A 115343-nucleotide genomic window follows, 5' to 3' on the forward strand; every position below is an offset into this window, starting at 1 on the left:
AGGGCGAAGCTGTAAAGTACAGTTACCAAGCCTTTTCGGGAAACTGCGGTATGGAAATTTTACACAAGGTTGAAGACAATATCAAAAAAAGCATTGATGCTGTAAAGGAGCTTTTGGATGCCGAAAGGATTAAGCCGGGAGTTTACGATATTATCTGTAAGCAAAATGTTACGGGCCTTATAGCCCATGAAGCCTTCGGCCATGGGGTCGAGATGGATATGTTCGTTAAAAACCGTGCAAAGGCTAAGGAGTTTATCGGCAAAAAGGTCGCTTCCGAAATTACCGATATGCACGACGGGGCTGCCGCTGCCGAGCAGGTTTCTTCATATCTATTTGATGATGAAGGAGTCTTGGCTCAAGATACGCAGATTATCGAAAAAGGAATTTTAAAGCGGGGAATCTGCGACACCCTTTCGGCCTTGAGCTTAGGTATAAAACCCACAGGGAACGGAAAAAGGGAATCCTTTGAACGCAAGGCCTACACCCGAATGACCAACACCTTTTTCAGCACAAAAAATTCTTCCCTCGATGAGATGATAAAATCGGTCGATTTTGGCTATCTTTTGGACGGCTATTTTAGCGGAATGGAAGATCCTAAAAACTGGGGCATTCAATGTGCCGTCGAAAAGGGATACGAAATAAAGGACGGAAAACTTACAGGTAAAATAGTCGGCCCGATTTTTTTGACCGGCTATGTTCCCGAACTTCTTTCCTCTATTTCTATGATTTCAGGCGATGAAGACTTTGAGCTAGGCGGTTCCGGTTTTTGCGGAAAGGGTTATAAAGAATATGTAAGAACCTCCGCAGGAGGCGGATATATTAAAGCACGCGGGAGACTTGGATAATGAAAGATAAGATAATTTCTATTTTAAAGAATAAAAACATAGACGGATACAGGCTTGTTCTTACAAAGATAAGATCGGGTGAGATGTTTTTAGTAAGGGATAAGATGGATATGAACCGTGCAAAAAATGTTCTTCATACTTCGCTCACGGTTTATAAAGATTTTGAAGAGGCCGGAAAAAAATACAGAGGTTCTGCCGATGTAAGCCTTTCGCCCACAATGGACGAGGAGGAAATAAATAAAAAAATTGAAGAGGCTGCTTTTGCCGCTCAATTTGTTAAAAACGAATGGTATCCTCTTAGCCGTCCTTCTTCCGAAAAGCCCTTTAGTCTTTCTTCTTCATTCGATACCGAAAATTTAAATGAAGAATTGGTAAAGATTCAAAAGGCAATTTATAAAAAGCGGGATACGAAGGCCGAAATCAATTCTACCGAAATCTTTATCGACAACATGGAAGTTCAAATAGTAAACTCCGAAGGCGTGGATGTTCGGTTTAAAAAATACAATGGCTATATCGAAGTTATAACGGATTGTTCTATCGGTAAAGAAGAAGTTGAAATTTACGGAGACAATTCTTTTTCGACTGAAAGTGAAAAGCTCATAGACAATATGGTTTCGGAGCAATTAAAGGAAACTGAAGAAAGAGCTCTTGCCGAAAAGGCCAAGCATCTTAAGTCGGTCAATGTAATAATCACAAATACGGCCGCCGCTTCTTTTTTTGACTTTTATATTTCGCAAGCCTCCGCTTCAATGGTTTATACAAAGTCATCCGCTGCTAAGTTGGGAGAAAACTTTCAAGGAAGCGGGGTAAAAGGAGATAAGGTTAATATCAAGCTCGTTCCCAATATGGCGGGTTCTCCTTATTCTGCTCCCTATGACGGGGACGGTCTTCTTTTAAAAGAGCACGGGCTTTATAAGGACGGCATCGTAAAAACTTACCACGGCTCTATAAAGTTTGCGCATTACTTAAATGTGGAACCCACGGGCAATATAGTAAATTTTGAAGTCGGTGCAGGAGCTAAAACGGAAGCCGACCTAAAAAAAGAGCCCTATGTCGAAATATTAACCTTTTCCGATTTTTTTCAAGATGAAGTAACCGGAGACTTCGGCGGCGAGTTTAGGCTTGCCCGCTATTTTGACGGAAAGAATCTTCACATAATAAATAACGGCTCAATTTCGGGAAATATGTTTGATGCCCAAAAAGAATTTTATTTTTCAAAGGAAAGGGTGCAGCATTCAAACTATCTCGGTCCTAAAAGCATTATGATTCCGAATATGGAAGTTTTGGGGGATTAGTGCCCGTCTTAAGATAATAGAAAGTCAATGGGGAAAGAGATATTTCCTTATTGACTTTCTCATTATGGACGGAGGAACTATGTCGATATTTAAGTTAATACTGTCTAAGAAAAAAGAATTATTAATAATTACGCTTTTTATGATAGCGGCCCAGCTATTGTCGCAAGGAATTCCCACCTTAATAAAATTTATTTCGGATAATTTTCTTGATAGTCCGCCTTTAATAGTTTTAGCTTTAGCGGGAGGTTTAACAGCAGCAGGATTTGTACAATATTTTTCGGATTATTTTGCGGATAAATATTATTGGAAATTTACAAACGGTATCGGTTTGGAATTGTTAAAAGAATTTTTAATGATAGTGATGAACAGTAAAACATTAGTGTTTTCTAAAATGAGCCCTGATGAGCTATCAAGGATGGCAACAAGCGATATTCAACAATTAAAAGAAGCTGTAATTAAGCAGTATTTTATATCTATAAGTACTGTCATTAAAGTGCTGACCTTATTATTGTTTGTTTTATTATTGGATTATAAATTGGGCCTAATAACAATTCTTTGGTATATAATTTTTTATTGTGTAAGTAAAAAACTTGTAGATAAAATAAGCAAGGATAGAATAAATGAAAGAGCTAATTATACGGAGGTAATGGCTTTAGCAAAGGATGCCGTATATGGAAATTTCGATTTAAAATATTACGCTTCCTATGAAGACTTTTTTAAGCATTTGGAAAAAATCAATAAAAAATATATTTCGTCTCATATTTCTCTTATGCTGACTAGCTCTCAATCCCGTTATTTAAAGTATATCGGTAATTTTACAAGTATCGCTATTATTATTTGCTATAAAACTTTTATTTCGCCCGATGTAAGTACGGGTACCGTATTGGCAATGTATATGTATTCTATGAACTACGCTGCCGTCTTTAATAGTATTTTAACATTAAGAACTTATTCAAAAGATGTTAAAGCCTTAAAAAAGCCTGTAGAGGATTTTTTTAAGCTGGCAAAGGAAAAAGAAAATGATGCTTCTATCATTTGCAAAGAAATAAATAATATAAAGCTCAAAAACTTAAGTGTTTCTTATGACGATAAAAATATATTCAGCAGTTTTAATTGTGAATTTACAAAACATAATGTTTATTTAATAAACGGTAAAAGCGGAGCAGGAAAGACAAGTTTAATCAATGCTCTTTTGGGAGAAATCGATTATAAAGGTTCTATTCTTTTTAATGATGTTCAATTTGAAAACATCGATAGAAATTCGTTAAAAGAAAAAATAGGAATTATTCATCAAAATATATATTTAATCGGCGGAACCGTCAAAGAAAATATTTTATTGTTTAATGAAAGGCACTCTGATGCCGAACTTGAGACGGCAGCAAAAATTGCAGGTATTAAAGATTTAACACAGCACATAGGTACGAGTGAAATTGATAAGGTTTCAGGCGGAGAGAGAAAGCGGATTGCTTTGGCCCGTCTAATGCTGAACATTGCCGAAAAGGATTTAATTATTTTAGATGAAACATTTGCTAATTTGGATATAAATTCTATTCACTCAATTTTAACCCAAGTCCTTAATAAATCTAAGGATAAGATTTTAATTATCATATCACATGATGAAGCGGTACAAAAATTTCTTAGTGGCAATACCGATTTAAAGATATTAAAAATTGGAAGTGAATAAAGGAATTCTTAAAAATTAAGGATTGATATTATATTCAAATTGATTTATAGTACATACAAGGACCGGTAATCGGAGGGAGCCGGTTTAAGGTCGGTTTATTAGGAGGCTTATAATGGAAAAAGGAATTTTTATCGGCGTAGGAGAGAGCAGGGTGGAACTTCTGCCTAATCGTGCAAATAGGCACGGCCTTATTGCCGGAGCTACGGGAACAGGAAAGACTATTACCTTAAAGGTAATTGCAGAGGCTTTTAGCGACATGGGTGTCCCCGTTTTTTTGCCCGATGTAAAGGGAGACTTATGCAGCTTTGCCGAAAAGGGCGAGGCTAATCAAAAAATAAACGAAAGACTAGGCCTTTTAGGTCTTTCCGAATTCGAGTTTAAATCCTATCCTATACGCCTTTGGAGTATCTTAAAAGAAACCGGCCATCCCATCCGCACTACCATATCTGAGATGGGGCCCCTTCTTCTATCCAAACTTTTAAATTTAAACGAGGTTCAAGCAGGTGTTCTCAACATTGCCTTTAGAGTAGCAGATGAAGATGGATTACTCCTTTTGGATATAAAAGACCTAAAGTCGATTTTGGTTTATATAGGCGAAAACAGCAAAGATTTAAAGCTTAAATACGGCAATATTTCCGATTCTTCTATAGGAGCAATTCAACGGGCTCTCCTCATTTTGGAAGGAGAGGGTGCCGAGAATTTTTTTGCAGAGCCTGCCTTGGAAATTGCCGATTTTTTTAAGCTTACCTCGGACGGGAGGGGCTATATAAACATTTTAAATTCTACAAGCCTCTATCAAAGGCCTAATCTTTATTCGACATTTTTGCTTTGGTTTTTGTCCGAGCTCTATGAAAACCTCCCTGAAGCCGGAGACACGGAAAAACCGAAAATCGTTTTCTTTTTTGATGAAGCTCATCTTCTTTTTAATAATTTATCTTCAGTCCTCATCGAAAAGATAGAGACCATGATCAGGCTTATTCGCTCAAAGGGTGTTGCAGTTTTTTTTGTTACGCAAAATCCTGCCGATTTGCCTGAAAGTATTTTAAGCCAGTTGGGGAATAAATTTCAACATGCTCTTAGGGCATTTACCCACAAAGACCAAAAGGCCATAAAGCTTTCGGCCGAAACCTTTAGGTCTAATCCTAAATTCGATACGGCTAAGGTCCTTACCGAACTTAAAACTGGTGAAGCCCTTGTTTCCCTCTTACAGGAAGACGGAAGTCCATCTGTAAGTCAAAGGGTTCTGATAGCTCCCCCTAAGAGTAAGATAGGAACCGTAGGGGAGGTAAAACTTAAAGCTATTGTTGAAGAGTCTCCCCTTCTTTATAAGTACAAGGATATAATCGATAGGGAATCCGCCTATGAAATTCTTACGGGCCGGTTTGAAGAAAAGAAGCTTGTTGCCGAAAGAGAACTTGAAGAAAAACGCCTTAGTAAGGAGGCTGCTGCAAAGGCAAAAGAAGAGGCGGCCTTAATCAGGGCAGAGAATGCCAGAATACGGGCAGAAAATGCAAGGCAGCGTTTGGAAGAGAGTCAAAATAAAAAACAAAGAAGCGAGGCCGGAAGGCTGGGCCGTGTCTTGGTTGACAGCATGACCCGTACGGTAGGCAGAGAAATTACCCGCGGAGTTTTCGGCTCGATAAAAAAGATGTTTAAGTAGGTTAAGGCTAAAGGTGTTAAAAAAACCTAAAAGAAAACTCCTTTATTTTTTTTGCTTTATATTTTTTTTTGCTTTTACCAAGGCTTGTGTCTTTGACATAAAGAAGGTTTCAGGGCCTTCTATGGAGCCTTCTTTAAAGGACGGGGACTGTGTATTTATTTTTAAGCTTGCCTACGGTATAAAACATCCTTTAAAGAATAAGTATATTTTCCGTTGGGCAAGGCCTAAAAGCGGCGATATAATCGTGTACCGAAAGGACGGGCATTTTACCGTAAAAAGATGTTTAGGTATTTCGGAAGAACCTATAGAATTTTCTAAAAATTTAGGGTACAATTACGATTATTCGATGAATGTTTCCGGAAAAGATATACCCTTGACGGCTGTACACTTCCGCAATTTAGGCGGTATGTCCGATGAAGAACAAGTGCGGGTTCCGGCGGGCTATGTTTTAGCCTTGGGAGATAATCTAAAAGAGTCTCATGATTCCCGCGATTACGGTTTTGTCCTCGTTGACGGTATTTACGGTAAGGTTTTTATATGGAAGAAGTAGATAGTTTTATTTCAAAGCCCCGCTTTTGGTTTTTTATAAGTCTTGTAATATTGTTCACAGGTTTTCTTATACTCCAATTTGCAAAGTATATGATAATGAAAGAACCTGTAGTTATTACGCCTAAAGTTTCGACCGAAAGGGGTACTATCTACGATAGAAATAAAAAGATTCTTGCCGTGCAAACGACTGTTTACAACCTCTATGCCGATAAAACCCTTATGAAAAATCCTGCCGAGGCGGCAAAGGCCTTGGCCCCTGTTTTAATGCAAAACGAATCCGATCTCTTGGAAAAAATTCAAGATTCCAAATCCAATTTTTTATATTTAAAAAAAAGAATGAGCGAAAGTGAAAGGGATTTGGTTAAAAACGTTATAGATGAAAATAAATTAAGCGGTATCAGGTTTGAGTCTGTGTTTAACCGCACCTATCCCGAAAATACCTTGGCCTCTACAGTCGTAGGTTTTTTAGGCGATGACGGCAGGGGAAAAACAGGCGTAGAATACTCCCTTCAAAATATTCTTTCTCCTCCTCCTGAAACAAAGGGCTATACGGGCAAGGGCTACGATGTTTATTTAAGCATAGACGGAAACATTCAGTACATGCTCGAAAAAATTATATCGAAAACGATGGAAGAAACAAAGGCTCAATCTGCCGTTTTTCTTGCAGTTGATGCAAAGACCGGAGAAGTTCTCGCCTATGTAAACTCACCTTCTGCCTCCCTTGCAAACTTTATCGAAAGCACGCCTGAACAACGTTTTGACCGTCCTGCAAACTATGTTTATGAGCCGGGGTCGGTTTTTAAGATATTTTCTATGGCTGCCTTTTTGGAATTGGGTACTACTAAGGATGGGCAAGTCTATGACTGCAATGCTCTTTTTGAATTTAACAGACCCAATGTAAAACCCATCACCTGTTTAAAGACTCATGGCAGGGTAAGCCCGCGGGATGTAATCCGCCTTTCATGTAATGATGCAACTGCCCAGATTGCCGATATTACCGAAAAAAATGCTTTTTATGAAAAGATTAAACTCTTCGGTTTCGGCTCCAAAACCAATATAGAGCTTCCGGGGGAGTCGGCAGGGCTTCTTGCTCCTCCTCAAAACTGGTCTATACGTACAAAGCACACAATTGCTATAGGACAGGAAATAGGAGTTTCAGCATTGCAGCTGGTTGAAGCTGCAACGGCCTTTACCAATAAGGGATCAACCCTGCGCCTTTCTCTTATTTCAAAGGTTGCCGACAAGGAAGGAAACATCGTCTATCTTCATAAGCCCTCGGTTTTAAACAAGGTTATATCCGAAAAAAATGCCGAGCTGCTTTTAAGCTATATGAGAACGGGCTCCATAGAGGGTATAGCTTGGAGGGCATCTATCAACGGAGTTCCCATTGCCGTAAAAACCGGAACAGCTCAGATGGCAAATGAGAAAGGCGGGGGCTACAGTAAGACCGATTTTATTTCAAGTTGTATAGGAATTTTTCCGGCAGATGACCCAAAGATTATTTTATATACGGCTGTCATGAAACCTGTCGGACAAATATACGGCTCCATTGTTGCCGCTCCCGCAATTTCAGAGGCCTCAAATGAAATTATAGATTATCTCGGACTTGCAAGAGAAAACGCTCCCACCGTTGAACACACCGGCCGGATTCCCATAAGCGATAATAAACCTGTCGTCTTAAAAGATAAGATGCCCGACTTAACGGGAGTTCCCAAAAAACTTTTGCTTGAGCTTCTTTTACAAAAAGACTTTTCGGTAAAAATCACAGGTGACGGATATGTCGTCTCTCAAACTCCTCCGGCCGGAACACCTCTTAAAAAAGGAATGAAAATTGAGCTCAATCTCGAATAAAGAAAGCGCCGGCAATCGTGAAATTTTGTACAAGAACCTTTTTTATAATGCGGAACTTTTTTCTCGCCGGTTTCCTGAGCTCTCTGCTGCCTTGGGTCTTGACTCAGAAAACGGTATTAAACAATTTGCCGAAAAAATTCCTGAAAGCTATTATCTTGAAGAAGCAAAATTAAAAGAAAAAGATAAAAATATTTTTACTGCACGCATAAACGGAAAATACCTGCATTCAAAATATAATCCTATAAGCGAGGCCGAAAAAAATATCTCTCTTGATTTTTTTGAAGATAAAAAGGCTAAAAGCTCTTGTATTTTTTGCGGCCTTGGTTTGGGCTATACTCAAGAACTTTATGCAAAAAAATATCCTAAATCTTCTCTGATTATAATTGAGCCCGACCTCTTTGTTTTTTTTCTTTTTTTACAAAGCCGTCCATTGGATGATTTTTTTATGCACGAAAATCTGATACTTCTTTTAGGTCTTTATCCGAAAGATGTGTTGGATTTTTTTGAAAGCAAATCTTTTTTTGATATTCCGATTTTTAAAATTCAGTCCGTGATTGATGTAAGTTCTTCTTGGTTTTCAGAGTTTGAGGCCTTAAAAAAGCGGAGAAATGAAAAGACAAATTTAAACAAAAATACCTTAAAAAAATTCGGAAAACTTTGGCTTAAAAATTTTTTAAAAAATATGGAACAAACCGAAGGTCTTTTTGGCATCAATAAAATAGAAAATATTTTTGCTTCTTGTCCGGCTTTGATAATCGCTGCCGGTCCCGGCTTAGATGACACGATAAATCTTGTAAAAGAAAATGAAGATAAGTTTATAATCATTGCGGCAGATACGGCTGTAAGGGCTTGTCATAGGCATGGCCTAAAACCCGACTTTATTCTTTTAATGGATGCTCAATATTGGAACTATCTTCATCTTGCAGACCTCGACATTTCGGATTCGATTCTTATTACCGAATCTTCCGTATATCCGGCCGTTTTCCGTCTTAAAACAAAAGCCAAGTTTTTATGCACCTCCATGTTTCCCCTTGCTCAATATATAGAAAAACTTATAGGCGAAAAGGGGAAACTTGTTACAGGCGGTTCCGTTGCGACAGCTTGCTGGGATTTTGCAAGAATTTTAGGCTGTCATGAAATTATTTTTGCAGGCCTCGATTTAGCCTTTCCCGATTTTCAAACCCACTTTAAGGGAAGCCGCTTTGAAGAAGATGTAAATGCCTTTTCAAACCGGTTTTTTCCTTCGGAAACAGCTTCTCATCTAAGCCTTTATTCAGCCTCGCCCCAATTAAAAGAAGGTTATAAAGGAAAGGTTTTAAGCGACAAGAGAATGCAGATGTATGCTTGGTGGTTTGAAAGTAAGATTGCCGAGTTCCCCGATATTAAAACCTATAAGCTTTTACCGCGGGGATTAAAGATTCCGAATATGCCGGCTTTAAATATGGAAGAGTTTTTAATTAAAGCAAAAGCTTCGCCTCTTTCAAAAAAAATAAAAATCGAGAAGATGAGTGCTTTACCTAACTTGTCTTCTAAAAAAGAAGATAGTCTTGGACAAGCTTCTCCAAACCTTTCCTCTGCCTTAAAAGAATTAAGTACCGATTTGGAAAAAACTATGAAGCTTGCAAGGGAGGGTATGGATATATGCCGGAAACTCTTAGACTCTTTTAAAAACGGAACACCTCTTGAAGATTCTATCATAAACAAAAGTATGGAAAACTTAAACCTTATCGATGAAAAAATAAAAACCGATAAGACCAACACTATAATAGGCTTTGACCTCTTGCTTGATGAAGATGAAAACAAGATTCTTAAGAGCAAATCTTTTACCTCCGTTTACGAAGAAAATTTTTTAATATATAAAAAGATATACGAAACCTGTGCCTTAATTTATCCTTTAAAAATCAAAAAATAGATGATGCCGTTATGGACAGAGTGAAACACTATAATGCAAAGAGCCGCTTTTATACTTGCCGTTGTTATGCTGCATTTTGCAGATGATTTTTTTTGTATAAGAATATATAGGCTTCTAAAAATTATTCCTGCGGCCGCAGCATAAAGCACATTAAAGGGACCCAAATAACGGTGAGCCAGAGCAAAAAAAATGACCGGAAGAATTTCATAGACGGCAAAGGCCGATTTAAAGCTTTCAGGATTTTCTCCATAAAAACTTTTTATTCTATACGGTAAATATATTCGGTATAGAATTTCTTCATAGGCTGCAAAAAAAACTATTTTTGATATAAAGACTAAAACATAAAAAAGGCCTTCCGGCTGAGGCGGAGGGGTAAAATCCCTCTTATTTAGCATCGGTGGGAGGACAAAAATGAGGAAAATGGACATAAATTCCAATAAAAACCTTAGAGTCTTCTTATCAAAATACATAATTTATGGTATTATATCACAAAGAGATAAATATGTATATTCTTATAGTTTTTATTATTGTGTTTCTTTTATTCGCTGCTTTTTCGTTTACTTTTCCTGGAAGAAGGTTTTTGGACTCAATCCGTTTTTTTACCGAGGGGAAAGACAGGGGATTTTTATTTTCTAATCTTTTATTGTTGTGGCGGACGGCAAATTATGTAGGTCTTGAAGATAAAACACGTCTTTTTTGGTCGGTTCCGGCCTTAGATGAATGTATACGCTTTATTGCCCGTCAGGTTGAAAATAAGCTGGATGCCGATGTTTCACAAAAAATGCAAATTTTACTTAACAAACTCTATGATTACCGCACAAAAATTGAATTGGAAGAGGTTCAAAAAAAACGAAGAATTGAATCGACGCATGAGATTTATATCGGCCAAATTTGTATTATCTTTGTTCCGCGCGAAACAACCGTTTACGGCAAACTTATGGCAAATACAAAGAATGAGCTTGTGTTTGCTCTCTTTGATGCATCTGCAGAAAGAGCCGAAAAAGTTAATTGGCAAAATAAGGCTGTAAGAGTTTATTTTTGGAAACAAAATGATGCAGGGTATGTCTTTAGTTCTGAAGCCGTCAAGGCAAAAAAAATAGAGGACCGTCTAGAAGTTTATGTTAAGCATTCAAAAAAAATTGTGCGTACACAAAAAAGAAAATCGGTTAGAGCTTCATGTGATATTGAAGGCTTGATGTTTCCTCTTCGAACAGGAGATCCCTATAACTCCGTTTATGAAACTCAGGGCGGAGTAAAATCAAACGTAAAAGACATATCGGAAGACGGAGCTATGTTTTTTGTAAGAGGCAAGGCTGCAAAGGGAATCCGAATGAAGCTGCAATTTAAACTAAAAAATACCGAGATCGTAATGTGCGGTAAGATTGTCCGTTTTATTTATGATCAACCCTTAAATAAATCGCGAGTACATTTTCAATGTGAATTTTTAGATCAAAAAATGAAAAATGTTATTTTGTCCTACATATATAATATAGCAACGACCGATGATAACACCGAATTTATAAACAATATTTTAAAGGAAGAAAATAATGCTCATTTAGGAACCGGCCAAGAAATAAAAGACGGCGATTCTTTGGAAGACGGCTTACCTGACGGTCAAATGCTCTATGATTTTACAGAAGGTAAGGGGGCCGTATGAGAAGAATAGTTTTTGTTTTAGTTTTTATCTTTTGTGTTTTTTCTGTTTTTGCTGTAGACCAAGATGAGCTTTTAAATTTACGTAAAGAGTTTATTTCTGCAGGGATAGATGTAAAAGCCGTTATTTTGCGCTCACTTTCACAGTCAGACGATAAAAGCCTAATTCCCGTATATCATGATGCGGTGGAGTATGTTAAATCTTCTTATGAAATATTACAAAATGATGACCGATTATTAAACATAGGTATAATTGCCGTAACAAAACTTGGAGAGCTAAACGAATTAAAGGCTTCCGCAAGTATCCGCTACTTGTTTTCTACTGTTGAAAATGAAGATTTTCAAATTGCCTGCTTAAAAAGTTTAAGTAAATTGGTTCAAAAAGATTCCGCCTTTACGGATTATTTGAATTCTCTTTATGATTCAGGTTTATCCGATTTACTTTCAGGCAAGGCCTCTAATATTAATCTTCTAAGAGTCTACGCTGAAGCTCTCGGGAATTTTGCCGATCCTTCTTCTTTTGATGTCTTGATTAAAACATTATTTTATCCTGTAAACGATAGTTTAAAGGATACGGTAAAAACTGCATTAAATAATATTTCTTTTAATTATTTTGATGAAATTCTTGCTAAAACAATGCAAAAAAACATACAATATATATGGACACTGTATTTATTGGCAAAAGAAAATAAGCGTATTGAAGGTCCTGAGCTTGGCCGGATTAGTGAGCTTGTAATTGATTACGGTCTTAAAAATCTAAAGGGAGCGGATCTTGAGAGTTCTGAAAATTTGATTGAAGAGACTTTACCTGTTTTATCTGCATTGAAATGGAGCAAGGCTTCTTCTCAGGTAAACAAATTTTTTTACTATGCTCAGGGTTTGCGTAAAACGAGCCCGCGGGGCGATGAATTGCTTATTAAGATAATCGATTGTATGGGAAATTTGAGTACAATCGAATGTTCTCAAAATTTGTCGATATTTTTAGGTGTGTTAAATTCGGAAACCGAAAAAACAAAGCAATACAGTGAGCCTTTAGTGCTCAGTGTGATTACGGCTTTGAGAAAGCTTGGGGATAAAACCGCATTTGACTATCTATTGTATGTTGAATACTTAAATTATTCTGAAACGGTTAAACAAGCTTCTCGAAATGCCATAGAGGAGTTAAAGTGGTAAATGAAAACAAATTAACACGTAATAAGTTTTTTGTATTAAAACCGATTGTAATTTCAGCCTGTGCGGCTGTTCTATCGTTTTATTTTTTTTGTGCAATAGGAAATTATTTTAATAAATTTTTGATAAGTTCTATTTTTATTTTAAGTTTTATAATCGGTTTTATATTTAGAAAAAAGAAATATTCTTTTATCTTTGCAGGGCTTTTTATAGGAAGCCTTGCCGTGTTGCGTCTATTTTTTATCTATGCGGAACCTTTTTCCCTTGCCGAATTAAATAAGATTAAAAGCATTCAAGCCGAACTTACGGGAGAAGCCTATCCTGCCGGAGACAAATACTATGCTGCAAATGCTAAACTTATTTCTTTTTCGTATAATAATGGGGCTAAATTTTCTGCAAAGGGAAATATAAAAATATTTTTTCCTTCGGATATGGTATTACAAAATAATGCTTACGGAATTTCGGTCTACAAGACCGGTTCAAGAAAAGAAGCTTTAGCCAATTTTTCCAAGGGCGTAATATTTGAAGCTTCGGGACGTTTCGGTACAAAGAAAAATAGTGTGAGCCCCTTAGTTTTTTTTGGAGATAAATCCGTCCCCGAATTTTTAGGCTGGAGATCTGCCGTTTTAAGATTAAGAGCTTTTTTACGGTTTTATCTTATGCGTTTGTTGTCAGGGTGGGGGAGTGCAGGTGCTTTGCTTTTAGCCCTCCTTTCTGCAAACAGGGATTTTTTGATTCTTCCTGTTTCGGAAGCTTTTAGAAATGCAGGGCTTGCTCATGTTTTGGCCCTTTCAGGAATGCATGTTTCTTTGGTAAGTCTGGCTGCCTTGCAGATGGGCTCTATATTCGGAAAAAAAAGCCTTGCGATAAAGTTTTCTCTAGTTTCCATTATCTTCTTTGTTTGGTTTGCAGGAGCTGCCCCCTCTCTTAATCGTGCCCTCGGCATGATGATTTTAATTATTATAGGCAAGTCCTTGGGTCTTCAGCCTCCTATGATTTCGGTTTTATGTACAATGCTTATTTTTCATATTGCCGTAAAGCCTGATGATGCCCTAAGTCTCGGCTTTATGCTTTCTTACGGTGCCTTGGCCGGAATTCTTATCTTTGGAAGTGCCGTATTCGATATCTTAAACGGGAAAATACCTCCTAAAGTACTGGGAAGTTTTTCGGCTTCAATAGGTGCTCAAACCTTTACCGCCCCCATTGTAATAAGCAAAATAGGAGTCCTAGCGCCTATAGGTATAATTGCTTCTGTCATTGTAAGCCCTCTTATATCTGCCTTTTTAATTTTAGGCCTTGCGGCAATTTTTATTTCTCTTTTATTTCCGTTTACCGGCTTTATTTTTTCTTACTTTTTAAATGCTTTTTATGATTTGATATTTTTTATTATTCGAACTTTTGCCCTTTTTCCTCTGATGACGACAGCCTCTTTTTTTGATAGCTTGACTTTTGCAATACTTCCCTTTACGGCCGGCCTAATTTGTGTGTTCTATGCCGACAGGAAATTAAAAAGAAGAGAGAGCCTTTTAAAATGAAAGTTTTAATGCAGTATGCTTTAAGTGAGCTCAACGTAAAAAACTCAAGATTTTTAGCGGAAATTTTTCCTATAAAGTCGGCCGCCGAAGCTAGGGAACTTTTAAAAAACCAAAAGGGAAAATACGAAGATGCCCGCCATGTAGTTCATGCCTTTGTTGTCGGAGAAAACGGAGAAGTCTTAGGCTGTTCCGATGACGGCGAGCCTTCTGGAACTGCCGGCCGGCCGGCTCTTGCAGTGCTCAAGGGTTCAGGAATTACAAACATAATGCTTACAATTACACGCTGGTTCGGCGGAACCCTTTTGGGAACGGGCGGTTTGGTAAAAGCTTACTCGGATTCTGCAAAACTTGTTCTTCAAGAAGCTGTAACCGAAGAGCTTATCAAAAAAGAAACCTTTCAATTTGAATGCTCTTATTCCGAATGGGAAAATTTAAAACGCAGTCTTGATGAATTTTCGGTTGAAATGCTACAAGCCGATTACGGCGAAAGGATAAGGGTAAAGGGGCAAATTCCGTTAGAAAAAAAAGCACCCTTTGAAGCCTTTATTGAAAATGCTTCAAAGGGCGGTATAAGTTTAGTTTTTCCAGCCTATACTCAAGGAGATTGTTGAAACTGAAGCAGCCGTATTTATTGCTTCTTCAATGCCCGGAGATTGGCTGATAAGCGTATGGGAATTAGCTTCCGCTTCGGCAAGAGTTGTGATTGATGCCGGTAAAACTTCATTTGCTTTAATGTTTTGAGCCGGAGTTACCATACCCGTATCGTTTATAATAACAGAGTCGCCGATATGTACCCTTGTTTCAATTCCATCATTGTTGACATATGCCCATATTCCGCTCGTTCCTATTAAAAGACCATCAGAGCTTATCTCTCCGGATGTTCCTCGGACGGAAGCTGTTGCAACAGGTGTTTTTACTTTAAACTCAACTTTTTTTGTTGAAGCCGGTTTTACATCGGCTTTTACGGAACCTACATTTAAGTAAACTTCCGAAGATACTGTTTCATTCTTTTCGGCGATTTCTTCAATCGTAAGCCTTGTCATAGGTTTAACCGTAATAACGGAACCGTCAATTTTTAAAGTCAGTTCGGATTTAAACCCTGTCGAAATCATAAGTCCCGATGTTATTTTGTTTCCTGCTTTTGCAGGAATCCATTTTCCGCCTTGCTTTATTTCAGCCTTTCCCTTGACTGCAACAACTTCACCGCTAATTGCTAAAAGCGGAGTCAACATAAAGCAAACCAAACTGATAATAAGAAATACCTTTTTCATCTTTTTCTCCTATAAAAACTTTTTGCAGGAAATGTCAATTTCCGAAAAAAGTTTGTTTAAGCGGTTTGTAAACAAACCGCATACAACCACACGATGTTTTGTGCTTTGCACAAAACTCGAAGATAAACAGAGAGGCAGAATTCCTGCCGAGCTGTTTATCATATCTACTAGTTATAAAAATTTTAGAACGAAATGATGCCCTTTAATTTGAACGCTGCATCAAACTTACCGTTTTTTCCCACAAACATACCCAGATCGGTACTAATGGATATATCTTGACGTATTGTATAATTGGCAGACACATCCCACTCAAACCCGGCAAAATTGCTTCTACCCTTAGGTTGAGTTGCTGCATAAGCCATAACAGCTGCTTCCGTACTTAAAAATAAATCGTTTACAGGTTTTATGCTTCCATCTAAACTTATCTTCCATAAATCCGTAGGCTCCATAAATGTAACCTTCGACACATTTGAAAGCGTAAAAGATTTAAAACCGGTTTTTCCGCCTGAGAAGAATTGGGCTTTTAAACCTAGTTTTGAACTGTATTTTTCAAAATAGTAGTCCAATTCTCCTGATACAAAAAAGCCTATTCCCGGTTTTCTTTTGACCCTTGTCAAAACGGATGTTGATACTGATGTAAGATAAAAAAGCCCGTTGACTATAGGGCCGTTTACCGATATTGAAGCGTAATTATTTGTTGTCTTCGGATTTTCCGTTGCGATAAACGAGTTCAAATCAAAATCGATCGCATGACGCAATGATTGAAAAGGAACATGAAACAAAGCAGACATATGAACAAAAGACGGTGCAAGATTATAAATTTTTGTTTGCTTCTTTAATATTGATGTTATACCTGCTGCATTAATAGGATTTACATAGGCATTTAAAAGCCCTGTATATCCTAAGTTAAAATATGTCGCAAAATTAGTTTTTTTGTATGCTATATATACACCATCAATATTTTGATTTAAAATTACAGCGGTTATATCGGAAATATTGTACCTGCCGGCATCAATGGTCAAACTGTCATTACCTATCGGAAATAGGAATGAGAATTTCAACATATCCAAATTAACAATATGATCTAAATCCAACTTTCCATCAGGTTTTATAGGCTTTTTTAAATTGAACAAATATGAAGACTGAATAGCAAAATTATAATTGCCTTCTTTATCGAGATTCTGTTTAGCCCAAAGAGATAGACTATCGAAATGAGATAAGTTTGTTTTGTTTTTACCAAGGTCAATGCCGAGCCCCGTTTTAAGCATTCCGCCTCCTTCAAAAGCTGAAAGGTTTAATGCAATAATTAAAAACAAAAATATAAACAATTTTACTTTTTTCATTATCTATCCTCCTTACTTGTCCTCTTTAGGCATTATTTTAGCCAATAGATTAATCGCGGTAAACGGCGTAATATGTGAAGACGGAATCGTTTTATGGGGAATCAGCTTCATTGTTTTAAGCTGTCTAAAAGCATAGTGCGGATTTTTTGCAATTCCATACCATAAGCCATGCTCTATAGAAGAATACTGCAAAGCCAAATTAGAAAATTCATCAAATCTAATAGGCTCATCATGTTTTTTGTTCTTAAACATTTTAAGACCTTTAAATTTATTAAAGGCCGTTTCATAGGAGTCATTATCGTCGACTTCTCCAATGGATGTACCTACAAGATAGCATGCCTGCCCATTTGTTAAGGTTTTTGATGCTAAAATTTCATCCATCTTTTCTGCCGATTGAGCAAAAAGAATTGCTCCAATACCTAAATATATAAGAATTGTTGATATTCTTTTCATACCGCCCCCCTTGATTATCACAACTTTACTTACGTATAAGTATATCACAAAAAATAGAAAACAACAATAAAAATATAAAAAAAATGAAATTATTTTCTTCTTGAAATTTTATTTTTTTTGTTGTATGGTGAATATAAGGCAGGAGGGATTATGGCAGCAGGAAAACAGCTGATTAAAGAAAATAGTGCCTATATAGATATTTTGCCGGAATGGGCACAGGAGCTTTCCAGAAAATATTGCTCAAAAACGGCAAATCTTTACTTTGTACATGGAAATATAAGGGATTTTTTACCCCATCAAATAACCGAATACGGACATAACTTCTTGTTTGTAAAAATAAGGGATTATATTTCCGAAGTTTTGTTCGGAAATCAGGACATAATAGTGTATTATGATAAGTCGGGAGGTATTTCTTTTTGTACATCCGATATGGAAAGAGCTTATCTTGAAACAATGCATATGACTTATCCCGATGTGCCTCCCGAAAATTTTTTATCACGCGACCCTGAAGAGGCTTTTTCTTACCTTGAAAGGTATTTTGTTCTAAATTTCGGCAAGAATTTGAGGATTGTTCTCATCGTAGATTATGCCGAAACCATAATTCCTGCCGATGAGATAGGAAATTTGGATGAAACCGATAGGTACTGCCTTGTTACCTTAAACAGATGGTCCCATGAGCCTTCCTTTACTAGGGAAGATATTTCGATAATAATGCTTACCGAAAACCTGACAGACCTAAATCCCCGTCTTACAGCTTCTCCTTCTACAATAAAGGTACGTATTCCCCTGCCTGATGCTGCCGTAAGGGTTAATTTTTTAGAACATTTAAGACGTACCGAGGAAATCCTTTTAGCCGAGAGGGGCTTGAGCCCTGAAAGAATGGGCGCTTTAACCTCCGGCTTAAACCTATTAAATCTATATCAGCTTGTAGGAGAGTCTTATCAGGACGACAAGCCTATAAGTTTGGATTATTTGGCAACCAAAAAAAGGGAAATTATCGAAAATGAGGCCGGCGGCCTCTTGGAATTTATAGATACGGATTATGATCTATCCCTTGTTTCCGGCCATGACTTTGTAAAAAAACGCTTTAAAATTGCGGCAAAGGCTTTAAAGGCTGCCCGAACCGATGTTCTTCCTATGGGCTATCTTATTTCCGGCCCAATAGGAACGGGAAAAACCTTTATAGTGTCGGCCTTTGCCGGCGAAATAGGCATTCCCATGGTGCGTTTACGAAATTTCCGCTCTCAATGGCAGGGGGCTACCGAATCGAATCTTGAAAAAGTGCTGAATATTTTGAGGGCTATGTCGCCTGTGGCGGTTATGATAGATGAGGCCGATGTTGTGCTCGGAAACCGCACCGCGAACGATGTATCCGGTACTTCAAGCAGAGTTTTTGCTCAAATAGCAAATTTTATGGGAAATACGGCTTACAGGGGAAAGATAATCTGGTTTTTGATTACCTGCCGCCCCGACCTGATTCCCGTCGACTTAAAAAGGCAGGGCAGGGCTGAAGAACATTTGGCTCTTTTTTATCCCGAAACCGATGCCGAAAGGCTCGACCTTTTTGAAACCCTTCAAAGGAAGCTCCGCATTAAACTCCATGATGTAAATTTAAATTCGATAATAAAAAAGATTAAATTTGATGTGTCCGGTGCGGATATAGAAGCCATACTTGTGCGTGCTAAGATGAACGCGACTGTAGAAGGCAGGGCAATGGTTATACAAAAAGACTTGGAAGAAACTATAGCCGATTTTATTCCGCCTTCTTATCCTTATGAGATAGAGCTGCAAAATTTGGTTGCCGCAATCGAGTGCACAAGCAAGGAGATGGTTCCGAAAAAATATCAGTCCATGCAGCGCTCAGCGATGTCTGCTGAAATTTTCGAGATAAAGCAGCTTTTAGGCGAAAAATAATTTATAAAGTGAAAAATAATTTAATATCGGCTTGACACGCTATATATAGTGTGATATTCTGTACCGTATATTCAGATACGCTATTTTCGGGAGGGAAGGATGCCGGCTTTTAAGGTGTCCTGCAAGTAAAATATGAGATGTCCGCATTGCGGAAGCTGCGATGATAAGGTTATGGAATCAAGAACTCTGGCTCAAGGGGATTGTATCCGAAGGAGACGGGAGTGTATTGCCTGCGGTTACCGCTTTACAAGTTATGAGCATATTGAAGAAAAACCCTTTATGGTTATCAAAAAGGACGGCCGCAGGGAGCCCTTTGACCGAAAAAAGCTTGAAAAAGGTATCGAGCGGGCCCTTGAAAAGCGGCCTGTTTCCTTAAACAGTATAGAAAATATTGTTACTGAAATTGAAGATCAGGCTATTTTAAGTTCAGGACTTAACAAAGAAATAGAAACTACTGCTCTGGGCGAGATGGTTCTATCTCATTTGTATTCAATAGACAAGGTGGCGTATATCCGCTTTGCATCCGTTTATAAACAGTTCAGCAATTTGGATGAATTTGTAAACGAGGTAAAAAAAGTCAGAAAATAAATGATGTAAATAAATTGGGAGGTATGAAAAGTTATGGAGGAAAAAACTACAAATCAAACGGTTTTTCCTGAATGGAAGTCCTTTTTAGGGACTATGGAGAAGGCAAAGCCTGAAATATTGCGCTCTGTAGTAAAGCGTTCAGGAGAAATTGAAGCTTATAATCGTAAAAAAATAGAAAAAGCTATCAATAAGGCTATAACCGCAGTTGAAGGCAGCCCAAATGATGAAAAGGCTGCGTTTCTAACGGACAAGGTAGAAGAAAAACTTAAAAATATTATGTCATCCCGCTATGCTCATTCTATTCCGGCAATAGAAGAAATTCAAGATGTTGTAGAGCTTGTTTTAATTGAACAAAAGGAAGCCAGTCTTGCAAAAGCCTATATCCTTTACAGGGCCAAGAGGGAGGCCGTACGGGATGCGGAAAGCCTCATGCTGAATATAAACAGCACCATGGACGGCTATTTAAGTCAATCCGACTGGCGTGTAAAAGAAAATGCCAACGTAAACTTTTCTTTAGGCGGTCTTATTCTTCATAACTCCGGTACTATTACGGCAAACTATTGGCTTAAAAATATTTATACACCGGCTATTGCCGAAGCCCATATAACGGCAGCCTTTCATATTCATGACCTTTCAATGTTTTCAGGTTATTGTGCAGGCTGGTCACTTAGGCAGCTTATTCACGAAGGTTTGGGCGGGGTTCCCGATAAAATTACATCAAAGCCGCCTAAGCATTTATCAACGCTTATTCAGCAGATAGTCAACTTTTTAGGTATTATGCAGAACGAGTGGGCCGGAGCTCAAGCCTTCAGCTCCTTTGACACATATTTGGCTCCCTTTGTAAAAAAGGATAATATGAGTGAGGCAAGCGTAAAACAATGTCTTCAAAGCTTCGTTTACGGTGTAAACACTCCCAGCCGCTGGGGTTCTCAGGCTCCCTTTACGAATATAACCTTGGACTGGGTATGCCCGCCCGACCTTGCAAACCAAAAGGCTGTTGTCGGGGGCGAAGCACAGGATTTTAACTACGGCGACTGTCAAAAAGAAATGGATATGATAAATAAGCTCTTTATTGAACTTATGCTTGAAGGAGATGCCGCAGGACGAGGCTTTCAATATCCCATTCCCACTTACAATATAACCTCGGATTTTGATTGGACAAGTCCGAATGCAAAACTGCTTTTTGAGATGACTGCCAGATACGGTACTCCCTATTTTCAAAACTTTATAAATTCCGACCTAAATCCCGGGGATGTGCGTTCCATGTGTTGCCGTCTTCAACTCGATAAAAGAGAATTGCGTAAAAGGGGAGGCGGCCTTTTCGGCTCCGATGAGTTTACGGGTTCCATAGGGGTGGTTACGATAAATATGCCTCAAATCGGCTACCTATCAAAAACCGAAAAGGACTATTTTGACCGCTTGGATTACCTCATGGATATAGCAAAACAAAGCCTTGAGATGAAGAGGAAGGTAATCGAAAAGCTATTGGAGGGCGGCCTTTTCCCCTATACAAAGAGGTATTTACATCATTTAAACAATCACTTTTCGACTATAGGAATTTGCGGTATGAACGAGTCCTGCCTAAACTTTTTGGGTGAGGATATTGTAAGCCCTAGGGGAAAGGCCTTTGCCGAAAAGGTCTTAACCTATATGAGAAACCGTCTTGCCGACTTCCAAGAAGAAACCGGCAGCTTATTCAATCTTGAAGCAACTCCGGCTGAAAGTACCTCTTACAGACTGGCTCGCCACGATAAAAATCAGTTCCCCGATATAATAAGTTCGGGAGATGCCGAGCCCTATTACACCAACTCAAGCCAGCTTCCCGTTGCCTATACTACCGATGTTTTTGAAGCCTTGGATCATCAAGAAAGTTTACAGCGTAAGTATACGGGCGGCACGGTTTTTCACATATTCTTGGGTGAATCTATCAAGGATTGGGAATCTTGCAGGGATTTGGTAAAGGCTGTTGCAAACAATTACCGTATTCCCTATTTTTCAATTTCGCCGACATTTTCGATATGTCCTGTTCATGGCTATCTTGAGGGCGAGCATTTTGAGTGCCCTTATTGCAAGCGTGAAAAGCAGGCAAAACTTGAACTGAAACTGGCCGAGCTTGAAAAAGAAAGGGCCGAGGTCTTGAGTGTTTCTTCTAAAATGTAAGATTTTTAGAAGTAATGGTAAAAAAATCAATTCTTCATGGAGGAAAAAATGAAGCAAAAAAAGGTTGATCCTTCAAAGATGTTAGGAGCTTTACGCACTGTAATAATACTTATCGTAATTGCTCTTATAGCTTTTTCGGGAATAAAAGTTATTCCTACAACGGATAACGGAGTTGTTACCCGATTTGGAAAATATACAAAAACCCTTTCACCGGGACTTAACTTTGTAATTCCCTTTGTAGATCAGGTTTATAAGGTTCCGGTTAAGACCGTTCAAAAGGAAGAATTCGGCTTCCGTACTGCAAGATCTAGTGAAAGAAGCGAGTACCAAAATGCTATTTTAAGAGAATCTTCGATGCTTACGGGAGACTTAAACATTATAAATGTTGAATGGGTTATTCAGTATAAAATAGTGGATCCTAAGGCTTGGCTTTTTAATGTTGAAGAAGATCAAAGAAATAAAACCGTCAGAGATATTTCAAAATCCGTTGTCAACAGCCTGGTAGGCGACAGGGCTATCATGGATATAATCAGTTTGGATCGTGACAGCATTGCAGTTTTAGCACAAGAAAAAATGAACGAAAAATATAAGCAGATCGGCATTGGGATTTCCGTTTCATCGGTGCAATTACAAAACATTGTGCCGCCCGAGGAAGTTCAAGCTGCTTTCGAGGACGTCAACATAGCTATTCAGGATATGAACAGGCTCATAAACGAAGGAAAAGAAGCCTACAATAAAGAGATTCCTAAAGCAAAGGGTGAGGCTCAAAAAATGATTGAAGAAGCTAGAGGCTATGCTTCCGAAAGAATAAACAAGGCAAACGGAGATGTTGCCCGTTTTAACGCCGTTTATTCGGAATATGTAAAGGCTCCCGATATTACGAGGAGAAGGCTGTACCTTGAAACTCTTGATGCTATTTTTAAAAATAATGAAAATATTACCCTCATAGACAAAAACTTAAAAAACTTTTTACCTTTAAAAGAATTAAATAAGGGAGGCAACTGATTTTTATGGAAAACTATGAAAATACCGAAAATGGAAACACTGAAGATGTAAGATTTGAAAGCCCTTCTTCCAAAAATAAGATAAAACCTGAAAAAGCAAAAAAAGACAAAAAAGGTTTCGGGTGGATTTCCTTTGTGGTTATACTCATTATTTTGTTCTTTTTCCTAAAGCCGTTTTATATTTTAAATGAAGGCAATGTTGCCATTATAACAAAATTCGGAGCTGTAGTAAAAACGGAAAAAGAGGCCGGGCTCCATTTTAAAATGCCCTTGATTCATACGGTAAACAAATACACGGCAAAACTCTTGCGGTTGGACGGTGATCCTCAAAAGATTCTTACCCTGGAAAAGCAGTATCTTAGAGTAGATACCACCAGCCGATGGCGTATCGTAGACGTAAAAAAGTTTTACGAATCCCTAACAACCTATGATAGCGCTTATTCCCGCCTTTCGGATATTGTAGATTCATCGGTTAGAGATATTATTTCGGTAAACAGTCTTGCCGATGTTGTACGAAGCTCAAATATTATAAATGAAAGTAAAACTACGGAAGAGTTTAACCTTGAAAATGCCGAAGTTGACCTCGGTTCCTTAAAAACGGAAAAAGTAAACTTTCCTGTGATAAAAAAGGGCAGGGAAACTCTGGCTGATGAAATTCTGGCGAAGGCCAATAGCCAGTTGGGTGAATTCGGCTTGGAGGTGGTTGACATAATTTTTAAGGGAATTAAGTATTCGGATGAGCTTGAGCATTCCGTATTCAGCCGCATGATAAAAGAAAGGAATCAGATCGCAGGAACCTTTAGGTCTACAGGCGACGGTGAAAAGCTTAAAATCTTAGGAGAACTGGAAAACGAAAAAAGGACTATCCTGTCGCAAGCCTATGCCGAGTCGGAAAGGATAAAGGGAGCTGCCGATGCAAAGGCTGTTGCAATCTATGCCGAAAGCTACGGCAAGTCCCCCGAATTTTACAGCTTTTGGAAAAGCATGGAAATTTATAAAAATTCCTTACCCGAGACTGAAAAAGTCCTTTCAACGGATATGGAATATTTTCAGTACCTGTATAGGCATTAACCTTAGAAAAAGTTTTTCCGATATTATATAGGAATAGGGGGTATGATAAACAGTTCGGCACAAATGGTGCCTCACTGTTTATCTTCGAGTTTTGTGCAAAGCACAAAACATCGCATTATTTTAAGTAGTTTTGCATAAAGCAAAACTACTTAAAAAAACTTTTTTCGGAAATTGATTCGCTATCCGCTTTAGCGGATACGATGAAAAATTTCCTTGCAGAACAGAGCCGAAAGGCTCTGATGTTTGCTCCAAAAAGTTTTTATGGGGGTAAAAATTTTGAGAAGAAGAGGAACACTGGGACGTATTATTGTTCTTTTAATATTGATTATTTTACTTGTTTTCGGAGGCCTATTGTGGTTTGATTATTTAGGTCTGATCAGTTCAAGGAGCTTGTTTTCTCCTATTTACTCCTTTTTCGGTTTAAAAACGCCTGAGGGTATTGCCCCCTTAGATGCCGATGAAATGGCCAATTTGGAAAATGACCGCTATGAAAAACGCTTGATGGCTTTAGAGCTGCGTTCTCAGGAATTGGATAAGAGGGAAGAAGATGTTCAAGCTCAGGAAAATGAAAATAAACAGGTTGCCGAAGAGCTTGATGACCGCAGGCTGGCTATAGAAGAAAAAGAAAAGAACTATAATCTTTTGGTTGTAGAGCGGGATGCCCGTGAGGCGAACATAATTCAAATCGCAAAATATATAAACGGTATGCCCCCTGAAAAAGCAGTTTCAAATCTTATAGCCATGGACGATCAGGATATAATTGATGTGCTTAGGGCCGTAGAAAAAATAGCTGCAGAAGAAGGTAAAAACTCTTCGGTTGCTTATTGGTTTTCTTTGATGCCGGCCTCCAGGGCTGCGGAGATTCAGCGTAAGATGGCAAATAAGCCTGTTACCTTCCCGTAATCGGTAATTTAAAATTTAAGCATGTTTTTTCCGACGATTTCTTTTGCCGTATTTTTTCTCTTAGTCTTTTTTTTATATTGGTATATTTTTAGGCAGGAAAAAGAACGAAAAATCCTTTTAACGGCCGCATCTTATTTTTTCTATGCGATGTGGGATTGGCGTTTTTGTATTCTGCTTTTTGTTTTTACCCTTATAAATTATTTTTACGGCTTTCTTCTCGATAAAGAAAAAAATTATGCTCCGCGAAAGGCTATTGTAATCATTATCTGTATTATCGATATTTTATATCTGGGATTTTTTAAATACCTTTACAGCCTGCTTTCATATTTGAACCAATTTTTTCCGGATATGTTTGTTAATTCTACTCTTTTAACTCTGCGTTCTTGGTCTCTTTTAGTTCCTGTAGGAATTTCTTATTATACTTTCCGATGCATGAGTTATGTCTTCGATATTTATCTTTGTAAGATAAGGCATGTAAAACCTTTTTGGGATTTTTTACTCTATGTATCGTTTTTTCCTCAGCTGTCCTCAGGCCCGATTGTTCAGGCCGAGTATTTTTTAAAGGACCTTCCTCGGGCGCTTAACTGCGATAATGAAAAAGGAGCAAAACCCATAGCCTTTGACCGAGCTATCGTGTTTTTAATTTCAGGCTTGTATAAAAAAATGATAATTTCAAATTTTTTAACCATACTCGTTACCGATAAAATTTTTGCAAATCCTTCGTTTTATAATACATGGGAGCTTATTTTTGGGGTAATATCTTATACGATAATTATCTACGCAGATTTTTCAGGCTACAGCGACATGGCGATAGGTATAGGAATTCTTTTGGGGTTTAATACGCCTGCAAACTTTAACCGTCCCTATATTTCAAAATCCGTTACCGAATTTTGGAGAAGGTGGCATATAAGTTTTTCTTCTTGGCTTAGAGATTATCTTTATTTCGGCCTAGGCGGTTCCCGCTTCGGTCTTGCCAGAGCTTTGTTTGCTCTTTTTTTTACGATGCTTATTGCGGGCCTTTGGCACGGTGCTTCATGGACATTTTTGATATGGGGAGCCATGCAGGGCGCAATGCTGTGTATCGAAAGGATTTTTTCGGAAATAAAAGAACGGAAAGCTATAGGAAAAGAAATTTTAGATGAAGAAAAAAACGAAAAAAAAAGTTTTGATTTTTTAAGAATTATACCGGTCTTTATATTTGTAAACATCAGCTGGCTTGTATTTTTTTCGTCATCACTATCGGAACTGAGTTTATATTTAAGATCTCTTGGCAATATTTCTCAACCCTTTCAAATTATAAGCCCCTTTATTCTTTTAATCTTTTTTGCAGGCCTTTTTTTGCAGCTTCCTTCGGAAAGTTTAAGGAAAAAGGCTTTTACGATATATAGCAGTCTTCCGATGATTGTTAAGGTTGTTACCACCGTAAGTTTTTTAGCCGTTCTTTATGCGGTTTCAACTTCGGGTATACCCCCGTTTATTTATTTTGCGTTTTAGGTGAAAGTTGATATATGAAACTAAAGGAAAAAATAAAAAAAATAAATGCCGGTCTTTCTTTTAAAATAAAACTTAAAGATAAAACATCTATCTTTTATTCTGCAAACAAAGCTCTTTTGTTTTTTTTACTCTGTATTTTTTTCTTTATACTGCTCTTAGGTAAATCTTTAGACGATTTTTCATCTAAAATAAAAAATCCTTATGCCGCAGATGTATTTAAGACTGCCGTTAAACCAATTTCAGAGCTGTCTCAAAAATTAAAACTTGATAATCTGATTCCTTCTGCAAGGAGCTTCTTTTTACGCTATGCAGGGCTTGAAGGTTTAAGCGATTGGGATTCTTTTTATTATATGAATTCTGCAGAATTAACTCATAGGGAAAGACTTTTAGCTTTGGAAAATTTAGGGAATGTTATAGATAAATCTCAAGATGAAAAGTCGTCCATAGATAATCTTGAAAAAGACTTAGAAACAGCACGAGACGGTTTACCGACAGAATCAAAATCGGAAGATGTTGCTGCCGTTAAAAAAATGATAGATGAGCTTGAGACTAAACTTGAAAATATAAATACGGTTTTGGATAGGTTAAAAGACATTGAGCAGGCTAGGGTTGCAGAGCTTGAAAAAATAAGACTCACTCAAAAAATGTTGGAATTAAGAAAAGAAGATATATTCGAAACTGCCGTTAAGGAAGGAGAATCAAATGTAGATCAGGCTGAGGAGCCTAAAAAGGTTTATACCTATAACACGGAAAGACCCTTGCGTATTCTAATGATTGGGGATTCTCAGATGCACAGCATTGCTGCAGGCTTTTTAAGGCTTACAGGTCAAAACTCTTCCATAAGGGTAAAAGAAATTTCGGTTCACTCTTCAGGTTTTATAAGAAGCGATTATTACAACTGGCCTAAAAAGTTAAAGAATGTATTTGAAGAAAGTCAAAACGAACCCTATGATATTGCCGTCATTTTTTTAGGAATGAATGATTACCAGAACTTTTATGCGGATAACGGCAAAGTCCTTGTAAAAGAAACTGAAGACTGGGAATCGGCTTATAGGGATAAGATAATAACACATTTGGACGTTTTATTTGCAAATACGAAAAAGGTGTATTGGCTGGGCATGCCTGTTGTCCGTGATAAAATATACAATGCCCAATTACTCTATATTGAAGACTTACAGAAAAAAATAGCATCGGAGTATTCGAGTATAATCCTTAATAAATTTTCTTTAAGCAATATCGCTCCCGGAGAAGGGGTTCCTTATACCGATAGCCTCAAAACCGCCGAAGGTAAAAAAATAAGGCTTATGAAAGATGACGGGCATCATTATACTGTTTCCGGCGGTGAATATATTATGCAGCCCTTTTTAGAGCTGCTTTATAAGGATTGGGATCTGGAACCCTGTACGCCTTAATTATAAATTAACCGTTTAAAATGCTCTTATAAATAATACATCGTAATATAGCTCATCCCCTTGTTCCTTTTTTGTTTTAGTACTATAATGCTTGTAATTATCAATAAAACAGGAGTTTTTTATGCGAAGGGAACATGACTTACTCGGAGAATTGGATATTCCGGAAGATGCTTATTACGGAATTCAAACTTTCCGAAGTGTTGAGAATTTTAAAATTACAGGTTTGAGACTCTGCGATTTTCCCGATTTTATTAAGGGGCTAGCTTATACAAAACAGGCTGCAGCCGAAGCTAACCATGAACTCGGCTATTTAAGCGATGAAGTTTACAAGGCTATGATTCAGGCTTGTAAAGAAGTTGCCGAAGGCAAATTCGATAAGGAATTTGTAGTCGATATGATTCAGGGCGGAGCGGGAACTTCTACCAATATGAATGCAAACGAAGTTATCGCTAACCGTGCAAACGAAATTTTAGGAAAGGCTAAGGGAACTTATTCGCCCTGCCATCCCAATAATCATGTGAACTTTGCCCAATCTACAAACGATGCCTATCCTACAGCTGCAAAGCTCGGCATCTCGTTAAATACACCGGCTCTTATAGATGAGCTAAAATCCCTTGTCGCTTCTTTTAGAAAAAAAGCCCAAGAACTTGGAGACAATATCAAGATGGGAAGAACCCAGCTTCAAGATGCCGTACCCATGACCCTCGGCCAAGAATTTGAATCCTACGCCGCTTCTTTGGAAAACGAAATTCCTCAGATTCAATTTGCAAGGGAAAATCTTCACACGATAAACATGGGAGCTACCGCAATCGGAACCGGTATCAACTCGGATCCTAACTATACACCGAAAGTAACTTCTCATTTGGCAAAGATTTCGGGGCTTGATCTAAAGGCTGCAAAAAACATGATAGCTGCCACGAATGATACCTCCGACTTTGTAACATATTCTTCCGAATTAAAACGCCTTTCTGCAAAGCTTTCAAAGATATGCAGCGATTTACGCCTTCTTTCTTCGGGCCCCAGAACAGGACTTTACGATATAAGCCTTCCTCCGATGCAGCCCGGTTCTTCTATCATGCCCGGAAAGGTAAACCCCGTTATCCCTGAGGTTGTCAATCAGGTTTGCTACAGGGTTATCGGAAACGATACGGCCGTTATCTTGGCTGCAGAGTCTGCACAGCTTGAGCTAAATGTTTTTGAACCCGTTATGATTTATTCTATCTTTGAGTCGATTAAACTTCTTATAAATGCAATGAAGACTTTGAGAGAAAGATGCGTTACGGGCATTGTAGGAAACTATGAGCATTGTAAGGAGAGCGTTCACAGGAGTATCGGCTTGGTTACGGCCTTAAATCCCGTCATAGGTTATGAGGCTTCCTCGGATATTGCAAAGACTGCCTTGCGTGATAACCGCAGCGTTTATGACCTTGTTTTGGAAAGAGGGCTTCTTTCAAAAGAAAAATTGGATGAGGTTTTAAAACCCGAAAACATGACAAAGCCCAGAAAGCTTTAGCTGAATAACACCTCTAAAAACTTCAGCTTTTTAGAGGTTTTCCTTAGCCTGCTTGCGATGTTTTTCATAAGTCATCTGTTTTATAAGACTCATGAAAAACTCGACGGGCATATATAAAAATCCAACAAGGTTTTTATATATGCCCTATGATTGTAATTTCGACGCGTCTATTTTGGGCGCGTCCTTCTTCGGTGCCGTTTGGGGCAATAGGCTTTGTTCCGCCGGCACCCTGATAAATAAACTTTTCGGCCGGTATGCCCCTTTCTACAAGTTTTTCGATGACGGTCTTAGCCCTTTCTTGGGATAGATTTTTTTCATCTTCCGGCTTACCGACATCGGCTGTATGACCTTCCACAAAAAAGAATTCGCTTTCCGATTTTTTTAAAATCTTTGCTATCTCATCAAGCTTTGTTTCTTCTCCTTTTAAAAGAATAGCCCTATCAGGTTCAAATTGCAGATTTTTAAGCCTCAGCATTGTGCCCCGTTTTGTTTTAGCTACCTCAAAATCTTTATTGGGTTTGATTTCAGCTTTTTCTTTTTGCAAAGGAATTTCTTGTGAGGGTGTTTTTTTTGATGAGGCTTCTTTTGAAGGGCGGTCTTGTACAAGGCCGCCTTGTGCAAGGGCTTTTCCCGTGTAAAAATAAAAATGAAGCAAAAAGCCTCGGTGCTTTATTTTTTTTCCGTCCGCATAAAAAAACTCTTCATCTATTTTTTCCCGTATCAAAATGGGCCTATTTATATCGTCAAGATAGATGTCCGTCTTTCTTCCGCCTTCCGAGCTCATAAGTTCTTCATCGCCCAGCATGTCTGAGTGTTTGTAGCGGAGTCCGAAGGCTGCTTCTACATGATGAACGCTTTGGCCGTTTAAAAGAGTTTTTCCCTTATACTTAAAGCCTGCATTTACCGGAATCCTTACAGCGGTTTTTTCAGGCTTGGGTCTTACCACTACGGTACATTTTCCTTCCCAAGTTTTTCCTATGTCATTGGGAGTAAAAGCTGTTTCAGGCAAAATCGGAAAATTTCTTAAAAGAGGATAACCCGAATCTTCATCGAAAATTTGAGGTTGGTAAGGATTTTCAATATCTTCTTCATCTTGTTCCGGAATAAATTTAAATGAAATGTGTAAGATCGAATCTATCGGTAAAGCGGCTTTAAGCCCGTCTTTCCTAGTTTTTTGAAGAACAAAGGCTTCTCCTTCGTAAAGATAGGCTTCCTCATTGCCGAGCCTTGTTTCGTTCATATAAAGGCGGGTTTCTCTGGAAGTGAGCCCCGCATATTTTCCGTCAATGTAGACGGAGTAATCGGTTCTTTCCGTAATGAGTATTTTGCCTTGGGATAAATTTTCTTGCCCTAAAAGAAGATTTAGACAAAAACTAGAGAGAAAGCAGATTAAAAAAAGTTTTTTTACAAAGGTGCGTTTTTTTTGTTTATAGTAATTTTTAGCCGTCTGAATATTTATCATGCTAATAATTATAACACAAGCGAGTTCGTTTTTCAATTAAGGAAAGCCGGAGTTAAGCCTGTGTTAATAATCAGAAGTATTTTTATAATTTACTATTTTTTTCAAATAATTCCTATAAATATAATGAGGAGGGAGAATATAAAAAATTTAGGAGAAAAAAATGGTAAAAAGATTTGAAGATTTAACAATGCGGGATTCCAAAGGGCTGCAAGTCCTTTGGCAGCGCGAGGAAAAGGGATGGGGTCAAAGGGGAAGGGAAAAACCACCGCCCTGAACGGGGGGTTGTCCCTTCCCCTTTTAGAGGTTATAATAAATGCGGATGCCTTTAAAGACACTAAAGACAAAGAGTTAAAAGAATTTTTAGAATACCTTAAAACGGGTAAGGCAAAAAGTGAATTTACAAGGAGGATAGAAAAAATGATACAAACAATAAAACAAAATGAACAGGCAAGACAAGAATATAGATTAATGTCTACCTTTGAAATGGATGCTAGGGATAAAGGTTTTTCAGAGGGCTTAAAGCAAACGGCCAAAAATATGAAAATGGAAAAACTGGATATATCTTTAATTAAAAAAATAACCGGTCTTTCCGAATCCGAAATCGAAAAACTGTAACTTTATCAAGATATTTATTATTAATTCCTCAAATCTCTATCTTATCAAAATATTTTGCAATAAATAGTAAAATTCCGCCCTTGAAATCGGCAGGGAAATATGATAAAATCGCCGTCTTGAGTGATAGGTCTTAAAGCATGGAATACTTTGATGATGATTATTTTGACGACGAAAAAATATACCCCCTAGATCCTAAAACGGTTTCTTCTCTTTTGGAGGAAGGCGGACCCCTTGCTTCATTTTTTGAAAAATATGAGGCCCGTGAGCCGCAGCTTGCTTTAACAAAATCGATTTGCCGCTGTTTTAATGAAGAGGCTATAGGCGTCTTTGAGGCCGGTACCGGAGTAGGGAAGAGCCTTGCCTATCTTTTGCCTGCAATGATGTGGGCAAAACAAAATAAAAAACGCGTTGTAATTTCTACAGGGACTATAAATTTGCAGCAGCAGCTCATCGAAAAGGATGTTCTTACTGCAAAGAAAATTTTGGGCAAGAGCTTTCAGGATATGAAGGCTTGTCTTGTAAAGGGGCGGCATAATTTTTTATGCTTACGCAGAATGACTCAGGCATTAAGGGAGAACGATTTTTTTACTGAGGGGCAGGAGGAGCTTGATAAGATAAAAGAATGGGCAACCGAAACAAAGGACGGCAGCCGCTCTGACCTTGATTTTATGCCGACGGAAAAAGTTTGGTCTACTGTTTGTTCCGAACCCGACAACTGCCCGATGAATAAATGCCCTTATTTTTCGGGCTGCTTTGTGATGAAGCTGAAAAGAGAAGCGGAAAACTCCTCCATACTGGTTGCTAATCATCACATCTTATTTGCAGACCTTTCCGTAAGGGCAGAAGGCTTCGGCTATCAGGGAACGGCTGTTCTTCCTTCTTACGACAATATAATAATCGATGAAGCTCACGGAATTGAAGACGCTGCACAAAGCTTTTTTTCAAGCGATATTTCCCGATTTGCCTTACACAAGCAAATCAACTTACTTTACCGATTTAGGCGGGGAAAGCAAGCCGGCATTTTAAGCGGCATAGTTTCAATATCTAAAAAGGCGGAACTCTTTACCGAAATCATAAACCTTCTCGAAGTTGCTGCAGCTTCTTTTAATATTCTTGAAGAACAAGCCTTGCAAGTTCTGCAAAGCTATCAGTCAAAAAGCCTTGCACAAACTTCCAGCGATGAAAAAGAAAAACTCTTATCTTGTGTAGACAATTTTTTTAAAAACATAAACAACTTAAACATAAAACTTGAAAGCCTTATCAATGCAGCTGATGGAGAAGAAGATGAAGAAGGCTATATAAGAGACGGCCTTGTAGTATTGCGCCGCTTAAAAAAAATGGCTTCCGTAATGGAAAACTTTTTAAACAGCAGCGAATTCCCGAACGATGTTTTTTGGTTTGAAAAAATAAAAACCTCTCAAGGGGAGGCTGTCCGCTTTATTCAGACACCGTTAAATTTGGCCCCGATAATGCGGCGTTCTGTTTTTATGCCCATGGCAACCGTCATCTGCGTTTCCGCTACCTTAAAAATCGGAGACGATTTTAACTTTTGGCTTAACAGAAACGGCCTTTATAATTTTACCGAAAAGAAAATCATAAAAGATTTTTTCCCTTCTCCTTTCCCGTACGAAAAAAATGTTGTCTTTAATATTCCGGCCGATATGCCCATGCCTGATGAAAACAATTTTCAAGATGCCGTAAATGAAACCGTCCTCGCCTTATTGGAAATAACTCAAGGCAAGACCCTTATTTTGTTTACGTCTTATGATTCTCTTCAAAAAACTTGCGAATATGTAAGAGAGCATATTGATGAAAAAATAAAGATTTTAAAACAGGGCGAGGCTGATAGAATGCAGCTTTTATACGAATTTAAAGATGATGTTACAAGCTGCCTTTTTGCTACTTCGTCTTTTTGGGCAGGGGTGGATGTACCGGGAGAATCCCTTTCCCATGTAATTTTGGTAAAACTTCCCTTTGCGGTTCCGACCGAGCCCATATTTAAAGCAAGGGCTGATTTGATAGAAAAATCGGGCGGAAATTCCTTTATGCAGTTGAGCGTTCCGGAAGCCGTTGTACAATTTAGGCAGGGCTTTGGAAGGCTCATGCGTTCCAATACCGACAGGGGTATAGTTACCGTCTTAGATAAAAGAATTTTAGTAAAACGTTACGGTTCAATATTTATTCAAAGCATTCCGCAAACAATTCAATGTTTTTCGGAAACAAAAGCCGTATTGAACAAAATAGAAGATTTTTTGTATAATAACTAGATTCAGTTTCATAGGAGTTGATAAACAGTTCGGCACAAATAGTGCCTCACTGTTTATCGGTATTATATAGGAGAAGAAGATGGGTGCTCTTATTGCAATTTTATGTTGTTTGGTTGCCTTATCATGGAGGGCTACGCTAATCGGCGTATGTCATTCCGTTTACAGACGCGGCTGTGATTGGGTTAATAGCGAAGTAATTGTAGGACCTGCTCCTCGCTTATTGTTTGCTTTTTTTAAACAATATATCGGTTTTAAGTTTGAAGGAGATTATACTCTTACGGATCAGCTGCCTGAGCAGTATTTGGTTATATCCAATCATCAAAGTCTTTTGGACATAGTGGTTCACATGAACTATTATAACGGAACGCGTCTCCGCTTTGTTGCAAAAGAAGAACTCGGACATAATGTTCCCCTTGTTTCTCCTATGCTTAAAAGCGGAAAACATTGTTTGGTAAAAAGAACAGGAAGTCCGACCCAAGCAATGAAGGCTGTCGATAAATTTGCAGACCATGTTGTAAAAAACAATCTTATTCCCGTTATCTTCCCCGAAGGTTCCCGCTCAAAGGACGGTAATTTAAAAACTTTTCATGCGGCAGGGTTCCGCCGATTTTTAAATGCGGCTCCAATGCCTGTAGCAGTCTGTGCCGTTGACGGAGGCTGGAAAATATCTTCGCTGACCCGTATGGCAAAAAACCTAAAAGGCGGCGCATACAGGATTAAACTTTTAAAAATTTATGATGCTCCTCAAACAAAGGAAGAGCAGATTAAAATTCTTGAAGAAGGAAAAGCCCTCATACAGACCCAGCTTGATGAGTGGCGTAAAGCCGATAAATAGAGTTATACTCACAGCCTTAACTTAAAATTTTATTTGTATAATAGCTTTAAATTTTCCTATCTTTATATTTTCAAGAGGATGAGCGTATTCTATACCTATGTTTGCGGCTGTACTTATGGTCATATAAAGTTTGCCGTAAACCGACTGATAAATATCGGCCGTATTTTTTCCGGCGTCTAAAAAATTAAAGATTGCCCTGTAGCCTGTTGTAATATTGAGCCTGTTAAAAAATATGGGAAGCCATGAACTTCCTGTTTGAATATCATAACTTAAAAGATTGACCTCTCCCTCAAAGCCGAAGCCGTAATTTAATTTTCCGGGACGGATAAGTTTTTTTACGTTTTCATATTCGCTCATATTCGGAAGATAAGATGCCATGCCCATCAAAGCCGTATTATTAAAAAATCCGTAGCTGCCGGTGTGCGGAAGAGCAAAGGCATTGTACCCTAAATATGAGCTCAAGGTTAATTTAATCGGAACTATCGGCGGTCTAAAAGATGCGTAAGCTTGAACGGCAAGAGCATTTGTTTTTGAAGGAAAATGAAAACCATGTTTTAATCCGGCTGCCGCTTGAAGCATTATAAAATCTTTTGTAAAAAAATTCGTGTTTAACTTTTGAGAAGATTTTTGATAAGTATAAACGGCGGATAATTCTTCGGATAGGACGGGATTTCCTAATTTTTGTTCATAAAGAGTTTTTGCACTTTTATAGGAAGAGCCGAAAAAGCTGAATCCTTCAATAGATAAACCGGCTTTTCCCGAAACATTATTATAAAAAGAATTTAAGGGTAAGAATAATTCGCTTTCTATGCTGCTTCCGATTTTTCTATATTTAAAGGATTTATTTTCATCATAAAATTTAATTTGGATATCGGCAGGCCTTGTTGCTGCTTTGAGTAAAATGGACGTTTCATAAAAAAAAGGCTTAAAATAAAAAAGAGAAAGAGTTTCAAAATATAAAAAATTTGTAGGATCATTCCAATATAATTTTAGACCGATCGGTACGGTTTTGTTTTCTCCTAAAAGTCCCGAAAAATCAATGATGGGCAGAGGAAAGGGTTTATGTATCCATGAAAAATAATTATACTTATCCTTTGTTAAAATATCGGTATTCGGAATTTTTGTTTTTATTTCTTGAGCCGAAATATCGATAGGTTTTAACGATGCCTTCCTTTCAGTAAAAAGTGAAGAATCTATTTTATAAAGCGAATTGTATTTTGTAAAAACTCCGGCATAGATAATTTCATATTCTTTAGTATCTTTTTTTTGCCTTACAACAGGGAAAAAAGTACCGCCGGAAATGTCTTTTTCCAAAACCTTTAATTCATTTGTTTTTAAATTAAAAAAAGCCGACCTGTAAAGGTTATCTTTACCCGCCCATGAAAAACTTAAAACAGGTTCTTCTTCCGAATTGTTGCTTTGCAAATATCTTATTGCAGGAAGCGAATTTTCAAATTCAAGTTTTTGTATTTTTTTTGAAACCGTATCGAGTATCAGAATGTCTCGGTTTATTCCGTTGGCGGCGATGACTGCGATTTTGTTTTTGCCTGCAAATACCGGATTGTAAATAGCTGAATAAGGAAGTCCCGGACCTGCCTTTAAAAGACCGGTCTTGGAAAGACCTTCTTTTTTTTCAAAAGATTTTTGATCGATTAAAACAAGTTCGGAAAACTGACCTTTTATTTCGATTCCGCAAAGTGTTTCGCCGCAAAAGGACGCATACCTTAAAGACGGATATTCTTTACTTAAAAACTTTTTTTTCTGCATGTCAAAGATGATTGCTCTATTGTGTTCACCGAGAGGGGTGTTCACCAAATCGCTTACCAAAAGAAATTTTCCGTTTTGCGAAAAACTTAAAAAAGAAAGGGTAGGGTTAGCCGTAAAAAGTTTTTCTTCTTTTCCCGAATCGTCAAAAAATATTACGTTTTTTGTTGTAAAATCAAAACAGGCAAAGCCGTTTTTATAGCTTGCAATAAGACTGAAACCTCCGGCTTCCTTAATCGGGTTTTGAGGACTGAGAGCCTTTTCGGGAAAGTAAATCGATTCTAAAAAATTATTCCAAAGCTTATCAAGTTCCTTGTCAAAAATCTTTTTTGTTTTTCCCTGAGGAAAAGACGAAAGTGGATTAGCCCAGTATTTTACATAGGTTTCCATTCCGTAAATTTTTTGAAGATATTGGGCAAAGGCTCCGCCGTAAATATAAGGCCAAAGTCCGCCCGGGTAAATATCTCTAGCTCCTGCCGCCTGTTTCCATGAAGGACTTGCATTTTCAAGCCGTCCCTGCATTAGGTGGTGCATTATCAGGGGATCGTTTAGTCTGCCCTGATCGTCTTCTGCACTTTCGTAGGAAACGGCAACGCCCTCGGTAAAGGACATGGGGAGAAGGGGCAAAAAATACGTGAGCGAAATTGCATGGGTTAATTCATGATAGAGGACTTTTAAGATTATGTCGCTTAAATTGCTTAGCTGACCCTCTTCCGGCAAGGTATCAAAAAGAACAATCCGGCGGTATGGAAAAAAGGTATAATAACCGTTTAAGGCTTCCTTTCCGCCTTCGATATAGATGGGCATTCTTTTTGGAATTTTACGGTTTAGTTTTTGAGAGATTTCTTCGGCATAATTATCCGCATGTTCCGAAATTAGGGCTGCCGTCTTTTCCGATACCGGAGAATAAATTATATCGAAATACTTTGTTTTTTGAACAAAAAGATTTTGAGCATTTAGCTGTATAAAAGCACAGGTTAAAAAGGAAATAAAAAAGATGAATTTTATTTTGCATTGCATATTATGCAATTATGCGTAAAAAAACTTAGGCTGTCAAGTCGAGTACGCCTGCAGGAAGGGGATTGCCTCCGTATCCTATGTTTTCGGTTTGTATCATCGTGTTTTTGATTTGATTGTGGTAATAATCCAAAAGTCCGTCTATTTGATTTTCGCTTATTTCCGATTCAAGTTGAGCTGCTGCCGATTTTGTAAGCTCTGCCTTTTGGGCTTCGTTGGTTTTCATAGAGACAAGCTGGTCTATTATTGAGTTTAAAATACGTAATTTGTCGATACTCATGCCCGACTGGCCCTGAGCCTGAGCAAAACCTGAAACATATTTAAAATGGGCGTAGAGGACTTGGCTTGCTTTGACGGGTACAAAGGCTCTTCCGCCTGCCGAAATCCTAGGCATTGCAATTTGAGAAAGAGCTTGAAGCGGTGAACTGTTTGAAACCATCTATTCCTCCAATAAGCGGTTTGTTTACAAACCGCATACTCCATACACTTAGATTATCGGACTTTTTTTAATTGCCTTTAAGCGAATAAAATTTTATTTTTCCATCAAATTTATTGAAGATTTTGTTTTTTTGTGATATTATGTACTGATATTTGTAATTGTAATGCTTATTTTTTTGGAGAAATTATGTTAAAAAATGATGGCGTAAACGAGAAGGTTAAATTCTCAATCGGTGCTAAACTGATAATTATTATTTCGATTTTGGTTGTGTTTTCTCTGGGTACTATAACAGGCCTTGTTACATGGTTTGTAGGCGAAGATATTCAAACTATGTCTGAAGAAAGCAACAGGACGGTAAATTTTCAAGCCGGAGCTGCGGCAGAAAAGGAGCTTTTGTCGATAAAGGCCAATGCTTTTTTGTTCTTGGATGTTCTTAACTCAACGGAAACCGGGTCAGGCATAGCAAAGCAGACTGCCGATTTTTATTTTGAAAGAAACCCTCAGGTAGCGGCTGTTTTGGTTACCGATGCAAGAATGAATAAGCGTATTTATCGAAAACTCGTTAGTACCAATTTTTTCCTTTCCCGTGAGTTGGATTATTCCGCCATTGATGAATTTATCGAAAACGAAATGGATACGGCTATTCAGGCGGAAAAAGGCATAGAGCAGGTTATAAATGCTTCTCCGTTTTTTGGAGAGTCCATCCTTGTTCTTTTTTACCCTTATAGGGAAAAGGGCTTGGATCAGGGATTGGTAATCTTCTTTTCGGCTGAGACCCTATCCGAGAATATAGGTACGGGAAAACTTCAAACAACCTATCTTGTAAATAATTTGGGCGATATTTTAATTCATCCCGATTTTGAGCTTACCAAAAACGGAATTAACATAAGCGATTCAAAACTCTTTATAGAAATGCGCGAAAAAGGCGACATGAACAGGCAAATCCTTTTTACCGACAAGGAAGGAAAAAAACAGTTCGGTGCATACAGAAAACTTTCGATAGCCGATCTTGCAGTTCTTACCACGGCCGAGGCCGATAAGGTTTTGGAGCCAGTAGTCAGGTCAACCTTTAAAAATGTTACTTTAGGTGTTGCGGTTTTAGCTCTTGCAATCCTTTTTATCTGGTTTTTCTCCAAATCAATCAGTTCTCCGGTTAAGGCTCTTGCCTCGGCTGCCGGCGAAATAGAGCAGGGTAATTATGAGCTTGATCTAAAGGCTAAAACAAAGGATGAAATAGGCCTTTTGACAAATAGTTTCGTACGAATGGGTAAGGGCTTGGCTGAAAGAGAAAGGCTCAAGGATTCGTTCGGACGCTTTATCAATAAGGAAATTGCAGAGCTTGCAATGAAGGGCGAGCTCGCACTGGGAGGCGAAACAAAGGAAACAACTATTTTCTTCTCGGATATACGCTCCTTTACGGCAATTTCTGAAAAACTCGAACCGAATGAGGTTGTAGAATTCCTCAACGAATACATGACACAGATGGTAGAGTGCGTAAACGATACCCATGGTGTAGTAGATAAATTTATAGGTGATGCAGTTATGGCTGTTTGGGGTGCTCCTACAAGTGCGGGAAATCCGAGAGAAGATGCTCTTAACTGTATAAGGGCTGCTTTAAGGATGAGGGCTGCACTGATTATCTTCAATCAAGGAAGAGGCGGCGACAAAAAGCCTATAATCCGCATAGGCTGCGGTATTAACTCAGGCCCTGTCGTTGCAGGTCAGATAGGTTCCAAAAAGAGGATGGAGTACACGGTAATAGGCGATGCCGTAAACTTGGCATCCCGTACCGAATCCTTAAATAAACCCCTTGGAACGGATATTCTTATTACCGAAAATACTTATCGGCTTGTAAAAGATAAGGTCTTGGTTGAAGAAATGCCCTCGGTTACGGTTAAAGGAAAATCGGCTCCTTTAAGAATGTTTGCGGTTATAAATATGCCTGAAGAAACCGGCATTCCCGGAGCCGGAGAAAAAGGCCCGAAGACTTTGGCGCAAATTAGAGCAAAATTAGGAATTCCTACTCCCGATTTGAATAAGGTAGATGTAAATGAAGATGAAAAGAAATACAACATCCAAGCACAAAACAAACAGTAATTTTTTAGACCTCGTTGTGGTCATTGTTTCTCTGGCGGTTATATTTTTTGACTTGTTTTTGTTTGTAAAGGAGCTAAACAGAACATTTGAACGTACGGATACTCCCATAGCTACCATTGAATATAAATACAAAACCGTTCAGCGTAAATTCAACGATAGAGCCGTATGGGACCGTCCCGTTCAAAATTCTTATTTATATAACGGAGATACGATAAGAACTGCAAATGAAGCCTCGGCAACCATTCATTTTTTAGGAAATGAAGATGCAGGTAATGTAGTCGAGGTTGACTCAAACACGATGGTTCAGATTTTTGCCAAAAATGAAGAATCGGAACTTAATTTGAATTCGGGCTCGGTATCGGCAAAAACGGCAAACAATAATCTACACTTAAAATCGGATAATGCAGACATAAGCATCGAAAAAGGCTCGGTATTGCATGTGCAAAAAGGCGATGCTGAAAGTCTTCAGCTTGCGGTAGAAGAAGGTTCCGTTTCCGTTATAGGCAGTACAAGCGGAGAAACGGAAGTTCTTGAAGCCGGTTCCGTTTTACAGCAGGGCAAAGAAGCAAAATTAGTTATGATAAGTCCCGGCAAAAATACAAGGCTCTTAAATCAATCGAGGGATGATTTAGGTATAGATATTAAATTTAAATGGCAATCTTCCTTTTCCGGTAATGAAGAAATTTTCCTTGAAACTTCTCCTTTAAGTAATTTTAGTGTAGATACTAAAAGATATGATGTCCGAGGTTTAAAAGAATTTACCGTGCGGTATGACAGCGGAGCCTTGCATTGGAGATTATCGGCCAAGGCAGGCGCTGAAAGCGAAGATACCGTATCCGGAAAAGTAACTGTTATAAAGGCTCCGGCTCCGGTAAATCTTCTTCCCGAAGCGGAAAAGACCTTTGCATATAATACAAATCCTCCCCATATCAGATTTTTATGGGAGGGGAATGAATTATCTTCATATTACACGGTTGAAATTGCAGATAATAAGAATATGGAAAATCCTAAAGTAGTCAAGAATTCGAGTACGGAATCTTTTTCGCTTTCTGAATTGACGGAAGGAACTTGGTATTGGCGTGTTCTTCCAAAATACGGATTCGATTCTTCATTTAAAGCTCAAGCCTCGGATGTTTCGGCTTTCAGTATAAAAAAGACCCAAGAAGCCGAAAAACCTAAACTTCTTCATATGAAAAAAGTTATGGATACCTCGAAGGGAAAAGGCCTTACTTTCTCATGGAAGCCTAATTTGGATGCTGCAAAATACAGGGTAAAAATAGCCAGAGATAAGGCGATGAGCGATGTGCTTATAAACGATATAGTTATAACGAGCTATTTGGACTTAAAAGAAGCTTCAAAACTTTTGCCTAATGGAGAGTATTTTATGACCGTTGCCTCTCTTGATGCAAAAGAAAACGAAATCGGCATAAGTGATGTAGCCTCCTTTATAACTATGGACTCCGAGATTATTTTACGTGCCGTTTTTCCGCCTAATGATTATAGTTTGCTCCAGCCTCTGACAGGAGACACCTTCTTTACATGGAAGAGTAATTTCGATTCGGAGCAGTTTTTTCAGGTTTCGGATACCGAAGATTTTAAAAAACTTACCGTTAATAAATCTACCAAAGGTTTAGGCATTGACGGAATTGTTTTGCCTGAAGGTAAATGGTATTGGCGCGTATGTACCGAATTGGACGGAAAGCTGTATACATCCGATATAAAAAAATTAAACGTTATTCCTCTTCTCGATAAGCCTGAACTGGAAAATGCAAAAAAAAGTATTGTAATAGTGCCCGGACGTAAAAGCAAATTTAACTGGAAACCGATAGAAGGCGCAGATTACTATCAGGTAAAACTGACAGACAGAATTCCCGGCTCTAAACCTTTTTATGAAGACCTTTATGCTTCAAAAACCGAAATAGAAATTGCTATGGGTAAATTTGAAGACGGGGACTACATATTGAATATACAGGCCTTTGCAAATGCAACATTGACTTCAAGCCGAAAGTTTGGGCTTTCACAGGCGCACGGCTTTACGGCAAAACATTTGAAGCCTGTAGAGCTGTTAAAACCTGCCGAAGGTGCAAAGATTGACGGTATTGAAGCCGCTTTGAATCCTTCTCAGGCAGAGTGGTCGTCCGTTCATCCGCCTGTAGGTGTAGAATTTATTCTGGAAAAGGTAGGCGTACGCGCTCCCGTTTTTGCTTTAAAAGATGCGGGGTATAAGGTGCAGCTTCCGCCTTTAGCATCAGGAAAATACCGCTGGAAGGTTATAGCCGAAACCGAGGACGGATTCGATATTTCGTCGGAAAAATATTCCGCATTTACGGTTTTGCCCATACCGCCTCTTCCAAAGGCAAGGTTTGTATTCCCGGGCGAAAAAGAAGTCTTAGGAATTCCTTTCTTTTCTTCACATCGAAGTATAGTCTTTAAGTGGAAGCCTGTTGATAAGGCAACTCATTATGTTATGAAAATATATAATGAGAAAAACAAAGTAATTGCAAGCACCGAAATTAAAGCAAAATCGGGAGCAGAGGATCTTGTTTATGAATTTAAGGATTTAAGCCGATTATCTCGCGGGGCATTCTTTATAGAGGTTATTGCGGAACGGCGTTTGGACAGCGGATTGGTGTTTCAAACCGGAACTCCTTCAAGAAAACGTTTTGACATCGATTTACCTAAAAAAGATAATGTAGAAACTGATGAAACGGGAGTCCTTTATGGAAGATAAAAGAATATTTATCAGGAATTTAGTGATTTTATTTTTGCTGCTTTTGTTCCCTTTGGGCGCTTTTGCTCAAAAGGTTGAAGAGACTAATGAAGTAAAGAAAAATTATATTATTGAAACGGAAGGAAAAAAAACGGTTTTTTATCAAACGCTTTCTTGGGAAAATGTAGAAGGTATCTTGCATTTTGAATTCGAGCTTGAAAAGAAAGAAAAAAACGGCAAGTGGCTTGTTGTAGATAAAAAGAAATTAAAGCAAAATTCTCTTGAGGTTTCATTACCTGCCGGAAAGTACCGGTACAGGATAAAGGTTATAAACCTTCTCGGTCAGGTGGATGCGGTAAGTGCAGACCGTTATTTTGACATTCTTGTGGCCTATCAGCCTGAAACTTCTTCCGTTTCCCCTGCTGCAATCTATTTTGATGAAGAATATAGCGATGTGGTAAGTCTTTCAGGCAAACATTTTAGGGAAGAAACCACCTTTGCTCTTAAAAAAGAAGGCGGTTCTCCTATTTTCGGCAAAATTGTCGAAATAACCCCTGACGGAACTAAGGCAAAAATAAGCTTTAATATGTTGAGAATTAATCCGGGGCAATATGAATTTGTTGTTACCGACCCAAGCGGTTTAAAAGATTCAAAACAGAAAATGATATTTAAATTTCAAAAACCTATTGATATTTTTCTGTCAGGCGGTTATGCCTTCAACGGCTTTGCAGGGAACAAAGTTTTTAAAGAATACTTCGGAAGAGATTTTGCGGCCTTAAGCGGTGTTTTAAGGTTCAGCCTTGTACCGATAAAGCGTTCTTATGGAAATTTCGGCTTTAATTTTACCGGTTCGGGTATGTATTTAAGAAAAAAAGACTCGGATTATACCTTGTCTGCAGGTCTCCTTTTAACCGGCATACAGGCTGTTTATATGAAATCTATAATAAGACACCGCCTCAATTTTGATGCTCATTTAGGTTTCGGCACTGCATTTATGGTAAATACACAATTTGTTTTTTCCGAGTTTAAAAGCCCAAAATCATGGTATTGGGGCTTGACAATGAATTTAGGCACAGCCTTGCAGGTTTATGTTTATAAAAAATTATATATCGAAGTAAATCTCGATCATATAATTCCGTTTAGAACAGGTTTCCCCAAATATATAGTACAGCCATCGCTTTCAGTAGGCTGGGAATTTTAGAGAGGCGTTTTTATGAAAAAAATTTTAAAGATTTTAATAATTTCAGCGGTATTACTGACAACTGCCATTGTATTTGCAACATGTAAACAATTTATAGACAATCCTGAAGAATTCTTAGGTTATTGGTCGAGTGAAGTTGTTCCTACAGACTTCAGCATCGATAAGCCGACCCAAAAAATTGGAGACGTAGAGTGTATTCCGTCGTACTGGAATGGAACGTACTCGGATGTAACGCTTACGATTAAACTGCATAACCCAAGAAAATTTAGCTTAGTTACCTACGCCAACGTCCTCAGCAGCAGATGTGCAGAAGATTATAAACTTTCCCGGGCTTTCAACGCAGCCGACATACGGCACGCACTACACTTTAGAGCAAACGCCCGACAAAACGGCATTGAAGCTCACATACAAGCCAGGCTTTTTGAAAGACCATGAGTGGGGCATGGGTAACATAAGCCCCGAAATTACCCTCACTTCCACAGACGGCAGACCATTCAATAAGAAGTTCAGTCTGAACCTAAGGGCGGACACAGCGCCTAAACTCAGTTCTTCCATAACAATCGGTAAAACGGCAAACCCTATAGGCGGTAAGTATTATTACGTTATTATACTGAAAGCCGAAGATATGATCGAAACGGCGGGTACCGGATCTTCTGCCGGAAAGTTGCACAAGGACATTGAAGAGCTGTCCGTAACAGGCGGTGATTCGGCTGCGATGGCGTTTACATCGGGAAATACAGCCTTTGAACCAAGCGGCCGACTGCTTGCTTCAACCGAAGTTGTTCTGCTTTCAGGTGATGAGACTTCGCCGTCAGCTCCCGCATGGAATGCATCCATTGTAAGCAGTCCCTGGGCATTGCGCTATAGAACCGACACGGAAGTAAAGACTGCAAGAAAAAACTATACATTCACTCTTATAGATGAAGCAGGCTTAAAATCTTCTGACATTCACGTATCAACCCCTGCAACGAAGGCGGAAGATGCAAAGCTGTACTATAATTCAAAAGACATATCTACACAAGCCGGTAACCCAAGCAGTCCGTATCTAATAAGTACAGAATCGTCGATTACGGTTAAGGCAAAAACGGAAACAACCGGTGCAACAATAAGGGGTACACTCTTCAAGAAAGAATCAAGTACATGGCGATTTCTTAACGACATAGACAGCAGCTCTAATACCGAGGTTGATATAACGTTGGAGGCTCCACCTAATCTTGGTCATGCGATAGAATATAAAATAAGCCTGACTACAGGCGGAGACGGTTTTGCTGATGGCACTGCTAAAGAGTTTTATGTTAAAGTAAGAAAAGGTACGGTCTTAGAGATTAAGAGCTCCGATCCTAATCCATGGACCACGCTTAAAGCCGAGGTAGAAAACTCTAGCGGCGGTGCCGACATAATCAAAATCACCGGTAAAATTAAGGCTCCTGGACAGAATAACCAAATTAATGTAAGTCGAACCGTTAAAATAATGGGCTCTAATAAGAATACCGATATATTGGATGCTGATGATAAAACCTTTATTTTTAATATGGGGCTCGGCGTATTGACTCTTGAAAAGCTGACGCTCCAAAATGGAAAGAATCCCGATACTGCCAAAGGCGGCGGTGCGATCTACAGTGGTTTATCAGGAGAATTGACAGCAGTAGATGTTATTATCGAAGGCTGTGAGGCAGAAAATGGCGGCGGTATTTATGTACACAACCATGGTAAAATTATCTTGATAGATACGGAAATAAAGGGTTGTACCGCAACAAATAACGGCGGCGGCGTGTATGTGGGTGTAAACGGTACATTTAAGATGCATGGCGGTACAATTAAGAATAATACAAGCATTCTGGGAAAAGGCGTTTATGTACAAGGTTCTACAGGCTATTTAACCCAGGACGGTGAGTTTATCATGGGCGGCGAAGCCTGTGTAGGGAAATGGGAAAACGGTACCCTGCAAGACGGCAATGATGTGTATTTAGATGAGGGTAGTAGATCTCTTGCTCGCATAAAAATTGACAAAGGTAAGCCTATAACGAAATCGAAAGCTGCCTGTATTACTCCGGAATCCTATGGTGCCGGCGAAACGGTACTAATGATGTCGGACGGCAGTACGGATGTAGAGGCTTATAATGATAGGTTTACCGTAACCCCGGAAATCACCGGCGGATCTACGCAGACATGGTCAATAGATGATAATGGGGAATTAACAAGCCATACGAAAGTACGGTATGATCAGTTGGAAGCCTTCCTTACTTCGCCTCAGGTTTCGTCAACCGCAATAAACCGTATCGAAATAACAGGTGAGATACCGCAAAATCACTTTGATGGCAGCAGCTCGGGTTCCGGAGAACTCAACAAAAGGATAAAAAAAGCCGGCTCTAAAAAACTTGCGCTTAAACTGCCCGCCGCCATTTCAGGCGTTACTTCGATGGAAAATTGTTTTGTAAGTTGTAGCAACCTTGTTTCTCTGGAGAACATTCCTTCAGGCGTTACAAATATGAAGGACTGTTTTTTGAACTGCACTGGTTTAACCACAGCTCCATTTATTCCTAATGGTGTTATGAATATGGAGGGCTGTTTTCAAGGGTGTAAAAAATTAACCATAGCTCCCACTATTCCTGATAGTGTTACAAATATGAAGGACTGTTTTTTGAACTGTACCGGTTTAACCACAGTTCCCGGTATTTCAAATATGGTGATGGATATGGAGGGCTGTTTTAGAGGATGTACAGAATTAACGATCGGTCCAGATATTCCCTCAAGCGTTACGAATATGAAGAAATGTTTTTTGAACTGTACAAAATTGAAAGGAGTAAAAATTAATCGTGATTATCATGGCTGCAATTTTGACGCTGCTTTTCAGAACTGCTATGACTTGGATGCAGGGGGAATAAAGGTTCCTTCAATTTATCTTCAAACCTATAAGGATAATGCGACCACTATGGGAACAAATCTTAATAAGTTTTCTGCAATAACACCTTAATTAAACCTGGTGTAGTAGTAATGCTTAATTAGGAAGTTGTTCCTAATTAAGCATTACAAATTTTTCAATTTCTGCTTCGGAAAGGCCTGTTATTTCTTTAATTAAGGCTATATCAAAGTTTTTTAGCTTCATAAGTTTGGCTGTTTATTTCTTAGGTTCATAAAAACCTTTATACCATTATATTTGTAGGAATTATTTGAAAAAAATAGTAAATTAGAAAAATATTTTTATAAATTGGATTAAACTAAAAATTTGATAACAATGCGGGTTCTTAGGGGCGCAGCCCATAAGCGGAATTTTGGAGAAAGGAGGGGTTATAGGGGAGGTACAACCAACGAAGTTTCGAGATTAAACACCTTTCTTCCGAAAAAGGGGGCTTAGCCTCGAAGCTTTGCCGGCTGTACTTCCCCTAATTTACAGTTTTTCAATCTCTTCTTCGGGAAGGCCTGTAACCTGCATAATTTTTTGTATCGAGTCTCCCAACTGTTTTAATATTTTAGCTGTTTCTATTGACTTTTGCTTTAAGCCTTCCGAAAAACCTTTATACCTAGCATCCATCTCAAAGGTTGACATTAATCTATATTCCTGCCTTGCCTGTTCATTTTGTTTTACTGTTTGTATCATTTTTTCTATCCTCCTTGTAAATTCACTTTTTGCCTTACCTGTTTTAAGGTATTCTAAAAATTCCTTTAATTCTTTGTCTTTAGTGTTCTTAAATGCCTCTGCGTTTATTATAATCTTTTTTGTTCCATCTTGTAAAGATGTGTTTTTATCTTCAAGACAGATATTTTCAAAGGTATAAACAGATCTATTTTTGCCTAGAACATCAAATAAACAGATAAAAATTATAAAGCTTTCATTTAAATCGTTATAGAAATTCCCTTTATCCAAGAACGAAATATCTATAGCTGCTTGGTAAAACCTCATTCTTTTAGGTATATTCTTCTCGTTGCTTACCTGCATTTCCACATCATAAAATTTACCGTTTTCAGCTTGTACAAGAACATCAAACCTTACGGATTTAGCTTGTTCGTAGGCGTTAATATTATGTTGTACCGAGATATAAGTAATTTTACCTATTGTGTCTGATAATATCATTTCAATAAGTGTTTTACATAAACCTTCATTTTGCATGACCTTACAAAACATAAAATCGTCTTGTAATGTTAAATCTTCAAACTTCTTAATCATTTGTTTTCTCCTATTATTTTTTAATATTTTCCCATCCCCATTATATTTATAGAAAATATTTGAAAAAAATAATAAATTAGAAAAAAAATTTCTTTGCGAAGTTGAGCTTGTGCTCAACGTTTTGAGCTCGCTGCGGTTAGATAAAAAAACTGCAGAGAGGGCGGCTTACTTTTCGGGCAGGCTGTCCAGAGGCTTTTCTTCTTCAGGGGCCTTTGAGATAAAACAGCCTTTTTCGTTATTTCTGTGCTGAACAATTATCCGAGCATCAGGATTGCCTCTTTCTTTAATTCCGCTCATTAAAAGGGGATATATTTTAGCTTCTTTTTTGGGACTTCTATTAAAGATTAGGATCAAGGCTTCGTCTTTAAAAGCATCCATCATATAAAAATCGCCGTCCCCGTCGCCTGCTATTAAAACGGGAGCCTTGTTTTGGTGTTTTGGGGCAAGGACTTTTTTTATTGCTTCGGCCTTTCCCTCTTTTCTTGTTGCAGGAATCGAGGTGTCATCTATAACGGTAAGCTTTTTATTTTCATCCAGGAGCCTTCTTCTTCCGAAAACGTTTTTGCTCTCCAGCTTATATCCATATTTTGGGTTGGAGGCAAAAACTCGTACATTGTCTTCTTGGGAGGCCGAGCAAATATAGACTTCGATTCCGTTTTTCCTTAAAGCCGAAAACAGGTCTTGCATTTCTTCTTGAACGCGCAAGCCCTTTCTATAGCCGCCTTCTACTTCTCCGGCTCTTCCTTTTAAGACCGATGAAGATCTTACCTTATAAGTTTTTATTTCGTCTTTTAGGCCTTGGTCTATTGCCGTTTCGGTAAGGGCTGAAAGTTCTTCTATCGTCATACCGGTGCTTACGGATTGGCCGATGTCCACACCGCAAAGGGAGGCTGCTCCCCGCATTAAAACGAGCATCTTAGCCTTAAAATCTATAAATTCTTCGGTCAATGTAATTTCTGCAAGGCTCATTTTTCCGCCAAAATGCAAATAGTTTTTATATAGAAACTCGTAGCGTTCATTTAGATCGTCGGAAAGTTCTCCGGCAGTTAAGGCCCTTCCTTCAAAGTTTACCGTATGGGGCAAAATCTCATCTTGAGGAATTCCCGCCCTTATGGTTTGATTAAATTCTTCAGGATTTAAATTAAAACAAAGATTTTCAATCTGGTATACAAAAAGATTATCCTGTGTGTCATAAAAAATTGAAGTAAAATCCCAGTCAAAAACGGCATAATTCCCGTTAAAGGCTTTTTCTCTTATAAGTTTTTCAAGCCTCTTTTTATTTTGAGGCTCCCAGTTTCCTGTTTTTAAAATTAAAGCATCATCGTTAAGCATAAGGCCATTATGAATAAATTGCAAAATAAAGTCAATCGGAAGGGAAAGAATAACTAGTCTATAAAAATATCGATTTTTTTATTCAGCCTTATCACAAAAAAACTTAAATTATTGAGATTTCCATTATTTTGTATTGACAAAACTTTATAATTGGATATAATGCTTAAGACATGATTAAAAGTGCGATTAGCCTTAAAGCTCATGCAAAAATTAATCTGCATTTGGAAGTTTTAGGAAAGAGAAGCGACGGATTTCATGACATTGTAAGTGTTTTTGCTCCGATTTCTCTTGCCGATGAGCTTTTAATGCAAAGAAAACCGGATAGAAAAGAGTGTAGGGTGCTTTCTCCTTTGGCTGAATTGCCGGCAGAAAACACAATTACAAGAGCTTATGAAGAGTTTAAAAACTTTACCGGTATTTCTGACGGCGTTTCCGTTAGGATTTTAAAAAAAATCCCTGAAGGTGCCGGATTGGGAGGCGGATCTTCCGATGCCGCTTCGGTTTTGCGAGGTCTTAACGATATGTTTTCTGCCGCTTTACCGGAAGAAGACTTAAGGGCTATAGCTTTAAAAATAGGAAGCGATGTTCCGTTTTTTTTGGGAGATGGAGCTGCGGTTGTACAAGGCCGCGGAGAAGAAATAAAGAGAGTTTCCGTTTCTTCAGATTATTTTGGGATTTTGATTTATCCCGAAATAAAAAGCGCTACACCTAGGGCTTACAGCCTTTTAGGCCGTAAAGAATCGGAGATACTGAATGCTGCTTTTAATCCTGAGCTTTTTTGCGGCAAAGATTGCCGTGAATGGCCTTTTTTTAACAGTTTTGAAGATGTTCTTTTTACGGAATATCCTGCAATAAAAAAGGCAAAACTAGACCTTTTAACTTACGGAGCTGATTTTGCTCTTATGAGCGGTGCCGGTTCTTCGGTTTTCGGACTTTTTAAAGATGAAAAAACAGTTAAAAATGCTTATTCCCAGCTTTTTGTTGAATATGGGCGATGTTTTTTCTTCTTGTTACTTGCGTTCTGATAGAAAGCGTAGTAAAATATTGGTAGGTAAGGTATTACCAATATTATTATGCAAGGAGGACAGTATGGAAATTACAGAAGTCCGTGTTCAGAGGGTGAGTCCGGGGAATAGTTTAAAGGCTTATGCTAATATTACGTTTGATGATTGCTTTGTCCTTCATAATGTAAGAGTGATCGAGGGTAATGACGGTTTGTATATCGGAATGCCCAGCCGGAAGTTGAGTAACGGTGAGTTTAAAAATATAGCTCATCCTATCACTGCCGAGTTTAGAGAAAAGATGACAAAGGCTGTTTTGGAGGTTTACGAAAAAACACCTGTTATGCCGGGGCAAGAGGCTGAAGTGTAGCTTTAGCAATCAATTTGTGACGTAATATTTATTTTTCTGTTTTTGGATACAATTTAGCTCTCGGCTTTTTGTATATATTTTGGGACGTCGGCAAGTGGTAAGCCAACGGCTTTTGGTGCCGTCATTCCGTAGGTTCGAATCCTACCGTCCCAGTTTTGAGGCTGCTTTTATCGGCGGTCCTTGTTGCAAACTAAATAATTGGTATTAGAGGAGTTCTGGGATTATGGAACAGAGACTGTTAAACGCAAATGAAAGATCAACATATGGTAAAAATGCCGCTGTAAAAATGAGAAAAGCTGGAAGAATTCCTGCAGTAATGTATGATAGGCACGGCAAATCCGTTTCTATTGATGTTGATGAAAGAGAATTTATGAAACTTTTTAAACTTGTTACCGAAAGTACTATTGTAACATTAAATGCAGCGGGAAAGGATTACGAAGTTTTTATTAAAGATTTTCAGCATGATATTGTTACGGACAAGATTAAACATATCGACTTTTACGAAGTAGAAAGAGGAAAGTCCTTACGTACAAAGGTTAAGATTAGACTTGAAGGTTCTCCCGAAGGCGTACGCCATGGCGGAATTCTTGAAACCGGTATTACTGAGCTTGAACTTGAGTGCCTGCCTAAGGATTTACCGGCCAGGATTATCGTTGATGTTTCTGCACTTGATGTAAATCAATCTCTTCACGTCAGGGATATTAAGCTTCCTGAGGCCGTTACCGTTTTAACAAGCGATGATATAACGGTTGCTGCTATTAAGTTTGCTGCTGCTGAAAGTACAACACCGGTTGCAACTGAAAGTGAAGGAACCGAAGCCGCCGCTGCCGCACCCGAACCTGCTGAAGAGGCTAAATAAGTCTTATATTCTAGAATAAGAACCTTCCGTTTTCTTAGTGAAAGAACGGAAGGTTTTTTGTTTATTGTATATTTAAAAAAAAGTAATTTTTTTAGCATTTTTTGACTGTTGACCATTTTTATAAATTATGTAAAATCTATTTTATGGCAAAATCGTTTTTAAAAGATGTGCTTTTAGGCTTTTCCTCCTTATGCGATAGGGCGGTCGGCCAAAACTCCGATAGAACGGCCAGGCCGGTTGCACCGTTGAAGCTTCTGCTTGCCGTTTCAGGGGGTGCCGATTCTATGGCCATGCTTTCTGCCTTTTTGGAATTGAAAAGCGATATAAATGCCGAGATTTTTGTACTGACCGTAAACCACAATATAAGACCCGAAAGAGAAACCTTAGGCGATGCCCAATTTGTTTTAGACTTTTGTAAAGATAAATGTCCATGTATCTTAGCCGAAATTCCTAAAAATACGGTATTCGATGAGGCTAAGAATAGAAAAACGGGAATTGAAGATGCTGCCCGCTTTTTGAGGTACAATGAGTTTGAAAAAACGGCTGATTCTTTAAATGCCGATTATATTTTGACGGCACATAATAAAAACGATAATTATGAAACGGTTTTGATGAGGCTCTTTCAAGGCTCCGAGCCTGAAGCCCTTATGGGGATTTCTCCAAGACGGGGAAGATTTATTCGGCCCATGCTTAATATCAGCCGCTCTGAAATAGAAGAATATTTAAAAGAAAAAAATATCCCGTGGAGAGAAGATGCCACTAATCTTGAAACCTCATATCTTAGAAACAAAGTTAGACATAATCTTCTTCCTGCTTTGACAATCTGTTTTGACGGCTGGCAAAGGGGCTTGGATAAAAGTTTAGCAAAGATAAAGGCTCAAAACGATTTTATTATCGACTCTTATAAGGCAAAAAAAGAAACATGGGTGTTGGATAAAAATGAAGAGTGCTGCCGATGTAAATTTCTTTTTTTTGTAAGCCTTGAAAAAGCCTTAAAGCTTAAATTTCTTCAAGAAGGCCTTATTCTTTTAAAGGGAAAAAGAAGAATTCCTTACTCGGTCTTTGACGATTTGATGAAGCTTTCCGATACTAAAAAGAAAATTTTTTCGGGCGGCTTTTGTATAAAAAAAGAAGGAGATGAGGTATTGCTTTTTAAAGCCGTAACCGAAGAAAAGACAGGCGAAGTCTTTTATTCTATCTGGATTGATAAGCCTTGCACTTTTGATACCCCTGCCGGAACTTTTAAGGCCGTAAAAAATGAAGCCGGCTTTTTTATAGTGCATAAAAGCGATAAAACTTGCGGTATAGGGCCTTTTAATCCTCCCTTTTGTGTGCGTTCACGCCTCTTAGGAGATGAAATTGAGACTTCTTCGGGTTCAAAAAAATCGGTAAAAAAAATTATAAATGACTGGAATATAGACTATGAAGATAGAAATATTTTGCCGATAATCGAAGAGGGCGGGGTAGTTAAAGCTATATACGGAGCCGTTTTCGGCAAAAAAAATTGGTATGTTGTAGGGAGTTATGATAAACAGCTCGGCAGAAATTCAGCCTCACTGTTTATCTGACGAGTTTTGTACCTTTGGTACAAAACATCGCATTATTGTATGTAGTTTTGCATAAAGCAAAACTACTTGAAAAAACTTTTTTCGCAAATTGATATTTGCTGCAAAAAGTTTTTATGGGAGTAAAATAAAGTGAAATATTCCTGTAGATTTAAGTGTTTTAAACTCAAGCATAGAATATGTGCTTTTTTTATTTTAATTTGTGTAGGTATTTATGCAAATCAAAGTGAGGGGGTAAATTTATCTGCCGCCCTATCATATTTGCAGAATTCCGCTAAGCTCTTTACCGAAGAAAAATGGAAAGAAGCCTTGTTTGAGGCTCAGCTCGGTGAAGTCTATGATTCGAAAACCGCCGATTTTTTATATATTCAGGCAGTATGCAGCTTAAAACTAAATTATCCTAATGAAGATATATTGCAAAAAGCCGATGCTGCCTGTACCGATGGAATGATCTGGCGATTATACGATATAAATGCCGGCCGCTTATTGGCGGCTCAAGTTAATGCAAGAATGTTAAAATACAAGGAAGCTCTGGAGCTTGTCAAGCTTTTACCCTTTGAATCGGCCGAATCGGACTATGTAAGGGCGGATGCTCTCTACGGGTTAGGCAGGCATGAAGAGGCGAAACAGCTTATTTCCGAAGCTCTTGACCGATGGGCCTTTAATTCCTCTTTTGCAAAATTATTCTTTTTACGTGAACGAGGAAAAAAGGTAAGCTTTTTCGGTAAAAAGTTAGCCGGACATATAATTTCCCGCCTTTACGCGTGGCAGGATGAGGATCCGTCTCTCCTCTTGCTTGCAAGTCCCTTTGAAACAAAATCGGAAGAAAATATCAGACGGCTGAAATTATACAGGGGTATGTATTTGCCTTTTACAGAATCGCATGATCTTAACGATTTATATAACCGCTCATATTCTACCTTGCTTTGTCTAAGGTACGGTATAATAGATGAACAAACGGCTGTAAACGAATTTTTATCGGCTAAGGTTTATTATTTTAACCCGATTTTGAAGGAGTATGTTCTTACTCAGGCTATGTATGAATCTCATTTGGTCGAGCTTTTACGCTTGGTTGTAGATTCCAAATTAAGAAATGAGCTTAAAAAGTTTTTATCGGTCTATGAAGGTTTGATTGTTGATGACGAAAACGGAGATCTGATTATAGATTCTAAAATTTATTATAAAAACGGCAGACCTTGGTGTGCCGAATTTGACAGCCTCCAAACAGGATATCCCGAATACACTGTAGAATGTAACTTCGGTATTCCATCTGTAATTCACGGCAAAAAAAATGAATATTCGGTGTCCTATGATTCATATCCGGCCGTTAAAAATTGTATCAAAGACGGTAAAAACTACACTATGCGGCCGCTTGATCTTAATTGGGCTCCTATAGAGTTAAAAGAACTAAATCTAAAACTGTACGGCATGCACCAAAAACAACAAGCCTTTTTTTCTTTAAAAGTAGGCAAAAATGTAAGAAGTCTGCATGAAGGTACATTAACTTACTCCGCGGCATTTTCTGAAGAAAATACTCCATACATAAACGGAGGCGTAAAAAAAGTATTCTTTGATAAGGGTATCCCGATAAAGGCCGAGGTAACTGTGTTAGGGGAGCCTTACTCGCAAACTAATTACAGAAACGGCTTACCTGTTTTTGAAAACATAGATAAAGACGGAGACGGTTATTTTGAAACAAGGATTGAGTATGATCCAAAGGGTGTATTAAAAAGGATAGATATCGATTTAAATAAAAATAAACTCTATGAATATTCCGAATACTATCAAAAAGACGGCTCCGTTACAAAGGTGTGGGACAGCGATGAGGACGGTTCCTTCGAAATTACATATACGCAATATGGAAATGGTGACTCTCAAACCGAATGGATTCATCCAAAGCTGAATAAAAAAATCCGTGTTAGTTATAAAAACGGAAATCCTTTCCAATTATTTGACGGAAAAGAAAACCTTATTCTTATTCCTTCGGATAAGGGGAACTTGTTCTGGCTTAATCGAACTCCTATAAATATTGAAAAAGTAAACGAAAAAATTATAGAAATATTTAACCAAACGAGCCTTCCGGTTGTTTCCTATATGTTTAGTATAAATAATATTGAAGTTTTTGCCGTGCGCTCCGGAGGGTTTGTTTTTGCTGAAATCGTCAATGAATAAAATAAGTTTTTTTCTTTTCTTTTTGTTGATTTTTTCTTGTACTTCAACCAAAGAAGTTTCTTATGTGGATTATTCGGATAGATCCAGCGTATTATATCAGGTTGATTATACGGAAAAGCTCCTTAAATCCGGTAAGATAACGGATGCTCTAATCCGCTCTCAGATTCTTCATCTTAACACAAAAGATTTTGAAGAAGTTGCCAAGATCAATTTAAAGTCGATAGAAAAAACGGAAGCTGCATTTTTACAAAGTATAGAAGAAAAAAATTGGGATGAGGCTGTCAGGTATTTTAGGTCCCTTACTGCAATAGGGAAATGCCCTGACGGATGGACGGAAGAGCGAATCTTTGAAGAAAGAAATATCTTATGGAAAAAAAATGCCGATCTTCCCTTATTAAATTTACAAAATAAAAAAAATCATTCAGCAGGTTCATCTTCTTTTCCTCAAAATATAGATGAGATGATAAAGGGCTCTCTTACCGTTTGGGTGGATAGGGGAACACGCATACAAAAAGGTTATGCCTCGCCGGACATTGTTATAGGTTCGGGTTTTTTTATAGATTCCCGCGGTTATTTTATTACGAATTATCATGTTATTCAAAGCGAGGTTGATAAAAAGTATAACGGCTATTCCAAACTTTATATTAAGTCGCCCGATAATCCCAATATAAAAATCCCTGCAAAGGTTGTAGGTTGGGATCCTCTTTTTGATTTAGCTTTGGTAAAGACCGAGTACACACCTCAGTTTATTTTTAATCTGGGCTCTTCAAAAGACTTAGGAGTCGGAAGCCGTATTTATGCAATAGGCTCTCCGGCCGGTTTGGAAAAAACCCTTACCTCAGGTATAGTATCGGCAAAATACCGAAGGCTTTTTTCTATGGTAGATATAATGCAGATAGATGCTGCCGTTAATCATGGAAACTCTGGCGGGCCGATAGTGGATGATAAGGGTCTTGTTCAAGCCGTAGTATTTGCCGGTCTTGAAAGAAATGAAGGTCTTAATTTTGCAATCCCTGTTGAGCTTTTAAAGGCTGTTCTTCCCGATTTATATAAGGGCGGAGAAGTTAAACATACTTGGCTTGGCTGCCACGGTCAAAACCGAAAGGGCGGTTCGAGTAATGCCGGCGGAGTTCCAAACGGAGTTCTTGTAAACTATGTTCTTCCTGACGGCCCCTTTTCAATTTCAGGTATAAATGAGGGTACCGTAATAAAAGAAGTTAACGGTATTCCGGTAAATTCGGTTGAAGAAATACAGGCAAATTTATTGTCTATAGCTCCTGAAACCATTGTCCTCATTAAGGGCTATCAAAAAAATGAAGCAGGTATTTATGAAGAAAAAACTTGGCCCGTTTTATGCGCCGAACGGCCTTTATATCCGGGAAATTCCGTTTTTCGAAAGGACAGTATAGCAAGATCCATGCTTCCCGTTTTCGGATTTAAACTTGAATCGGTGGGAAAAAAGAATTCTTATAGGGTTGCAGAGGTTATCCCCGGCAGCTTTGCATCTGAAAATGCCTTTGGTATAAATGACTATATTGAGATTAACGGAAAAAGATGGGATAATGAAAACGAAGAGATTATTCATGTAAATATCTATACAAAAAAGGTTAGGGCAGGTTATATGGACAGCTTTATGGTTTTAAGTGCTTACCTTGATAATCCCCTTTTCTTTTAAACAGGAAAATTTTTTAAGTATAAATAATTACGTATAAATAATATGGAACGGTTAAATTAAAAACTGAAAATAAACCAAAGGAATGTGTAGAAGTTTTTTGCAGCCCTTTTCAAAATTGTGTCATTGTGATACACTTATATTTATGAAATGTGTTGTTTTTACCGGAGGCGGAACGGGAGGGCATATTTTTCCCGGACTTGCCGTTGCCGAGGCCTTGAGCTCTTCTTTGGAATGTAGAATAGTTTGGCTCGGCTCTGCTAAGGGAGTTGACCGCAAAATAGTTGAATCTTCCGAGCTTTACTCGGCTTCTCCTTCAGTTCTTGAATTCATAGGTATTCCTGCCGGAAAATTGAGGCGGTATTTTAGTTTTCAAAACTTTATAGATGTTTTTAAGGTTGCAGCAGGCTTTATAAAGTCCTTTTTTATTCTTTTAAAGTTAAAACCTATTTTTGTTTTTTCTAAAGGCGGCTTTGTTTCGGTTCCTCCCTGTGCCGCTGCAAAATTCTTAAAAATTCCGGTTATCACTCACGAGTGTGATTTTTCGCCCGGCCTTGCAACAAGGATTAATTCTAAATTTGCAAATCGTATTTTGGTTTCATATCAAGAAACGGCGGAGCTCTTACCGGCCTCTCTCCGCTCAAAGGTTATATGTACCGGAAATCCCGTCCGCTTAAGTTTTTATTCGGGCAGGCCTGAAAAGGGGCTCTCCTTTTTAAACATAAAATCGGACTTACCTGTTTTGTTTGTTTTAGGCGGAAGTCTAGGTGCAAGACAGTTAAATGATTTGATTTCAGATTCAATCGAATATCTTGTAAAGCATTTTGTTGTGGTTCATCAGATTGGGGAAGCCAATATGGATCAGGGACAAAAAATTAAAGAAGGCCTTTTAAGATCTTCCCCCGAATTTGCAGAAAACTATAAACCCTATCCCTTTATAAAAAAAGAGATGGCCGATGTTTTAAGCCTTTCTTCGATTGTGGTGTCGCGGGCAGGTGCCAATACGGTTTGGGAATCGGCAGCTGCCGGTAAGCCTATGATTTTGGTTCCTCTTGAAAAGGGAAGCTCCCGCGGCGATCAAATAGAAAATGCCGAATTCTTTAAGAAAAAAGGTGCCGCAGAAATTCTTTTGGGTGAAGATGTAAGGCCCGATATTTTTATAAGGCTTTTACGGGAGCTTGGTTTTGAAGAAAACATAAGCGGAAACGAAAGGCTAAAAAATATGGCTCTGGACTCTGCTGCCTTAGCCGGTGAAAAACCGGCCATTGTAATTGCGGACTTTTTAAAAAATTTTTTTACCGTTAAGGATTAGGAACTTTAAATAGATGAGGATTATTAAATGGTGGAGAATAATTAAATGCGGATAGGAAGTGCCGATATAGTTTTTTTGATTATATTAAGTTTTTTTGTTATTAAGGTTACAGTAACCGGTTTTATAGACGAGTTTTTTTCAAAGGCTGCGGTTATTGTCGGCGGGCTTATAGCTTTTTTGTTTTATAAATTGCTTACCCCTGTAATTACCGAGCTTCTTGGCGAAAAGGCCTTATCCGCCGTGATAGCTTTTTTGATTTTATTTTTATCCGTTTATTTGATTATAAAATTGGTTCAAGTTTTTTTAGGCTCCCTTTTTTCAAGCGAGTCATTAAAAAATTTGGACAGGTCATTGGGTTTTTGTCTGGGCCTTGTAGAAGGCTTGATTGTAATAGGAGTTATCCTCATGCTCATAAATATTCAAACCTTTGTTTCATTCGATAAAATATTAAGTGAAAGCATTTTTGCGAAAATCCTTTCTCCATTTATTTTAGATATAACTAAGCAGTTTTAGGAGTTGGATAAACCTTGCAAAAAGTTTTTATAGGGGGTATGATAAACAGTTCGGCAGAAATTCAGCCTCACTGTTTATCTGGCGAGTTTTGTACCTACGGTACAAAACATCGCATTATTGTATGTAGTTTTGCATAAAGCAAAACTACTTGAAAAAACTTTTTTCGCAAATTGCTATTTGCTGCAAAAAGTTTTTATAGGAGTTGTAGATGTTTGAAAATCTCATAGATCAAGAAGCGGGGCTTAGGCTCATTCAAGATATAAAACAAAAAAAACTTCCGCCTTCGATTTTGTTTTCGGGGCCTGAATGTTCCGGGAAGCTGACCGCAGCCCTTGAGCTTGCCCGTTCCGTTTCTTGTACCGAATCGGGACAGTGGACCTGTACCTGTTCTTCATGCTTGAGGCAAAAAGAGATGATTGCTCCCGATGTTCTTATTTTGGGAGCACGGGACCACAGCCCCGAAATCAAGGCTGCCTGCGAGACCTTATTAAAAACAAAAACTCTTTCTTCGAGATACTTATTTTTGCGGGCTATTAGAAAACTTACTGCTCGATTCGATCCCCGTCTTTGGGATACGGATGAAACAAGATTCGTTAAAGCCGCCCCCGTCATTGCAGAGATTGAAGAACTCCTAGCCGATCTATGTTCCGGCCCTATCGAAACTATAGATGACAAGGTGCTTAACAAAACTGCGGAGGCTCTTGTTTTAAAATCCGCAAAACTTCAAGACGAATGTATGTACGATACTATTCCCATAAATCAGGTTAGAAAGGCTTCATCATGGGTACGCCTAATGCCTTCTGGAATCAAAAAAGTATTGATTGTCGAAAATGCCGATAAGATGCAGGAAGGTGCTAGAAATGCTTTTTTAAAAATTTTAGAAGAGCCGCCTTCTTATGCCGTCTTTGTTTTAACTACCGCTCATCGGGGAGCGATTATTCCGACGATACTGTCAAGGGTACGCACTTATACTTTTAAAGAAAGAGATAAAAAATCCCAAGAAGAAGTTATAAGGCGGGTTTTTAAAGGAGAGCCTTGCCATGAACCCTTCGGTAAGTTCAATCTTTTAAGCTCCTACCTTTACGGTTTTTTACCGGTAAGTTTTCGTACGATTCAAAATGCGGCATCCTTATTTTATGAGTATGTTTTTTTGCTCATAGACAGGCAAAATAAAATTCTCCCCTCGGCTCTTTATAATTCGATCTCAAATTACAAAAATAAAAACAAGTATGACAATTCAAATTGTACGGTTTCAAATATTGTAAATATTTTAAATAAATGTAAGCCTCATACGATTTATATTTTGTTCTTAAACAGTCTTTTATTTTTTTTACAAGACGGCTTAAAAAATGAAGAATGTTCCGCCTTGGAACTTGAATCTTATTTTAAAATAACGGCTTTAATAAAAAATGCCGAAGCTGCCGTAGATATTTTTAATATTTCTCCTCAAGCCGCTTTAGAAAACTTAGCAGAAGGAATTAAGGAAAAACTTATATGAGAGAGTTTATGAGAAGGGGAATACAAAAATCCCCAAGCATGAATGAAGCTCAGCTGCGTACATTTGTAAAGCTGCTTGCAAACGAGTATTCTCTATTGGATTCAGTAATGGATTCTTTAAATGACGGCGTTATAGTTGCAGATTCCGAAAATAAGATTATAAAATCGAATAGGGCTGCAGAAAGAATTTTAGGAACCTCTTTTAGAGGAACCTCTCTTAGAAGCTCCTCACTTGGCGGTTCCGCTTTAGGAGAAGGCCATGAAAAAAATGTCTGGGAACATATAAAGATTCAAGATATTGCCGGCTTTGTTTCTTCGGTTATTCAAAATGAAAGCGGACAAACTTCAAAAGAGTTTAACCTCAAAGCCGATAAGCCTGAAGGTAAAAATAAATATATTGAAGTTTCGGTTCTTCCCTTGGTAAACGAAAAAAAAATTAAAGGTACGATAATTATGATTGCGGATATTACCGAAAAAAGAATTGAAGAAATTAAAAACCGCCGTCTTGAAAATCTTGCAAGCCTTACAAATGTTGCAGCTGCCGTTGCTCACGAAATAAAAAATCCTCTTGCAGCAATCAGCATTCATTTACAGCTTTTAAAGAAAAATTTTACGGCCTGTAATTTATCCATAAACCAAAAAGCTCAAAAACACATAGGCGTTATCGAAGAAGAAATTGAAAGGCTAAATAAAATCGTTGTGGATTTTTTGTTTGCCGTGCGTCCCTTAAAATTCGAGTTTGTTCCGGTAGATATAAATGTCCTTTTAAAGAATTTATACGATACTTTTTTTGACGAGTTTAATGACAGCGGTATAGCTATTTCTCTTAGCTTTTCAAAGGAGCTTCCTAAGATTCAAGGCGATGAAAGATTTTTACGGCAGGCATTTATGAATGTCCTAACAAATGCAAAAGCCGCAATGCCGAATGGAGGCTTTTTGGATATATCGACAAAGGCAGTAAACGATTTTATTATTGTAACTATTTCGGATTCAGGGCAGGGTATTTTACCCGAAGATATGCATAAAATATTTGAGCCTTATTTTACGACAAAACATGACGGAACGGGTTTGGGGCTGACCATGACTTATAAGGTTATAAAAGAACATGGAGGAGACATAAATGTTTATTCGGATTACGGCATGGGAACAAGTTTTAAATTTTCTCTTCCGATAGAACGTAAGGGTGCAATGCTTTTACTCTCCGATAAAACTTTTGATTTTGATTCGGTAAAGGATATAAAATGAAATTCAGTATTTTAGTTATTGATGACGAAAAAAATATTCGTGAAGGCCTTGCAATGGCCTTGGAAGATGAAGGCTATGAAGTAATTACTGCCGATAACGGAAAAACAGGTTTGGATATTGCCTTAAAAGACGAAGTCGACCTTGTAATTACCGATCTAAAAATGCCTGAAATAAGCGGCGAAGAGGTCTTACGTGAAGTTATTTCAAAAACCCCGGGAGTTCCCGTAATTGTTTTAACCGGACACGGTACGGTAGAAACGGCTGTTGAAGCCATGAGGATGGGGGCCTATGATTTTTTAACCAAGCCCTTGAATTTGGAACGCCTTTTTCTTTTAGTAAAAAGAGCCTTACAAAACAGGGCCCTTGTTCTTCAAAATAGGGCACTTTTACATGACATTGAAACCAAACAAAGTTTTGAAAATATTATAGGCAAGAGCCCTCTTATGGAAAAGGTTTTTGAGAATATAAAAAAAGTTGCTCCTACAAAGGCCAGCGTCTTAATTACCGGAGAAACGGGAGTCGGAAAAGAATTGATTGCTCAGGCCATTCATAATCTTTCAAACCGTAAGGATAAGCCCTTTGTTCAAGTCCACTGTGCTTCCTTTGCCGAAAGCCTTTTGGAGTCCGAACTTTTCGGCCATGAAAAAGGAGCCTTTACAGGGGCCGTACAACGCAGCCGAGGCCGCTTTGAAATTGCAAACGGCGGTTCTCTTTTTTTGGACGAAATAGGCGAAGTCAACCAAATGATACAGGTAAAACTTTTGCGTGTTCTTCAAGAAAAAAAGTTTGAGAGGGTAGGAGGTTCTGAAACTCTCAGCGTAGATACAAGGATAATCGCCGCAACAAATAGGGATTTGGCAGAAGAAATAAAAAAAGGAAATTTTAGGGAAGATCTTTATTTTAGATTGAATGTAGTGCATATTCACGTGCCTCCCTTGCGTGAACGAAAGGAGGATATTCCTCTTTTGGCTGCTGCCTTTATCAAAGACTTTGCCGAGGAGAACGGTAAAAAAATAGATTCTATAGAGCCTCGTGCAAGAGCTGCAATTTATAATTATGAATGGCCCGGAAATATAAGGCAGCTTCAAAACTGTATTCAAAGTGCCGTTGTAATGAGCTCCGATAATGTAATTCACTTTGACGACTTACCGGAAACCTTGCGCGAAAAGGCGGAGGCTTCTTCAATCCGTATACCTATGGGAGTAAATATGGCCGAAGCCGAAAAGCAAATTATTTTACAGACTCTTGCAAACCAAAATAACAATAAATCAAAGACAGCCGATATTTTGGGAATAGGCAGAAGGACCCTCCATCGAAAACTTGATGAGTATGAGGCGGAGATTAAAGATGATACTTCCCGAATGTTGGAAGAAAAAGAAAATCAATCCAAAAAGGAAAAATCAAATGGCAAAAAATAAATACAGCGAACCTGATTATTGGTCAAAAAAAGCTTTTGCCGAAAATTATCCTGCTCGTTCCGTATACAAACTTGAAGAGATAAATAAAAAATTTAATCTTTTTTCTCCTAATGATAAGGTACTGGATTTGGGAGCGGCTCCCGGAAGCTGGACTGTCTATGTTTTGCGCTTTTTAAATAAGGAGGGAAGGGTAACTGCCGTCGACTTAAAGCCCTTGGATTCTTCAGTCTATGATGAGAGGCTTAATTTTTTTCAAGGCGATATGTTCGATAAGGGAATTATAAAATCGGTAAAAGAATTGGGGCCTTATGATGCTGTTATCTGTGATGCAGCTCCTGCAACAACAGGAAACAAAACCGTTGATACGGCCCGTTCTTCAGGTTTGGTAGAGCTTGCGCTTTATTATGCTCAAGAGCAGCTTAAACAAGGCGGTTCTTTTGTCGTAAAGATATTCCAAGGCGGAGATCAGCAGATCCACTTAAACAATTTACGAAAATGTTTTAAGACGGCAAGGGCCTTTAAGCCGGAAGCGTGCCGCAGTTCAAGTTTTGAAACCTATCTAATAGGTTTGGATTTTAAGGGTTAGAATCTTCCCTGTTGATTATTTTATCGATTATAACATTTATCTGAATAATCAATATACCTGTGTACCGCTCTATTTGTTCGATTATATATTTTTGGAGCTGATTGATCTTTCCGGTCAGCTGTGTTCCAAAAGGAATATCAACAGTCAGATCAAGTCTGTATCCGCCTTCTTCTTTTTTGATGTTGAGCTTTTTAATAACTACTTCTTTATCGTACTCTTCAATACAATTAAACACCATTTGAGTTAGAGCGGATTCGGATATTTCGACCGTACCGACTTTTGAGAATTCCGGGCGGACTACGGATTTTTCAAAAAGCTTTGATTGTTCGGTTCCTACAAAGGGCGTTTTTTTCTTTTTAAAAAAGAGCCTTATCTTATCGTAAAATATTTTCGGATAGTTTCTTTGGACTTCCAATGAAGGAACAGGTATAACATGTTTTCCTTCAACCCGCCTTGACCTCATTGCAGTTTCAATTTCTTCTCTGCTTGCAATGTCTTCAATTTTAATTATTTTTTGAGGTTGAGGAATTTGAAGGCGGGCGGCAATCTTGTTTACCATCTTTTCGGAAGTTCCCAATATTAAAATCTTTTTAAAGCTATGGGATTGTAAAGCCTTTGCCGCCCCATCTCTATGTTTTTTATCGTCAAATAGGGCAACCTTTACAGCTGCCAAAAAAGTTTTTTCCATTTTTGCAGATCGGCCTGCAATTATCTTATCGTTATAGATTAAAAGCCCATCATCGATGATGAGCTTAATACCGTATTTTTCGGCAAGCAGTTGAGCCCTAAAACTCTTTCCGGTTCCGCTTTCACCGACAAGGGCATAAACCGAGACTCCTTTAATCTTCCATGAAATTTTTTTAAAGAGTTTTTTTAAATCGATCATCGGCTCTTAATTTCGTTCCGATAAGGTTAAGTTTAAATCGACAAGTTTTTTTCCTCTGATAATTTTAACCTTCACCGTTTCACCGGGTTTTTTATCCTCCAGTACCGAGTAATAATCGGTTATGTTATTTATCTTTTGTCCGCCTATTTCGACGATTATGTCGCCGCCTATGTAAAAGACGGAACTGTATCTGCCCACTCCTGAACGCACCGCTTCATTTCCTCCGCGAAGGCCGGCCTTTGCCGCATTGCTTCCTTTTTTTACCTCGGAAACAAGGAGCCCGTAAGAAACGGGGAGTTTTGCATAAGAGGCAAGTCTTCCTGAAACTTGAACCAAATCGGCATCGATAGAACCGCGGATAACCTTTCCGTATTTTAAGATATCTGCAACGACTCTTTTAGCCGTATTTACTGGAACTGCAAAGCCGACTCCGGCCGAGCTTCCCGATGTGGAATAAATCATAGTGTTTATTCCTATCATTCTTCCTTGAGTGTCTAAAAGAGGGCCGCCTGAGTTTCCGGGGTTAATTGCCGTATCTGTTTGAATCATGTTTTTGATGATAATATTTTTATCGTTTTGAATCGGGCGTTTCAATGCCGAAACTATTCCGTCTGTAAGAGTTCTTTCCAGTCCGAAAGGATTTCCGATAGCTAAAACTCTTTGGCCGACTTTTAAATTGGCTGAGTCGCCGAATTTTATTGCCGTAAGTTTAATATTTTTAGGCGGATCGAATTTTAAAACCGCCAAATCGTTTTCCTCATCTGTTCCCACTACTTTTGCCTCGTACTGACTTCCGTCAGAAAGAGAAATAAAAATCTTTGAAGCTTCTGCAATTACATGTGTGTTGGTCAGTACCAATCCGCTTTCGTCGATTATGGAACCCGAACCTGAGCCGCCTTCAACGGGAACGGGCTCAAAAAACCAGTTTACTCCCATGGTTTCGGTGGTTATGTTTACGACAGCTTCATTGGTCGATTCGTATACATGAATATTCTGCGATTCGGCTGGAGTATAGCCCATGTAGCCTGTTTCATTTGAAGTGCTTAAAGCAGCCATATTTCCATGCTGCTGCATATTTAAATTTTGTGAAGTTTCCGTCTGAGCAAATCCGTCTTCTGCATTTTTTTCAAAATCGGCAGAGCCGTTTGAGGCTTCACTTTGAATTTCATTTAAGCCGGCGTTTCCTGTATTGTATTTTATACCGGCAAAAAAACCGGCACTTGCAAAAATCAAGGCTGCAATGAGCGAAAATACAAAGGTTTGTCTTCTACTGTAAAGTTTCATAATGACTAAAATTCTCCTATAATTATAGTCTATTAAAAATACCCCCTATTTGTCAAGCGTGGATGTAAAAATCTTACCGTAGTTATGTGCAGCAATGCGGTACTATACGAATAAATGATACTGTGATATAATGGACTAAAAATGGGAGCTGTTTATGTCTGCTGGTGCAATACCTATTGGCGAAATTGCTTTGCAAATCGTCCTTTCCGTTGGAATTATCGTTATTGTTGCAAAGTACCTCGGCCTTCTTGCAAAAAAACTGAATATTCCGCAAGTTGCCGGTGAAATTGTTGCAGGGCTTTTATTACGCTACCTGCCTTTTTTTCGTAATTTCGGCGGAGTCGAACCGAACATTATCTATGCCGAAACCAATCAGTTTATCGGATATATGTCGGAAATCGGCGTTATCCTGATTATGTTTTCCGCCGGATTGGGTACTAATTTAAAATCACTTGTTGCATCCGGTATCAAATCCACAGTGATCGCTGCCTGCGGCGTTATCGTCCCATTGGTTTTAGGTACGGCTATGGCCTTAGGTTTTTGGGGCTTCGACGGTTTTGGAACCCCCGTATTTTATCAAGCCCTATTCATCGGGACTATTTTGACGGCAACTTCGGTGAGCATTACCGTTGCTGCATTGAAAGAGCTGGGAAAGATAAATTCGGAAGTCGGACAAACAATTATCAGTGCCGCAATCATCGATGATGTCTTAGGCATTATTGCATTAACGGTTGTACTCGGTGCAAGTTCCGGTAAGGGCGACTACCTCGGACTTATTATAAAAACGGCAGCGTTCTTTGCCGCTTCGCTGGTAGTAGGCTATGTGATTTACCGAATCTTCAAATGGTATGATAAGAGGCATCCTCATACTCACCGTATTTCGATTTACGGGCTAGGGGTTGCGTTGATTTTTGCCTATTGTACCGAACGATTTTTCGGTATTGCCGATATTACCGGTGCCTATGTTGCAGGGGTTGTATTGTGCAACTTGCATGATGCTTCCTATGTGGAAAAGAAAATAGACATCAATTCCTATATGTTTTTTAGCCCTATCTTTTTTACCGCTATCGGACTTAAAACGGACTTAAGCGGACTGAATATGAACTTACTATGGTTTTCATTATCCTTTGTGCTTGTCGGTTGTATCAGCAAAATAATCGGCTGCGGCGGTTCGGCATTGACTCTGGGCTTTAAGCGGAAGGAATCGCTCCAGATAGGGCTGGGAATGATGGTGCGCGGTGAAGTAGCCCTCATTGTAGCTCAAAAGGGACTTGCGGCCGGGATGGTTAAAGCCGAATACTTTACACCGGTCATTTTGCTGATTATCGTTTCCTCCATGATTGTGCCTATTTTGCTGGGAAAAGCATTTTCCGATAGGTCTGTTGAACCTCCAATGAAAGAACAGGTATAGCATCTTGCCTTCAATCCGCCTTTATCTTATTGCAGTTTTGATTTCTTATTTTTAAATACGCCCTATTTGTCATGCGTGGATTGAAAATTCTTCCGTTTTTTGATATACTGGTTTCATGTCTGTAGTTTCTCTTGTATTCCAGATGCTTGGAAGTTTAGGTTTAATCTTATACGGAATGAAGATGATGAGTGACGGTATTCAAAAAAGTGCCGGCGAAAGTTTACACCGTACACTCAATTTTATGACGGGAAACAGATTTTTAGCTGTTTTGACGGGTATAGTTGTTACCGGTATTGTTCAATCCTCAGGTGCTACAACCGTTATGACCGTTTCATTTGTCAATGCAGGGATGTTGAGTCTTCAACAGGCTATAGGCGTAATTTTCGGTGCAAACATAGGTACGACCGTTACTGCATGGATAGTTTCACTTCTCGGCTTTAAATTTTCTATAGCAAGCATAGCTATTCCCGCCTTTGGAATAGGTTATTTTTTAACCTTTTTTAAAAAACTTAAAAAAGACAATCTGGGTGAAGCCATCATGGGCTTCGGTCTCCTTTTTACGGGCTTGGATTTTTTGGCTTCCGCTGTTCCGAATATTTCGGGTGAACAGATTGCCCTTTTTTCGGTTTTTAAGCAGACAGGTATTCATAGTATTATAATCGGCGTTATCCTCGGTTTTGTGCTTACTGTTTTTCTTCATTCGTCGAGTGCGACAACTGCCGTTCTTTTGACAATGGCTCATACAGGGATAGTGGGCTGGGAATTTTCTGCAGCCGTAGTTTTAGGAAGCAATGTCGGTTCTACCGTAGATGCGGTATTGGCCTCAATAGGAACAAAGCTTAATGCGAGGAGGGCGGCGGCCGTACACGTTTTGTTTAATGTTGCAGGAAGTATTTTTACCCTAATTCTTTTTACACCGTTTTTATCCTTAGTGGATTTGATTTGCCCTTCAAGCAGTCTTATGACTAAAATTGCAGTGTTCCATACCTTGTTCAATCTAATCAACACTCTTGTTGCCATTCCGTTTGTAAATCAAATTGCAAAATTTGTGTGCCGGCTTATTAAACCCGGAGAAGATGAAGAGCCTGCCCGCTATGTTCTTACCTTTCAAGCACCCGGTATGAAAGAAAACACGGAGGCCTATGTGCTTCGTGCCGAGGTTGAAATTCTAAAGATGTCCGGTATTGTACGGGAAATGTTCAGTCTCTTACGTTCTCTTTTAAGCAAGGAAGAAAACGTTTCAAGAGAATTTGTGATAAGGCAGTTGACTGAAAAAGAAGATTATACCGATCAGATGCAGGAAGAGCTTTCTGTATACCTTATTAAAACTTCTCAGCTTTCTTTATCCGAAAAAAACAGAAAGAATGTACGCCTTATGCTCGGTATTGTAGATGATATAGAAAATATGACCGATCAGATTTTTGAGTTAGGTCTTTTTATAAACCGAAGTATAGAATTAAAGATGCCCATCAGCCAAGACGATATGGATAAACTTTTGCCCTATATGGGGATTGTAAATCAGTTTATTCATTTTGTTCACGAACACTTAAATAAGCCTCTTGCAGCTGAGCAGCTTGCAATGGCCCACGAAATGGAAGAATCTATCGATGCGATGAGGCAACACTTAAAACATCTTGCCCGTACCCGCTTGGAAAAAGGTGCAAACGTAAAGGCTGAGCTTTTGTATATCGACATGGTCCGCAACTTGGAAAAAATAGGAGATTTTGCTTTTAGCATTTCGCGTGCCCTTGCCGAAACCGAATAAAAATTTTTACCACCACTATTTACAATACAATTCTGTCGTTATCTTGCCTTTTTAGCTTGCCTTCTTTTTCGAGAAGGTTAAGAATCGGAAGAATGTATTTGCGGGAAAGGCCGGTTACCTCCCGTGCATCGGCTATAGAAATCTTATCCCCTGTTTTGTATTTTGCAAATAATGAATTTACGGCCTTTTTGTAAAAATCCGTATGGTAGTGTAAAAAGTTTTCAAGGCAGATAAGCTTACCTAATTTTATCAGGTCTCTGGCTTCTTTTCGGGCTTGAGGAAGTTTTATCTTGTCTATTTCGATGCCTTCAAAGCCAGCCTTAAAGGCTGCATCCAAAAGGGCCTTTGCATTTTTAGAAATATCTTCGCCCGTTCTTCCGCTCAGTTTATAAATATGAGCTTCTTTTTCCAGTTTTTTTTCATCGCAAAGTTTTTTTAATACTGTAGTTTTTACCCTTTGCGGAACAGGTAAGTCCACTTCTTCAAGGGTAAAACCTGCCTGACTTTCTTGAGCCGTTTTTAAAATTTTATTTTCCCAAAACTCAAGCCGCTTTTTTAAAAAACGCCAAGAACCATACTCGATAACTTCATTCTTATCCGATGTGAGCTCTTGGGTTTTGATTTTAGTATCCTCGACAAAGCCTTCAATATTAAACTTGTAGCTGTGAATTGAAGGAAGTTCCTTATCCCTGTAAACCTCAAAGGCTTCCTTAAACTGAACTCTTTTATAGCTTGGAAAACTTGCGAGCACTCTGGCCGAGGCTAGAATTTCGCTTCCTCCGTGCCTTATTAAAACGGCTCTTTGATTCCAAGCAGAAGCAACGGGTTCTTCTAAAGAAAGACGGCCCAAGCTCCTGTCGAATTGGTTTAAGTGAATGCTGCCTATTGCATGGGCACTTCCAAGGGCTATTTCAATTTCGGCATGGTTTTTAAAGCCCCCTTCCTTGTTTGTAAACACCTCATCGATGCGTACTAAAAGTTCTTTTCCGCTTAAAACAAAATTTGAATCCTTTTCAGCTAAGAGCATTCCTCTTTCAAGATTTGTTTTTTCTCCCAGCTTTAAGTTGAGGGCTGTCCGCGTACCTGGGTCTATTTTTTCCACATCCTTATGATGGTTTTGTATCGATTTAATTCTACATTCTTCATTTGAAGGATATATCTGCAAGCTGTCGCCCGTATGCAGGCCTTTTCCTCTTAATGTTCCGGTAACGGTGGTTCCTATGCCTTTTAGTACAAAGACCCTGTCTACATATAAAAAGGGAGTAGGCGGGCTTTGCTTTTTTGATGAAGAAAGAAGTTTTGTAATTTCGGCTTTGAGTTCCTCGATTCCGCTTCCCGTAAGGGAAGATACGGCGACGGCAGGAAGTTTCCTTCCGATTATTTTTTCGCATTGGGCATTGGCATCTTCGATTAGAAGTTCAAGCATGTCCTTTTCTGCAAGGTCGGATTTTGTGATTACAAGAAGAATGGAGTCTATCTTCATGGCCTTCAGTACACGCAAATGATCGGAGGACATCTGCATCCAGCCGTCATCGGCTGCCACTATTAAAAGAGCCGCATCCAAGCCCCATGTGCCTGCAACCATGTTGCGGATAAAGCGTTCATGGCCGGGAACATCTACTATGCCGACAGTACCGTGAACAGGATCTTCAAGCGAAGCAAAGCCGAGCTCTATGGTCATCCCCCGCTTTTTTTCTTCAGGCAGATGACTGGTTTCAATTCCTGTAAGCCTTTTTACCAAGGCAGTCTTTCCATGGTCTACATGTCCCGCTGTTCCCAAAATATACGGCATTCTTTCCCCCAATCAATATTATCGTATTCAGAGTATTTTAGCATAACTAAGGGATTAGGGGAAGAGGGAGATGATTTGTGCGTGTACTTGACAAGCCGATTTTTTTGTATTACACTTGTAATACGGAGGTTGCCATGACAACAGTAAGACTTCCGGTAGAGTATGAACAAAGGCTTAATTTTCTATCTACCGTAAAGAAAAAGAATAAAAGCGATTTAATAAAAGAAGCTCTTGATATGTTGTTCCGCAATGAAGAAATGGAAATTGATTCGTATGAGCTGGGAAAAGAATATTTCGGCAAATACGGGAGCGGAAACTCAAATCTATCGGTTTCTTATAAGCAAAAAATCAAGGAGAAAATAAATGCTAAATACCGTCCTCATTGATACAGGTCCCCTTATTGCTTTGTTTGATAAAGACGATAAATATCATTTAAGTGTTATAGACTTTATCAAAGACGGTAATTATAGATTTGTATCAACCATTGCAGTATTAACCGAAGTAATGTATATGCTTGATTTTAATATAAAAGTTCAAATTAATTTTTTAGAATGGGTAATGAAAAAAGGGCTTATTATTCATGATATTAATAAAAACACTATCAAGAGAATCTCCGAATTAATAAATAAATATTCCGACAGGCCAATGGATTTTGCGGATGCAACATTGGTAGCCGCTGCAGAAGAGCGAGGAATCAATCGGATAATCAGCATAGATTCGGATTTTGATATCTATCGCTTGCACGGTAAATCAAAGATAGAAAATATATTTAAAAAGAGATTTAAATAAGCTTCTATAAGTACATATCATATTCTTCAGGTTTGATGTCCGGCACTTTATCCAAAACGGACAAAAACTTTTCTTTCGAGCCTTTTTTTGACCGTTTTTCAAGATAGTTTTCGGTTTGTAGTGCTGTCAATTTTTCGCCTATTGCAGCCGTTATAAACTGATTGATTGAAATGTTATCGAATTTGGAAAGTCTTGATATAGAGGTTTGCGGAACGAATCCACATATCAAGACTAATTTTAAATATTATAAAATATCTTTAAAATCAAATGTACCAATACCGAATATAGTCAATTTTTTATTTACAAACGGTATAGTTTGATTAGGTTGTGTAATTCCTGCAAATGTTGCATTGGTAATCTTTGCCTTGAATGTACCTCCATCATTTACAACTTCAAAATTACCTTTTCCAGTTTGTCCGCCTTTTTCTAATGTGTATGTACCTTTGTTTGTTGTTTTATCAAATGTGTTAATTGTCAAAATTGCTGTTCCATCTTCTGATTTTAAAACGGCAAAAGGCTTCACTGTTTTTGATGTATTTGCTTGCGGGCAACCTGTCATCATAAATACTGTACCTATAAGCACAACCAACATTCCAATCATTGAAACTATTTTTTTCTGTTTCATTTTAACCATCCTTCTTGCAATGTTTTTCACTGCAATTTAATTTTTTATCTAAAATGTTGATCGGTTCCATTACCCGTCTTTTTACCGACAGGTCAATCAAACATGTTTTAGCCGGCTTAGCATTTATTAATGAGGAAAAATTTTGATAATTAAGAAATTTATTGAAAGCATTATTTAACAAAAAGAATTCTTTAACATGAGAATAAAAATAAAATAAAAATCTAGTGATTAGAGATATTAGAACTAATAGAGAAAATGGGGGGGGGTAAACTTAGGCTAACATTTTTCTCTGTATTTTTCAACATCGAATTTGAGCTTTGAGAAAAATTAAATTGCAAGCCGTTTAAAATCAGTTTTACCATAGGGTAATACTAGTGTATAAGCGATGATTTGTCAAGTCTTGAATTTGGGAATTTTTTGGGGGAGAATTTTTATGGTTTAAAAATTTATAAATTTATAGTCAAATATTTTTTGCAATTTTGCTATTGTTTTTAGGGTTGGATTTGTTTTTTTCGGATTCTCTAAATTCTGATATTGCTGATACGATATATTGAGTTTATCTGCTACTTCAATTTGCGTTTTATTTCCTCTGTTTTTACGAAGCATAATCGCAAATGCAATATTAGGTTCAACCTCAACAGCATATTCGGAGATAAAATTAGGAAGAGCTATTTTTATTCCACGTGATGTTTCACTTTCTAAAACTCCGTTTAATGCTTCTCTTGCCATTTCTAAGGCTTCTTTTTTTGTATAGCCGAAAGTAAAGACATGCGGCAGATCAGGAAAAGCAACATAATAAACTCCATCTTCTTTTTTTAACGTACAGTAGTATTTCATCATCACTCCTTAATTCCGGCAAGGCGGAAAATATTTTTTACAGTGCCTATCGGCAAGTCTTTGCTTCCATGAACAGGTACAGGAATAGTTTTGTCATCTTTAATAAAGATATGATGTGAACCTTTTATTCTATCAATAGTCCATCCATTTTTCTTTAATATTTTGGTTATTTCTTTACCTGTCATATTTAAATAATACAATATATAAGTTGTATTGTCAAGATATGAGAATAAGTTTTTTATGTTTGAAGCTGCCGAAACTGCCAATCTTAATTTTTCGCAAGAATTGCAAAATGCCCTTAAAGCAAAATTACAGATTGGGGTGTAGCAAAGAATGTAATACAGCTAACTTTACGAATGGGTAGTAAATATACAGGAAATGATGTATAATAAAACGTTTATTTTAAGCGGTGTACATACCGCTGTACAAGGTGTGTTATAATATGAAACAGATAAAAACACTGCTCACAGCAGAAGAGAAAGTAAATTTGCAGTTGCTGGAAATAACGGACGGGATGTTAACAAGAGTAACTGATTCCAATAAGCTCATAGGTAGTCTTGTGCTGCCCGATAGTGTTGTTGAGATTGGTATGGGGGCATTTTACCGCTGCACCGGTTTAACAAGTGTTAAGATACCCGATAGTGTTCATAAGATTGACAAGTGGTCTTTTTTCTCATGTACCGCCTTAACAAGTGTTGCTATATCGAAGAGTGTTACTGAGATAGGTTCAATGGTTTTTACAGGTTGTATCAACTTAACAAAGCTTACTGTTGATAGTGCAAATCCTGTCTATTGTACTGAGAATAATATTATTTACACAAAAGATAAGAAAAAACTGATAGCTGCAGCAAGCGGTTTGGAGCATATTGTGATACCTGATAGTGTTACCGATATTGGCGGACCATTTTATGACTGCACTCGTTTAGCAAATCTGACTGTTGGTAGTGAAAATACTGTCTATTATAGTGAGAATAATATTATTTACACAAAAGATAAGAAAAAACTGATAGCTGCAGCAAGTGGTTTGGAGTCTGTTGTTATACCTGAAGGTGTTACTGAGATTGGTGAGCATGCATTTTCCGCCTGTTCCGTTTTAACCGATGTCGTCATACCTAATACTGTTACTGATATTGCTAAGTATGCATTTTACGGTTGTACTCATTTAACAAAGCTTACTGTTGATAGTGAAAATCCTGTCCATTGTAGTGAGAAGAATATTATTTATACAAAAGATAAGAAAAAACTGATAGCTGCGGCTGCCGGTTTGGAGCATATTGTTATACCCGGTAGTGTTACCGATATTGGCGGATGGGGATTTTTCGACTGCACTCGTTTAACACATCTTAGTGTTGATATTGAAAATCCTGTTTATTGTAGTGAAGGCAACATTATTTACACAAAAGATAAGAAAAAACTGATAGCTGCAGCAAGTGGTTTGAAGTCTGTTATTATAGCTGACGGTGTTACTGAGATTCCCTCGTTTGGATTTTCCGCCTGTTCCAATTTAACCGATGTTGTGATTCCCGATACCGTTACTGAGATTGGTGATATGGCATTTTTTGACTGTAGTTTTTTGACTAATGTTATAATACCTAATAACGTGACGACGATTGGTGCTCATGCATTTTCCTACTGTAGTAAGCTAAAAACGGTAATCATAGACTCTGCTGTTGTAACGGATATCGAAGACAATGCTTTTGAAGATGTACATGCCGATGTGCATTTTACCGTGAAAACCGATGCAATAAAAGCCTTGCTGAAAAAGAGCAGCAGCAGTATACGGGATGAGCAGATTACGGTTGCACCGAGTCTGTGAATAAGATTAGGATCTGCTCACAGAGAATTAAGCATTGATAGATTTTAATAATTTAAATCAAATATCAGGCTTTGCTCCTTGTCATATTTAATAACAAACTTTGCAACATCCTCACCGGCAATTAATTCAATTGGTTTATCAATTTTCTGAGATACTTCTTCAACTTTTTTTTCAAGTTCCTTTGTTCTTGTTGCGGTTGTGATAATAATTCCTGCAGATGCATCAAATTTTTCTATTGCTGTTTCGACTTGCCTCACAGCATTTAAATCATAATGTGCACCAGTATATGATTTTATCTGCACGACAATTTTATTTTCAAACTGAATATTTGATATTGTTGTGCTGGTTGTTACAATTAAATCTGCACCATAATCTGTTTTCCAGCCAAAGCCATTTTCATTTACATCTACTACATTGGGTATTTGCCTAAATACTCTTGCAAAATATCTTTCAAGATTTTTCCCTTTATGATTTTCGTGAATAAGAGTTGTTATTTTTTTTAAAATATCATTACTTTTTTCTTTTAAGAAAAATATTCCTTTTGTTTCATCTTCAGTTTTTTTATTTTGAACAGCATTCGTTTTAATATTTTCTATTGATTGCTTAAAATCAGCAACTGCATATACTCTTTGATATCTCTGTCGAGGATTTAAGTTCACAGTCGGCAATATCTCAACAGATCTCCTATTAAATTCAACAATTGTCTTAACATCTATAGGGATATTATGCCTAAAATTATTTCCACGACTACATTTTACTCCATCATCAAAATCATATTCGCCTACCACTTCTGCTGCAACACACATTCCCCATTTTGGCATATTGACATGTACTATCCAATCTCCTGGTTTAATACTTAATAAGAAAGCGTGTTTTCCATTCCAGTGTTTCTTTAAATTATCTTTATCACTAGAAGACCATCCAAATCTACTTTTGCCGTTTTTGATTGATTCATATACCGCTTTCCTTGCGTCTGTATTATCAATTTTCGCAAATGCCCATACTGTCATTTTTTCTCTTTCCTCCATTTCTAGAACATTTTATTTTGGTCAAAAATTATTAGGTTGGTTTAAACAAAACATTCTGCAAGTGCTAGCGTGTCTACCTAATATCCTTATGGCCATTTCTTCACTATATCAGAAAACCCGATAAGCGTCAACATAAAATGCTCAAATAAGATAGCTCTTATGAATACCTCTTTTATTAAAAAATATTACAAAATTGATTTCTGTGAGGCAGTAGACTAATATTGAGTATTCTGATAAAATATAATGGTATCATGGAGATGCAAATTATGAATCAGAAAGATCAAGAATCGAGATATAAGATTACAAGGAAGAATGAAGGTGACATTTTTATTGCTGAAATAGAATTTTCTATGTATGAACACCTCGATTTCGTAATTATGTATTTCTGTTACAATAATCAGACACATAATAGTGTAGAGCAGTTGATAGACAAATACAGAGGTAATGGTTTTGAAACTTGTATAATCGGTTGTATTAAAAGTCTTGATGAGGTAATTGATTATACGGATGATAAAGTTTATTCTTCATTTAAAAACTTAACAAGCAAGTTTGATCTTCATCTGGATTCCGCTACGGATTTTGATTTTGAAAACCTCATACAGTTTTGTATTTCAATAGAAATAGGTAACTACATGACTGTGAGTCTGCATGACATAAAATATCGGCCTGATACTAAAATACAAGTCATTTCTGTAGAAGCAGACACTATACAGAATCTAATTAATGTACTAAAAACGAAAATAAATTATTTGTTTAAAAATAATTCAGCTAAATGCAACAGATGTATGATTTCTGCAATGACAAAAGATAAAGATTTTGAAGATGCAGGTCATGATTATGAGCAAATTTGTGAAACATTTGACGAATACATGGTTGAAGATGCTGTTTGGTTATTGGCTGGCTGCACAGAAATACCTGATGTTTTTACATCTGAAAAAATTAAAGTTATATTAATTTTTTGTGATAAGTGATTTGTCAAGACCTGAATTTAGGATTTTGGGAGAGAAAATTGAAGGTTGGGGTGTAGCAAAGAATGATTTTTTAGCATGCCTATAAAATCAATCAAATTAAATTTTCTTCGTAACGCCTTGAATATAAAATTCGCCTTATTTCCATAATGTTATCAATTACAACATACCAGACTGTATAATTTCCGACATTTATTCTTCTGTATGGATATGGCCGTTGTTTTTTTGAGTTCCATATTGCAAAATCTTCCGGGTTGTCAAGTCTTTCAAGTATTGCAGATTCAATCTTTGAAAGTGTGTTTTCTGCTGCAATAGGATTCTGTAAATTATTTTGAATATAAGTTATAATGTCGTCTAAATCCTGTTTTGCTAACGGCAGATAACGCAAAATATACTTTTTCATTAATCTAACTTTATTCGAGAGCGAATAGTAGAAAATACATCTTCATGAGAAAGCCTAACATTGGTGGAAGCAGCCTGAAAATCAGCCTCATCAAGTCTATTTTCCACATTATCTGTAAGACTTTCGTACATATCAAGGCTCATTAGTACCATAGAACCGTAGCCGTTTTTCGTAAGAAATACAGGACTTTTATTTGAAATAACAATATTCTCGATTTCTGAAAATTTATTTCGTAAATCTGAAACAGGTCTTATTTGCACCATTAACACCTCCAATAAAAACTCTCATATCATAATCTTATCATAATTTTATCAAAATATTCAATACGGCTATATAAAAAATTATGCAATATCGGCTTGACAAGTGTGCCGAGAATGAGTATTATATTACTTAGTAATATTACTAAGTAATATAATTGGAGGGTAAGATGGAAGCCTGCAAGCGGACGGAAGATACAAAAGATCTGATACTTAAAAGTGCAAAAAAATATTTTCTTGAATACGGCTATCAGGCGGCTCCTCTTAGGAAGATTGTATCGGAAGCAGGATTTACGCCCGGAGCATTATACGGCTATTTCAACTCAAAAGAAGAGCTTTTTTACGCGATTACCGATCCGGTAGCAAATAACTTGATGGAGGTACTTGACCGTATCAGAAGCGAGATGGATGCTTTGCCTAAAAAAGAACGGCTCTACGGTATGGGCAAGGTCTACTACCCGAATATTCCTAAAATCGTTGATATTCTGATTGCGGATAGAGATGCCGTAAAACTCATTGTAAACGGGGCAAAGGGGACAAAGTACGAGAATTTTCTTGATACCATAGCCGGACGAAATGCTGTGACTATCAATAAAACCGTAAAAAATATTGAAGAAAAAACCATTCGCCCTATTAAAGAACAGACGATAGAAGTCTTGATGGAAGGTTATATTGCAACACTGTTTAGGCTCATCATTTCGGACAAGGACAGGGAAACAATTATCCGGTGTATGGAAATGATAGGAAAAATATATGAAACAGGAATTATTGCACTTATGCAAAAGGAATGGGGGAATGAAAATGACAGCTGAAAAAATTTTTGAAATTCCGCAAATGTCTGCGGATTGGATCAGGAATGAACTGAATAAGAAATTTCAACCTGATGAGGCTGAAAAGAAGTATCGGGAGGTTATTGAAACCTACGAAAAGTTTGCAAATGATGCACCGAGTATCGGCGGCAAAGACAATCCGATGTCTAAAAACTTTTACGGAGCCCTTTCGGCTTTTGCGTATTATGAATGTATGAACCGCAGTATGCTGCCCGATGAAATTACGGCTATGTGTTACGGTATGATGATCGGCAATAAAAAAGGCGGTCAGCTTTCGCGGTTCAACCTTAACAATAGGCTGGTGCAAAAACTCTTTCACGGACTTTTCGGTCTAAGAGCACGCAAGCTGAACAAGCACAAAGAAGACGGCTCATGGAACAATACATGGGGAATGAAAATAAACCCGCTGCATCACAAAGAAGGAATCAGCATTCACCTGATCGGATGCCCCATTGCCGATTTTGCAAAAAAGAACGGATACGGTGAATTGATGCCGTATTTTTGCGAAACGGATAAGGCGGTAATGGAACATTTCGGCGGAACTCTTTACAGGGAACACACCGTTGCCGACGGATACGAAGACTGCGACTATTGGATTAAAAACAAAGGCGAGTAATTCTTTCCCGGCAGTTTTTTCAATGCCTTGCTTTTTTGTAAAAAATCGCTTATAATCGGCTTCCAATGAATCTTGAAGCTTTTATTTTAGGCTGCGGCGGAATGATGCCGCTTCCATATAGACATTTAACATCGGTTTTGCTTCGCCGTGAGGGCGATTTGTTTTTGTTTGATTGCGGAGAGGGTACTCAGGTTGCCCTGCGCCGCCTAAACTTGCGCTGGAAAAGAATCAATGCTATTTTTATAAGCCATACTCATGCCGACCATATAACGGGGCTTCCGGGGCTTCTGATGCTTTCATCCCAAGTTGACAGGGAAGATCCTCTTTACATAATAGGCCCTCCAAAGGTTGCCGAATATGTGGAAACCAGCCGCAAAGTTTTAGATATGTATATCAATTATGAAATTATCGTAAAAGAAATAAAGGAGCCGGGCGTCGTTTATTCTACCGAGGAATTTCAGGTACGTTCTTTTTGGCTGGATCATACAAAGCCCTGTATGGGATACACCTTTGAAGAGTTTGAGAGGCCGGGTGAATTTAATCCGGAAGCTGCAAGAGCTTTAAATGTTCCCTGCGGGCCCCTTTGGTCAAAACTCCAAGGCGGAAATGAAGTAGTCTCCGCTGACGGAAAAACTATCCGCCCCGAAGATGTTATGGGCCCTAAAAGAAAGGGCAGAAAATTCAGCTTTGTAACCGATACAAAATATTTACCCTCCATTGCTCAAGAAGTAAAATATTCCGACTTTTTTGTATGCGAGGGGATGTTTGAAAAAGGCATGGAAAAAGATGCTGCCGAAAAAAAACACATGACCTGTACTCAGGCGGCTCAAATCGCTAAAGATGCCGAGGTCAAAAAGATGGCCCTGATTCATTACAGTCCGAGATACACCGATAACGAGCTTAAAGTTCTTTTGGACCATGCCAGAGAAGTTTTCCCCGAAACAATCCTTTCAAAAGACAGAATGAATATTCAACTGGAGTATGAAGATTAGATTCTCCGGTTAAGATTTCTTCTTACAATTTGACATAAATCTAAAAACAGTGTATAATTTACTCGCTTTGTTAGATTAATTGTCTATAAGAAACTTAATTCGTAACTTTTAGCAATTAACATACAAAAAGGAGTTTCTATGAAGAATATTTTTAAAATTTTCATCGGTTGTCTTCTAGTTCTTGGGGTGCTGACTTCTTGCAGCAAAGAAGAAGGCAAAAAGGCTTTGATGGTCGGTATGGTTACGGATGCAGGAACCATAGACGATAAATCCTTTAACCAAGGAACTTGGGAAGGTATTAAAAAAGCCGAAAGTGAGCTTGGTGTAAAGGTTAAATATTTAAAACCTGTCGGAACGACAGAGGCCGACTACATCAAAGAAATCTCAAACCTATATGATTCAGGATATAAATTTATTGTTTGTCCCGGATTTAAATTTGAGACGGCCGTATTTAAGGCCCAGTCCAAGTACAAGGATGCAAAGTTTATCATAATCGACGGAAATGCTCATCCTGCCGATGCATATGATGCCCAAAACGGACCTAACACAATCGGAATCAGCTTTTTAGAAAATGAAGCCGGTTTCTTGGCCGGTGTTGCCGCTGCTTTGCAGCAAAAAACCGGAAATTTCGGCTTTATCGGCGGTATGGAAATCCCTGCAGTACAAAAATTTAACTGGGGATGGCAGCAAGGTATTAAATATGCAAACGAAAACCTTGGTACCCAAATTGAAATCTATCCTGAAAACTTCATATATCAGGGCGGATTTTCCGACATTGCTGCAGGGCAGCAGCTTGCAGCTTCTATGTATGACAGAGGCGTTACCGTAATCCATGCTGCAGCCGGAGGTGTTGGTGTAGGCGTTATAAATGAAGCTAAAACCAGAACTCAGGCAGGAAAAAAAGTTTGGGTAGTAGGTGTTGACGTTGATCAATACGCAGAAGGTGTCATAGGAGACGGTTCTTCTATAATTCTTACATCTGCAATGAAGTATCTTGACAAGGCTTCTTATGATATGATTAAAGAAGAATTGAACGGAACATTCACCGGCGGACGCTCATTACTGTTCTCTGTAAAAGAAAACGGTGTAGGAATCCCTGCTAAAAATCCTAACCTTTCCGATGATGTACAGCAAAAAGTAAACGAAATTTATCAAAAAATAAAGAACGGCGAGATTGTAGTAAGTGCAGCTCAAGGTGATTTATTTAAATAAAACTTAAAGAAGTTTATAAAGTCCTCTTTCTAAAGAAAGATCTTTTCTAAGGAAAGTGCCTTTCTAAGGAAAGAGGGCCGTTTCTTATTTTTTGAGGAGTTCAAATTGTCCCATTCTGATTATGTGATTGAAATGAGAAATATCCGCAAGGAATTTCCCGGAATCGTGGCAAACGATGATATAAGCCTGTGCGTTAAACAGGGAGAGATACATGCGATTTTGGGAGAAAACGGAGCGGGGAAATCTACCCTGATGAGTATCCTCTTCGGTCTTTACCATGCCGATAGAGGAGAAATCTATGTAAAGGGAAACAAGGTAAAAATAAACAGCCCCAACGATGCAAATGATCTGGGGATAGGAATGGTGCATCAGCATTTTAAGCTCATCCATAATTTTACCGTAACCGAAAATATTATTTTGGGTAAAGAAGGCGGTTTTATCCTAAACAAAAAAGAAGCCGAAAAAAGGATAAAAGAGTTAAGCGATAAATACGGTCTTTTTATTGAACCTGATGCTCTTATAAGCAATATCACTGTCGGCATGCAGCAAAGGGTTGAAATATTAAAAATGCTTTACAGGAATGCCGACATCCTAATCTTCGATGAACCTACGGCAGTTTTAACTCCTCAAGAAATAAACGAACTTATGCAGATTATGCGGAACCTTGCCGCAGAAGGTAAGGCCATAATTCTTATTACCCATAAATTACAGGAAATTTTGGATGCAGCCGACAAGTGTACGATTATACGGCGTGGAAAACTAATAGATGTTGTCGATGTGGCTTCTACAACCAAAAATGAACTTGCCTCCAAAATGGTAGGCCGTCCCGTAGACTTTAAGGTTCCGAAAGGGCCTTCAAATCCGGGAAAGCCGATTCTTGAAATTAAAAACTTAAACGTATTAAAAGAAAAAAAACTGCCTGCCGTAAGAGATTTTTCTCTTGAGGTTAGGGCAGGAGAAATCGTAGGCATAGCCGGTGTAGACGGAAACGGTCAAAGTGAACTTGTTTATGCCCTTTCAGGGCTCATGCCGGTCGAGTCCGGCAGTATACTTTTAGACGGAAAAGACATTACAAACTTTTCCGTAAGAAAAAGAGCCGAATCGGGCTTAGGCCATGTACCGGAAGACAGACAAAAACACGGCCTTGTATTACAGTATTCTATTGCCGAAAACATGGTCATAAAATCCTATTACACACAAAACTTCCAAAAACACGGCTTTTTAAATAAAGAAAAAATAAAAAGCTTTGCCCAAAAAATCAGCGAAGCCTTCGATGTCCGCTCCGGTTCAGGAATAGAATCCAAGGCAGGGGATTTGAGCGGAGGTAATCAGCAAAAGGCGATTTTGGGCAGGGAAATTACCCTTGATCCGCCTCTTTTAATAGCGGTAAACCCTACGAGAGGACTTGATGTAGGAGCTATAGAATCTATCCACAAGGAACTCGTAAAGCACAGGGATAACGGAAGAGCTGTTCTTTTAATTTCTTTTGAACTTGACGAAATATTTAACCTTTCAGATAGGATAGCAGTCATGCACAGGGGTTCTTTAAGCGGAATTGTACGCCCCGAAGAAACTACTGCCGAAGAAGTAGGGCTTATGATGGCCGGCATGGGAGGAAAAAATGAGTAAGCTTAAAATACGATTTAAAGACTTTAACATAGCCGAAAACAATTTTATTATCAGTTTTTCCGCTGTTTTACTCGGCCTTATTGCCGGTGCCGTTTTTATAGCTATTTCGGGAACAAATCCGTTTTCGGCCTTTTCCTACCTTTTCCGGGGCGGCCTAATGAATATAGAACGTATAGGAAACACTCTTGCAACGGCTACGATTCTTTTGTTTGTAGGCCTTTCGGTCAGCTTTGCTTTTAAAACAGGGCTTTTTAATATCGGTGCTTCGGGACAGATGCTCATTGGAGGTCTTTTTGCGACCTTTATAGCCTTAAACAGCTCAATGCCGCGCCCTGTTTTGTTGCTTGTTTTAATAATAGCTGCAATGATAGGGGGAGCCATTTGGGCGGCTTTGCCCGGTCTTTTAAAAGCCGTATTCAATGTACATGAGGTTGTTTCTACTATAATGATGAACTGGATAGCTTATTGGATAGTTTATTATTCGGTTCAAGCTTATCTAAAGACCGAATTTATTGAGACCGAAAGCCGCTCCATTGCTGTAGAACACACTTTGAGGGCAGAATGGCTGAGTAATCTCTTCGGAAGCGAGTATATAAATTACGGTATATTTTTAGGTATTTTAGGAATTATTCTTGTAAAAATAATATTGGATAAAACGACTCTGGGGTTTGAGCTGAAGGCTGCAGGATATAATAAGAGCGGAGCTGAATATGCAGGCATCAAGGTAAACAGAAATATTATCTTTTCTATGATGATTGCCGGAGCTCTTTCAGGTCTTGCAGGTTTAACCTATTATGCAGGTTATTCCCTTAACATGCAGATCGGTGTTTTACCCTCTCAAGGTTTTGACGGAATAGCTGTTGCTCTTCTAGGTGCCGGAAATTCGATAGGTGTTGCTTTAAGCTCCATCTTTTTCGGTATTCTCCATGTGGGGAAGGGCTTTATGAGTGCCAACACAAATGTTCCGCCCGAAATAGCCGATACCATCATTGCAGTTATCATTTATTTTACAGCTACAAGTTTATTGTTAAAGAAATTTTGGTCTAAAATCCGAAAAAATAAGGAAAAAACCGTCAAGGAGGCGAACTAATTATGTGGTATACTTTAACTTCAATATTTCCCTATGTTATAGCATATACGATTCCGCTTTTAGTTACTTCTTTGGGCGGTCTTTATAGTGAGAGGAGCGGGGTAGTAAATTTAGGGCTTGAAGGCCTCATGCTTGTAGGCAGCTTTGCCGCAGCTATTACCATCCATCTTTTAGAAGGCTTGATACCCTCAGGCCTTCTTGTCCCCGTAGGCCTTTTAGCTGCCGTAATTATGGGAATCTTATATTCTCTTTTACATGCCTTTGCTTCAATTACATTAAAGGCTGATCAGATTATAAGCGGTACTGCCATAAATATGTTGGCTGCAGCCTTAACGGTTTATACCGCTAGGGCCATCTTAGGTTCGGGAAATGTCCGTGTAAACAGCATAATCAGAAAAGACATTCCCGGCTTGGCGAATATTCCCGTTTTGGGGCCATTATTCTTTTCTCAAAGCTATTGGAGTACATGGCTTGTTTTGGCTATTTTGGTTTTTTCTTGGTTTTTACTTTATAAGACCTCTTTCGGTCTGAGGCTCCGAGCCTGCGGGGAGCATCCTTCGGCCGTAGCCAGTGCGGGCGTAAATGTGCATAAGATGCGTTACTTTGCCGTATGTGCGAGCGGTGCCTTGGCCGGTTTAGGCGGAGCCGTTATTCTTGTAACCTATTCCGGCGAATTTAACGGCAGTGTTGACGGCCTTGGCTTTTTAGCCCTTGCAGCTCTAATCTTCGGTCAGTGGAAGCCTTTAGGCATATTGGGTGCAACCTTCTTTTTCGGTTTTGCCCGTACGGTTGCAAATGTTTCTCAGGTTATCCCTTCCTTGAGCCTTATTCCTCCGGTTTGGCTTAAAATTTTCCCTTATGTGGTAACATTGATAGCCCTTGTTCTTTTTAGTAAACATTCGGCGGCTCCCAAGGCTGACGGGGAACCTTATTAAACTTTTAATCAAGGAAGTGCCTATGGAAAAACGCTTTTTTAGACCGTTCAGCCTTATATTCACTTTTTTTATAGCCTTTAATTTCTTTGGGCCGGCCTTTGATTTTTTTGGGCCTGCTCTTAATCTATTTGGGCAAGAAAATACCGAAACTGCCTTGTCCGAAAAGGTTCTTGGTATAGAGGGAGTCTGGGAGAATGGCGGCCGGTTTATAGAATTTTCACGAGACAGGGAAAAAGATTTTCTCGATATGAGGGTTGTTTTAAAGCCTTATTACCGCTTTGTGTACGAAAAAATGGGAAATTTTTCTTCCTCCATAGAAGCTCTTGAAAATTCTAAAAGTCAATTTTATTTAAGAGTAAACTATCCCTATGTTAAAAAAGCCGTTGTTTTTCCCGTATGTATAGAAAATAATTTCTTTTTTACTTCATTTTATAAAAAAATCCCTTATGAGGTAAAAGAAGAAAGAGCGGATAATCTTTTAGAACCAAAAGATGAAAACTCTGAAAGCTCCCTTGACGAGAAGAAAAATCTCTTGGACGGCTTTTGGATAGAACAGGGCAGTCCTGACGGCATCCTTCTTTATCCTAATGAAGCTCCTGCTTCAATCGATGCTTACTTTTTTATCGGAGACGATTATATCCGTTTTCGCTATTGGCTTGATGACCTTGAGTATAATGACAAAAAAGTAATTGTAAAAGGAAATGACGGAACCGGTTACGAATTCCCCCGCCTTTTAAAAAGAGGCAGCCTTGTTTATTCATGTCTTACCAATACCGGCGGTATTTTACGCAATTATGAAACGGGAAAGTATACAATTTCTTCGGATTCAAATGCTGAAAATACCCAAGGCCTATTTTTAAGTTTTAAGCCCCTTGGTGCAGGACCCGGCACTCATGCCGCTCCCGATACCTATCCCAAGGCACAGTTTTCGGTTTTAGAAAATTTACCTCTTTATATACTGGATGCCGGGAATGTCTTTGCAATGGGCTCTCCGTTTTTGATCAGATCCGATGTTAAAAATTTGGATGCCGAAATCGAAAAACACAATTCAAAGCGGAGACCTCCGCCTGAGCCGTCTATACCACCGGCTGAAGATTTATAAGAAGGAAGGAATTATGCATTATAAGGTTTTGTTTAGGATTGAAAAGTTTAACTTAATAGACAAGTTAAAACACAAGATAACTAATTATAAAAGATATTGTGAAGAAACGGGCGATACTGCCGAAATTGAAGTTGTTTTTGCAGGGGATGTTGTAAAATACTTTGAAAATTTTGAAAACGATTTTACGGATTCGGGGCTCGACATAGCCCTATGCCACAATGCTCTTACAGGACAAAACATGCCCGATATAAACTATAAAAATATTAGAACCGTCAGGGCCGGAATAGGCGAAATTATAAGCCGAAAAGCCGAAGGTTTTATCGAATATACGATAGAATAACGATGCACTATAAAATTAAAGAGGTACCAGGAGTTTTTTAATCATAGGTACCTCTTTAAATCTTGTTATTTTAAGCTTCTTATTCTTTAGGCCATGTCAAGACCTTTTCGCAAAGGGCTGCAAAGTCCTTTGCTACTTTTTTTGCATCATCTACCGGGATGACGGCTTCTTGATTTAAGGTTTTCTCAAAGAAATGCTCAATCAATTTAAAGGTATCGGGAAGAGGGTAAAATAGGAAAGCAAAGTTGATGCCCACAGGTTTTACTACCGTAAAAGCCGAAATAGCTTCTTGAGGAGTTTTGCTGTAAATAATGGTGGACTGATTTTTTGCAGTATAAATATTGGATTCTTTAAATCTTAAAGGTACTTGGAAATTTTTATCTCTAAATACAGGTTCGGTTGCCTTGTGGGGGAAGTTTGGCGGTTCTACCAATAAGAAAAGTTTTTTTCCGTTTGTTTGGAAGGTTAATCCGTCACCGGTCATATAAATGTCTTTTACTGTTGAATATGAAATTATTTCATAAACACTGTAGGCCGAATCTTCCTTAAAAAAGGATGAAACAATGTATCCTTCATCCATAGGCAATTTGTTTTGAGCATAAGCTTCAAAAAGGTCAATTGCTTTTAAATTCGACATGAAAAACTCCTTTTGATTTATTGTTGAATTATATACTATTTTTTTTAAGTCTTCAAGGCTTAAAAACCGAACTTTGTCTAATTTTGTAAAAAAAGACCTTGACATTTTTTCCGTTTTTTAGCATAATAGCCCCTATACTCGGTGGGTATAGTTCAGGGGTAGAGCGCCAGATTGTGGTTCTGGTTGTCGTGGGTTCAAATCCCACTACCCACCCTATGCAGAGCTGATAAAGTTCTACATCTTTTGCGCCTGTAGCTCAGCTGGATAGAGCATCGGACTTCGAATCCGCAGGTCGCACGTTCGAATCGTGTCGGGCGCATAGATTTGCCGCCTATTTTACTGTTTCCATAATTTTTAATTACTTGACAAAACAGTCTGATTTTGATAGGCTTAAAAATCTATTTTATTGTTATAAGAGGTGACGAATGGCGATTAAACAGCCTAAGGGAAAAACAGTTAGACGACTCGGCGTTAATATTTACGGCAACCCAAAATATGACAAACTTTTGGATCGCAAGCCGAATGGTCCCGGAAAAGAACGCGGCGCAAGAAAACGGGGCAAGACTTCTGTTTATGGTGAACAATTAAAGGAAAAACAAAAATTCAGATTTGCTTATGGAATTTCGGAACGACAGTTTAGGAATTTATATAAAAAAGCAAGCCGAATGCCCGGTGTTACCGGTGATAATATGATTTCCTTGATGGAACAGCGTTTGGATAATACGATTTATCGAATGGGCTTTGCTATCAGCCGTGCACAGGCCAGACAAATGGTCACGCATGCTTATTTCTTTATTAACGGAAAGCCCGTAAACATTCCCTCGATGTGCGTAAGTGTAAACGATGTTATTACAACAAAAAATAAAAAAGGTATTCAAAACCTTATCCGTCATAATATGAGTACTTCTCAAAGTGCGAGAGGTTCTTGGCTCACAATTGATGACGAAAAACTTTCGGCAACGGTAAATATTTTACCTGTTACTACGGATATTCAGCCCGTAGGAAATATACAGAACGTTGTTGAATACTATTCAAGAAATGCTTAAGCTTTGGCTTTAAACTCAAACTTGAGTTTAAGCTCTTGCACAAAACGGCTCATTCAAAGGATGAGCCGTTTTTTTATTCGTTCTTACCGTGCTTGATTTTTTGCTTCTTTAGTTCTATAATAGTAAATACAATTGAATCTGGAGAATTTAGATGAGCGATAATCCCGAAACCGTATTAGATCAAAAAAATGATGAAGCCGTTGTTGTAGAAAATAATGTTTTAGAAAATGATAACGAAGCTTCCTTGGAAGAAAAGAAAAGCCCCGAACAAAAAGAAGTAAAAGTCAAAAAAAAGCGCGGTGTTTTCTTTAAAATCGGAATGACTTTTTTGGTCATTGTACTTGTACTGCTTTTACCTGTTGCAGGTTTTCTTATTTATTCTGCAATTGACGGTATAAATCCTATAGAATATCTACCTGAAGGGCATTATGCCTATGTAAACATAGATTCTGCAGGGGAACTTTTACAAAAAACTCTTTCAATGCAGACCCTTGATTCGGTTTTAAACTCGCCTGAAACCGCTCAGTTGCAGGGAACTATCCGTTCTTTTAGAGCCTCTCCAATGCTGAGTTCATGGTGGTTTGGCTCTGCCTCAAATATCAGTTTAGACATAGCTGCCTATCCCAACGGTAGTTTCTTGATTTTTGCTAAATTGGGCTTCCGTTCGGCAGGAACAAGGCTTTTACCCTTTATTTTAAAATTTAAACCTGACTTATTGGCTGACTTAAAAGAGCTTAAGCCGGTTGACGAAAACGGTATAAGTTTTTGGCAGTATGATTTGGGCGGCGGTCAAGCTGTATATTTCTTAAATTATAAGGATTCCGTAATTGCTTCTACATCCAAAGATTTATTTTTTTCGGCTCTATCTAAAAAGCATGAAGATGAACACATTAAAACCTTGCGTAAATTTATTAAAGAAAAGAAGGGCGGAACTTTAAGCATATTAAGCGATGTAAATTATTTTACCAAGGATACGCCCAAAGACGATTCCATAAGCAATAATGTTGTGCGGGCCCTTAAATTTCCGGAAAATGCAAAGATAGATCTTAGTTTGGATTATAAAGATATAAACCTTTCAGGGCTTTGTAAGTGGGAAACCGAATCCGAGGGCTTAAATACTATTCTTCAAAGACAAGCCTTTATTCCGGGAATATTGAACAGGCTCCCGAAATCCGCCGACTATATCAGTTTAATAAACATGGGGGACCCCCAATTTTTATTCCAAAACGGAAAAGATATTTTAGGTTCATCTATATTACAATCCTATAATTCTGCAAATAAGGCAGCCAAATTTGTTTTTAATAAGAGCATCGATGACTTGCTTTTTTCGTGGATGGGCGAAGAGATAGGTGTTTTTGAAGTAAAACAATCAGATGTTCCTATCTTTTTTGTTTCCTTAAAAGACGAAAAACTATGCAGGCAAGCCTTCGAATTAATCTATACCTCATTTTTTGTAAACAGAAATATCTCGGCTCTTGTTGACGGCATAAGAATACCGCGTATAGAATTTCCCGATATTTTAACAGGGCTTTTACGGGCCTTTAAGGTTGAGCTTCCCACTCCTTTTTATGTTATTGAAGGCGGCTATCTTTATCTTTCGCAGAGTGCCGAAGCTCTAGCCTCTACATTAAATGATGTAAAAAGAGGCGACTTGCTTGTAAAAACCGAAAACTGGAAAAACATAACAAAATCTTTTTCTCCCGAAACCTCCGTCTTTGTTTATTATAATTTGGAAAATCAGGTTCCTTCTTTTTTAAGAACAAATCAGGTTTTACAATCAGTATTAAAAGGTTTCGGACGGGGTCTGATCTCAATCCGGTTTGAAAAAGAAAGAACCGTTAAATTTGAAGTTTATGCCCAAAAAACCGAGGCTCATTCCTTGGGAGAGCTTTCCGCCTTTCCATTCGAATTTAATTCAAAGTTGAGCTCATACATCTATTGCGGAAAGGGAACAAACAATGTGCCATTTGCTTATTGGGTAAGCGGTGCGAACCTATATGCCCTAAATTTAGCCGATAAACAATTAAAGTCGATTAAACTCGATGATAAGGCTTATTTAAACCTCGATATTAAAAAAGGTATTGTGGATTCCGTTTGGGCCGTATCTGCCAGAGGAACCGTCTACAAAACGGATTACAATCTGGAAGTGTCCTCAGGCTTTCCTATTTTAACAGGAGAAAAATTAAGTTCTTCTCCGGCGATTATACAGGACAAGATAGTTGTTCCGGTTGCAAATAAGCCCGTTCTTTTATATGTAGACAGCTCAGCTTCCTTTTATTATTCGGATGAAATGAATACGCGTTTAAAGACCGCTCCTTCAGTGTACGGTAATTTTATTACGGCTATTCCCCGTTCTTTTGACAGCTACATGTATATTTTTGACGATAAGGGAAAAATTATTTCGGGTTATCCCAAAGAGCTTGACGGTATTTCGGCGGTTCAGCCTATTCTATATAAAAATAATACTTACGAAGCTGTCTTAACGGAGCAGGGCTTGTTCTCTCTTAAGCCTTCACTTATGCAGGGAAAAGAGGGAGAGGTTTATTCCATAGACCTTAACAGCTCTTGTAAAACTCAACCCGTTTATTCCGAAAAGCTAAAAATGTTTTTTTTGATTACCGATAACGGCTTTTTATATAAGATAGATACCGAGTGTAATATAATCGATAAGATTTCTTTAAAGCAAAAAAATGCATCCGATTATCTTATTACGCTTATCGATCTTGATTCGGACGGTTATGATGATGTGCTTGTTTCGGGGGGAGGAAATTCCATATATGCTTATAGTGCTAACCTTTCCCCCATAAACGGTTTTCCTGTTGCAGGAACGGGAATTCCTTATCTAATCGATGTAGACGGAAACGGCCGGCCTGAACTGATAACCTGCGGTATAGATAACCGCATTCATTCTTATACGGGAGTTTCAAAATGAAAAATAAATTTTTGATTTTGCTGCTTTGTGTTTTGATGGTTTTTGTATCTTGTTCAACAATACAAAAAGATTCGATTTATTCTACTACATTATCTCAAGATAATATTCGGAATGTAGAACATATTGAAATTAACATAGTCAGGCAGTACAGGGAAAACAATCAAGAAAAAATTGAAGAGATAAAAAAGGATTTAAATGCTCTTTTAGCCTCTCCTTCATCGGATAGATCCTATCTTGCCTTTGTATATGCCCTTTATGCCGATTACTTTTTACTAAACAGGGACAAGGTTTCTGCCAAAAAAATGCTTAAAACTGCGGAAAGCTATAATCCTCACGAAGAATACGTGCATTTGGTAAAATCGCGCTTAACCGACAAGCTTGAAGACAAAAAAGATTATTTGATTTCGATGATTAAATTGAATCCGAGGGCATACAGGCTGCAATCGGAGCTGGGCTTTGTCTATTACCTTTTGGAAGATTATACCGGGGCGCTTGTTGCCTTTGATGCTTCCTTGGATTTTTTAAATGAAGAGTACGGTCTTCTTTACGGTGAAAAGAGGGAGTACTGCCGCAAATTCTATAAGGTGGATTCGGATGTTAAGAACTCTACGGCTCAAATTTTAACTCAAAGTAAGATAAGCTTAATAGATATGACAACCCTTACTCAGGATAATACCCATGCCCTTGATTCAATTACGGGTACGGCTTTTTGGCGGCCTGCAATGCTTGCAGACAGGCTAAAGGCTGCAGGCTGGTATGACGATTCGGTCAATATTTCAAAAGGAAAGGCAACAAGGAAGGATGCAGCTCTTTTTTTGTGGCACCTCCTTATAGGTAATGACAATGAAGCCCTCACTCAATACAGCCGCCAATATGTCTATAGCGGAAAATCGAGCCCCATAAAGGATGTTGCCATCGACGGAGTTTTCTTTGATGCAATCATAGGCTTGGTAGAAGAAGATATAATTCCCCTGATTGACGGCCGGCTCTTTGTGCCTGACGGGGATGTTTCCGGTCTTGATTTTTATGAATGGCTGAAAAAAGCCGACGGTTTGAGATAAAATCAACAAGCCCGGCGCGAGCGTCAAGTGCCGGTTTGTAAATTGCCGATAGCGTTTATCGATTATTTTTACTCAATTTTATACTGCAGCAGCAAAATTCTCAAATCTTCTTTGTTTGTTACACCGAAAAGACGGCATGCTGCTGCCATATCTTTTTTTACAACCGAAGTGCTTACATGATATTCGGCAGCAAGCTCTTCGTATGTTTTTCCGCCGTTGACCGTACCTTGAATAAAAAACTTTTGCCGATCCGAAATGCCGTAGTCCGACAAGCATAAGGCTGAACCCTTAGCAGGGAGCGGAATTTCCGGACTAATAACTTCTTCAACAGGTAAAAGAAAGGATAGCTTTGATTCCAGTTTTTTATAAAGACAGACCAGAAGCCCGAAGTGAAAAAAAGTAAGTGCAATTTCGAATATCGCCATTTTTATATTAAACGAAAAATAAATACCTATCGTAATGAGTATCCAGTACAAACAGAGTGCTGCGATCTTTTCTTTATAGCGGGTTTTAAAATCTCCGTTTACAAAAACCATAACGCAGCCTGCAGTAAAAAGGAGGGTGCCTATGCCGACAAAACCCATATGAGCGGTAACCCCGCCTTCGATAAAAAACAATAGATACGTAATCATTTTACAGCCCGGTTTTATAAACAAAAAGACACACAAACAGGCGGCAACCGCATTAACGGCAACATCAATCCACCGTACAACCAAAATGAACCCTGCAAGAGGAATTTGAGTGGTAATATTAAGCACGAGTGCAACACACAACGCAAAAAAAGCGGATGCATACATAATACGGTTTACGGTAAAAAATTCTCTCATAACATAAATAGTATAAAAAAATACGCTATAAAATGCAAGTAGACGCTTTTCAATTTTTAATTGGTAATGGGTAATTGGCAATGGGTAATTGGTTACTGCACTTTCTAAAGTTTTTCGATTTCTTCTTTAGAAAGACCGGTCATCTTTTGTATAAAGGAAATCTCACAATTTTCCTCTTTCATTAGTTTTGCCGTTTCAAGCTTTGTTTGGTATGTGCCTTTTTCTTCACCTTGGGCAAAAGCTATTTGTCTTTCTTCAGATCTCTGCACTGCGATGTCTGTATCATAATCGTATTCAGCTACTAACATGTTTATTACCTCCCTTTTGCAAATATACGGGCATCTGCTGCGTCACACGGCAAAAAAGTGTCCTCGACGTATACCCGATACGCCTGCGGTACTTTTTTGCCTAACTCCTTGCATCTGCTCCGCCTATTTGCAAAAGTGCTTATACTATATAACCGCCACGGATGGCGCTGATTTCATGCCTTACGAGTTTTAACTTCTGCAGGTTTTAATTTGCCCTTTGCACCAGTCTACAACAATATCCATATCGGAGAGAGCTTTTCGGGTAATATCTTCGTCAATATCGGGATATTGCGGATAGCGGAAAGTCGCGGCAAATGGGGTCAAATCATCGCTTGCATTTTTAACGGAAAGAGGAACTGAAAAAAAAGGTTCTAGTTTTTTAAGGAGAATAATTAAGTCATGTATTTTAATAACTTCAATTTCCTTTAGAATAAACAATGCTTTAATAGCTTTTTCGGCAGCCTGCTGACAGTGAAAACAAATTATTTCCAATGGTTTGGGGTGCATTATTTTAAAAAGATGACGGGCGGTGCTCATATCCATTTCAACAAACCGGAGCCATTCATTTACATCATGTTCAAGGTCATTTTTCATATACTAATATTCCTTCAGTTGAAACCGTTTTTTCCAGTGTGGGCCTTTTTATGCGCTCATCAAAGTTTAATACATCGTTTACAATTACATCGCAAGGGGTTGTTCTGCAGTTACGAATAGCCCGATATGCTTTTTGAGAAAGTAAAATCGGATTACCGCTTTTTTCGTCTACAACCACATAAAAATCGTAGTCGCTTGTTTCGGTTTCTTCGTTGCGTGCATAGGAGCCGAAAAGATAAATGCGTGCGGGGTCGAGAGCTTCTTTTATTTTTTCCGTTATTTGTTTGATTTCTTCCGTTATCATCGGTTATATTATACACAAAAAATAGGACATTTGCAACGGAGAAAAACACAACAATGCCGTAAATTTCAAGTTGTTCCATTCTTGCGATGTTTTGCCGCAAGGCAAAACTCGAAGCTCGATTAAAAAATATACCTCCTGTATATTTTTTAATCACGAGTTTTAGGCTTTTTGCCTAAAACATCGTATGCTTAAACCACCCGCCATCCATGGCGGGAAAAACACGGATGTACAATTCTTCAGCGGCACGGATGCCGCCGGTTCCACGCCTTACGAGTTTTTTGCGTAAGCAAAAACACTCGAAGCTGAAAAATGTACAAGGATGTACATTTTTCAGCTAGTAACCAAAGTTCTTTTTCGGTAACTTTGGTTCTTTTTAGCTATAGACCGCTTAAAAATATAGAAAAAATATTAAAATCGTAGTATTATAAGGAGAATTTATTAAATGGAGATAATTGTTAGTTGGGGGGAGTTATTATATGAAAAATTTGAGAACACATGGTAAAAAGAAGATTCAAGGGGCGTTTATCATAGCGGCAGTTGCCGTAATTGTACTTTTTACAGCTTGTCAACAATTTCTGGACAATCCGGAAGATTTTTTAAGCTATTGGGCAGGCGAGGTTTTTATCAAAGACCATAGCATAAGTTCGGCACATAGGCCGGATAAAGCGGGTGTGCCGTGTGTCGGCTCTTCGGAGCCCGTAAATATTACGCTCTCAGTGCATAACCCGAAAGGCTTTTCGTTTGTTATGCCGACTTCTTTGGAACCTGCGGGCATTGTCGAATTTAAAGAACTTTCTCCTAAGCCTGAGGTAGGAACCCACTATAAACTGGAGCGAACCGGTTCCGGCACGCTGAAGCTTACATATAAAAAAGAGTTCTTAGAAAAATACGAACAAGGTTCAGGCAGTTTAAACCCGACTATCACCCTTAAAGCTAAAGACGGCAGAGTATTCAAGAAAACCTACACCTTCGGCATAAAATCGAACACTCCGCCGCCTGCACCTAAAGATATCGTAATTGCAAAGACAAACACGTCTCCTTCGAAGTACGTGCTCTGCCTTAAATTCGATTCCGATGAAATGAGAAGAAAGATAGGCAACACCGACAAACCGGTACACAATGATATTGCAAACATTACAATAAAGAAGGACTCATCAAACAACGACTCATCCTATGATCTTTCATACAAAGGTGACAATTTGGACTTTCAAATACCTGCTGGAGACTCGTTTACCACGCACGGGTCCGTAGCTAAATTAACCGAAGACATACCGCAATCACAAGCTAAGTGGGTTTTATACTACAAAACGAACATAATAATAGCAAACGGTAACGATCTTACAACGTACTATATAACCTTGAGCGACCGGGAAGGCGTTACTTCGGATGAGGCTGTCGCAAGGATAGAAGCAAGCGGTCCGACTCACACTGTAACATTCAGCGTAGCAGGCGGAGAGGGAGAACTGAAGGGGACTTGCAACGGTCAGAACAAAATAGCTCAAAACAGCGGTGGTGAGGTAAAGCTTGAGAACGTTCCGCATGGGGCGCAGGTAACCTTTACCGCAACGCCCACAGATCCAACCCAATACAAGGTTGGAAACTGGACTTGTACACCTTCGACAGACTTTACAGGAACAAGCGGAAGCCAGACTGCCACGCTTACCGTAAAGGCAGATACAACTGTAACCGTACAATTTGTAGAGCTTAATGCCCTAACTCCGACTGAGCTTAAAATACACGGGCAAAACGCTTTGGGCGGTTCCGTTACACTGCCTTATACCGTAGTAAATCAAGTGGCGAAAAGCGATATAAGTCTTGCGTTTAGCGGATACCCGAGTATTCCGTTTACCGTAATACCGCAATTGCCGCTTACCTTACAGCCGGGAGAGACTAAAAGCATTACCATAAACGTTGCGGCAAGTCCGGGAAATTATCTTGCGTGGTCAAAAATGGTCAGCATAACCCGATCAAAAAATGACGTTGCAAACTTAAAGAGCTTTAAACTTAACGGAGAAACCAAAACAGTTCCTTTTGCGGGCGAATACACGGTAGCTTCCGGTACGGCAACAGTAACGGACTTTACCTTTGATACTGCCAGCACGGGAGCAACGGCAAGCGTAAGTCCTCAAGGAAACGTAAACATACACGCAGATACGGGAAAAAGTTTTACCATCACGGTAAAAGCTCAAGACGGTACTGTAACGCAGAACGTAATATTTACCGTAAAACGCCAAAAATACAACGTAAACTACAGCGTAGCGGGCGGAAACGGAAAGATTAAAGCCGGTTCAGGCACTCTGACAACAAACGGCAACACTCAAGTTGCATACAACGGAAGCGTAACCTTTACCGCTCATCCCGATCCCGGCTGGGAAGTAGACAGCTGGAAAGTTGACGGCAGCACAGTATCAGGTCAAACGGGTACAACCTATACCCTTTCCAACGTAACCGGCGATAAAACCGTAACGGTCAAGTTTAAACCGGGCGTATTCGATTTAGCAGGCGGCCCCGATGCGTGGAAGCGCCTTAAAAAAGAAGTTGAAAAAACGGAAGGCGCCCATACCATCACTATCAGCGGGGAAATAACGGCAACGAACGACCCGGGCAATAACGGAAAAATTAGTATCCGCAGAGAACTTATTATCAAGAGCAGCGGCTCTTCCGCCTCTTTGAATGCAAACAACCTGTCGGGTATTTTTGATGTGAACAACAAGCTCACCCTTGAAAATATAACGCTTAAAAACGGCACAGAGCCCGGAAACCGCACAGGCGCCGGCGCATACGTAAACAGCACGCTCATTATGAAAGGCTCAAGCGCTATCACCAACTGCTCGGCGCACAAAGGCGGCGGCGTATACGTAAACAACGGTACGCTCATTATGCAAGACTCAAGCACTATCTCCAGCTGCACGGCGACCGATAAGGGCAGCGGCGTATACGTAGCCGGCACATTCGAGATGAAAGGCAATGCAAGAGTGAATACAAACAACGACGTCTATTTGGAAAGCGGCAAAAGCATTACCGTAACCGGCTCATTGAGCCACCACCCCGCCGCACGGATAACGCCTAACAACTATACCAACGGCAGAGTCCTTGCAACGGGGGCTGCCGAAAAAGCGAACTTTAAGGTAACACCTCAAGACGGCAATAAATACTGGCGGTTCAAAAAGCAGGGCGGTGAAGTAAAGTTTGTACCGGCAAAACTGAAGGTTACCTTTAATAAAATAAAATGCGTAGAAGTGGAAGACGCCAGTTCTGAGGCCGAATATTATTGGACGATGAAGGTTGGCAAGTATGTGATAGCCGAACGTCCAAGCAACAGTGTATGGGATGCCAAAAAAGGTCATATATATGAATTTATCGAAAATGGTGAATATAACAAGTATTTTAACTGGGATTTCAGCTACTTTCCTATAAGTGAAATACCGGATATAAATACCACACCGAAAAATTACATCCCGGTATATATCAACATCATGGAATATGACAAATCCGACCCCGATGATCATATCGGTACGACCAAGGCACATCTGACCTATGATTATGACAATGATCAATGGAAATGGGAATATGACGGTTCGCAGTCTCACGGAAACCAAGAAAGCAATCCCCATATTACGATAGGCGACGGCGGTGAAGAAATATTTACGGAAGAATACCGCACTAACGACGGCGACACCGATGTTACGATTACGATAAGCTGGAAAGAGTAATGCAATTGGTAATTTGGTTTAATGTATAATTAATAAAGTATAATTAATAATTGTTAATGGAGAATTGATGTGAAGAAAAATTATGTAAAAACAGCACTTTGTGTGCCGGTGTTTTTGTGGATTATGGGAGCTTCCGTTCTTTTTGCCCAAGAGGTAAAAGCGGTTAAATTAAAAAAACCGCTAAGGCCGCAAAGTTCGCAAAGAGGAAAGTAAACAATACTTCAAACAAAGCTCCCCTTAAATTCCTTTGCGCTCTTAGTGCCCCTTGCGGTTAAATTAAAAAACTGCTCTTTTAAAATCCTTTGACCTGTGGTATAATGTATGTGGAGGTTAAAAAGTGCGTAAAAGTTTTGACGATTTAACCATAGCCGATGACTTTATGTTCTGCAAAATCATGCAAGATGAAGCCATTTGCAAACAATTCCTTGAAATGGTTTTAGCCGGCAAGATAGGGAAGATTACCTACTTGTCATCTCAAAATTCAATAGCTGCAGGCATTGAAGCAAAATCCGTACGCTTAGATATCCTTGTCAAAGACGAAAACGGAAAATCCTACGACATCGAAATGCAGGTTGCAAACGAATACAATATCCCAAAACGAATGAGATATTATCAGGCAGCTCTCGATATTTCCTTTTTAGACAAAGGCCTTCACTACAAAACCTTAAACGACAGCTACATTATTTTTGTGTGTTTGTTTGACGTGATAGGAAAAGGCAAACCGCTTTACATGTTTGAAAACATTTGCCTTGAAGACAGGCAAACACTCTTACAAGACGGGGCAAAAAAAGTTATAATCAATGCACAAGCATTCAGCAAAGCCGAAGATATAGAACTAAAAGGCTTTTTGGAATATATTAAAACAGGTGCGGCAAATACCGAATACACAGGGAGGATAGAAACGATGATAGAGGCAGTAAAACATAACGAACAGGCACGCAAAGAATACCGCATAATGTCGGCATTTGAAATGGACGCCCGGGAAGAGGGCATACAACAAGGCATACAGCAAGGTTTTTCCGACGGCTCATACAAAAAAGCTCTTGAAACGGCAAAATTGATGAAACATGCGAATTGTGAACTTGATTTTATTATGCAGATGACCGGCCTCAGTAAAGAAGAAGTGGAAGCGATTAATTAATTGGTAATGGATAATGGGTAATTTAAGAAAATTACACATTACAAATTACCAATTAAAAATTACTTATCGGGAGAATTGATAACCTATTATCAATTAAAGCGTAGTTTCCAAAGAGGTGTCCATTTTCCCCTTCCCCTAATCTGTCCCACTTGAAAACTTAGCTTTTTCATATTATAATCCTTCCTCGTATTTTAAAACGATTGGAGAAAACAATGAGCGAAAAATTGCAGGCGATTGAATTGGAAAAATCTTATAATCCTAAAGAATTTGAAGAGCGTATTTATTCCTTTTGGGAAGCCAATAAGTGCTTTAGCCCGATAAAAAAGAAAAACGCAAAAAATACATTTACTGTCGTCATTCCTCCGCCCAATGTTACGGGCGTTCTCCATGTAGGCCATGCCCTCGATGAAACCTTGCAGGACGTAATTGTCCGCTATCACCGCATGAAAGGGGACGAAACCCTCTGGATTCCCGGAACCGATCATGCAGGTATTGCCACTCAATCCGTTGTAGAAAAAAAACTGAAGGCCGAAGGCAAAAACCGCCGTGACCTCGGACGGGACGCTTTTATCGAAAAGGTATGGGAAGTTAAAAATGAACATCACTCGATTATAACAAAGCAGCTCCGCAAAATGGGAGTTTCGGTCGATTGGGATAGGGAACGCTTTACCTTAGATGAGGGGCTTTCTCAAGCTGTAAGGGAGGTCTTTGTTTCTTTATATGAACAGGGGCTAATCTATCAGGGCAATTACCTTGTAAACTGGTGCCCTTCATGCGGTACGGCAATTTCGGATGATGAGGTTGAACATGAAGACCGAAAGGGCGGCATGTACCATATTTATTATAAATTGGCAGACGGGGCGGTTTTACAAAATGAAGCAGGCGAAAAAATACAAGAAATAGAAATTGCAACTACCCGCCCCGAGACCCTTTTGGGAGATACCGCCATAGCCGTTCATCCCGAAGACCCCCGCTATGCATCCATCGTAGGAAAAGAAGTAATTCTGCCTCTCGCAAATAGGAAGATTCCTGTAATTGCCGATTCCTATGTCGATAAAGAATTCGGAACGGGTGTTGTAAAGATAACTCCTGCCCATGACCCCAATGACTGGGAGGTAGGTAAAAGGCATAATCTTCCGGTTCTAAATATCTTAAACCCTGACGGAACATTAAACGATGCAGTTCCCGAAAAATACCGAGGCCTTTCAACGGAAAAAGCACGCAAGGCCGTTATCGAAGATTTGGAAGCTCTGGGACTTTTTAAAAATGAAGAAAAAATAAAGCACGCAGTAGGCTGCTGTTACCGCTGTCATACAAGTATAGAGCCTTATGTTTCAAAACAATGGTTTGTAAAAATGCAGCCCTTGGCTCAAAAAGCCTTAGATGCATGGAAAAAAGGCGATGTTGTTTTTTATCCTCAAAAATGGGAAAACACCTATGCTCACTGGATGAACAATATCCGCGACTGGTGTATTTCCCGTCAGCTTTGGTGGGGGCACCGCATTCCTGTTTGGTATTGTGCCGATTGCGGAAAAACTATCGTAAGCCGCACGGATATTACGGAATGTCCTCACTGTAAGTCAAAAAACATAAAGCAGGATGAGGATGTTTTAGACACTTGGTTTTCAAGTTGGCTTTGGCCTTTTTCAACCCTCGGCTGGCCCGAAAAGACCGAAGACCTCGCACGCTTTTTTCCGACATCGGCCCTTGTTACAGGACACGATATAATTTTCTTTTGGGTAGCAAGAATGATAATGGCCTCCTTGCAGTTTACGGGCAAGGCTCCTTTTAAAGATATTTTTATTCACGGTTTGGTTCGGGATAAACAAGGCCGCAAGATGAGTAAGAGCTTGGGAAACGGTATTGACCCTCTTGTAGCTATCGAAGAGTTTGGGGCTGATGCTATGAAGTTCACCCTTACCTTTATGTGCGGTTCTCAAAGTCAGGACTTTTTAATCGACATGGAAAGTTTTAAGCTCGGCTCGAAATTTGCAAACAAGGTTTGGAACGCTTCCCGATATATTTTAGGAAACCTTGCAGGCAGAACTATTGTGACTGTCAGACGGGACGGCGGTCTAAACGGCTTAAAAGAACTTGACCGCTGGATTTATCATGAACTAAACGAAGCGGCTCAAACGGTTCGCTCAAGCCTTGATTCTTACCGTTATAATGAAGCCGCTCAAAAGGTTTACGAATTCTTTTGGAATAATTTTTGTGATTGGTATGTTGAAGGTACTAAACTTTCTTTTAAGTACGGAGACGAAAAAGAGAAGGATAGGGCGGCTTCGGTACTTCTTGCAGTCTTGGAAGAATCCTTACGCCTGCTTCATCCGTTTTTAGCCTTTGTTACCGAAGAGATTTATTCAAAGCTGCCCGGCAATTGTGCTGAAGGCGCCTTGCCTCGTGCCAAGATTTTAATGACTTCAGATTACCCCGAAGAAAAAAAAGAACGCATAGATGAGGCCGCTTCTATCCGTTTTAGAACCTTGCAGGAAATTGTCCGCAATATTAGAGCCTTACGGGCCGAATGCGGCATAGACCCTCAGTTAAAGCTTAAGGTTTCTCTTTATATTGAGAAAAACTCTCCTGCGGAAGCTGCCCGTGAAAATTCCGAAATAATAGAAATGCTTTCAGGCCTTTCCGGTTTAAACTTTATCGATTCTCTTAAAGAAAAACCTGCCTCTTCAATCGGTGTAGTAGGGGCGGGCTTTGAGGCTTTTTTGATAACGGGAGATTCAATAGATATCGATCAATTAAAAAAGCGTTTTGAAAAAGAGCTTGAAAAAAATGAACAAAATGCTTCAAAGATAGACTCTAAGCTCAAAAACGAAAACTTTGTTAAAAACGCTCCTCCCGAAGTCATCGAAGGCGAAAAAGAAAAACACGCCGAGTTTTTAAGGCGTATCGAAAAATTAAAAGGTTATTTGGAAGGGATGAGGTAGATAGCCGTTTGACTTTTTTGAAAGGGTAGTTTGCATATTTAGAAAATGAAACTTGAACGCATCCTCGAAATAATTATATACTTATTAAACCATGAAAAGGTTTCCGCAAAATATTTGGCAGAGTATTTTGATGTGTCGGTCAGGACTATTCAGCGTGATATGGTAAGCATAGCCGAAGCCGGTATACCCGTATATACCTTGGGAGGAAGGTACGGCGGCTATGCCGTTTTGGAAAATTATAAAATAAAAAACATCAACATCAAAAACAGCGAACAGCAAATTATTATAAGCGCTTTGGAAAGTCTTGCTACTTCATATACAAATGACAAGCTCAATTCCTTAATCGAAAAATACAATGCCATTATCGAAAAAGAGGGCGGGCAAAAAGTTTTTTGGGATTTTAGCGTTACAAAAGAAAATAAAAAGGTGCAAGATTCCAATATGCTTTTGGAAAAAGCCATCGGCGGTAAGAACTATATCGTTTTCGATTACCGCAATTCCGAAGGAAAAACTTCGCATGTTTGTGCGGAGCCACTTGCAATTCATTATAAATGGTATGCATGGTATTTGTTTGCATACCTTAAAGAAACAAAAGAGTATCGAACCTTTAAAGTTGCTCGGATGCAAAACCTGGTCATCTCAAAAGAAAAATCATTTATAAAACACGGCGACATACAACAAAGAATGAAAGAAGCCGAGCTAGCGTATTATAAAACCTGCATCGATATAGAAATCATTTTTTCCGAAAAAGAAATTCCGCTCATCGAAGAATACTTTCCCGACTCCATTATCGAAAAACTGCCGTCTCAAAAATGTAAAACCCATATTCATGTTCCTGCAAAAGAACGGCTATGGAAGGCCTTACTCCTTAGCTTCGGAGATGCTGTAACCGTCGTTTCTCCTAAAGATTATAAAGAAGAGCTTATAAAAACCGCTAAAACTTTTTTATCTAATTACGACAAAAATCTTCTTTGAACCCTGTGTTTTGCTGAAAATAAATAAAAAAGTACTTTTTTTAGATTTTTATATTGACATAATAGGAAAACTATGAGACAATTACAAAAACTGGAAATACTTAATTCTTTTATTTTATGGTAGACACTTACCGTAAAAATCATTTTTTTCATTTTTCATAGGAGGAAAATTATGAAAAAAAAGATAATACTAATATTTGTAATACTTTTATTTTTTATGTTGTTTTTTGTAAATTTGAATGCTGAAGAACAACTGCTCGTGTTATATCCTGATTCCAGTGATGTCAATTTATTTAATTTATATGAGATTTTGTATAAAGATCTTACTGAAAACTGGTTAGAACCGTATATGAAAGCGAAAACGGAAATTGAGAAAGCAGAGACAGAAAAGAAACGGGCAGAGCGTGAGTTGAGTAAAGCAAAGTCGGAGAAACAACGAGTCGAACAAGAATTTAAAAAAGCAGAAGCAGAAAAAAAACGGGCAGAGCAGGAATTTGCAAAGGCTCTTATCGAAATTGAGGCTCAAAAAAATATGAAATTGTCTTTAGGTAGTATTAATAATATTCTAAAAAACTACCATACATTAACTTCTAAATTGGATAAAACCGACTGGTCTTTCTTTTTTAAGAATAAAAACATTAAAGATATTTTACAGACATTGGAAAATGATTCGCTTCCGGCTGAGGTTACATCTATTTTTTTAGAATTGAAACTTGATGTAAAAAAGACTGCTTTACAATTAGCTGTTTTACAATATTGTTTTTTTGTACTAAAATGTGAAAAAACATTTGGGGATAAAATAAAAGAAACAGATCAACCTTCAATAATGTCTGAAATAAGAAAAGCAATAAGTATACAGGATTTTAGATTGGTAGAAAAAAATTATTATAATATTGAACGAATTTTAGATGCTGCTAAAGAATAAAATATAGATTTTTTCTAAAACTCTAATTGATCTTTCCCATATAATCTTTAGCTCCATAATGAAAAACTTAAACCTTGTACCTGCCAAAGAGTATCTGGCGGAGCTTATACAAATTTCTCAAAAGTTTTTATCTAATTACGACATATAGCTGTCGCCGTCCTGTGATAATGTATTAGGTATAGATTATTTTTGGACGGATACAGTGCGATGAAAAAATATCTTTTAATATTAAAAGCCTATTTTAAAGGTTCTCTTATGAACTTAATGGAATATAAGTTCAATTTTATAAGCGGCGGAACCTTTGAACTTGTATGGCTCTTTATGTATCTCATTTTTATAGATACGATTTTTATTCATACCGAAACGGTAAACGGCTGGGATAAGTACCGAATGTTGATGCTGACCTTTCAAGGCGGACTTATGGATTCCGTTTTTACTTTTTTGATAGTGCCTGGATTAAAAAGATTGCCCGAAATGATTAATACCGGCACCTTGGATTTTATATTATTAAAACCATTGAATCAGCGTTTTACCATTTCATTTAATGAGTTTGATATTCCGCAGATAAAAAATATTATCATAAATATTACCGGTTTGACATATTGTTTTATAAAACTGAATATACGGATGACTCCTTTAAAATTATTACTGTATATTTTACTTTCGTTGAACGGCTTTTTTTTGATTTATTCGATTATGTTTATATTGATGAGTTTGGCTTTTTGGTTTATGCGGATGGATATTGTTATGGGCATAGGTTCCGAGCTGATTACCATCGGAAATAAACCTATGCAGATATATCCGCGGCTACTTCAAAAAATTCTTATCTTTGTCATTCCGTTGTTTGTGTGCTTTAATTTTCCTATTTTGTTTGCCGTTAAAGACTTATCCGTTAGTTATATTCTATATTCTTTTGCGGCAAGTTTTATATTTTTTTTATTATCGAATTTTATTTTTAAAAAAGGAGTAAGGCGTTATGTCGGATCTGGCAGTTAATAACGAAAAAATTATTGTTGCAGAAAATATCTGCAAAAGTTATGCATATTATCAAAAAGATGCAGGACTTAAAGGCAGTATCAAAAATTTGTTTAAACGTAAAAAACTATATAAACCTGCGGTTAAAAATCTTTCCTTTGAAATTTCTCAAGGTTCGATAACGGGCTTAATCGGTTTAAACGGTGCAGGCAAAACGACAACACTTAAAATGTTATCCGGTTTGATATTGCCGACGGAAGGAAGCCTTACCGTTTTACAGCATAATCCTTTTGAAAAGAAAAAAGAGTACCTCCGGCAAATTTCAATGGTGATGGGAAACAAGAGTCAGCTCTGGTGGGATTTGCCTGCCGTTGATTCCTTTGAGCTTAATAAAACCATTTACGAGGTTGAAGATGCCGATTACAAAAAGACGCTGCACACAATGATTGAAATACTCGGCGTAGAAAAACAGGTGAATGTTCAGGTGAGAAGACTGTCTTTAGGAGAGAGAATGAAAATGGAATTGATAGCGGCTTTAATTCACAAACCGAAACTTATTTTTCTTGATGAACCGACAATAGGCCTTGATATAATTACGCAATATAACATAAGGGATTTTCTAAAACATTATTGCAATAAATATCATGCAAGCCTCATACTGACAAGTCATAATTTTAACGATATTGTTTCCCTTTGTACGGAATTGATTTTAATAAATAAGGGAGAAAAAATATATTCCGATTCTTTTATTAACTTTAAAAATGAATTTTTAAATAAAAAATATTTTATATTAAAATTAAAATTATTGAAAGCGGATAAAATTATAAAAACCTTGCAAGAAAAAGGTAATTTTTTTGCAGAAAAAACTGCAGAAGATACGGTTAAAATTTCTGCTGACTCAACTGTGAGTTTGGATATATTAAAAAATATTTCCAATGATTTTATTGAAGAGTTAAGTGATATTACCATTGAAAATATTTCGATGGAAGATGTTATCAGAAGATTGTATACATCGAGTGAGTCCATACTATGAATGCATATTACAAAGTTTTTAAAATAAGTTTGGCAAATCAATTGGAATATAGAGTTAATTTTATTTCCGGATTTTTATTTTCACTCTTTCCTTTTACAGTTAATGTATTGTTATGGATTGCCGTCAGTTATCAAAGTAAAGATATGCCTTTTAAAGCAGACGGTATAGTATCGTATTACTTTTTGACTTTGATAACCTACAATATTACTTCAACGGTTTCCGTATTTAAAATTTCCGATGATATAAGGCTCGGCACACTCAATCAGTATCTTATAAAACCGTATAATTATGCACTGTATCAACTTGCTGCCGATTTACCTCATCGTTTTATTTTTATTGTTATGAATGCGGTTCCGATCACGGTTTTATATTTTTTGCTGCAAAGATATTTTGTGTTTATACTATCATTATGGAAGGCTTTATTTTTTGTGCTCTTTTTGATCGCAGGTTATCTCATCAATTTTTTAATCGATTTTTTGATAGCACTCTATAGTTTTTATTTTTCGCGTGTTTCTTCACTCTATACATCGATACGGGTACTTAAAAATATTTCCGCCGGTATTATTTTTCCGCTTGTCCTTTTACCCGAATCGGTGTTTACCTTTTTAAAGAACTTACCCTTTGCCTTTATTTCTCATATTCCGGTAAGTCTTTTACTCGATGATGTTCCGCTATGTACCGCTTTTATTTCCTTATGTAAAAGTTTAGGCTGGATAACGCTGCTTGCTATTTTCTGTATAATAGTATGGAAAAGAGGAATGAAAATCTATTCCGCCTATGGGGGATAGTATGTATAAAAATCAAATTACAAATCCCTCCGCATCCGGCTTGGCGTAATGCCGTAGGTTTCCTTAAAGGCTTTTTGAAAATAGCCGTCTCCGTAATAGCCGACCGCTTGTGCTATTTCTATAATGGATAAGGTATCATCATAAAGGAGTTCGAGGGCCTTTGTCATTCTTATTTTTTGAGTGTATCCGTTTATCGTTGTGTTAAAACAATCTTTAAAACCGGTTACCAGTTTTTGTTGATTGATGGCAAACTTTTTGGCAAGTTCGGCAATCGTAACATGATCTGCAAAGTGTTCTTCTATAAAAGTTTTTACTTCTTTAAGGACGGCCTTGTCTTTTTGAGAAAGGTGCACATTTATTGCCGGTTTTGCCTTATAAATATAATCGTACAGAAGAGAAAAAACTTCCAAACATTTACCTTGAATATAGAGCTTTAAAGCTCCTCCTTCCAATGTACATTCTTTAAGACTGTTGCAAATTGCGGTTATTTTCGGAATGACAATCGGTTCAGGATTAAGTACGCATGCTGCTCTTTCAAAAAAATCCTCTTCCAATGTGATAGGCAAAGAAGAAAAAAACTTTTCCCGAAAGCCGAAACCTATATTGATAAACCGTACATGAGGTTCAATCCTCTTATATCCGTAAAAACTAAAAGTATTGACATAGGCATTAAGCCCGTATTCAAATTCGCAAGACTTTTCTTTTTTTTCATAATAAAGGGCCGCATTGTGGAAGAAGGCAGGCACTCCGAACTGTTGGAAAAGCAAGGCCTGTACGCACGGCTATGGCATCTACAAAATAGATCAAAAGAATGGAAGATTTCATTATAGAGCTTCGGGAGGAATACAAATGAATAAGAATCTATTCCGGTTATGAGGGATAGAAAATAATTTATAAAACCTCGTCTTGACAGATACATGTTTTGAATATATAGTAAGATTCGATGATTAATTTAAGAACAATTGATGAGAATAATTTTCAAGCATGTATAAATTTAAAAGCAACCGTTGATAAAGATGAATTTGTGGATTCGGTTGTATACTCACTTGCTGAAGCTTGGTTATATAAAAATGATAGTAAACCTTTTGCCGTTTATAATGATGATCAAGTTATCGGCTTCGTTTCTTTGTATGTTGGTGAAGGGCATTATCAAATAATAAATTTCTTGATTGACGATTCATTTCAAAATAAAGGTTACGGTAAAGATGCTGCAATCTTGTGTATTGAATATTTAAAATCGGTCTTTAATGCAAAAACAATTTCGGTGCCTGTTTATGTTGAAAACCTTAAAGCTAAAAAGTTTTGGGAAAAATTAGGTTTTTATATTTCAGATAATATCGAAAACGGTTATATTTTTATGAGGATGAATTTATAAAAAAATGATTAAGCTTTTTTAAGATGTTCTAATAGTTTTACTTTCATATCATATAATTCTTCTGATGTAGGACAGTTTGCAGCATCATACATTTTATCTATTGGATACCACCATACAGGCCCCTTACCATGAAGCCCATGTCCTTCTAAATCTCCGCTTATTCTTGGGAATAAATGCCAATGTAAATGAGTATCGCCATTTCCTAATAATTCGTAATTCATTTTTTCAGCATGGAAAGCTTTATAAACCGCTTCAGCTATAATTGACATTTCTTCTAAGAACTTCATTTTAAAATCATTTTCAAGCTGAAATATTTCGGTCTTATGTTCTTTGCAAAGAAATAAAGTATACCCTTTAAAATGCTGATGATCACCAATAACTACATAACCGGTTTCAAGTTCTTTTACATAATACGGATTATTTCCATTTTTTATCATTTCAATTCTTTTACATATTAAGCACATGTTTGTCTCCAAATACTTGTTTTTTATAAAAAATATTTATTACAACTATAAATTACCATAACTTATCTAATCGCAGTTCCTATTTTCATATCAAGTCTCCATTGAGGAGGCTTGCCGTCATCTCCCCAATATTCATCCATTGAAACAATCTTATCATCTTCAATTTTTATAAAAGATGTTGCGTGAACCGATGTATCGTTGTTGAATACTTTTACGGCAGTAATGATTAGATTTTCTATTTTTTCGATCCTCTCAACTTCTGCCTCCCCATCTGCCGGGATATTCACAATTAGCTTTGATAAATTCTTCTAAAGTAAATTGCTCATTTGTATTATGCCATCTGATAGTTGCGGTTTTATTAAAATAAGAGCATATTTTTTCGGCATCTTGTTCCGCAATGGCTTTCCAAAATTTTTTTATATCCAAATGTGTTTTCTCCTTAATAGTTACTGTATCTTTTCATTTGCTTTTTTGAAATTTTTCATTGTTGACAATAAAGCGTTCATGAGTGCCTTCGACGATTAAGCCTATTTTGTCATAAACCTTTACCGAAAAGATACGGTTTTTTCCATTCTATGTCGTCTGTAAGTTCACTTTTACAATATACCTTAACATTGCCTATATCTTTAATATCGGATTTAATAATAACTCATCAAACATCGGATGATAAAGTACTGTATCATCAATCTTCAAAATACTTGTAATTTTATTACCTGCATCTTTTGAAGAACCTCCGCAATGATATATTGCTTCATTTTTTGTGTTATAATCTATTGCAATATATCTATCATGATATTTACCCTTTGTCTTTTGAAAGGAAAGAGAAATATTAGGATACTCAATTTTAAAATCCTTTAAAATTGAAGTAGTCAACATAGTACGATGTTTAATATTATCAGTAAAAATTTTTATAGTGATACTTTCCTTTGCTTCTCTTAATAATTCTAAAGTTTTTAATCCTATGTAGTTATCCACTACGTAAACAGTATGCTTAGCCGATTTATATATTTTTTGATAGGCTATATCAGCTTCTATTTTCTTTCCGTCCATAATCAAAAAGTGTTTATAGGTATCGGGATCGATAAAATTATCCATGACCTTTTTTAGCTCTTCTTTCGTAGCCATTTGTGATTTTATTTCAGATATATTTTTAGTGTTTTGATTTGTTTGTATTGCTATTTGTACCAGTTCCTTAGAGCTTATAAAATCTTGGTTTTCAATTAGATAGTCTTTCATTTGCTTAAACATTCTTATTAAAGCCTTGCTTTGTTTTATTGCAAGGTCTCCTTTTAATACTGTCATAAGCATATAAATACCTTGTTCCGTAAAGGCATAAGGATTATATTTGATATTGCTTCCTCTTCCCGTTATTTTGTTCAAGGTCGCAAAATGCGACCTTGAAAGTATCTGTACTTCTTCATTGGTTAATTGAAACATAAAATCATCTTCGAATTTCTCGATATTTCTTTTGACTTGCTCATTAAACCTTTTTGTTTCATATCCATATATTTCAGCAAGGTGGAAGTCAAGCATCACCTTTTGTCCTCGTATAGTGTAAATTTTTTCTTTAATTATTTTTTGATTTACTACAATCGGTTCTTTTTGTAATTTTGCCATATTAACATCCTATAAATTATAGATAAATAGTGAGGTCGAATTTATGTCAAACTGTTTATAATATCCTCTTTATTTGGTATTTTATATTATAAGTTTTAATTTTTCAAGCAGTTGAGAGTTCCCAATCCTTTATAAATTCCATTTATAATCCAAAGTATGATTATTCCTGTCAGTTTAATATTAATGATACTGAGCCAAATAATCATCGCTGCCGGTATAATTAGATTTGCCGTCATTTCCGGTATAAATGTGCCAGTGTTTTTTCAACATCTTCTATGCGGTCTGTCATTATTGTTTTTAATTTCCCGCTGGAGTTTTTATTAAAATATCCCATGGATACTCTAATAAATTTATCGCAAACTGCACATCTTATATCTTTTAGTGTTAAATATGCTGCCTTGTGTGATATGAGCGTGGAAAAATTTAAAAAAATCACATTTGCTGTTTTGCATATTATTACTAAGACTAAAGCAATCAATGTATTTTTATCGCTTGCTCCTCTAAAAATATCGGCTGCTATTATGCCTATAAAAGAATAAGATAATAATTCACATAACACGGAAAATGAACTTAATAAAACCGATAAAAAATATTTTTTCTTATACGGTTTTATAAACTCTTTCATCTCTTTAAAAAAGCTGTAATTTTTTTCAGATTTCATTTTTCACTCTTTACTAATCAATGGATTTTTCTAAAATATGTTTTTTTACTATTTTTTGTCCTATATAAGCTCCGATTATTGCAGAAAAAATTACTAAAATTAATAAAATCAGTGCTCCCCATGAAGAAATTAATTTTCCTGCTTTTGTAATATTTCCTATCAGTTCTTGTTCGCTCATCTTATCCAGAGTCTTATTTAATGCAATTGTATAAGGATAAATTACACTCCCTATAGATGCAAGTGCTTGTTGAATTACATAGCTTATTCCGATATACTTTAAATTTCCATATCCTTTTTTATAGAGTAATAATTCGGCTATTAAACCGGAGAGGATAAACATTAAAATATAAGGCGGATAAAATGAAATAATGCCTTGAATAAAAGAATAGATTATAAATGCTCCTCTTTTTTTTACCTTTGCTCCAATAACATAAAAAACTACTCCTTGTAATAGGGAGTATAGTACGGGCGTTAAAAGAATGGTGATTGGTGTTGCATACATAAATGTACCCAATGAAAATATCAAAATATTGCATAATGATAATAATGTAACTGTGATAACGTCCTTCACTTTTAATTTGTCGTTGTTCATCTTGAATCTCCTTTTTATTTTAAAAATATATTTATAACTGAAACTGAAGCTAAGACTATCATCACAAAATAATCTTGTACTCCGAATTTCAATCCAATATATGAAGTTTTTTTATTTTTCATACTTATGCCCCTTGTTTCTGCAGAAGCGGATAATGTTTCTGCTATTCTTATTACTCTAAATATAATTGAAGTAATAAGAGCTTCGCAATGCAAAAAAGTTTTTTTTAATATGTTTTTTTCTTCGTAATTTTTTCTGTTCTTTATTGATTGTTTTAGTAATTTAAAATCATTATTAAGTACCGGAAAAAATCGAAACGAAACGGAAAGAATCAGTATCAACCTTTCCGGTACTCTGATTTTTCTTAAACATGCCAGCATATTAGTTGCCCCTTTTCCTCCAAGAATAACTGGGAAGAGCATAAATATTAAAATATATCTCGGTAATAAATTTGCCATAAATATGGTGGCGGCATTTGGGAATAGTATTTCAAGTCCGTAAATAAGACATAAAATAATTAAATATATAAAAAAAGTTTTATACCTTTTGTTGATAAGCGAAAATATTAATAAAAATAAGCTGTATGTTTGAATTAGGATCTTATTATCTATTACGATTGAAAACATACAAAGACTTAAAAAGAACAAGCTGACTCGCGGATCTAATAGTTTGTCTTTTTTTAATTTGATTTCACTGTGTTGGGAAGAGCCGTTGTCTAATATTGTTATAAGAGTTTTTATATCTTTTAGCTTGCATGTTTGTTGTATTATGCCGTCTTCTATTTTTAAATATTGTTCGGCAACGGCTGCAACGAATTCCAAATCATGGCTTATCAATAAAACAATTTTTTCTTTTTTCATTTTATCGATGAGCTTTACACATAAATCCATACTCCATTTATCAAGTCCTGAGGTTGGTTCATCTAAAATAATCAGTTTTTTGCTTGATAAATATACCGTCATCAATGTAAGTTTTTGCATTTGTCCGCCTGAAAGTGAAAAAGGATGCCTGTTTCTAAGATTCCACATGTCAAATTCTTTTAATAAAGGTTCTATCTCATCGTATTTGGAACTGTCTATACCGTATTTAAGTTCTCCGATTACCGAATTTGTAAAAAATTGGAATTCAGATTCCTGCATTATAAAAAGGCTGTTTCGATATAAATCATCATATTTCATAGCCTTTCCATTAAGGTATATTTTTCCTTGTGTAGGTTTTAATAAACCGCACAAGCATTTTCCTAATGTTGTTTTTCCTGCACCGTTTTGTCCTATAATACAGGTGATTTCATTAGAATTAAGTTTAAAAGATATATCATTAAGGATTCTTTTTTTGCCGTATTTAAAAGAAATGTTTTTAACTTCCAATACATTTTCTTGATTATAAAATTCCTCTTTTTTTGGATGCATTTCTATTTGATTTATGTCATTAACTCTTAAACCGATATTTTTTAAATCGTTTTGTGAGAGTTTTAAAAATATATCTTTATCATATTTTTCACAAATATAACCGTTTTTTATAAGCCAGTATTCATCAGCTAAATCATGCAGATAATATAGCCTGTGTTCACTTATAATAAGAGTCTTGCCTTCATTCTTTAAGAGTAATAAAAGTTCCGTTAATTTTTTTATTGCCGTATAGTCCAAATTTGCGGTAGGTTCATCCAGTAAAATAATATCGGAGTTCATAGCCCATGCTGCCATTATTGCAATAAGTTGGCGTTCTCCGCTTGAGAGTTTAAATACCTCTCTATTTCTTAAATATTCTAATCCGAATTTTAAAAAAGCATTATCGACTCTTTTTTTTATCTCGTTTGAATTTATGCCCTTGTTTTCTAAGCCGAAAGCAATTTCAATATCACTTTCTAAAGAAAAAAACTGACTTCTGGGATCTTGAAAAACCGATGAAATTTTATTTCCTACTTCTCCGATTGTTTTGTTTACACTGTCTTCCTCGTCTATCTTAATAAACCCTTCAAATATCCCTTCATAAAATTCCGGGATTAAATGATTTAAACATCTTAAAATTGTTGATTTACCGCAGCCGCTTTCTCCGCAAAGTACAATACACTTTCCTTTTGGTATAATTCCCCGTATATCCTTTATTGCTTTTTCGTTTTTTGCATTATAAGAAAAACTGATTTTAAAATCTAAAATAGGTTTAAGTCCCTCATTTATATCGTCCATACCTATGATTCCTTATTTTAAAAGATTTTTGAAAATCTTTTTCCAGCCTGCAGCAATGAATTCTCCCATTATTTTTAGATACTCAATAGTTTCTTCTTTATCATATCCTTTTTTTATGATCATCGAGTATGCATTAAGTTGCTGCTGCATTACTAATTCTACGAAATCTAATTGCACATCACTGATATTTGAAGATGTGTTTTTTTTGATAAATTGTTTTGTTTCAGTTATTTTATTGTTTATTATCTTATGAAGTTTTTTTTCTATAGAGCTGCCGTTACTGCAGCATAATAATAGTTTACATTCGTCATAATAATTAAACAAAATATCTATATAGTCGGCTGTTTCTTTTAATATACTCTTAATAAAATTATTAAAATTTTTATCCGTATAATAGTTCATATATGATGATTTGTTTTTTAATCTTGTGTCATTTATCGATTTAAAAAAATCTTCCATAAGACTGCAAAAAAGTTCATCTTTGCCTTTATAACGAGTATATATTGCTCCTGTTGTAACTCCCGCTTTTTGGGCAATTATATTGATAGAGGTTTCTTGAAATCCGTTCTTTAAGAATTCTTGTTTTGCCGCTTCAATTATCGGCTTATCCAATTCATGATTTTTATTAGCCATATATCTCCAGATGCTATAATCAATAATTCTGTTATTGATTATAGCATTATTGATTGTTTTTGACAAGCCCCTAATCGTGTTTTATATTATAAGTTTTAGATTTTATTTCTCCTTAACTTCCTATCCGCCTTACTTCTTCTATTTTGTCTCTTATGACTGCTGCTTCTTCAAACATGAGCATGTCGGCATATTCGGCCATCTGAGCTTCTAGTTTTTTGATAAGTTTTTTTCTGTCGGCAGGGTTTAAAATGTTTAGACTGTTGATAAGGGGTCCGGCTTCTGCAAGGGCAGCTTCTTTTTTTATTTCATTTTCCCGCGTTAAAATATCTTCAATTGCTTTTTTGATTGTCTTGGGTGTTATACCGTGTTCCTTGTTATAGGCTTCCTGAATAGCACGGCGGCGGTTTGTTTCTTCTATGGTTTCTTTCATGGCATCGCTTATCCTGTCGGCATACATAACTACCTTACCGTTTTCGTTTCTGGCTGCCCGTCCTACAATCTGAATAAGACTTGTAGTAGAACGCAAAAAGCCTATCTTATCTGCATCGAGAATTCCGATAAAAGAAACTTCGGGTAAGTCGATGCCCTCTCTTAAAAGGTTGATTCCTATAAGCACATCAAATTCCCCTGCACGCAAGCCCTTTAGAATTTCGACACGCTCAATCGTTTCAACTTCGCTGTGGATATATTTTACTTTGAGACCGAGCCCTGTAAGATAATCGGTTAAGTCTTCCGCCATTTTTTTTGTAAGAGTTAGAATTAGACAGCGTTCGTTTAAGGCAATGCGTTTTTTTACCTCCCCATAAATATGTTCCATCTGGCCTTCGCTTTTATGAATCTCGATTATCGGATCCAAAAGGCCTGTAGGGCGTATTACTTGTTCGACAATGCGGGTAGAGTATTTTATTTCTTTAGGGCCGGGGGTTGCGGAAACAAAAACAGCCTGATTCAGCATCTTTTCAAACTCTGCAATTTTTAAGGGACGGTTGTCTAAGGCACACGGAAGACGGAAACCGAAGTCTACAAGATTTTGTTTGCGGCTGCGGTCGCCTTCGTACATTGCTCCCACTTGAGGAAATGTTACATGGCTTTCATCCATGAACAATAAAAAGTCATCGGGAAAATAATGAAAGAGGGTAGCGGGAGGCTCTCCGGGTTTCCGGTTTGCGATTGGGGCCGAGTAGTTTTCGATGCCGGGGCAATAGCCCATTTCGGAAAGCATTTCGATATCGTATTCGGTGCGGGTTTTTAGCCTTTCCGCTTCAAGAAGTTTTCCTTCCTTATTTAAAACATTCAGCCTTTCTTCCAATTCTTTTTTTATTCTTTCAAGAGCATTGGGAATTGCATCTTCGGGCATTACAAAGTGTTTTGCAGGATAAATTGAAAGCTCTTCGTATTCCTGTATTACCTCACCCGAAATCGGATTGAATTTTCTCATGCGCACAATTTCTTCCCAATCGAATTCAAGGCGGTAGGCATCTTCCATGTAGGCCGGAAAAATTTCCATAACATCACCTTTGACGCGGAAGCGGCCTCTTTCAAGGACTGCATCGTTTCTTTCATATTGCAAACTTATCAACTGTTTTTTTAATTTTTCGATTTCGATGTTTACTC

The 115343-nt window shown here is 37.8% G+C and carries 100 protein-coding genes, 3 tRNA genes and 3 pseudogenes (2 of these 106 only partly in view); 71 read left to right on the forward strand and 35 right to left on the reverse strand.

Annotated elements, in window-relative coordinates:
• The 7 genes from E4N80_RS02990 to E4N80_RS03020 all read left to right on the forward strand — a co-directional run.
• Positions 1–845, forward strand: partial view of a TldD/PmbA family protein gene (locus E4N80_RS02990; protein WP_253700326.1) — the 3' portion only. The gene continues 583 nt to the left of window position 1, outside the view; only the last 845 of its 1428 coding nucleotides appear in the window; the start codon falls outside the window, past its left edge; its stop codon occupies positions 843–845.
• Entirely contained in the window at positions 845–2140 is a 1296-nt protein-coding gene (locus E4N80_RS02995; protein ID WP_253700328.1) for a metallopeptidase TldD-related protein, read from the forward strand. The genes E4N80_RS02990 and E4N80_RS02995 overlap by 1 nt, the downstream gene beginning before the upstream one ends.
• 79 nt (positions 2141–2219) lie before the next feature.
• Positions 2220–3824: an ATP-binding cassette domain-containing protein gene (locus E4N80_RS03000; protein ID WP_253700337.1), complete on the forward strand. Its 1605-nt coding sequence runs from the start codon at positions 2220–2222 to the stop codon at positions 3822–3824.
• Between the two features lie 112 nt (positions 3825–3936).
• Positions 3937–5484, forward strand: a complete 1548-nt coding sequence (locus E4N80_RS03005; protein ID WP_253700339.1) for a helicase HerA-like domain-containing protein — start codon at positions 3937–3939, stop codon at positions 5482–5484.
• 13 nt (positions 5485–5497) lie between these two features.
• A complete protein-coding gene (gene lepB / locus E4N80_RS03010; protein WP_253700341.1) occupies positions 5498–6034 on the forward strand; it encodes a signal peptidase I in 537 nt (178 codons plus the stop codon).
• On the forward strand, positions 6022–7884 hold the full coding sequence (locus E4N80_RS03015) for a penicillin-binding protein (protein ID WP_253700343.1): 1863 nt from the start codon (positions 6022–6024) through the stop codon (positions 7882–7884). Before lepB ends, E4N80_RS03015 begins: the two co-directional genes overlap by 13 nt.
• Entirely contained in the window at positions 7865–9796 is a 1932-nt protein-coding gene (locus tag E4N80_RS03020; RefSeq protein WP_253700345.1) for a motility associated factor glycosyltransferase family protein, read from the forward strand. Before E4N80_RS03015 ends, E4N80_RS03020 begins: the two co-directional genes overlap by 20 nt.
• On the opposite strand, the gene E4N80_RS03025 is transcribed toward E4N80_RS03020, so the two are convergent.
• Complete coding sequence (locus E4N80_RS03025) at positions 9772–10266, reverse strand: CPBP family intramembrane glutamic endopeptidase (RefSeq protein ID WP_253700347.1); 495 nt, start codon at positions 10264–10266, stop codon at positions 9772–9774. The genes E4N80_RS03020 and E4N80_RS03025 overlap by 25 nt on opposite strands.
• 32 nt (positions 10267–10298) lie before the next feature.
• Here E4N80_RS03025 and E4N80_RS03030 point away from each other — a divergent pair, with 32 nt between their 5' ends.
• Genes E4N80_RS03030 through E4N80_RS03045 form a run of 4 tightly spaced genes read left to right on the forward strand, consistent with a single transcriptional unit; the run spans position 10299 to position 14765 of the window.
• Positions 10299–11453 carry a PilZ domain-containing protein gene (locus tag E4N80_RS03030; protein ID WP_253700349.1) on the forward strand — a complete coding sequence of 385 codons (1155 nt, stop codon included), beginning with the start codon at positions 10299–10301 and terminating at the stop codon, positions 11451–11453.
• Positions 11450–12622 (forward strand): hypothetical protein, encoded by a 1173-nt coding sequence (locus E4N80_RS03035; protein WP_253700351.1) that lies wholly within the window; start codon positions 11450–11452, stop codon positions 12620–12622. The genes E4N80_RS03030 and E4N80_RS03035 overlap by 4 nt, the downstream gene beginning before the upstream one ends.
• Positions 12616–14154, forward strand: coding sequence for a ComEC/Rec2 family competence protein (locus E4N80_RS03040; RefSeq protein ID WP_253700353.1), 1539 nt, complete (start codon positions 12616–12618; stop codon positions 14152–14154). Before E4N80_RS03035 ends, E4N80_RS03040 begins: the two co-directional genes overlap by 7 nt.
• Positions 14151–14765 (forward strand): YigZ family protein, encoded by a 615-nt coding sequence (locus E4N80_RS03045; RefSeq protein ID WP_253700355.1) that lies wholly within the window; start codon positions 14151–14153, stop codon positions 14763–14765. Before E4N80_RS03040 ends, E4N80_RS03045 begins: the two co-directional genes overlap by 4 nt.
• Here the strand turns inward: E4N80_RS03045 and E4N80_RS03050 are convergent.
• From E4N80_RS03050 to E4N80_RS03060, 3 genes are all read right to left on the reverse strand, one after another.
• Positions 14730–15425 carry a FecR family protein gene (locus E4N80_RS03050; RefSeq protein ID WP_253700357.1) on the reverse strand — a complete coding sequence of 232 codons (696 nt, stop codon included), beginning with the start codon at positions 15423–15425 and terminating at the stop codon, positions 14730–14732. The genes E4N80_RS03045 and E4N80_RS03050 overlap by 36 nt on opposite strands.
• A 182-nt stretch (positions 15426–15607) precedes the next feature.
• On the reverse strand, positions 15608–16768 hold the full coding sequence (locus E4N80_RS03055; RefSeq protein WP_253700359.1) for a hypothetical protein: 1161 nt from the start codon (positions 16766–16768) through the stop codon (positions 15608–15610).
• Positions 16769–16780: 12 nt separating this feature from the next.
• On the reverse strand, positions 16781–17221 hold the full coding sequence (locus E4N80_RS03060; protein WP_253700361.1) for a hypothetical protein: 441 nt from the start codon (positions 17219–17221) through the stop codon (positions 16781–16783).
• A gap of 150 nt (positions 17222–17371) precedes the next feature.
• Here E4N80_RS03060 and E4N80_RS03065 point away from each other — a divergent pair, with 150 nt between their 5' ends.
• The 9 genes from E4N80_RS03065 to E4N80_RS03105 all read left to right on the forward strand — a co-directional run bounded on the left by E4N80_RS03065 (position 17372) and on the right by E4N80_RS03105 (position 29280).
• Positions 17372–19135 carry an ATP-binding protein gene (locus E4N80_RS03065; protein ID WP_253700363.1) on the forward strand — a complete coding sequence of 588 codons (1764 nt, stop codon included), beginning with the start codon at positions 17372–17374 and terminating at the stop codon, positions 19133–19135.
• Between the two features lie 132 nt (positions 19136–19267).
• Entirely contained in the window at positions 19268–19723 is a 456-nt protein-coding gene (gene nrdR / locus E4N80_RS03070; protein ID WP_253700364.1) for a transcriptional regulator NrdR, read from the forward strand.
• A 33-nt stretch (positions 19724–19756) separates the two neighbouring features.
• The gene (locus tag E4N80_RS03075; RefSeq protein WP_253700366.1) at positions 19757–21883 is read left to right on the forward strand and encodes a ribonucleoside triphosphate reductase; all 2127 of its coding nucleotides are present in this window, start codon (positions 19757–19759) and stop codon (positions 21881–21883) included.
• 48 nt (positions 21884–21931) lie between these two features.
• A complete protein-coding gene (gene hflK / locus E4N80_RS03080; RefSeq protein WP_010697015.1) occupies positions 21932–22888 on the forward strand; it encodes an FtsH protease activity modulator HflK in 957 nt (318 codons plus the stop codon).
• A 5-nt stretch (positions 22889–22893) separates the two neighbouring features.
• Positions 22894–23958 carry a protease modulator HflC gene (hflC, locus tag E4N80_RS03085; RefSeq protein ID WP_253700368.1) on the forward strand — a complete coding sequence of 355 codons (1065 nt, stop codon included), beginning with the start codon at positions 22894–22896 and terminating at the stop codon, positions 23956–23958.
• Between the two features lie 276 nt (positions 23959–24234).
• A complete protein-coding gene (locus tag E4N80_RS03090; RefSeq protein WP_253701041.1) occupies positions 24235–24861 on the forward strand; it encodes a periplasmic-type flagellar collar protein FlbB in 627 nt (208 codons plus the stop codon).
• Between the two features lie 21 nt (positions 24862–24882).
• On the forward strand, positions 24883–26355 hold the full coding sequence (locus tag E4N80_RS03095) for an MBOAT family O-acyltransferase (protein WP_253700370.1): 1473 nt from the start codon (positions 24883–24885) through the stop codon (positions 26353–26355).
• Positions 26356–26369: 14 nt separating this feature from the next.
• Positions 26370–27767 carry an SGNH/GDSL hydrolase family protein gene (locus E4N80_RS03100; RefSeq protein ID WP_253700372.1) on the forward strand — a complete coding sequence of 466 codons (1398 nt, stop codon included), beginning with the start codon at positions 26370–26372 and terminating at the stop codon, positions 27765–27767.
• A 121-nt stretch (positions 27768–27888) separates the two neighbouring features.
• Complete coding sequence (locus tag E4N80_RS03105) at positions 27889–29280, forward strand: aspartate ammonia-lyase (RefSeq protein WP_002674902.1); 1392 nt, start codon at positions 27889–27891, stop codon at positions 29278–29280.
• 133 nt (positions 29281–29413) lie between these two features.
• On the opposite strand, the gene E4N80_RS03110 is transcribed toward E4N80_RS03105, so the two are convergent.
• Positions 29414–30742, reverse strand: a complete 1329-nt coding sequence (locus E4N80_RS03110) for an OmpA family protein (RefSeq protein WP_253700374.1) — start codon at positions 30740–30742, stop codon at positions 29414–29416.
• 237 nt (positions 30743–30979) lie between these two features.
• Between E4N80_RS03110 and E4N80_RS03115 the strand changes: the two genes are divergently transcribed.
• From E4N80_RS03115 to E4N80_RS03125, 3 genes are all read left to right on the forward strand, one after another.
• Positions 30980–31357 carry a hypothetical protein gene (locus E4N80_RS03115; protein WP_253700376.1) on the forward strand — a complete coding sequence of 126 codons (378 nt, stop codon included), beginning with the start codon at positions 30980–30982 and terminating at the stop codon, positions 31355–31357.
• 137 nt (positions 31358–31494) lie between these two features.
• Positions 31495–33624, forward strand: a complete 2130-nt coding sequence (locus tag E4N80_RS03120; protein WP_253700378.1) for an ATP-dependent DNA helicase — start codon at positions 31495–31497, stop codon at positions 33622–33624.
• A gap of 79 nt (positions 33625–33703) precedes the next feature.
• On the forward strand, positions 33704–34459 hold the full coding sequence (locus E4N80_RS03125; protein ID WP_253700379.1) for a lysophospholipid acyltransferase family protein: 756 nt from the start codon (positions 33704–33706) through the stop codon (positions 34457–34459).
• A 21-nt stretch (positions 34460–34480) separates the two neighbouring features.
• Here E4N80_RS03125 and E4N80_RS03130 read toward each other — a convergent pair whose 3' ends face one another.
• Both E4N80_RS03130 and E4N80_RS03135 read right to left on the reverse strand, forming a co-directional pair.
• Positions 34481–37243: a hypothetical protein gene (locus E4N80_RS03130; RefSeq protein ID WP_253700380.1), complete on the reverse strand. Its 2763-nt coding sequence runs from the start codon at positions 37241–37243 to the stop codon at positions 34481–34483.
• A gap of 25 nt (positions 37244–37268) precedes the next feature.
• A complete protein-coding gene (locus E4N80_RS03135; protein ID WP_253700381.1) occupies positions 37269–37679 on the reverse strand; it encodes a hypothetical protein in 411 nt (136 codons plus the stop codon).
• A 186-nt stretch (positions 37680–37865) separates the two neighbouring features.
• Between E4N80_RS03135 and E4N80_RS03140 the strand changes: the two genes are divergently transcribed.
• The 4 genes and pseudogenes from E4N80_RS03140 to E4N80_RS03160 all read left to right on the forward strand — a co-directional run bounded on the left by E4N80_RS03140 (position 37866) and on the right by E4N80_RS03160 (position 46661).
• Entirely contained in the window at positions 37866–39776 is a 1911-nt protein-coding gene (locus tag E4N80_RS03140; RefSeq protein WP_253700383.1) for an adenylate/guanylate cyclase domain-containing protein, read from the forward strand.
• On the forward strand, positions 39730–42507 hold the full coding sequence (locus tag E4N80_RS03145; protein ID WP_253700390.1) for a FecR domain-containing protein: 2778 nt from the start codon (positions 39730–39732) through the stop codon (positions 42505–42507). Before E4N80_RS03140 ends, E4N80_RS03145 begins: the two co-directional genes overlap by 47 nt.
• On the forward strand, positions 42497–43687 hold the full coding sequence (locus E4N80_RS03150) for a fibronectin type III domain-containing protein (RefSeq protein WP_253700391.1): 1191 nt from the start codon (positions 42497–42499) through the stop codon (positions 43685–43687). Before E4N80_RS03145 ends, E4N80_RS03150 begins: the two co-directional genes overlap by 11 nt.
• Positions 43688–43699: 12 nt before the next feature.
• Positions 43700–46661 (forward strand): annotated as a pseudogene (locus tag E4N80_RS03160) (leucine-rich repeat protein).
• A gap of 414 nt (positions 46662–47075) precedes the next feature.
• Here E4N80_RS03160 and E4N80_RS03165 read toward each other — a convergent pair.
• Together E4N80_RS03165 and E4N80_RS03170 are read right to left on the reverse strand one after the other, a co-directional pair.
• A complete protein-coding gene (locus E4N80_RS03165) occupies positions 47076–47852 on the reverse strand; it encodes an Rpn family recombination-promoting nuclease/putative transposase (protein ID WP_253700397.1) in 777 nt (258 codons plus the stop codon).
• Positions 47853–48017: 165 nt separating this feature from the next.
• Positions 48018–49184: an HAD family hydrolase gene (locus tag E4N80_RS03170; RefSeq protein WP_253700398.1), complete on the reverse strand. Its 1167-nt coding sequence runs from the start codon at positions 49182–49184 to the stop codon at positions 48018–48020.
• Between the two features lie 170 nt (positions 49185–49354).
• On the opposite strand from E4N80_RS03170, the gene ispE reads away from it, so the two are divergent.
• From ispE to E4N80_RS03235, 13 genes are all read left to right on the forward strand, one after another.
• A complete protein-coding gene (gene ispE / locus E4N80_RS03175) occupies positions 49355–50209 on the forward strand; it encodes a 4-(cytidine 5'-diphospho)-2-C-methyl-D-erythritol kinase (protein WP_253700399.1) in 855 nt (284 codons plus the stop codon).
• A 64-nt stretch (positions 50210–50273) separates the two neighbouring features.
• Positions 50274–50555 carry a septation regulator SpoVG gene (spoVG, locus tag E4N80_RS03180; protein WP_253700400.1) on the forward strand — a complete coding sequence of 94 codons (282 nt, stop codon included), beginning with the start codon at positions 50274–50276 and terminating at the stop codon, positions 50553–50555.
• An 80-nt stretch (positions 50556–50635) separates the two neighbouring features.
• Positions 50636–50708: transfer RNA gene (locus E4N80_RS03185), tRNA-Gln, on the forward strand.
• Positions 50709–50778: 70 nt separating this feature from the next.
• Positions 50779–51414: a 50S ribosomal protein L25 gene (locus E4N80_RS03190; RefSeq protein WP_253700401.1), complete on the forward strand. Its 636-nt coding sequence runs from the start codon at positions 50779–50781 to the stop codon at positions 51412–51414.
• Between the two features lie 143 nt (positions 51415–51557).
• Positions 51558–52982 (forward strand): tRNA lysidine(34) synthetase TilS, encoded by a 1425-nt coding sequence (tilS, locus tag E4N80_RS03195; protein WP_253700402.1) that lies wholly within the window; start codon positions 51558–51560, stop codon positions 52980–52982.
• Between the two features lie 129 nt (positions 52983–53111).
• Positions 53112–55151, forward strand: coding sequence for a tetratricopeptide repeat protein (locus tag E4N80_RS03200; protein ID WP_253700403.1), 2040 nt, complete (start codon positions 53112–53114; stop codon positions 55149–55151).
• A 64-nt stretch (positions 55152–55215) separates the two neighbouring features.
• Positions 55216–56826: a S1C family serine protease gene (locus E4N80_RS03205; RefSeq protein ID WP_366797282.1), complete on the forward strand. Its 1611-nt coding sequence runs from the start codon at positions 55216–55218 to the stop codon at positions 56824–56826.
• Between the two features lie 142 nt (positions 56827–56968).
• On the forward strand, positions 56969–58135 hold the full coding sequence (gene murG / locus E4N80_RS03210; RefSeq protein WP_253700405.1) for an undecaprenyldiphospho-muramoylpentapeptide beta-N-acetylglucosaminyltransferase: 1167 nt from the start codon (positions 56969–56971) through the stop codon (positions 58133–58135).
• Positions 58136–58180: 45 nt separating this feature from the next.
• On the forward strand, positions 58181–58648 hold the full coding sequence (locus E4N80_RS03215; RefSeq protein ID WP_002683442.1) for a CvpA family protein: 468 nt from the start codon (positions 58181–58183) through the stop codon (positions 58646–58648).
• A 208-nt stretch (positions 58649–58856) separates the two neighbouring features.
• On the forward strand, positions 58857–60146 hold the full coding sequence (locus E4N80_RS03220) for a DNA polymerase III delta subunit-related protein (protein ID WP_253700406.1): 1290 nt from the start codon (positions 58857–58859) through the stop codon (positions 60144–60146).
• Complete coding sequence (locus E4N80_RS03225) at positions 60143–61390, forward strand: two-component system sensor histidine kinase NtrB (protein WP_253700407.1); 1248 nt, start codon at positions 60143–60145, stop codon at positions 61388–61390. The genes E4N80_RS03220 and E4N80_RS03225 overlap by 4 nt, the downstream gene beginning before the upstream one ends.
• A complete protein-coding gene (locus E4N80_RS03230) occupies positions 61387–62808 on the forward strand; it encodes a sigma-54-dependent transcriptional regulator (protein ID WP_253700408.1) in 1422 nt (473 codons plus the stop codon). The genes E4N80_RS03225 and E4N80_RS03230 overlap by 4 nt, the downstream gene beginning before the upstream one ends.
• Positions 62795–63394, forward strand: coding sequence for an SAM-dependent methyltransferase (locus E4N80_RS03235; RefSeq protein ID WP_002683439.1), 600 nt, complete (start codon positions 62795–62797; stop codon positions 63392–63394). The genes E4N80_RS03230 and E4N80_RS03235 overlap by 14 nt, the downstream gene beginning before the upstream one ends.
• Here E4N80_RS03235 and E4N80_RS03240 read toward each other — a convergent pair.
• Both E4N80_RS03240 and E4N80_RS03245 read right to left on the reverse strand, forming a co-directional pair.
• Positions 63384–64280 (reverse strand): P-loop NTPase family protein, encoded by an 897-nt coding sequence (locus E4N80_RS03240; protein WP_253700409.1) that lies wholly within the window; start codon positions 64278–64280, stop codon positions 63384–63386. The two genes, E4N80_RS03235 and E4N80_RS03240, sit on opposite strands and share 11 nt — an antisense overlap.
• Before the next feature lie 6 nt (positions 64281–64286).
• Complete coding sequence (locus E4N80_RS03245) at positions 64287–65564, reverse strand: S1C family serine protease (protein WP_253700410.1); 1278 nt, start codon at positions 65562–65564, stop codon at positions 64287–64289.
• A gap of 154 nt (positions 65565–65718) precedes the next feature.
• Here E4N80_RS03245 and E4N80_RS03250 point away from each other — a divergent pair, with 154 nt between their 5' ends.
• Complete coding sequence (locus tag E4N80_RS03250) at positions 65719–66975, forward strand: cation:proton antiporter (protein WP_253700412.1); 1257 nt, start codon at positions 65719–65721, stop codon at positions 66973–66975.
• Between the two features lie 115 nt (positions 66976–67090).
• On the forward strand, positions 67091–68740 hold the full coding sequence (locus E4N80_RS03255; protein ID WP_253700414.1) for a Na/Pi cotransporter family protein: 1650 nt from the start codon (positions 67091–67093) through the stop codon (positions 68738–68740).
• Positions 68741–68759: 19 nt separating this feature from the next.
• Here E4N80_RS03255 and selB read toward each other — a convergent pair whose 3' ends face one another.
• A complete protein-coding gene (gene selB, locus E4N80_RS03260; protein WP_253700416.1) occupies positions 68760–70532 on the reverse strand; it encodes a selenocysteine-specific translation elongation factor in 1773 nt (590 codons plus the stop codon).
• Between the two features lie 134 nt (positions 70533–70666).
• On the opposite strand from selB, the gene E4N80_RS03265 reads away from it, so the two are divergent.
• A complete protein-coding gene (locus E4N80_RS03265) occupies positions 70667–70918 on the forward strand; it encodes a hypothetical protein (RefSeq protein WP_002690512.1) in 252 nt (83 codons plus the stop codon).
• Complete coding sequence (locus E4N80_RS03270) at positions 70896–71321, forward strand: type II toxin-antitoxin system VapC family toxin (protein ID WP_253700418.1); 426 nt, start codon at positions 70896–70898, stop codon at positions 71319–71321. Before E4N80_RS03265 ends, E4N80_RS03270 begins: the two co-directional genes overlap by 23 nt.
• 4 nt (positions 71322–71325) lie before the next feature.
• On the opposite strand, the gene E4N80_RS03275 is transcribed toward E4N80_RS03270, so the two are convergent.
• The 4 genes from E4N80_RS03275 to E4N80_RS03290 form a co-directional block, all read right to left on the reverse strand.
• Positions 71326–71550, reverse strand: coding sequence for a hypothetical protein (locus E4N80_RS03275; protein WP_253700420.1), 225 nt, complete (start codon positions 71548–71550; stop codon positions 71326–71328).
• A gap of 15 nt (positions 71551–71565) precedes the next feature.
• Positions 71566–71946 carry a hypothetical protein gene (locus tag E4N80_RS03280; RefSeq protein ID WP_253700422.1) on the reverse strand — a complete coding sequence of 127 codons (381 nt, stop codon included), beginning with the start codon at positions 71944–71946 and terminating at the stop codon, positions 71566–71568.
• 438 nt (positions 71947–72384) lie between these two features.
• Entirely contained in the window at positions 72385–72783 is a 399-nt protein-coding gene (locus E4N80_RS03285) for a type II toxin-antitoxin system HicB family antitoxin (RefSeq protein WP_253700423.1), read from the reverse strand.
• A 2-nt stretch (positions 72784–72785) separates the two neighbouring features.
• Positions 72786–72968, reverse strand: a complete 183-nt coding sequence (locus E4N80_RS03290) for a type II toxin-antitoxin system HicA family toxin (protein WP_253700425.1) — start codon at positions 72966–72968, stop codon at positions 72786–72788.
• A gap of 67 nt (positions 72969–73035) precedes the next feature.
• On the opposite strand from E4N80_RS03290, the pseudogene E4N80_RS03295 reads away from it, so the two are divergent.
• Both E4N80_RS03295 and E4N80_RS03300 read left to right on the forward strand, forming a co-directional pair.
• Positions 73036–73110, forward strand: a pseudogene (locus E4N80_RS03295) (type II toxin-antitoxin system HicB family antitoxin); the annotation flags it as partial.
• 115 nt (positions 73111–73225) lie between these two features.
• On the forward strand, positions 73226–74599 hold the full coding sequence (locus E4N80_RS03300) for a leucine-rich repeat domain-containing protein (protein WP_253700426.1): 1374 nt from the start codon (positions 73226–73228) through the stop codon (positions 74597–74599).
• Positions 74600–74643: 44 nt separating this feature from the next.
• On the opposite strand, the gene E4N80_RS03305 is transcribed toward E4N80_RS03300, so the two are convergent.
• Complete coding sequence (locus tag E4N80_RS03305; protein WP_253700428.1) at positions 74644–75627, reverse strand: restriction endonuclease; 984 nt, start codon at positions 75625–75627, stop codon at positions 74644–74646.
• 266 nt (positions 75628–75893) lie between these two features.
• On the opposite strand from E4N80_RS03305, the gene E4N80_RS03310 reads away from it, so the two are divergent.
• Positions 75894–76598 (forward strand): hypothetical protein, encoded by a 705-nt coding sequence (locus E4N80_RS03310; protein WP_253700430.1) that lies wholly within the window; start codon positions 75894–75896, stop codon positions 76596–76598.
• 91 nt (positions 76599–76689) lie between these two features.
• Here E4N80_RS03310 and E4N80_RS03315 read toward each other — a convergent pair whose 3' ends face one another.
• Both E4N80_RS03315 and E4N80_RS03320 read right to left on the reverse strand, forming a co-directional pair.
• A complete protein-coding gene (locus E4N80_RS03315) occupies positions 76690–76998 on the reverse strand; it encodes a type II toxin-antitoxin system RelE/ParE family toxin (RefSeq protein ID WP_010695989.1) in 309 nt (102 codons plus the stop codon).
• Positions 76998–77261 carry a type II toxin-antitoxin system Phd/YefM family antitoxin gene (locus tag E4N80_RS03320; RefSeq protein ID WP_010695990.1) on the reverse strand — a complete coding sequence of 88 codons (264 nt, stop codon included), beginning with the start codon at positions 77259–77261 and terminating at the stop codon, positions 76998–77000. The genes E4N80_RS03315 and E4N80_RS03320 overlap by 1 nt, the downstream gene beginning before the upstream one ends.
• A 164-nt stretch (positions 77262–77425) precedes the next feature.
• On the opposite strand from E4N80_RS03320, the gene E4N80_RS03325 reads away from it, so the two are divergent.
• The 9 genes from E4N80_RS03325 (at position 77426) to E4N80_RS03365 (ending at position 86001) form a co-directional block, all read left to right on the forward strand.
• Positions 77426–78067, forward strand: coding sequence for a TetR/AcrR family transcriptional regulator (locus tag E4N80_RS03325; RefSeq protein ID WP_253700432.1), 642 nt, complete (start codon positions 77426–77428; stop codon positions 78065–78067).
• Positions 78057–78701, forward strand: a complete 645-nt coding sequence (locus E4N80_RS03330) for an L-2-amino-thiazoline-4-carboxylic acid hydrolase (RefSeq protein ID WP_187115669.1) — start codon at positions 78057–78059, stop codon at positions 78699–78701. The genes E4N80_RS03325 and E4N80_RS03330 overlap by 11 nt, the downstream gene beginning before the upstream one ends.
• A gap of 65 nt (positions 78702–78766) precedes the next feature.
• The gene (locus tag E4N80_RS03335; protein ID WP_253700434.1) at positions 78767–79693 is read left to right on the forward strand and encodes a ribonuclease Z; all 927 of its coding nucleotides are present in this window, start codon (positions 78767–78769) and stop codon (positions 79691–79693) included.
• 138 nt (positions 79694–79831) lie between these two features.
• Positions 79832–80905, forward strand: a complete 1074-nt coding sequence (locus E4N80_RS03340; protein ID WP_253700436.1) for a BMP family lipoprotein — start codon at positions 79832–79834, stop codon at positions 80903–80905.
• Positions 80906–81010: 105 nt separating this feature from the next.
• Positions 81011–82534 carry an ABC transporter ATP-binding protein gene (locus E4N80_RS03345; protein WP_301338671.1) on the forward strand — a complete coding sequence of 508 codons (1524 nt, stop codon included), beginning with the start codon at positions 81011–81013 and terminating at the stop codon, positions 82532–82534.
• Entirely contained in the window at positions 82527–83624 is a 1098-nt protein-coding gene (locus E4N80_RS03350; RefSeq protein ID WP_253700438.1) for an ABC transporter permease, read from the forward strand. Before E4N80_RS03345 ends, E4N80_RS03350 begins: the two co-directional genes overlap by 8 nt.
• A gap of 2 nt (positions 83625–83626) precedes the next feature.
• Positions 83627–84559, forward strand: coding sequence for an ABC transporter permease (locus E4N80_RS03355; RefSeq protein ID WP_253700440.1), 933 nt, complete (start codon positions 83627–83629; stop codon positions 84557–84559).
• 22 nt (positions 84560–84581) lie between these two features.
• Positions 84582–85661, forward strand: coding sequence for a hypothetical protein (locus tag E4N80_RS03360; protein WP_253700442.1), 1080 nt, complete (start codon positions 84582–84584; stop codon positions 85659–85661).
• A 13-nt stretch (positions 85662–85674) separates the two neighbouring features.
• On the forward strand, positions 85675–86001 hold the full coding sequence (locus tag E4N80_RS03365) for a DsrE family protein (RefSeq protein ID WP_010690196.1): 327 nt from the start codon (positions 85675–85677) through the stop codon (positions 85999–86001).
• Between the two features lie 79 nt (positions 86002–86080).
• Here E4N80_RS03365 and E4N80_RS03370 read toward each other — a convergent pair whose 3' ends face one another.
• The gene (locus E4N80_RS03370; protein ID WP_253700443.1) at positions 86081–86638 is read right to left on the reverse strand and encodes a hypothetical protein; all 558 of its coding nucleotides are present in this window, start codon (positions 86636–86638) and stop codon (positions 86081–86083) included.
• 141 nt (positions 86639–86779) lie between these two features.
• Between E4N80_RS03370 and E4N80_RS03375 the strand changes: the two genes are divergently transcribed.
• The 5 genes from E4N80_RS03375 (at position 86780) to E4N80_RS03395 (ending at position 91677) form a co-directional block, all read left to right on the forward strand.
• Positions 86780–86851, forward strand: a tRNA-His gene (locus E4N80_RS03375).
• A gap of 32 nt (positions 86852–86883) precedes the next feature.
• Positions 86884–86957: transfer RNA gene (locus E4N80_RS03380), tRNA-Arg, on the forward strand.
• 106 nt (positions 86958–87063) lie between these two features.
• Positions 87064–87684, forward strand: a complete 621-nt coding sequence (gene rpsD / locus E4N80_RS03385; protein ID WP_002669771.1) for a 30S ribosomal protein S4 — start codon at positions 87064–87066, stop codon at positions 87682–87684.
• 151 nt (positions 87685–87835) lie between these two features.
• Positions 87836–90616, forward strand: coding sequence for an FG-GAP repeat domain-containing protein (locus E4N80_RS03390; RefSeq protein WP_253700445.1), 2781 nt, complete (start codon positions 87836–87838; stop codon positions 90614–90616).
• A complete protein-coding gene (locus E4N80_RS03395; protein ID WP_253700447.1) occupies positions 90613–91677 on the forward strand; it encodes a tetratricopeptide repeat protein in 1065 nt (354 codons plus the stop codon). The genes E4N80_RS03390 and E4N80_RS03395 overlap by 4 nt, the downstream gene beginning before the upstream one ends.
• A 68-nt stretch (positions 91678–91745) precedes the next feature.
• Here the strand turns inward: E4N80_RS03395 and E4N80_RS03400 are convergent, their stop codons facing one another.
• From E4N80_RS03400 to E4N80_RS03415, 4 genes are all read right to left on the reverse strand, one after another.
• Positions 91746–92504, reverse strand: a complete 759-nt coding sequence (locus E4N80_RS03400; protein WP_253700449.1) for a hypothetical protein — start codon at positions 92502–92504, stop codon at positions 91746–91748.
• A 104-nt stretch (positions 92505–92608) separates the two neighbouring features.
• On the reverse strand, positions 92609–92812 hold the full coding sequence (locus E4N80_RS03405) for a hypothetical protein (RefSeq protein WP_253700451.1): 204 nt from the start codon (positions 92810–92812) through the stop codon (positions 92609–92611).
• A gap of 189 nt (positions 92813–93001) precedes the next feature.
• Positions 93002–93406 carry a HEPN domain-containing protein gene (locus E4N80_RS03410; protein ID WP_253700453.1) on the reverse strand — a complete coding sequence of 135 codons (405 nt, stop codon included), beginning with the start codon at positions 93404–93406 and terminating at the stop codon, positions 93002–93004.
• Positions 93396–93710 (reverse strand): nucleotidyltransferase family protein, encoded by a 315-nt coding sequence (locus tag E4N80_RS03415; RefSeq protein ID WP_002688821.1) that lies wholly within the window; start codon positions 93708–93710, stop codon positions 93396–93398. Before E4N80_RS03415 ends, E4N80_RS03410 begins: the two co-directional genes overlap by 11 nt.
• Before the next feature lie 476 nt (positions 93711–94186).
• Between E4N80_RS03415 and E4N80_RS03420 the strand changes: the two genes are divergently transcribed.
• The 9 genes from E4N80_RS03420 (at position 94187) to E4N80_RS03460 (ending at position 106201) form a co-directional block, all read left to right on the forward strand.
• Positions 94187–97423, forward strand: a complete 3237-nt coding sequence (locus tag E4N80_RS03420; RefSeq protein ID WP_253700455.1) for an InlB B-repeat-containing protein — start codon at positions 94187–94189, stop codon at positions 97421–97423.
• Positions 97424–97492: 69 nt separating this feature from the next.
• A complete protein-coding gene (locus E4N80_RS03425) occupies positions 97493–97636 on the forward strand; it encodes a hypothetical protein (RefSeq protein WP_253700457.1) in 144 nt (47 codons plus the stop codon).
• A 124-nt stretch (positions 97637–97760) separates the two neighbouring features.
• Positions 97761–98564: an Rpn family recombination-promoting nuclease/putative transposase gene (locus E4N80_RS03430; protein ID WP_253700459.1), complete on the forward strand. Its 804-nt coding sequence runs from the start codon at positions 97761–97763 to the stop codon at positions 98562–98564.
• 212 nt (positions 98565–98776) lie between these two features.
• Positions 98777–101506 (forward strand): valine--tRNA ligase, encoded by a 2730-nt coding sequence (locus E4N80_RS03435; protein WP_253700461.1) that lies wholly within the window; start codon positions 98777–98779, stop codon positions 101504–101506.
• A 45-nt stretch (positions 101507–101551) separates the two neighbouring features.
• Positions 101552–102481, forward strand: a complete 930-nt coding sequence (locus tag E4N80_RS03440; protein ID WP_253700463.1) for a helix-turn-helix transcriptional regulator — start codon at positions 101552–101554, stop codon at positions 102479–102481.
• 171 nt (positions 102482–102652) lie between these two features.
• The gene (locus E4N80_RS03445) at positions 102653–103405 is read left to right on the forward strand and encodes a coiled-coil domain-containing protein (RefSeq protein WP_253700465.1); all 753 of its coding nucleotides are present in this window, start codon (positions 102653–102655) and stop codon (positions 103403–103405) included.
• A gap of 207 nt (positions 103406–103612) precedes the next feature.
• On the forward strand, positions 103613–104401 hold the full coding sequence (locus tag E4N80_RS03450; RefSeq protein WP_253700467.1) for an ABC transporter permease: 789 nt from the start codon (positions 103613–103615) through the stop codon (positions 104399–104401).
• On the forward strand, positions 104382–105413 hold the full coding sequence (locus E4N80_RS03455; RefSeq protein ID WP_253700469.1) for an ABC transporter ATP-binding protein: 1032 nt from the start codon (positions 104382–104384) through the stop codon (positions 105411–105413). The genes E4N80_RS03450 and E4N80_RS03455 overlap by 20 nt, the downstream gene beginning before the upstream one ends.
• Complete coding sequence (locus tag E4N80_RS03460; protein WP_253700471.1) at positions 105410–106201, forward strand: ABC transporter permease; 792 nt, start codon at positions 105410–105412, stop codon at positions 106199–106201. The genes E4N80_RS03455 and E4N80_RS03460 overlap by 4 nt, the downstream gene beginning before the upstream one ends.
• A gap of 17 nt (positions 106202–106218) precedes the next feature.
• Here the strand turns inward: E4N80_RS03460 and E4N80_RS03465 are convergent.
• Positions 106219–106923: pseudogene (locus E4N80_RS03465) on the reverse strand (helix-turn-helix domain-containing protein); the annotation flags it as partial.
• A gap of 221 nt (positions 106924–107144) precedes the next feature.
• Here E4N80_RS03465 and E4N80_RS03470 point away from each other — a divergent pair.
• A complete protein-coding gene (locus tag E4N80_RS03470) occupies positions 107145–107576 on the forward strand; it encodes a GNAT family N-acetyltransferase (RefSeq protein ID WP_253700474.1) in 432 nt (143 codons plus the stop codon).
• Between the two features lie 8 nt (positions 107577–107584).
• On the opposite strand, the gene E4N80_RS03475 is transcribed toward E4N80_RS03470, so the two are convergent.
• From E4N80_RS03475 to uvrB, 10 genes are all read right to left on the reverse strand, one after another.
• Positions 107585–108040: an HIT family protein gene (locus E4N80_RS03475; protein WP_253700476.1), complete on the reverse strand. Its 456-nt coding sequence runs from the start codon at positions 108038–108040 to the stop codon at positions 107585–107587.
• A gap of 62 nt (positions 108041–108102) precedes the next feature.
• Positions 108103–108327 carry a hypothetical protein gene (locus tag E4N80_RS13025; protein WP_253700477.1) on the reverse strand — a complete coding sequence of 75 codons (225 nt, stop codon included), beginning with the start codon at positions 108325–108327 and terminating at the stop codon, positions 108103–108105.
• On the reverse strand, positions 108293–108466 hold the full coding sequence (locus E4N80_RS13030) for a hypothetical protein (protein ID WP_253700479.1): 174 nt from the start codon (positions 108464–108466) through the stop codon (positions 108293–108295). Before E4N80_RS13030 ends, E4N80_RS13025 begins: the two co-directional genes overlap by 35 nt.
• A gap of 33 nt (positions 108467–108499) precedes the next feature.
• Positions 108500–108598, reverse strand: a complete 99-nt coding sequence (locus E4N80_RS13035; protein WP_436411318.1) for a thioesterase, FlK family — start codon at positions 108596–108598, stop codon at positions 108500–108502.
• Between the two features lie 60 nt (positions 108599–108658).
• Complete coding sequence (locus tag E4N80_RS03490) at positions 108659–109657, reverse strand: ORF6N domain-containing protein (RefSeq protein WP_253700481.1); 999 nt, start codon at positions 109655–109657, stop codon at positions 108659–108661.
• Positions 109658–109889: 232 nt separating this feature from the next.
• On the reverse strand, positions 109890–110318 hold the full coding sequence (locus E4N80_RS03495; RefSeq protein WP_253700483.1) for an ABC transporter transmembrane domain-containing protein: 429 nt from the start codon (positions 110316–110318) through the stop codon (positions 109890–109892).
• Positions 110319–110331: 13 nt separating this feature from the next.
• Positions 110332–110910, reverse strand: a complete 579-nt coding sequence (locus E4N80_RS03500) for an MptD family putative ECF transporter S component (protein ID WP_253700485.1) — start codon at positions 110908–110910, stop codon at positions 110332–110334.
• Between the two features lie 14 nt (positions 110911–110924).
• Positions 110925–113096: an ATP-binding cassette domain-containing protein gene (locus tag E4N80_RS03505; protein ID WP_253700487.1), complete on the reverse strand. Its 2172-nt coding sequence runs from the start codon at positions 113094–113096 to the stop codon at positions 110925–110927.
• A gap of 12 nt (positions 113097–113108) precedes the next feature.
• Positions 113109–113729 (reverse strand): TetR/AcrR family transcriptional regulator, encoded by a 621-nt coding sequence (locus E4N80_RS03510; protein WP_253700489.1) that lies wholly within the window; start codon positions 113727–113729, stop codon positions 113109–113111.
• 112 nt (positions 113730–113841) lie between these two features.
• On the reverse strand, positions 113842–115343 hold the 3' portion of the coding sequence (gene uvrB / locus E4N80_RS03515) for an excinuclease ABC subunit UvrB (protein WP_253700491.1). The gene runs 487 nt beyond the window's last position; only the last 1502 of its 1989 coding nucleotides appear in the window; the start codon falls outside the window, past its right edge — the gene reads right to left on this strand; the stop codon is at positions 113842–113844.

The organism is Treponema denticola, from assembly GCF_024181605.1.
Taxonomy (GTDB): domain Bacteria; phylum Spirochaetota; class Spirochaetia; order Treponematales; family Treponemataceae; genus Treponema_B; species Treponema_B denticola_B.

Excerpts from the sequence above, each read along its gene's own strand:
- E4N80_RS02995 (WP_253700328.1), top strand. The coding sequence starts at position 845 with ATGAAAGATAAGATAATTTCTATTTTAAAGAATAAAAACATAGACGGA.
- E4N80_RS03000 (WP_253700337.1), top strand. The coding sequence starts at position 2,220 with ATGTCGATATTTAAGTTAATACTGTCTAAGAAAAAAGAATTATTAATA.
- E4N80_RS03005 (WP_253700339.1), top strand. The coding sequence starts at position 3,937 with ATGGAAAAAGGAATTTTTATCGGCGTAGGAGAGAGCAGGGTGGAACTT.
- E4N80_RS03015 (WP_253700343.1), top strand. The coding sequence starts at position 6,022 with ATGGAAGAAGTAGATAGTTTTATTTCAAAGCCCCGCTTTTGGTTTTTT.
- E4N80_RS03025 (WP_253700347.1), bottom strand. The coding sequence starts at position 10,266 with ATGTATTTTGATAAGAAGACTCTAAGGTTTTTATTGGAATTTATGTCC.
- E4N80_RS03030 (WP_253700349.1), top strand. The coding sequence starts at position 10,299 with ATGTATATTCTTATAGTTTTTATTATTGTGTTTCTTTTATTCGCTGCT.
- E4N80_RS03035 (WP_253700351.1), top strand. The coding sequence starts at position 11,450 with ATGAGAAGAATAGTTTTTGTTTTAGTTTTTATCTTTTGTGTTTTTTCT.
- E4N80_RS03045 (WP_253700355.1), top strand. The coding sequence starts at position 14,151 with ATGAAAGTTTTAATGCAGTATGCTTTAAGTGAGCTCAACGTAAAAAAC.
- E4N80_RS03050 (WP_253700357.1), bottom strand. The coding sequence starts at position 15,425 with ATGAAAAAGGTATTTCTTATTATCAGTTTGGTTTGCTTTATGTTGACT.
- E4N80_RS03055 (WP_253700359.1), bottom strand. The coding sequence starts at position 16,768 with ATGAAAAAAGTAAAATTGTTTATATTTTTGTTTTTAATTATTGCATTA.
- E4N80_RS03060 (WP_253700361.1), bottom strand. The coding sequence starts at position 17,221 with ATGAAAAGAATATCAACAATTCTTATATATTTAGGTATTGGAGCAATT.
- E4N80_RS03065 (WP_253700363.1), top strand. The coding sequence starts at position 17,372 with ATGGCAGCAGGAAAACAGCTGATTAAAGAAAATAGTGCCTATATAGAT.
- nrdR (WP_253700364.1), top strand. The coding sequence starts at position 19,268 with ATGAGATGTCCGCATTGCGGAAGCTGCGATGATAAGGTTATGGAATCA.
- E4N80_RS03075 (WP_253700366.1), top strand. The coding sequence starts at position 19,757 with ATGGAGGAAAAAACTACAAATCAAACGGTTTTTCCTGAATGGAAGTCC.
- hflK (WP_010697015.1), top strand. The coding sequence starts at position 21,932 with ATGAAGCAAAAAAAGGTTGATCCTTCAAAGATGTTAGGAGCTTTACGC.
- hflC (WP_253700368.1), top strand. The coding sequence starts at position 22,894 with ATGGAAAACTATGAAAATACCGAAAATGGAAACACTGAAGATGTAAGA.
- E4N80_RS03095 (WP_253700370.1), top strand. The coding sequence starts at position 24,883 with ATGTTTTTTCCGACGATTTCTTTTGCCGTATTTTTTCTCTTAGTCTTT.
- E4N80_RS03100 (WP_253700372.1), top strand. The coding sequence starts at position 26,370 with ATGAAACTAAAGGAAAAAATAAAAAAAATAAATGCCGGTCTTTCTTTT.
- E4N80_RS03105 (WP_002674902.1), top strand. The coding sequence starts at position 27,889 with ATGCGAAGGGAACATGACTTACTCGGAGAATTGGATATTCCGGAAGAT.
- E4N80_RS03110 (WP_253700374.1), bottom strand. The coding sequence starts at position 30,742 with ATGATAAATATTCAGACGGCTAAAAATTACTATAAACAAAAAAAACGC.
- E4N80_RS03115 (WP_253700376.1), top strand. The coding sequence starts at position 30,980 with ATGGGGTCAAAGGGGAAGGGAAAAACCACCGCCCTGAACGGGGGGTTG.
- E4N80_RS03120 (WP_253700378.1), top strand. The coding sequence starts at position 31,495 with ATGGAATACTTTGATGATGATTATTTTGACGACGAAAAAATATACCCC.
- E4N80_RS03125 (WP_253700379.1), top strand. The coding sequence starts at position 33,704 with ATGGGTGCTCTTATTGCAATTTTATGTTGTTTGGTTGCCTTATCATGG.
- E4N80_RS03130 (WP_253700380.1), bottom strand. The coding sequence starts at position 37,243 with ATGCAATGCAAAATAAAATTCATCTTTTTTATTTCCTTTTTAACCTGT.
- E4N80_RS03135 (WP_253700381.1), bottom strand. The coding sequence starts at position 37,679 with ATGGTTTCAAACAGTTCACCGCTTCAAGCTCTTTCTCAAATTGCAATG.
- E4N80_RS03140 (WP_253700383.1), top strand. The coding sequence starts at position 37,866 with ATGTTAAAAAATGATGGCGTAAACGAGAAGGTTAAATTCTCAATCGGT.
- E4N80_RS03145 (WP_253700390.1), top strand. The coding sequence starts at position 39,730 with ATGAAGATGAAAAGAAATACAACATCCAAGCACAAAACAAACAGTAAT.
- E4N80_RS03150 (WP_253700391.1), top strand. The coding sequence starts at position 42,497 with ATGGAAGATAAAAGAATATTTATCAGGAATTTAGTGATTTTATTTTTG.
- E4N80_RS03165 (WP_253700397.1), bottom strand. The coding sequence starts at position 47,852 with ATGATTAAGAAGTTTGAAGATTTAACATTACAAGACGATTTTATGTTT.
- E4N80_RS03170 (WP_253700398.1), bottom strand. The coding sequence starts at position 49,184 with ATGCTTAACGATGATGCTTTAATTTTAAAAACAGGAAACTGGGAGCCT.
- ispE (WP_253700399.1), top strand. The coding sequence starts at position 49,355 with ATGATTAAAAGTGCGATTAGCCTTAAAGCTCATGCAAAAATTAATCTG.
- spoVG (WP_253700400.1), top strand. The coding sequence starts at position 50,274 with ATGGAAATTACAGAAGTCCGTGTTCAGAGGGTGAGTCCGGGGAATAGT.
- E4N80_RS03190 (WP_253700401.1), top strand. The coding sequence starts at position 50,779 with ATGGAACAGAGACTGTTAAACGCAAATGAAAGATCAACATATGGTAAA.
- tilS (WP_253700402.1), top strand. The coding sequence starts at position 51,558 with ATGGCAAAATCGTTTTTAAAAGATGTGCTTTTAGGCTTTTCCTCCTTA.
- murG (WP_253700405.1), top strand. The coding sequence starts at position 56,969 with ATGAAATGTGTTGTTTTTACCGGAGGCGGAACGGGAGGGCATATTTTT.
- E4N80_RS03215 (WP_002683442.1), top strand. The coding sequence starts at position 58,181 with ATGCGGATAGGAAGTGCCGATATAGTTTTTTTGATTATATTAAGTTTT.
- E4N80_RS03220 (WP_253700406.1), top strand. The coding sequence starts at position 58,857 with ATGTTTGAAAATCTCATAGATCAAGAAGCGGGGCTTAGGCTCATTCAA.
- E4N80_RS03225 (WP_253700407.1), top strand. The coding sequence starts at position 60,143 with ATGAGAGAGTTTATGAGAAGGGGAATACAAAAATCCCCAAGCATGAAT.
- E4N80_RS03230 (WP_253700408.1), top strand. The coding sequence starts at position 61,387 with ATGAAATTCAGTATTTTAGTTATTGATGACGAAAAAAATATTCGTGAA.
- E4N80_RS03235 (WP_002683439.1), top strand. The coding sequence starts at position 62,795 with ATGGCAAAAAATAAATACAGCGAACCTGATTATTGGTCAAAAAAAGCT.
- E4N80_RS03240 (WP_253700409.1), bottom strand. The coding sequence starts at position 64,280 with ATGATCGATTTAAAAAAACTCTTTAAAAAAATTTCATGGAAGATTAAA.
- E4N80_RS03245 (WP_253700410.1), bottom strand. The coding sequence starts at position 65,564 with ATGAAACTTTACAGTAGAAGACAAACCTTTGTATTTTCGCTCATTGCA.
- E4N80_RS03250 (WP_253700412.1), top strand. The coding sequence starts at position 65,719 with ATGTCTGCTGGTGCAATACCTATTGGCGAAATTGCTTTGCAAATCGTC.
- E4N80_RS03255 (WP_253700414.1), top strand. The coding sequence starts at position 67,091 with ATGTCTGTAGTTTCTCTTGTATTCCAGATGCTTGGAAGTTTAGGTTTA.
- selB (WP_253700416.1), bottom strand. The coding sequence starts at position 70,532 with ATGCCGTATATTTTGGGAACAGCGGGACATGTAGACCATGGAAAGACT.
- E4N80_RS03265 (WP_002690512.1), top strand. The coding sequence starts at position 70,667 with ATGACAACAGTAAGACTTCCGGTAGAGTATGAACAAAGGCTTAATTTT.
- E4N80_RS03270 (WP_253700418.1), top strand. The coding sequence starts at position 70,896 with ATGCTAAATACCGTCCTCATTGATACAGGTCCCCTTATTGCTTTGTTT.
- E4N80_RS03280 (WP_253700422.1), bottom strand. The coding sequence starts at position 71,946 with ATGAAACAGAAAAAAATAGTTTCAATGATTGGAATGTTGGTTGTGCTT.
- E4N80_RS03285 (WP_253700423.1), bottom strand. The coding sequence starts at position 72,783 with ATGAAATACTACTGTACGTTAAAAAAAGAAGATGGAGTTTATTATGTT.
- E4N80_RS03290 (WP_253700425.1), bottom strand. The coding sequence starts at position 72,968 with ATGACAGGTAAAGAAATAACCAAAATATTAAAGAAAAATGGATGGACT.
- E4N80_RS03300 (WP_253700426.1), top strand. The coding sequence starts at position 73,226 with ATGAAACAGATAAAAACACTGCTCACAGCAGAAGAGAAAGTAAATTTG.
- E4N80_RS03305 (WP_253700428.1), bottom strand. The coding sequence starts at position 75,627 with ATGGAGGAAAGAGAAAAAATGACAGTATGGGCATTTGCGAAAATTGAT.
- E4N80_RS03310 (WP_253700430.1), top strand. The coding sequence starts at position 75,894 with ATGAATCAGAAAGATCAAGAATCGAGATATAAGATTACAAGGAAGAAT.
- E4N80_RS03315 (WP_010695989.1), bottom strand. The coding sequence starts at position 76,998 with ATGAAAAAGTATATTTTGCGTTATCTGCCGTTAGCAAAACAGGATTTA.
- E4N80_RS03320 (WP_010695990.1), bottom strand. The coding sequence starts at position 77,261 with ATGGTGCAAATAAGACCTGTTTCAGATTTACGAAATAAATTTTCAGAA.
- E4N80_RS03325 (WP_253700432.1), top strand. The coding sequence starts at position 77,426 with ATGGAAGCCTGCAAGCGGACGGAAGATACAAAAGATCTGATACTTAAA.
- E4N80_RS03330 (WP_187115669.1), top strand. The coding sequence starts at position 78,057 with ATGACAGCTGAAAAAATTTTTGAAATTCCGCAAATGTCTGCGGATTGG.
- E4N80_RS03335 (WP_253700434.1), top strand. The coding sequence starts at position 78,767 with ATGAATCTTGAAGCTTTTATTTTAGGCTGCGGCGGAATGATGCCGCTT.
- E4N80_RS03340 (WP_253700436.1), top strand. The coding sequence starts at position 79,832 with ATGAAGAATATTTTTAAAATTTTCATCGGTTGTCTTCTAGTTCTTGGG.
- E4N80_RS03350 (WP_253700438.1), top strand. The coding sequence starts at position 82,527 with ATGAGTAAGCTTAAAATACGATTTAAAGACTTTAACATAGCCGAAAAC.
- E4N80_RS03355 (WP_253700440.1), top strand. The coding sequence starts at position 83,627 with ATGTGGTATACTTTAACTTCAATATTTCCCTATGTTATAGCATATACG.
- E4N80_RS03360 (WP_253700442.1), top strand. The coding sequence starts at position 84,582 with ATGGAAAAACGCTTTTTTAGACCGTTCAGCCTTATATTCACTTTTTTT.
- E4N80_RS03365 (WP_010690196.1), top strand. The coding sequence starts at position 85,675 with ATGCATTATAAGGTTTTGTTTAGGATTGAAAAGTTTAACTTAATAGAC.
- E4N80_RS03370 (WP_253700443.1), bottom strand. The coding sequence starts at position 86,638 with ATGTCGAATTTAAAAGCAATTGACCTTTTTGAAGCTTATGCTCAAAAC.
- rpsD (WP_002669771.1), top strand. The coding sequence starts at position 87,064 with ATGGCGATTAAACAGCCTAAGGGAAAAACAGTTAGACGACTCGGCGTT.
- E4N80_RS03390 (WP_253700445.1), top strand. The coding sequence starts at position 87,836 with ATGAGCGATAATCCCGAAACCGTATTAGATCAAAAAAATGATGAAGCC.
- E4N80_RS03395 (WP_253700447.1), top strand. The coding sequence starts at position 90,613 with ATGAAAAATAAATTTTTGATTTTGCTGCTTTGTGTTTTGATGGTTTTT.
- E4N80_RS03400 (WP_253700449.1), bottom strand. The coding sequence starts at position 92,504 with ATGAGAGAATTTTTTACCGTAAACCGTATTATGTATGCATCCGCTTTT.
- E4N80_RS03405 (WP_253700451.1), bottom strand. The coding sequence starts at position 92,812 with ATGTTAGTAGCTGAATACGATTATGATACAGACATCGCAGTGCAGAGA.
- E4N80_RS03410 (WP_253700453.1), bottom strand. The coding sequence starts at position 93,406 with ATGAAAAATGACCTTGAACATGATGTAAATGAATGGCTCCGGTTTGTT.
- E4N80_RS03415 (WP_002688821.1), bottom strand. The coding sequence starts at position 93,710 with ATGATAACGGAAGAAATCAAACAAATAACGGAAAAAATAAAAGAAGCT.
- E4N80_RS03420 (WP_253700455.1), top strand. The coding sequence starts at position 94,187 with ATGAAAAATTTGAGAACACATGGTAAAAAGAAGATTCAAGGGGCGTTT.
- E4N80_RS03435 (WP_253700461.1), top strand. The coding sequence starts at position 98,777 with ATGAGCGAAAAATTGCAGGCGATTGAATTGGAAAAATCTTATAATCCT.
- E4N80_RS03440 (WP_253700463.1), top strand. The coding sequence starts at position 101,552 with ATGAAACTTGAACGCATCCTCGAAATAATTATATACTTATTAAACCAT.
- E4N80_RS03445 (WP_253700465.1), top strand. The coding sequence starts at position 102,653 with ATGAAAAAAAAGATAATACTAATATTTGTAATACTTTTATTTTTTATG.
- E4N80_RS03450 (WP_253700467.1), top strand. The coding sequence starts at position 103,613 with ATGAAAAAATATCTTTTAATATTAAAAGCCTATTTTAAAGGTTCTCTT.
- E4N80_RS03455 (WP_253700469.1), top strand. The coding sequence starts at position 104,382 with ATGTCGGATCTGGCAGTTAATAACGAAAAAATTATTGTTGCAGAAAAT.
- E4N80_RS03460 (WP_253700471.1), top strand. The coding sequence starts at position 105,410 with ATGAATGCATATTACAAAGTTTTTAAAATAAGTTTGGCAAATCAATTG.
- E4N80_RS03470 (WP_253700474.1), top strand. The coding sequence starts at position 107,145 with ATGATTAATTTAAGAACAATTGATGAGAATAATTTTCAAGCATGTATA.
- E4N80_RS03475 (WP_253700476.1), bottom strand. The coding sequence starts at position 108,040 with ATGTGCTTAATATGTAAAAGAATTGAAATGATAAAAAATGGAAATAAT.
- E4N80_RS03490 (WP_253700481.1), bottom strand. The coding sequence starts at position 109,657 with ATGGCAAAATTACAAAAAGAACCGATTGTAGTAAATCAAAAAATAATT.
- E4N80_RS03495 (WP_253700483.1), bottom strand. The coding sequence starts at position 110,318 with ATGAAATCTGAAAAAAATTACAGCTTTTTTAAAGAGATGAAAGAGTTT.
- E4N80_RS03500 (WP_253700485.1), bottom strand. The coding sequence starts at position 110,910 with ATGAACAACGACAAATTAAAAGTGAAGGACGTTATCACAGTTACATTA.
- E4N80_RS03505 (WP_253700487.1), bottom strand. The coding sequence starts at position 113,096 with ATGGACGATATAAATGAGGGACTTAAACCTATTTTAGATTTTAAAATC.
- E4N80_RS03510 (WP_253700489.1), bottom strand. The coding sequence starts at position 113,729 with ATGGCTAATAAAAATCATGAATTGGATAAGCCGATAATTGAAGCGGCA.